The organism is Erythrobacter sp. JB1-4 (assembly GCF_057365025.1).
Map to the genome: position 1 here is coordinate 1,622,676 of NZ_CP200292.1, position 112,295 is coordinate 1,734,970.

Annotated in this window: 119 protein-coding genes, 1 tRNA gene and 3 pseudogenes (2 of these 123 cut by a window edge); 67 read left to right on the top strand and 56 right to left on the bottom strand. The window is 55.5% G+C overall.

Annotation, left to right across the window (positions count from 1 at the left end; translation table 11 throughout):
• Positions 1-1,058: the 5' portion of a mechanosensitive ion channel family protein gene (locus tag AC0V61_RS07480; protein ID WP_486156626.1), read on the bottom strand. It extends 367 nt beyond the left edge of the window; the window shows 1,058 of its 1,425 coding nt (coding positions 1-1,058); its start codon is at positions 1,056-1,058; its stop codon lies off the left edge, out of view.
• A 197-nt stretch (positions 1,059-1,255) separates the two neighbouring features.
• On the opposite strand from AC0V61_RS07480, the gene AC0V61_RS07485 reads away from it, so the two are divergent.
• Positions 1,256-2,029 carry a sigma-70 family RNA polymerase sigma factor gene (locus AC0V61_RS07485; RefSeq protein WP_486156627.1) on the top strand — a complete coding sequence of 258 codons (774 nt, stop codon included), beginning with the start codon at positions 1,256-1,258 and terminating at the stop codon, positions 2,027-2,029.
• Between the two features lie 116 nt (positions 2,030-2,145).
• On the opposite strand, the gene AC0V61_RS07490 is transcribed toward AC0V61_RS07485, so the two are convergent.
• The 5 genes from AC0V61_RS07490 to AC0V61_RS07510 all read right to left on the bottom strand — a co-directional run bounded on the left by AC0V61_RS07490 (position 2,146) and on the right by AC0V61_RS07510 (position 4,239).
• The gene (locus AC0V61_RS07490; protein ID WP_486156628.1) at positions 2,146-2,334 is read right to left on the bottom strand and encodes a PLDc N-terminal domain-containing protein; all 189 of its coding nucleotides are present in this window, start codon (positions 2,332-2,334) and stop codon (positions 2,146-2,148) included.
• Positions 2,335-2,407: 73 nt separating this feature from the next.
• On the bottom strand, positions 2,408-2,614 hold the full coding sequence (locus tag AC0V61_RS07495) for a hypothetical protein (RefSeq protein WP_486156629.1): 207 nt from the start codon (positions 2,612-2,614) through the stop codon (positions 2,408-2,410).
• Entirely contained in the window at positions 2,611-2,847 is a 237-nt protein-coding gene (locus AC0V61_RS07500) for a DUF2383 domain-containing protein (protein WP_486156630.1), read from the bottom strand. The genes AC0V61_RS07495 and AC0V61_RS07500 overlap by 4 nt, the downstream gene beginning before the upstream one ends.
• A 144-nt stretch (positions 2,848-2,991) precedes the next feature.
• Positions 2,992-3,267 carry a hypothetical protein gene (locus AC0V61_RS07505; RefSeq protein ID WP_486156631.1) on the bottom strand — a complete coding sequence of 92 codons (276 nt, stop codon included), beginning with the start codon at positions 3,265-3,267 and terminating at the stop codon, positions 2,992-2,994.
• Between the two features lie 90 nt (positions 3,268-3,357).
• A complete protein-coding gene (locus AC0V61_RS07510; RefSeq protein WP_486156632.1) occupies positions 3,358-4,239 on the bottom strand; it encodes a mechanosensitive ion channel family protein in 882 nt (293 codons plus the stop codon).
• A gap of 203 nt (positions 4,240-4,442) precedes the next feature.
• Between AC0V61_RS07510 and AC0V61_RS07515 the strand changes: the two genes are divergently transcribed.
• Both AC0V61_RS07515 and AC0V61_RS07520 read left to right on the top strand, forming a co-directional pair.
• Positions 4,443-4,940 (top strand): ferritin-like domain-containing protein, encoded by a 498-nt coding sequence (locus AC0V61_RS07515; RefSeq protein ID WP_486156633.1) that lies wholly within the window; start codon positions 4,443-4,445, stop codon positions 4,938-4,940.
• A 216-nt stretch (positions 4,941-5,156) separates the two neighbouring features.
• Entirely contained in the window at positions 5,157-5,297 is a 141-nt protein-coding gene (locus AC0V61_RS07520; RefSeq protein WP_486156634.1) for a hypothetical protein, read from the top strand.
• A 107-nt stretch (positions 5,298-5,404) separates the two neighbouring features.
• Here AC0V61_RS07520 and AC0V61_RS07525 read toward each other — a convergent pair whose 3' ends face one another.
• The 7 genes from AC0V61_RS07525 to AC0V61_RS07555 all read right to left on the bottom strand — a co-directional run bounded on the left by AC0V61_RS07525 (position 5,405) and on the right by AC0V61_RS07555 (position 9,607).
• Entirely contained in the window at positions 5,405-5,596 is a 192-nt protein-coding gene (locus AC0V61_RS07525; protein WP_486156635.1) for a hypothetical protein, read from the bottom strand.
• 21 nt (positions 5,597-5,617) lie between these two features.
• On the bottom strand, positions 5,618-6,073 hold the full coding sequence (locus AC0V61_RS07530) for a DUF421 domain-containing protein (RefSeq protein WP_486156636.1): 456 nt from the start codon (positions 6,071-6,073) through the stop codon (positions 5,618-5,620).
• A 125-nt stretch (positions 6,074-6,198) separates the two neighbouring features.
• On the bottom strand, positions 6,199-7,245 hold the full coding sequence (locus AC0V61_RS07535; protein ID WP_486156637.1) for a DNA topoisomerase IB: 1,047 nt from the start codon (positions 7,243-7,245) through the stop codon (positions 6,199-6,201).
• Between the two features lie 43 nt (positions 7,246-7,288).
• Positions 7,289-7,774, bottom strand: a complete 486-nt coding sequence (locus AC0V61_RS07540; protein ID WP_486156638.1) for a host attachment family protein — start codon at positions 7,772-7,774, stop codon at positions 7,289-7,291.
• A 427-nt stretch (positions 7,775-8,201) separates the two neighbouring features.
• Positions 8,202-8,417: a hypervirulence associated TUDOR domain-containing protein gene (locus AC0V61_RS07545; RefSeq protein WP_486156639.1), complete on the bottom strand. Its 216-nt coding sequence runs from the start codon at positions 8,415-8,417 to the stop codon at positions 8,202-8,204.
• A gap of 49 nt (positions 8,418-8,466) precedes the next feature.
• Complete coding sequence (locus AC0V61_RS07550; RefSeq protein ID WP_486156640.1) at positions 8,467-9,144, bottom strand: NAD(P)H-binding protein; 678 nt, start codon at positions 9,142-9,144, stop codon at positions 8,467-8,469.
• Between the two features lie 61 nt (positions 9,145-9,205).
• Positions 9,206-9,607, bottom strand: a complete 402-nt coding sequence (locus tag AC0V61_RS07555; RefSeq protein ID WP_486156641.1) for a DUF2177 family protein — start codon at positions 9,605-9,607, stop codon at positions 9,206-9,208.
• A gap of 380 nt (positions 9,608-9,987) precedes the next feature.
• On the opposite strand from AC0V61_RS07555, the gene AC0V61_RS07560 reads away from it, so the two are divergent.
• The 4 genes from AC0V61_RS07560 (at position 9,988) to AC0V61_RS07575 (ending at position 13,945) form a co-directional block, all read left to right on the top strand.
• Positions 9,988-10,359: a VOC family protein gene (locus tag AC0V61_RS07560; protein ID WP_486156642.1), complete on the top strand. Its 372-nt coding sequence runs from the start codon at positions 9,988-9,990 to the stop codon at positions 10,357-10,359.
• 99 nt (positions 10,360-10,458) lie between these two features.
• The gene (locus AC0V61_RS07565; protein ID WP_486156643.1) at positions 10,459-11,598 is read left to right on the top strand and encodes an acyl-CoA dehydrogenase family protein; all 1,140 of its coding nucleotides are present in this window, start codon (positions 10,459-10,461) and stop codon (positions 11,596-11,598) included.
• 50 nt (positions 11,599-11,648) lie between these two features.
• Positions 11,649-12,416, top strand: a complete 768-nt coding sequence (locus tag AC0V61_RS07570) for a PH domain-containing protein (protein WP_486156644.1) — start codon at positions 11,649-11,651, stop codon at positions 12,414-12,416.
• On the top strand, positions 12,413-13,945 hold the full coding sequence (locus tag AC0V61_RS07575) for a PH domain-containing protein (RefSeq protein WP_486156645.1): 1,533 nt from the start codon (positions 12,413-12,415) through the stop codon (positions 13,943-13,945). The genes AC0V61_RS07570 and AC0V61_RS07575 overlap by 4 nt, the downstream gene beginning before the upstream one ends.
• Here the strand turns inward: AC0V61_RS07575 and AC0V61_RS07580 are convergent.
• Positions 13,942-14,247, bottom strand: coding sequence for a GNAT family N-acetyltransferase (locus tag AC0V61_RS07580; protein ID WP_486156646.1), 306 nt, complete (start codon positions 14,245-14,247; stop codon positions 13,942-13,944). The genes AC0V61_RS07575 and AC0V61_RS07580 overlap by 4 nt on opposite strands.
• Positions 14,248-14,321: 74 nt before the next feature.
• Here AC0V61_RS07580 and AC0V61_RS07585 point away from each other — a divergent pair, with 74 nt between their 5' ends.
• Genes AC0V61_RS07585 through AC0V61_RS07595 form a run of 3 tightly spaced genes read left to right on the top strand, consistent with a single transcriptional unit; the run spans position 14,322 to position 17,429 of the window.
• Positions 14,322-15,329, top strand: a complete 1,008-nt coding sequence (locus tag AC0V61_RS07585) for a threonine aldolase family protein (RefSeq protein ID WP_486156647.1) — start codon at positions 14,322-14,324, stop codon at positions 15,327-15,329.
• 10 nt (positions 15,330-15,339) lie between these two features.
• Positions 15,340-16,257 carry a DMT family transporter gene (locus AC0V61_RS07590; protein ID WP_486156648.1) on the top strand — a complete coding sequence of 306 codons (918 nt, stop codon included), beginning with the start codon at positions 15,340-15,342 and terminating at the stop codon, positions 16,255-16,257.
• Between the two features lie 8 nt (positions 16,258-16,265).
• Positions 16,266-17,429, top strand: coding sequence for an energy transducer TonB family protein (locus AC0V61_RS07595; protein ID WP_486156649.1), 1,164 nt, complete (start codon positions 16,266-16,268; stop codon positions 17,427-17,429).
• Positions 17,430-17,453: 24 nt separating this feature from the next.
• On the opposite strand, the gene AC0V61_RS07600 is transcribed toward AC0V61_RS07595, so the two are convergent.
• Entirely contained in the window at positions 17,454-18,260 is an 807-nt protein-coding gene (locus tag AC0V61_RS07600) for an NAD-dependent epimerase/dehydratase family protein (RefSeq protein ID WP_486156650.1), read from the bottom strand.
• A gap of 52 nt (positions 18,261-18,312) precedes the next feature.
• On the opposite strand from AC0V61_RS07600, the gene pepN reads away from it, so the two are divergent.
• The 8 genes and pseudogenes from pepN (at position 18,313) to AC0V61_RS07640 (ending at position 28,004) form a co-directional block, all read left to right on the top strand.
• On the top strand, positions 18,313-20,961 hold the full coding sequence (gene pepN / locus AC0V61_RS07605; RefSeq protein ID WP_486156651.1) for an aminopeptidase N: 2,649 nt from the start codon (positions 18,313-18,315) through the stop codon (positions 20,959-20,961).
• Positions 20,954-21,743: pseudogene (locus AC0V61_RS07610) on the top strand (purine nucleoside phosphorylase YfiH/LACC1 family protein). Before pepN ends, AC0V61_RS07610 begins: the two are co-directional and overlap by 8 nt.
• Positions 21,744-21,975: 232 nt before the next feature.
• Positions 21,976-22,542 carry a ubiquinol-cytochrome c reductase iron-sulfur subunit gene (gene petA / locus AC0V61_RS07615; RefSeq protein WP_486156652.1) on the top strand — a complete coding sequence of 189 codons (567 nt, stop codon included), beginning with the start codon at positions 21,976-21,978 and terminating at the stop codon, positions 22,540-22,542.
• Between the two features lie 57 nt (positions 22,543-22,599).
• Positions 22,600-23,940, top strand: a complete 1,341-nt coding sequence (locus tag AC0V61_RS07620; RefSeq protein ID WP_486156653.1) for a cytochrome b — start codon at positions 22,600-22,602, stop codon at positions 23,938-23,940.
• Between the two features lie 51 nt (positions 23,941-23,991).
• The gene (locus AC0V61_RS07625; protein ID WP_486156654.1) at positions 23,992-24,855 is read left to right on the top strand and encodes a cytochrome c1; all 864 of its coding nucleotides are present in this window, start codon (positions 23,992-23,994) and stop codon (positions 24,853-24,855) included.
• A 115-nt stretch (positions 24,856-24,970) separates the two neighbouring features.
• Positions 24,971-25,507, top strand: coding sequence for an adenine phosphoribosyltransferase (locus tag AC0V61_RS07630; protein WP_486159491.1), 537 nt, complete (start codon positions 24,971-24,973; stop codon positions 25,505-25,507).
• Positions 25,508-25,521: 14 nt separating this feature from the next.
• Positions 25,522-27,381 (top strand): cation:proton antiporter, encoded by a 1,860-nt coding sequence (locus AC0V61_RS07635; RefSeq protein ID WP_486156655.1) that lies wholly within the window; start codon positions 25,522-25,524, stop codon positions 27,379-27,381.
• Positions 27,381-28,004, top strand: coding sequence for an OmpA family protein (locus tag AC0V61_RS07640; RefSeq protein ID WP_486156656.1), 624 nt, complete (start codon positions 27,381-27,383; stop codon positions 28,002-28,004). Before AC0V61_RS07635 ends, AC0V61_RS07640 begins: the two co-directional genes overlap by 1 nt.
• Here AC0V61_RS07640 and AC0V61_RS07645 read toward each other — a convergent pair.
• From AC0V61_RS07645 to cysD, 3 genes are read right to left on the bottom strand one after another with little or no spacing between them, the layout of a single operon-like run.
• Positions 27,981-28,730 carry a 3'(2'),5'-bisphosphate nucleotidase CysQ gene (locus tag AC0V61_RS07645; RefSeq protein WP_486156657.1) on the bottom strand — a complete coding sequence of 250 codons (750 nt, stop codon included), beginning with the start codon at positions 28,728-28,730 and terminating at the stop codon, positions 27,981-27,983. The genes AC0V61_RS07640 and AC0V61_RS07645 overlap by 24 nt on opposite strands.
• Before the next feature lie 24 nt (positions 28,731-28,754).
• Positions 28,755-30,668, bottom strand: coding sequence for a sulfate adenylyltransferase subunit CysN (gene cysN / locus AC0V61_RS07650; RefSeq protein ID WP_486156658.1), 1,914 nt, complete (start codon positions 30,666-30,668; stop codon positions 28,755-28,757).
• Positions 30,668-31,570, bottom strand: a complete 903-nt coding sequence (gene cysD, locus AC0V61_RS07655; RefSeq protein WP_486156659.1) for a sulfate adenylyltransferase subunit CysD — start codon at positions 31,568-31,570, stop codon at positions 30,668-30,670. Before cysD ends, cysN begins: the two co-directional genes overlap by 1 nt.
• Before the next feature lie 332 nt (positions 31,571-31,902).
• Between cysD and AC0V61_RS07660 the strand changes: the two genes are divergently transcribed.
• The 7 genes from AC0V61_RS07660 (at position 31,903) to AC0V61_RS07690 (ending at position 39,616) form a co-directional block, all read left to right on the top strand.
• Positions 31,903-33,981, top strand: a complete 2,079-nt coding sequence (locus AC0V61_RS07660) for a hypothetical protein (protein ID WP_486156660.1) — start codon at positions 31,903-31,905, stop codon at positions 33,979-33,981.
• Between the two features lie 184 nt (positions 33,982-34,165).
• Entirely contained in the window at positions 34,166-34,612 is a 447-nt protein-coding gene (locus tag AC0V61_RS07665; protein WP_486156661.1) for a YybH family protein, read from the top strand.
• A gap of 3 nt (positions 34,613-34,615) precedes the next feature.
• On the top strand, positions 34,616-35,956 hold the full coding sequence (locus AC0V61_RS07670; protein WP_486156662.1) for an MFS transporter: 1,341 nt from the start codon (positions 34,616-34,618) through the stop codon (positions 35,954-35,956).
• Positions 35,957-35,972: 16 nt separating this feature from the next.
• The gene (locus tag AC0V61_RS07675; protein WP_486156663.1) at positions 35,973-37,334 is read left to right on the top strand and encodes a sodium-dependent transporter; all 1,362 of its coding nucleotides are present in this window, start codon (positions 35,973-35,975) and stop codon (positions 37,332-37,334) included.
• Complete coding sequence (locus AC0V61_RS07680) at positions 37,331-37,960, top strand: GNAT family N-acetyltransferase (protein WP_486156664.1); 630 nt, start codon at positions 37,331-37,333, stop codon at positions 37,958-37,960. The genes AC0V61_RS07675 and AC0V61_RS07680 overlap by 4 nt, the downstream gene beginning before the upstream one ends.
• An 82-nt stretch (positions 37,961-38,042) precedes the next feature.
• Positions 38,043-38,525 (top strand): hypothetical protein, encoded by a 483-nt coding sequence (locus tag AC0V61_RS07685; protein WP_486156665.1) that lies wholly within the window; start codon positions 38,043-38,045, stop codon positions 38,523-38,525.
• Complete coding sequence (locus tag AC0V61_RS07690; RefSeq protein WP_486156666.1) at positions 38,522-39,616, top strand: M14 family metallopeptidase; 1,095 nt, start codon at positions 38,522-38,524, stop codon at positions 39,614-39,616. The genes AC0V61_RS07685 and AC0V61_RS07690 overlap by 4 nt, the downstream gene beginning before the upstream one ends.
• 182 nt (positions 39,617-39,798) lie before the next feature.
• Here the strand turns inward: AC0V61_RS07690 and AC0V61_RS07695 are convergent, their stop codons facing one another.
• The gene (locus tag AC0V61_RS07695) at positions 39,799-41,790 is read right to left on the bottom strand and encodes a S9 family peptidase (RefSeq protein ID WP_486156667.1); all 1,992 of its coding nucleotides are present in this window, start codon (positions 41,788-41,790) and stop codon (positions 39,799-39,801) included.
• A 256-nt stretch (positions 41,791-42,046) separates the two neighbouring features.
• Positions 42,047-42,613 (bottom strand): helix-turn-helix transcriptional regulator, encoded by a 567-nt coding sequence (locus AC0V61_RS07700; RefSeq protein ID WP_486156668.1) that lies wholly within the window; start codon positions 42,611-42,613, stop codon positions 42,047-42,049.
• Positions 42,614-43,349: 736 nt separating this feature from the next.
• Between AC0V61_RS07700 and AC0V61_RS07705 the strand changes: the two genes are divergently transcribed.
• Entirely contained in the window at positions 43,350-43,748 is a 399-nt protein-coding gene (locus AC0V61_RS07705) for a nuclear transport factor 2 family protein (RefSeq protein ID WP_486159493.1), read from the top strand.
• A gap of 80 nt (positions 43,749-43,828) precedes the next feature.
• Here AC0V61_RS07705 and AC0V61_RS07710 read toward each other — a convergent pair.
• The 3 genes from AC0V61_RS07710 to panC all read right to left on the bottom strand — a co-directional run bounded on the left by AC0V61_RS07710 (position 43,829) and on the right by panC (position 45,870).
• Positions 43,829-43,902 (bottom strand) — tRNA-Gly (locus tag AC0V61_RS07710).
• A 44-nt stretch (positions 43,903-43,946) separates the two neighbouring features.
• Positions 43,947-44,987: a DUF475 domain-containing protein gene (locus tag AC0V61_RS07715; RefSeq protein WP_486156669.1), complete on the bottom strand. Its 1,041-nt coding sequence runs from the start codon at positions 44,985-44,987 to the stop codon at positions 43,947-43,949.
• Positions 44,988-45,012: 25 nt separating this feature from the next.
• The gene (gene panC, locus AC0V61_RS07720; protein ID WP_486156670.1) at positions 45,013-45,870 is read right to left on the bottom strand and encodes a pantoate--beta-alanine ligase; all 858 of its coding nucleotides are present in this window, start codon (positions 45,868-45,870) and stop codon (positions 45,013-45,015) included.
• Between the two features lie 131 nt (positions 45,871-46,001).
• On the opposite strand from panC, the gene AC0V61_RS07725 reads away from it, so the two are divergent.
• From AC0V61_RS07725 to AC0V61_RS07755, 7 genes are all read left to right on the top strand, one after another.
• The gene (locus AC0V61_RS07725) at positions 46,002-46,826 is read left to right on the top strand and encodes a division plane positioning ATPase MipZ (RefSeq protein WP_486156671.1); all 825 of its coding nucleotides are present in this window, start codon (positions 46,002-46,004) and stop codon (positions 46,824-46,826) included.
• A 3-nt stretch (positions 46,827-46,829) separates the two neighbouring features.
• A complete protein-coding gene (locus tag AC0V61_RS07730) occupies positions 46,830-47,153 on the top strand; it encodes a J domain-containing protein (RefSeq protein WP_486156672.1) in 324 nt (107 codons plus the stop codon).
• 169 nt (positions 47,154-47,322) lie between these two features.
• Entirely contained in the window at positions 47,323-48,759 is a 1,437-nt protein-coding gene (pgmG, locus tag AC0V61_RS07735) for a phosphoglucomutase/phosphomannomutase PgmG (RefSeq protein ID WP_486156673.1), read from the top strand.
• Positions 48,707-49,543, top strand: coding sequence for a hypothetical protein (locus AC0V61_RS07740; protein ID WP_486156674.1), 837 nt, complete (start codon positions 48,707-48,709; stop codon positions 49,541-49,543). The genes pgmG and AC0V61_RS07740 overlap by 53 nt, the downstream gene beginning before the upstream one ends.
• An 85-nt stretch (positions 49,544-49,628) precedes the next feature.
• Positions 49,629-50,459 carry a DUF2059 domain-containing protein gene (locus AC0V61_RS07745; protein ID WP_486156675.1) on the top strand — a complete coding sequence of 277 codons (831 nt, stop codon included), beginning with the start codon at positions 49,629-49,631 and terminating at the stop codon, positions 50,457-50,459.
• 12 nt (positions 50,460-50,471) lie between these two features.
• Positions 50,472-51,266, top strand: coding sequence for a DUF2059 domain-containing protein (locus tag AC0V61_RS07750; RefSeq protein WP_486156676.1), 795 nt, complete (start codon positions 50,472-50,474; stop codon positions 51,264-51,266).
• 70 nt (positions 51,267-51,336) lie between these two features.
• The gene (locus tag AC0V61_RS07755) at positions 51,337-53,787 is read left to right on the top strand and encodes a ligase-associated DNA damage response DEXH box helicase (RefSeq protein WP_486156677.1); all 2,451 of its coding nucleotides are present in this window, start codon (positions 51,337-51,339) and stop codon (positions 53,785-53,787) included.
• Here the strand turns inward: AC0V61_RS07755 and AC0V61_RS07760 are convergent.
• The 6 genes from AC0V61_RS07760 to AC0V61_RS07785 form a co-directional block, all read right to left on the bottom strand.
• Positions 53,784-54,416, bottom strand: a complete 633-nt coding sequence (locus tag AC0V61_RS07760) for an ExbD/TolR family protein (protein ID WP_486156678.1) — start codon at positions 54,414-54,416, stop codon at positions 53,784-53,786. The two genes, AC0V61_RS07755 and AC0V61_RS07760, sit on opposite strands and share 4 nt — an antisense overlap.
• A 28-nt stretch (positions 54,417-54,444) precedes the next feature.
• A complete protein-coding gene (locus tag AC0V61_RS07765) occupies positions 54,445-54,813 on the bottom strand; it encodes an ExbD/TolR family protein (RefSeq protein WP_486156679.1) in 369 nt (122 codons plus the stop codon).
• Between the two features lie 211 nt (positions 54,814-55,024).
• Complete coding sequence (locus AC0V61_RS07770; protein WP_486156680.1) at positions 55,025-55,462, bottom strand: ExbD/TolR family protein; 438 nt, start codon at positions 55,460-55,462, stop codon at positions 55,025-55,027.
• 25 nt (positions 55,463-55,487) lie between these two features.
• A complete protein-coding gene (locus AC0V61_RS07775) occupies positions 55,488-56,024 on the bottom strand; it encodes an ExbD/TolR family protein (protein WP_486156681.1) in 537 nt (178 codons plus the stop codon).
• A gap of 172 nt (positions 56,025-56,196) precedes the next feature.
• On the bottom strand, positions 56,197-56,973 hold the full coding sequence (locus AC0V61_RS07780; protein ID WP_486156682.1) for a MotA/TolQ/ExbB proton channel family protein: 777 nt from the start codon (positions 56,971-56,973) through the stop codon (positions 56,197-56,199).
• A 71-nt stretch (positions 56,974-57,044) separates the two neighbouring features.
• A complete protein-coding gene (locus tag AC0V61_RS07785) occupies positions 57,045-57,485 on the bottom strand; it encodes an energy transducer TonB (RefSeq protein WP_486156683.1) in 441 nt (146 codons plus the stop codon).
• 737 nt (positions 57,486-58,222) lie between these two features.
• Here AC0V61_RS07785 and AC0V61_RS07790 point away from each other — a divergent pair.
• Positions 58,223-59,041, top strand: coding sequence for a hypothetical protein (locus tag AC0V61_RS07790; protein ID WP_486156684.1), 819 nt, complete (start codon positions 58,223-58,225; stop codon positions 59,039-59,041).
• 104 nt (positions 59,042-59,145) lie between these two features.
• A complete protein-coding gene (locus tag AC0V61_RS07795; protein WP_486159495.1) occupies positions 59,146-60,468 on the top strand; it encodes a homoserine dehydrogenase in 1,323 nt (440 codons plus the stop codon).
• Between the two features lie 25 nt (positions 60,469-60,493).
• On the opposite strand, the gene AC0V61_RS07800 is transcribed toward AC0V61_RS07795, so the two are convergent.
• Positions 60,494-61,171, bottom strand: coding sequence for a hypothetical protein (locus AC0V61_RS07800; protein ID WP_486156685.1), 678 nt, complete (start codon positions 61,169-61,171; stop codon positions 60,494-60,496).
• A gap of 95 nt (positions 61,172-61,266) precedes the next feature.
• On the opposite strand from AC0V61_RS07800, the gene glpX reads away from it, so the two are divergent.
• The 18 genes from glpX (at position 61,267) to AC0V61_RS07890 (ending at position 78,279) form a co-directional block, all read left to right on the top strand.
• Positions 61,267-62,331: a class II fructose-bisphosphatase gene (gene glpX, locus AC0V61_RS07805; protein ID WP_486156686.1), complete on the top strand. Its 1,065-nt coding sequence runs from the start codon at positions 61,267-61,269 to the stop codon at positions 62,329-62,331.
• A gap of 333 nt (positions 62,332-62,664) precedes the next feature.
• Complete coding sequence (locus AC0V61_RS07810) at positions 62,665-63,348, top strand: hypothetical protein (RefSeq protein WP_486156687.1); 684 nt, start codon at positions 62,665-62,667, stop codon at positions 63,346-63,348.
• 109 nt (positions 63,349-63,457) lie between these two features.
• On the top strand, positions 63,458-64,393 hold the full coding sequence (locus tag AC0V61_RS07815) for a ribose-phosphate pyrophosphokinase (protein WP_486156688.1): 936 nt from the start codon (positions 63,458-63,460) through the stop codon (positions 64,391-64,393).
• Entirely contained in the window at positions 64,393-64,752 is a 360-nt protein-coding gene (locus AC0V61_RS07820; RefSeq protein WP_486156689.1) for a ribose-phosphate pyrophosphokinase, read from the top strand. Before AC0V61_RS07815 ends, AC0V61_RS07820 begins: the two co-directional genes overlap by 1 nt.
• A 9-nt stretch (positions 64,753-64,761) precedes the next feature.
• The gene (locus AC0V61_RS07825) at positions 64,762-65,559 is read left to right on the top strand and encodes an inositol monophosphatase family protein (RefSeq protein ID WP_486156690.1); all 798 of its coding nucleotides are present in this window, start codon (positions 64,762-64,764) and stop codon (positions 65,557-65,559) included.
• Positions 65,560-65,643: 84 nt separating this feature from the next.
• Entirely contained in the window at positions 65,644-66,402 is a 759-nt protein-coding gene (locus AC0V61_RS07830) for a preprotein translocase subunit SecD (RefSeq protein WP_486156691.1), read from the top strand.
• On the top strand, positions 66,399-66,842 hold the full coding sequence (locus AC0V61_RS07835; RefSeq protein ID WP_486156692.1) for a gamma-glutamylcyclotransferase family protein: 444 nt from the start codon (positions 66,399-66,401) through the stop codon (positions 66,840-66,842). The genes AC0V61_RS07830 and AC0V61_RS07835 overlap by 4 nt, the downstream gene beginning before the upstream one ends.
• A gap of 303 nt (positions 66,843-67,145) precedes the next feature.
• Positions 67,146-67,349 carry a 50S ribosomal protein L35 gene (gene rpmI, locus AC0V61_RS07840; RefSeq protein WP_486156693.1) on the top strand — a complete coding sequence of 68 codons (204 nt, stop codon included), beginning with the start codon at positions 67,146-67,148 and terminating at the stop codon, positions 67,347-67,349.
• A 22-nt stretch (positions 67,350-67,371) separates the two neighbouring features.
• On the top strand, positions 67,372-67,731 hold the full coding sequence (rplT, locus tag AC0V61_RS07845; RefSeq protein WP_486156694.1) for a 50S ribosomal protein L20: 360 nt from the start codon (positions 67,372-67,374) through the stop codon (positions 67,729-67,731).
• A gap of 113 nt (positions 67,732-67,844) precedes the next feature.
• A complete protein-coding gene (locus AC0V61_RS07850) occupies positions 67,845-68,840 on the top strand; it encodes a helix-turn-helix domain-containing protein (protein WP_486156695.1) in 996 nt (331 codons plus the stop codon).
• 15 nt (positions 68,841-68,855) lie between these two features.
• Positions 68,856-69,746: a helix-turn-helix domain-containing protein gene (locus AC0V61_RS07855; RefSeq protein WP_486156696.1), complete on the top strand. Its 891-nt coding sequence runs from the start codon at positions 68,856-68,858 to the stop codon at positions 69,744-69,746.
• A 79-nt stretch (positions 69,747-69,825) separates the two neighbouring features.
• Positions 69,826-70,926 carry a phenylalanine--tRNA ligase subunit alpha gene (gene pheS, locus AC0V61_RS07860; RefSeq protein WP_486156697.1) on the top strand — a complete coding sequence of 367 codons (1,101 nt, stop codon included), beginning with the start codon at positions 69,826-69,828 and terminating at the stop codon, positions 70,924-70,926.
• The gene (gene pheT, locus AC0V61_RS07865; protein ID WP_486156698.1) at positions 70,923-73,322 is read left to right on the top strand and encodes a phenylalanine--tRNA ligase subunit beta; all 2,400 of its coding nucleotides are present in this window, start codon (positions 70,923-70,925) and stop codon (positions 73,320-73,322) included. The genes pheS and pheT overlap by 4 nt, the downstream gene beginning before the upstream one ends.
• Before the next feature lie 20 nt (positions 73,323-73,342).
• A complete protein-coding gene (locus AC0V61_RS07870) occupies positions 73,343-74,863 on the top strand; it encodes a peptide chain release factor 3 (protein ID WP_486156699.1) in 1,521 nt (506 codons plus the stop codon).
• Positions 74,864-74,899: 36 nt separating this feature from the next.
• Positions 74,900-75,769, top strand: coding sequence for an alpha/beta fold hydrolase (locus AC0V61_RS07875; protein WP_486156700.1), 870 nt, complete (start codon positions 74,900-74,902; stop codon positions 75,767-75,769).
• Between the two features lie 18 nt (positions 75,770-75,787).
• The gene (locus AC0V61_RS07880) at positions 75,788-76,360 is read left to right on the top strand and encodes a pyridoxamine 5'-phosphate oxidase family protein (protein ID WP_486156701.1); all 573 of its coding nucleotides are present in this window, start codon (positions 75,788-75,790) and stop codon (positions 76,358-76,360) included.
• 224 nt (positions 76,361-76,584) lie between these two features.
• Positions 76,585-76,923 carry a P-II family nitrogen regulator gene (locus AC0V61_RS07885; RefSeq protein WP_486156702.1) on the top strand — a complete coding sequence of 113 codons (339 nt, stop codon included), beginning with the start codon at positions 76,585-76,587 and terminating at the stop codon, positions 76,921-76,923.
• Positions 76,924-76,941: 18 nt separating this feature from the next.
• On the top strand, positions 76,942-78,279 hold the full coding sequence (locus AC0V61_RS07890; RefSeq protein WP_486156703.1) for an ammonium transporter family protein: 1,338 nt from the start codon (positions 76,942-76,944) through the stop codon (positions 78,277-78,279).
• Between the two features lie 151 nt (positions 78,280-78,430).
• Here AC0V61_RS07890 and AC0V61_RS07895 read toward each other — a convergent pair whose 3' ends face one another.
• Genes AC0V61_RS07895 through AC0V61_RS07910 form a run of 4 tightly spaced genes read right to left on the bottom strand, consistent with a single transcriptional unit; the run spans position 78,431 to position 81,891 of the window.
• The gene (locus tag AC0V61_RS07895; protein WP_486156704.1) at positions 78,431-80,020 is read right to left on the bottom strand and encodes a GMC family oxidoreductase; all 1,590 of its coding nucleotides are present in this window, start codon (positions 80,018-80,020) and stop codon (positions 78,431-78,433) included.
• A 59-nt stretch (positions 80,021-80,079) separates the two neighbouring features.
• On the bottom strand, positions 80,080-81,015 hold the full coding sequence (locus AC0V61_RS07900) for a sterol desaturase family protein (RefSeq protein ID WP_486156705.1): 936 nt from the start codon (positions 81,013-81,015) through the stop codon (positions 80,080-80,082).
• 51 nt (positions 81,016-81,066) lie between these two features.
• Positions 81,067-81,426 (bottom strand): hypothetical protein, encoded by a 360-nt coding sequence (locus AC0V61_RS07905; RefSeq protein WP_486156706.1) that lies wholly within the window; start codon positions 81,424-81,426, stop codon positions 81,067-81,069.
• A gap of 33 nt (positions 81,427-81,459) precedes the next feature.
• Complete coding sequence (locus AC0V61_RS07910) at positions 81,460-81,891, bottom strand: protein tyrosine phosphatase family protein (RefSeq protein ID WP_486156707.1); 432 nt, start codon at positions 81,889-81,891, stop codon at positions 81,460-81,462.
• Between the two features lie 303 nt (positions 81,892-82,194).
• Here AC0V61_RS07910 and AC0V61_RS07915 point away from each other — a divergent pair, with 303 nt between their 5' ends.
• From AC0V61_RS07915 to AC0V61_RS07945, 7 genes are all read left to right on the top strand, one after another.
• A complete protein-coding gene (locus tag AC0V61_RS07915; protein WP_486156708.1) occupies positions 82,195-82,971 on the top strand; it encodes a cold-shock protein in 777 nt (258 codons plus the stop codon).
• A 124-nt stretch (positions 82,972-83,095) separates the two neighbouring features.
• Complete coding sequence (locus AC0V61_RS07920; protein WP_486156709.1) at positions 83,096-84,295, top strand: acetylornithine transaminase; 1,200 nt, start codon at positions 83,096-83,098, stop codon at positions 84,293-84,295.
• Entirely contained in the window at positions 84,295-85,233 is a 939-nt protein-coding gene (argF, locus tag AC0V61_RS07925; RefSeq protein WP_486156710.1) for an ornithine carbamoyltransferase, read from the top strand. The genes AC0V61_RS07920 and argF overlap by 1 nt, the downstream gene beginning before the upstream one ends.
• Positions 85,234-85,300: 67 nt before the next feature.
• The gene (gene hslO / locus AC0V61_RS07930; RefSeq protein WP_486156711.1) at positions 85,301-86,197 is read left to right on the top strand and encodes an Hsp33 family molecular chaperone HslO; all 897 of its coding nucleotides are present in this window, start codon (positions 85,301-85,303) and stop codon (positions 86,195-86,197) included.
• 86 nt (positions 86,198-86,283) lie between these two features.
• Positions 86,284-86,697, top strand: coding sequence for a DUF3617 domain-containing protein (locus AC0V61_RS07935; protein WP_486156712.1), 414 nt, complete (start codon positions 86,284-86,286; stop codon positions 86,695-86,697).
• A 61-nt stretch (positions 86,698-86,758) separates the two neighbouring features.
• Positions 86,759-87,442, top strand: a complete 684-nt coding sequence (queC, locus tag AC0V61_RS07940; protein ID WP_486156713.1) for a 7-cyano-7-deazaguanine synthase QueC — start codon at positions 86,759-86,761, stop codon at positions 87,440-87,442.
• Between the two features lie 45 nt (positions 87,443-87,487).
• Positions 87,488-89,152 carry an MFS transporter gene (locus AC0V61_RS07945; RefSeq protein WP_486156714.1) on the top strand — a complete coding sequence of 555 codons (1,665 nt, stop codon included), beginning with the start codon at positions 87,488-87,490 and terminating at the stop codon, positions 89,150-89,152.
• Positions 89,153-89,398: 246 nt separating this feature from the next.
• Here AC0V61_RS07945 and AC0V61_RS07950 read toward each other — a convergent pair whose 3' ends face one another.
• The 18 genes and pseudogenes from AC0V61_RS07950 to AC0V61_RS08035 form a co-directional block, all read right to left on the bottom strand.
• Positions 89,399-90,547 (bottom strand): OmpA family protein, encoded by a 1,149-nt coding sequence (locus AC0V61_RS07950; RefSeq protein ID WP_486156715.1) that lies wholly within the window; start codon positions 90,545-90,547, stop codon positions 89,399-89,401.
• A 179-nt stretch (positions 90,548-90,726) separates the two neighbouring features.
• Positions 90,727-91,188, bottom strand: a complete 462-nt coding sequence (locus AC0V61_RS07955) for a DUF2793 domain-containing protein (protein ID WP_486156716.1) — start codon at positions 91,186-91,188, stop codon at positions 90,727-90,729.
• Between the two features lie 361 nt (positions 91,189-91,549).
• Positions 91,550-93,385 carry a GTA baseplate fiber-binding domain-containing protein gene (locus AC0V61_RS07960; RefSeq protein WP_486156717.1) on the bottom strand — a complete coding sequence of 612 codons (1,836 nt, stop codon included), beginning with the start codon at positions 93,383-93,385 and terminating at the stop codon, positions 91,550-91,552.
• 20 nt (positions 93,386-93,405) lie between these two features.
• A complete protein-coding gene (locus AC0V61_RS07965) occupies positions 93,406-93,681 on the bottom strand; it encodes a hypothetical protein (protein ID WP_486156718.1) in 276 nt (91 codons plus the stop codon).
• 134 nt (positions 93,682-93,815) lie between these two features.
• Positions 93,816-94,634, bottom strand: coding sequence for a DUF2163 domain-containing protein (locus AC0V61_RS07970; protein ID WP_486156719.1), 819 nt, complete (start codon positions 94,632-94,634; stop codon positions 93,816-93,818).
• Positions 94,631-96,951: pseudogene (locus AC0V61_RS07975) on the bottom strand (DUF2460 domain-containing protein). Before AC0V61_RS07975 ends, AC0V61_RS07970 begins: the two are co-directional and overlap by 4 nt.
• 18 nt (positions 96,952-96,969) lie before the next feature.
• Positions 96,970-97,548, bottom strand: coding sequence for a tail tape measure protein (locus AC0V61_RS07980; RefSeq protein WP_486156720.1), 579 nt, complete (start codon positions 97,546-97,548; stop codon positions 96,970-96,972).
• A complete protein-coding gene (locus AC0V61_RS07985; RefSeq protein WP_486156721.1) occupies positions 97,541-97,753 on the bottom strand; it encodes a phage tail assembly chaperone in 213 nt (70 codons plus the stop codon). The genes AC0V61_RS07980 and AC0V61_RS07985 overlap by 8 nt, the downstream gene beginning before the upstream one ends.
• A complete protein-coding gene (locus tag AC0V61_RS07990) occupies positions 97,750-98,064 on the bottom strand; it encodes a gene transfer agent family protein (RefSeq protein ID WP_486156722.1) in 315 nt (104 codons plus the stop codon). The genes AC0V61_RS07985 and AC0V61_RS07990 overlap by 4 nt, the downstream gene beginning before the upstream one ends.
• Complete coding sequence (locus tag AC0V61_RS07995) at positions 98,061-98,468, bottom strand: phage tail tube protein (RefSeq protein WP_486156723.1); 408 nt, start codon at positions 98,466-98,468, stop codon at positions 98,061-98,063. Before AC0V61_RS07995 ends, AC0V61_RS07990 begins: the two co-directional genes overlap by 4 nt.
• Positions 98,469-98,491: 23 nt before the next feature.
• Complete coding sequence (locus tag AC0V61_RS08000; RefSeq protein ID WP_486156724.1) at positions 98,492-98,884, bottom strand: DUF3168 domain-containing protein; 393 nt, start codon at positions 98,882-98,884, stop codon at positions 98,492-98,494.
• A 165-nt stretch (positions 98,885-99,049) separates the two neighbouring features.
• Positions 99,050-99,607 (bottom strand): head-tail connector protein, encoded by a 558-nt coding sequence (locus AC0V61_RS08005; RefSeq protein WP_486156725.1) that lies wholly within the window; start codon positions 99,605-99,607, stop codon positions 99,050-99,052.
• 173 nt (positions 99,608-99,780) lie between these two features.
• A complete protein-coding gene (locus AC0V61_RS08010; RefSeq protein ID WP_486156726.1) occupies positions 99,781-100,941 on the bottom strand; it encodes a phage major capsid protein in 1,161 nt (386 codons plus the stop codon).
• A 77-nt stretch (positions 100,942-101,018) separates the two neighbouring features.
• Positions 101,019-101,438 (bottom strand): HK97 family phage prohead protease, encoded by a 420-nt coding sequence (locus tag AC0V61_RS08015; RefSeq protein WP_486156727.1) that lies wholly within the window; start codon positions 101,436-101,438, stop codon positions 101,019-101,021.
• Positions 101,438-101,743, bottom strand: coding sequence for a DUF6127 family protein (locus tag AC0V61_RS08020; RefSeq protein ID WP_486156728.1), 306 nt, complete (start codon positions 101,741-101,743; stop codon positions 101,438-101,440). Before AC0V61_RS08020 ends, AC0V61_RS08015 begins: the two co-directional genes overlap by 1 nt.
• Positions 101,740-102,897 carry a phage portal protein gene (locus AC0V61_RS08025; protein WP_486156729.1) on the bottom strand — a complete coding sequence of 386 codons (1,158 nt, stop codon included), beginning with the start codon at positions 102,895-102,897 and terminating at the stop codon, positions 101,740-101,742. The genes AC0V61_RS08020 and AC0V61_RS08025 overlap by 4 nt, the downstream gene beginning before the upstream one ends.
• Positions 102,898-102,924: 27 nt before the next feature.
• A complete protein-coding gene (locus AC0V61_RS08030; RefSeq protein ID WP_486156730.1) occupies positions 102,925-104,250 on the bottom strand; it encodes a DNA-packaging protein in 1,326 nt (441 codons plus the stop codon).
• On the bottom strand, positions 104,213-104,899 hold the full coding sequence (locus AC0V61_RS08035; protein ID WP_486156731.1) for a hypothetical protein: 687 nt from the start codon (positions 104,897-104,899) through the stop codon (positions 104,213-104,215). Before AC0V61_RS08035 ends, AC0V61_RS08030 begins: the two co-directional genes overlap by 38 nt.
• 130 nt (positions 104,900-105,029) lie before the next feature.
• Between AC0V61_RS08035 and AC0V61_RS08040 the strand changes: the two are divergent.
• A pseudogene (locus tag AC0V61_RS08040) lies at positions 105,030-105,666 on the top strand (YqaA family protein).
• Between the two features lie 42 nt (positions 105,667-105,708).
• Here AC0V61_RS08040 and AC0V61_RS08045 read toward each other — a convergent pair.
• From AC0V61_RS08045 to AC0V61_RS08055, 3 genes are read right to left on the bottom strand one after another with little or no spacing between them, the layout of a single operon-like run.
• A complete protein-coding gene (locus AC0V61_RS08045) occupies positions 105,709-106,506 on the bottom strand; it encodes an enoyl-CoA hydratase/isomerase family protein (protein WP_486156732.1) in 798 nt (265 codons plus the stop codon).
• Positions 106,507-106,516: 10 nt separating this feature from the next.
• Entirely contained in the window at positions 106,517-107,749 is a 1,233-nt protein-coding gene (gene spt / locus AC0V61_RS08050) for a serine palmitoyltransferase (RefSeq protein ID WP_486156733.1), read from the bottom strand.
• A 14-nt stretch (positions 107,750-107,763) separates the two neighbouring features.
• A complete protein-coding gene (locus AC0V61_RS08055; RefSeq protein WP_486156734.1) occupies positions 107,764-108,006 on the bottom strand; it encodes an acyl carrier protein in 243 nt (80 codons plus the stop codon).
• A 121-nt stretch (positions 108,007-108,127) separates the two neighbouring features.
• Between AC0V61_RS08055 and AC0V61_RS08060 the strand changes: the two genes are divergently transcribed.
• On the top strand, positions 108,128-108,724 hold the full coding sequence (locus AC0V61_RS08060; RefSeq protein ID WP_486156735.1) for a Pycsar system effector family protein: 597 nt from the start codon (positions 108,128-108,130) through the stop codon (positions 108,722-108,724).
• Here AC0V61_RS08060 and AC0V61_RS08065 read toward each other — a convergent pair.
• Positions 108,721-109,089, bottom strand: a complete 369-nt coding sequence (locus AC0V61_RS08065) for a response regulator (protein WP_486156736.1) — start codon at positions 109,087-109,089, stop codon at positions 108,721-108,723. The two genes, AC0V61_RS08060 and AC0V61_RS08065, sit on opposite strands and share 4 nt — an antisense overlap.
• Positions 109,090-109,164: 75 nt before the next feature.
• Between AC0V61_RS08065 and AC0V61_RS08070 the strand changes: the two genes are divergently transcribed.
• The 5 genes in view from AC0V61_RS08070 to AC0V61_RS08090 are tightly spaced (at most 11 nt apart) and all read left to right on the top strand, a layout consistent with a single transcriptional unit that may run on beyond the window.
• Positions 109,165-109,455, top strand: a complete 291-nt coding sequence (locus AC0V61_RS08070) for a DUF3572 domain-containing protein (protein WP_486159497.1) — start codon at positions 109,165-109,167, stop codon at positions 109,453-109,455.
• Positions 109,456-109,459: 4 nt separating this feature from the next.
• Positions 109,460-110,095 (top strand): HAD family hydrolase, encoded by a 636-nt coding sequence (locus AC0V61_RS08075; RefSeq protein WP_486156737.1) that lies wholly within the window; start codon positions 109,460-109,462, stop codon positions 110,093-110,095.
• Entirely contained in the window at positions 110,085-110,540 is a 456-nt protein-coding gene (locus AC0V61_RS08080) for a RidA family protein (protein WP_486156738.1), read from the top strand. Before AC0V61_RS08075 ends, AC0V61_RS08080 begins: the two co-directional genes overlap by 11 nt.
• An 11-nt stretch (positions 110,541-110,551) precedes the next feature.
• Positions 110,552-111,283 carry a glycerophosphodiester phosphodiesterase family protein gene (locus tag AC0V61_RS08085; RefSeq protein ID WP_486156739.1) on the top strand — a complete coding sequence of 244 codons (732 nt, stop codon included), beginning with the start codon at positions 110,552-110,554 and terminating at the stop codon, positions 111,281-111,283.
• Positions 111,280-112,295, top strand: partial view of a GNAT family N-acetyltransferase gene (locus AC0V61_RS08090; protein ID WP_486156740.1) — the 5' portion only. It continues 124 nt past the right edge of the window; 1,016 of the gene's 1,140 nt are visible here — the first part of the coding sequence; its start codon is at positions 111,280-111,282; its stop codon lies off the right edge, out of view. Before AC0V61_RS08085 ends, AC0V61_RS08090 begins: the two co-directional genes overlap by 4 nt.

A 112,295-nucleotide genomic window follows, 5' to 3' on the forward strand; every position in this document is an offset into this window, starting at 1 on the left:
CCGACCTCTTCAATCGCACCGAACGGCTTTCTGGAGTCCAACAAGAACGGCAGCGCAACCAGCGCGTCAACTCCGGTTTCTATGCCGCTTGCCGGATCGTCTTCGGCATCAACACCTAAAGCAAAATCGAACCTTCGCTCTGGATTGCGCGTGTAGTTCAAGATGGTGCTCTTAAACACATCTGCATTGGGAACCCGCAAATGATTGCCATCCATCGTCATCAAGATTGTCGCGCGTGAAGTGAGCCGTGTGACTATCCCTTCATGCTCTCCAATGACGACGTGGTCTTCTGAACGAAATGGCTGACGCAAGCTGAGCATGATCGACGCGACATAATTTTCCAGAGTGTCACGAACCGCAAACCCGATTGCGATGCCGATCACGCCCGCCCCGCCAAGGATGGTTCCCATCAAAGCGTTCGCACCCAAGAGGTTAAGCGCGCTTACCAACCCCAATATGATTGCAATCACTCTGATCGCCTGTGCGACAAGTTCAGCAAGGAAAATGTTGGGAAGCAGTGTGCGCCACAAGGATTTCCAGCGCGCAAGAAGATGGCCGATGAGCGCAATTGCTAAAAACAAGCCAAGCGCAACAGCCAAAAGGGGAAGCCCGGCGACGGCCTCATCTAAGGTGTCGGAAAGCCCCTCGACTGCGGGCGAAAGGTTACTTTCTAGATCTCGAACTCGCTCTATTTGGTCACGGACGAGGACCACACCCTCGACCCGCTCGGCCAGAGCGACGGCCTCCTGGGCCGACTGGCCATTTGCGACTTGACCCCTTAAAGTCACGACACCCGATTGAGAGAGGACCGTGACGGCATCAAGCCCATCTAGCTCACCGTATATAGACCGTAGTCTTTGAGTAATTAGCTCATCAAATTGCTCACGATCCTCGGCGACCGCCTCCTCGCTGGCAATTTCCGGAACAGCGACTTCGATGGGTTCGCCTGTGGCGTTGGCTTCCTCTGCCGCAGTCTGGGCCAAAGCGGGGTGCGCGACCGCACAGGTTAGAAATGCGACAGTCACGGAAGCAAGCACGACACGTGTCTTGTGCAGCATACCTGCTGAGCCTCGCATTACAGCTTGGCGAAGGTGCTCACGGCGTACCCGGAGAAAAAATTTGATATGCATCACCGAAGAACAATCGACCAAGCGTATCGTTCAAATAAAGTTGCTACATGTTAACCCGGGAACCTAGCTTGAGACCGCTCATTCAATATTCGTCCTATCTTGGGCCGTTCATTGAAAGGGATACGATGTCTACTCAACCGAAAGCCCCTCAGATACAACAGCGAGTTAATCAGGCACTCTCAGCAACAACCGTCGTCGCTCAGGCTTCGGTCTTAGCGATTGGCGCAGATAATAATGGTCCGCACGATATTCGGCCCGAGCCAAAAGCAAAGTACCGCAAATCGGTTTCAACGCGCGGTTTCAAAAGACAGATGGTCGCATCGCAAGACGCCCTGAGGCGCTTTGCTCTGCGGCTTTGCAAGCGCGAGGATATGGCCGAAGACCTGATGCAGGAAACGCTTCTAAAGGCGTGGGCTGCGCGCAATCAGTTCAAGCCTGGAAGCAATTTTCTGAGCTGGGCCTTCACCATCTTGCGCAACACCTGGCTCAACCACCTGCGCCGCGAGAAAAAGTTTGTGGCAGAGTTCGATGACAACGCTGCTGAAAATATTCTTTCGGCCCCTGCCGCACAGCACGCAACCTTCGAATTGGCCGACTTGCAACGTGCCATGTCCGAATTGCCAACCGACCAACTCGAGGCGGTCATGCTCGTTGGACCGGGCGATCTGACCTATGAGGAAGCAGGTGAGATCCTGGGATGTGCCGCTGGTACAGTCAAAAGCCGCGCCTCGCGGGCGCGCGCAACTCTAGGCGATATTGTCGATGACGGCCGAGTAAAAATGGACATGGCCGACACCGAAGATGCGACGGAAATTGCCGAAACCTTTGTCGAGGCCATCGAGACCATCGAACACGGTGGAAATATCGAGGATGTAATCAACCTCGACCAGGCAAGCTGACCCCTCTCCCCCTCCAGCTTGCCATACGAAAGGCGCCGCGATTACCCGAGATCGCGGCGCCATTTTTGTCTTATGTGTGAGACGACCAAGTTTGACCGTCCCTCAAGAAAATTAGATTAGGCGGTCGTCAGCGAACCACTGCGTGGGCCAAACAGCAGCCACAGAATAATGCCTACCACTGGGAGCACGAAGATCAGGATTGACCAGACGAGTTTTGCTGCAACCGATGAACCAGATGTCCAGATGCTGAAAAGTGCCCAAATGTTAAGAGCAAGTACGAGAAGGCCAATAATTCCATATTCCATGATAAATTCCTTTTTGTGTTGAGTGGGTGATACGCGCTTCAAGGTAGGAGGCGCATCGTTCAGGCAATGCTGTTTAGTCGATTTGCTCAGCGATTTGACTGATCAAGCGCGCGTCTTCTTCTAGCTCGCTTTCGATGTTCAAGAGCATGGAGCGATCAGATTGAGTGAGATCGCCGTTCTCGATCACTTCACGGACCTTTTCGCGCAAACGTTGCTCGCCATCATCGACGGTCTCGATGGCCGCTTTTTCGTCGCTTTGGATGAGCGCAGCGATAGTCATGAGATTGCGGTGAAAGGCACCTGCGGCACTGCCCCCCTTTCCGGTTTTGCGCCCTTGGCGTCCATCGCGATTTCAAGGCGCGTAGCCATGTCGTTGCGCTGCTGTGCGCGGACGGTGAAGATGCGTTTGAACGCGGGGGTCTCCACCGTTTCCATTGCTTTGCGATACCCATCGCGTGAGTCGATTAGATAGTTCAAAATAGTCTGAAGTGCGGTTGAATTCGACTGTGACATTTCCTTTCCTTTCTATACTTAACCTACAGCCGGCCACCGCATGCGTTCCAATAAAAACCCAGTATTGTCAGATGTTTAATCGCATAAAAAGGCCCCGCAGTCGTTTAGAACTGCGAGGCCTTTTGTGCCGATTGGGCCCGGGGGTTACTGCTCGCCGTCTACATCACCGGGCTCGATGCCGATAACCGGGACATCAACGGTTTTCGTGTCTGTCGTGACTTCCACTTCCGGCACTTCCACTTCGGCTTCGGTTGTGCCTACGGTAACTTCCGGTGCGTCCACTTCATACTCGGGGAGGTTGCCTTCATCGACGGTGATGTCGACATCGGGCATTTCGCCTTCCTCTGTCTGTTTGACATCACATGCTGCCAGGGTGATTGAGGCTGCTATTGCGAGTGTGGTTGCGATTGATTTTTTCATAATGACGTTCCTTTCATGTCGCTTAGAAACGGGCCTTGCCATCGTTCCAAAAAAGCGGAGTTTCTCTCGGATAAGGCAGGCCCAAATCGATTAGTCGTTGGAGGCAAGCTGCATTGGCTCTTTGAATGTGTGCGTCCGGTATGGGAATGGGATCTCGATACCGGCAGTGTCGAGCGCGCGTTTGATCTCACGGATCATGGCGTCGCGGCTTTCATGCTTGTCGCGGTTGGTAGAGCCAGCCCACCAACGCACCCTGAAATCGACAGAGCTGGAGTTAAATTCGGTCGCGAAGATATCGATCTTCTTGTCGGTATCGATCGCACTCGAACTTTCGACGGCTTTGCGAATTACGGATGAGGCTTCCTCCAAGTCAGTATCGTATGAGACACCGACCAGCACTTCAAAGCGACGCTGTTCTCTGTCCGTCAGAATATCGACAGGGTTTTTGAAAAGAAGCGAGTTGGGCACCACCGCGAGCTCGTTCGAAAGCTTGCGCACATGCGTTTCACGAAGAGAAATTTGTTCGACCTTCCCTTCGACGCCTTCGCACTCGATGTAGTCACCGATCCGCATTTTCTCGCGCAGCATCAGCAAGATGCCTGCCATGAAGTTTTCGAACACGTCCTTAAACGCAAAACCGACCGCGACCGTACCGATACCAAGGCCCGCTACAATGCTGCTCAGCGTAAGGTTGGGCAAAAGAATGGTCGCTGAGAGCAGAAGTCCAACGGCCCATATCGAGATACGAATAGTAAGCTCGATTAACTCTCTGAGCGAGGGGCGCATCTTTGCGCCTTTCGTCAATTTTTCGGCTATTTTGGTGGCAAACTTTGCCGCCGCCCAAGTCAATCCGAGGAATACGGCCGCGACGGCGATGTTAGGAAGCATTGCGATAACGCCGCGCCCCATTTCGGATAGCTGCGTGGTTAGGATGCTGATCGGTTCGAGTGATAGATTTTCTTGCTGGTTCATGCCCTGCCTACACTCTCGCTGGTTGCGGAGTTCCAAAAGTGTCGGGGGATGAGGCTTCAAACGCTATCTAAGAAAGCGCGCGAGGAAAAATTGAAGAGATTTGGAACGTTCGGCTTTTGCGCCTTGTAAACTCGGTGAACGCCGCAGCGAACGACCGCGGGTTCGTGAGCCCCGAATTCTAACACGAACACAGAAAGTGAGACATGACACTCTCAACCCTCAAAGACCTCTACATTGACCAGCTCCAGGACCTTTACAGCGCAGACAAACAATCCCTCGAAGCGACACGTGAGCTGCGCGATGCGGCGATTAATACAGACCTGAAAGAAGCCTTGAGCGCAGGCGTTGATGGTATTCAAGAAGGCATCAACACCCTCGAAGCGATGATCAAATCCCACGACGCCAAACCGAGCGGCGAGTTTTGCAAAGGTATGGAGGGGCTGGTGAAGGAAGCGCGCGCCCACGCTCTCGAAACAGATTTCACCGATGACGATGTGCGCGATGCAATGATCATCACGCAATTCCAACGCATGACCCACTATGGCCTCGCAGGATATGGTTGTCTGGTCGCATTCGCGAAGCGTCTCGACCTTCACGCTGATGCATCCAAACTGCAGAAATGCCTCGACAACACCTATGGCGGTGACCGCACGATGACGGAGATCGCCACAGGTGGGATTAACAAGGCAGCAGCTGCCTAATCACCCCTATTGCGACCGGTAAGCGGTCGCCGCTTTGCCCCCGCTCAACGACCCGACGCGGGACAATCATACTTGGGCCTGATCACGCAAGCCGTGGTCGGGCCATTTTTTGCAGCTTACTGCATTCGGTTTAACCGTCCCTCGCCCTTTGTTGGAACGAACGGGGACCAACAGAGTAAGCGTGATGCACCTACCAACCCACACAAGGAATTGCGCATGAAGTATCTAATCCGTTCCGTCGCCGCCGCCGCCGTTTCAGCCCTCGCATCGCTTGCAGTGCGCGCGGTGATGAGAAAAATTCAATCCTCATCAAGCGAAGGCAAGAAATCGTCTGAGCCAGCCGCTAGCGCTGGCTGATTGGCGTCCAGGTGGTCAAACGTCACTAGAATCAGGGGCACGGTCGGTCAGTGACAGTGCACTTGATATTGAGCATGCCGTACCAAGAAAGCCGTTGAGCGGTTTCTTCAAATGGACGAGCCGATGCACGAGGACCGATTGTCAGCGATCAGGATTTTCGCATGAACGCAGGTCTCCGCGCACTCGGTGGTGAAGGCGGGCGCGCGATCTAGCGCCACATGCTTTCCGGGATGCCCAAACCAATCGACACACTCGCCGGTTTCAAGCGGCCCGGTCGCTTTTCGCTGCGTATTGTACATCCTCACTCGGCCCAAAGAGGCCTATATCGCCTCTCTCCCGTTTTGCGTGCTTGAATCATCAAGCGGCGACGTCCTTTGCCCGATGGTTTGAACGTTGCAAAGCAAGGCTTCATTCAAAGCATCTGCATGAAGCACCGAGATGTCGCCAGTACTCTCAAGCACGACGGCGCGTACGCGGGAAAGATCGCACACATTGGCCTCGCGCAGCTTTGCCCACACATCACTTTTGGACACTCGCGTCCGCTTAATTGCGTCCAGCTGCCAGGCTCCATCTTTCACAAGCATAATCGGATCATTTGACAACGCAGCTTGCGCAGACTCGCTGCGCTTTCTCAAGAGCGCCAGAAGCACCTGCGCCGTCAAGATCGCGAGAATCGCGCCGGTATTTTGCACGAAGGCGGGCCATTCGCTTGCCGATGCAGCTCCCGCGAGCAAAGAACCGATCGCAACCGTTGTCACAAAGTCGAAAGCGGTCATTTTCGAGAAAGATCGCAAACCGACAATGCGAGTGGCTACTAAAATCGCGATCAAGGCCACGGGACCAAGAAGCAACGTTCTGATGAGGAGGTCGACAATTGGAGCGTCGCTGAAAAACATGGGGTCTAGGTTACCTCAAAACTATCATTCTTTGCCAGAAAACGACGCATCGCCGTCTCAACACGCGTTAGATCACGTGTGCTCTTTGTCACTGCGCAAAGAAGCTGCGCCCGGTCGCAATGGCCTTGATCTTTCAGCCCGATGATTGCGGGGTGAATATAACTGCTGCGGGCAACAGAGGGTGTATTTCTCAAGGTGCGTGCCGCTGCTTCACTCATGGCTTTTATCGTAAGGCTTTCATTGCTCACTGCACATTCAAAAGCAGCCAGTGAGCCCGCCCATGTGCGAAACGTCTTTGCAGATATTTGACTGTTATCGGTGATGTCTTGGAGCCATGCGTTCACTTGTTCGGAGCGAAGTTGATACACTTCGCCATCCGTGCCGACGTACTGAAACAGCGATTTTCCCGGCAAATCGTCGATCTGTTCGAGGATGCGCAGCAGGAACCGGTCGTTGACTTGGCGGCGGACGCGCTGGCCGCCTTTAGCGGTGTAATCAAGGTGAAGTGTAGATCCAGAAAACCGAACATTGCGCTGTTTCAACGTCGATGCCCCAAGCGCGCTGTCCGAGTAGACTTTGTTACCGATCCGCAAAGGGGCATCGTCGAGAAGGCGAACCAAGGCTGCAGTGACTAGCTCACGGTCAGGCTCTTGGTTGTCCCGGAAGGTTCGGCGAATGCGTCGACGGATGCGTGGAAGTTTGGCGCCGAAATCTGCCAAATTGTCGAACTTGGACTTCTCACGATAGGCGCGCCATGCTGGATGGTAGCGATACTGCTTGCGTCCCGCTTCATCAATGCCGGTGGCCTGAAGGTAGCCATTGGCTGCGGGGCAAATCCATACATCGCGCCAGGCAGGCGGAATGCCGAGGGTCTCGATACGTGTCCGGTCTTCCCCGCTAATATCCTGTCCATTTGCCGCATGCAGATAGACGAACGCCTCGCCTTTTGGTGTGCGCGTAATCCCAGGTGTGTCGGCATCAATGAAGACAAGCTCGCTGGGCGGTTCAGCACCCGGCAAAGAAAGGGATGCTTTGCGCAAGTTTGATGTCATTTGCATCGCTGTGTCGAGCGATCCATGAGGTCCCAGTCCAGCTTCACGCGTGTTTCGCGATCAATTCTTCAATATCTGCGATTTCATGGTTTGTCAGATCCTTGTCGATCTGCGCCACGATGCGTTGCTCGACTTCTTGATGCCATTCCTTGCGCAATTCGCCCAAGGTAGATGGATCGGCAGCGACAATAAGCTTATCAAATTCTCCGCGGTGGGCACGCTCGTAGAGCTTATCGGCCAAATCGCGAGCAAAGCGGTCTTTCGCCAGTTGGTGCCAATCAGTGTCTTCAACTGCCGATTTATGGCCGGTGCCATCAAACATGCGTCCGCGACGGTTTGCGGCTTGCTCACGGTTGGGTGGATTATCTTGCTCCTTCTTGCGGGTCACTTCGAGATGAGGATGCTGTGCATCGCCGATGTTCCGCAGGAACAAAGCTTTCTCACCATTGGCGATCAGTACAAGACAGTCATGGCTGACATTGCTTGCATCGTTATCGATATCCGGAAGGCGTTGGGTTTCGTAGACCATCATTGGCTCCTTTTACTGCGCACGAGGGCTCGAAATCTGCTGGGTCAAATCGCCGGGCAGGTTCTAGCGGGTTGCTCTTTTTAATCGGCAATCCCGAAAACGCGCTCGAGTAAGCTGGGCTCTTTCATCGGTTGGATCCGCCCGTACTTGTGGTAGCGCAGCGATGGGTCGCTAAATGGTCGGGGGAGGTCCAGCGATCAGGCTTGCTGGTAACGATTGTCGCGGTGGTCATCGTAATTTTCCTTTTTAGAATTAAGTAGCTGCCAAGCGCGCCTCAGGTCTGCGAAGAACCCTTTACGCCTTTTAGAAGATCGAGGCGTTGGCGCGGTTTGCTGCATCTGAAACGGTTAGAAATTGGCCCGATAAAAGTTCCAAATTTTTGGCCGTCAAACAGCATATTCTCGCTAGAAAAACGGGCCACCCCGCTTCAGGCTTTTTTGACCTCAGAATGGCTCTTGAACACTTCTTGGCCATCGGCCTGTTCAATCTTGTAGGAAGGACAATCTTCGCTCGCATCGCGAGTGACTTCATTGCCATCAATCTTGAGCGTCCGTTTTTGGGTGTACACCTGTTTGATCGTGCCCGAGGCGGTTCCATTGCCCCAGTCCCATTGAATTTTTGTTCCTTCGCTATATCCACTCATAGTCGCAGTTCCTTTCTGTCTGTCCCTCCTGTGCAAATTCGCAGGGGCCTCAGATTACCTCTTCAACCACCGCTTCGATCGAGATGTCTTCATCCGCCTCTTTCGAGGCAATCGCGGGCTTCTCGCGGACCCATTGATCGTGTTCGACTGCGTCCAGCAGCAGATTTGCAATATCGCCAGTGCGGCTTCGGATGAGGTCTTTGCGAATGGTTGTGTCAGTTATGATGGGGTTTTCGGACGGTCCCGCATCCATGATCCAGCCCGGCCTGACCGCGGTCCAGCGCAAGGTATCTTGCTGGTGCATCTGAGCTTCCATTTGCTCCATCTGTTTGAAAACAAGCGACAGCGCGGGCAGCGTCGCGCGAAAATGGAGAGGGCCGCGATCAAAGGTATCCACAAATGAGGCAGAAATTGCGGCCAACCGATCAATTCCAGCTTCTCTCATCGCAAGCGCAATGTTGAGCGTGCCTCTGGTGTAAAGGGGCGGCGGATCGAGCAGCGTTGCCGGATCATTACCAACCCCAAGGCAGGAAATGACTGCGTCTGATCCGGAAAGCGCTTCGCCAAGGTCATCGCTGAGCACATCGGCTTTCACATATGTCGCATCTTTGGCTGGTGATTGGGTATCATCATGAGAAGCTGCGATTACAGAAAGTCCGCGCTCGAGGGCTTGCTTTACAACGCGGGATCCTACGCGGCCGGTTGCTCCAAAAACGGTGATTTGCATGTCTGTTTATCCTGTGCGAGTTGATTGCGGCTGACGTTTAATCCCGGCGTTTAATCCCAGGTCACGCGACGACGCGGGTGGCAATCCATGTCGAAAGAGCGCTGGTTGTGCCGGTCGCAAAAGCGCCCCACGCGATGTCGGCAAGACTGACCTTGGTTGACCAAACCTTGAGCACTGCCTGACTGGTCAAATCGTAGGTCGCGTAACAAAGCCCACCGAGCAGCGCGCCGTTCAACAGGGCTGATCCCACTGCACCACCAGACAAAGCGGGGGCGATAACGAACCAGCCCATCCCGGCAAGATAAAGCCCGTAAAAAACCAATGCGGGCGCCATACGAAAGTCGTCAGCCATAACTTCGCCGATAGCGGGACGATAAAAATTCGGCCCGGCCCATCGCAGCCAAAGCGCATCAAGACCGCCAAAAATGATCGCAGCCGAAAGAAGAGCGACAGCCAACTGCATACCTATGTCTCCTGAGAAGAACGTTTCCCCGCTTACAACGAAGGCAAAAGATCGTTCCCAGACTTGATGGTGAAAAAGGTGTTGTAACCTCTCTACCCTCATGTCGGCTGACTATAGCCCGGGCCTCTTCCAGCCGCTTGTGTCATTCGCAAATATCCTCAGCGGCATAGTAGACAGTCGCGATTTTGAAGGGCTGAGGCCGAGAGCTCAATTCTCTCCAGCAGCGCCATTTCCCTCCGATGTCCGCTATGGTATGCCCAATCCTCACGGGGGAGGGACATTGTTATGCGCATTTTGAAAATGTTGGCCTGTTTACTTTTGACGTTCGGGGGGGCGCGCCCTCAGTCTTTGCACACGATCACGATGGGGATGATACCGATATGCGGCAGAAAGTTCTGGGCATTGGCGGTCTGTTTGTCCGTTCACAAGATCCCGCTGCGCTTGCGGCTTGGTATGAAAAACACCTTGGCATCAACCCTGTGCCCACCAGTTATGATGATGAGCCATGGGTGCAAAAGGAAGGGCCAACCATTTTTGCGCCTTTTCCAGCAGCATCGCAGGACATGGGTAATCCGGGTAAGCAATGGATGCTGAACCTTCGGGTTGCTGATCTTGATGGCTTTGCCAAGCAGCTGCGCGCTGACGGGGTTGAGGTGAAGCTAGATCCAGAGACCTATCCCAACGGGCGGTTTGCCTCGCTTAACGATCCTGAAGGCAACCCCATCCAGTTGTGGGAACCTGCCGTACCTTGATTTGCAGGCTTTGCAGAACGGCTTTGTGTCGATAGCTAGCGGCAAAAGATCAAACTTAGAGGTGCCGCCATTAATTTCGAACTCCCAGAAGAGTATCAGATGCTTGAGGACCTTGTGCAAAGGTTTGTGCGATCTGAGTTGATGCCATTAGAAGCAGGCGTGCTGGAGCGCGATGCCTCTGGCCAGGGTGGCTATTTGACGCCGGAGGAGAAGGCGCACCTTGACAAGGTTTCCAAAGACATGGGCCTGTGGGCGCTCGACGCGCCAGAAGATGTGGGCGGAATGGGCCTGCCGCATGTTGCACTTGTTGGCGTCAATGTGGCGATGGGAAGCACGGTGGCCAAGTATAATTTGCCGCCCGACAGCCCGAACCTGAAGATGCTCGCAGGCTATGTCGATGAGAGGCAACGCAAAGAGTATCTTGAACCCCACGTCGAGCATGGCACTTTGTCAGCCATCGGCATTTCAGAACCGGGAGCAGGCGCTGACCCATCGGGAATGAGCACCAAGGCGGTGCGGCAGGGCGACAAGTGGATCATCAACGGGCGCAAGATCTGGATTACGTCTGCGAAAGAGGCGGATTTTACCATCCTGCTTGCGCGCACTGATCCTGAAGCCAAAGGTTCAGGGGGGATGTCGTGCTTCCTCGTTGACCGCGATGCGCCCGGTTTCAATGTGGTCAAGCAAGTGCCCATGCTTGGCGGCGAATACACCTATGAAATCGCGCTGGAAGATTGCGAGGTCGAGGATTGGAAGCTTTTGGGCAGTGAAGGCGAAGGTTTTGCGCCGATGCAGCTGCGTCTTGGCACGCGCCGCATGCAGATGGCTGCGTGGTGTATTGGCGCAGCCGAACGCGCGCTTTCCATTATGACCGAACATGCGCCCCAGCGGGTGACCTTTGGTCAACCTCTATCTTCTCGCCAAGCGGTGCAATGGTGGGTGGCCGATGCCAAGATGAAGATTCACGCAGCCAAGCTTATGGCTTATGATTGTGCATGGAAACTGGATGAAGGGCGCGATGTGCGCTCAGAAATTTCCATGATCAAAGTGTATTGCAGTGAGATGGCGCAGGAAGTCATCGACAATGCCATGCAGTGCCTTGGCGGGATGGGTGTAACAAAAGAAATGCCGCTTCATATCCTTGCCGGCCGCGTGCGCAATATGCGGATTTATGATGGGCCTTCAGAGGTCCATCGCATGGTGATCGCGCGCAATTCAATGGATGTACCGAGAAGATAGATGCAAGAATATGCTTGCGCAAAGGGCATCCTATTCGCAAAAGTCATGGCATGAGTGATCGGGATCAGCAGGATCAGTCTGGTAAAAGCGAGACAGGGGAGGGCACACCTGCTTCCGGCCCCGGGTCCGCGCGTCAGATTTTTGGCCACAAAAGCGGCTCTAAACCTTGGGAGCCTGTGAAACGCGGCGCGTTACAGCGCGGGGCGTCATTATCTCAGCCTGATCCAGTCCCTGCGACGTCGGCTCCTTATCCCGTCGATGCACAATATGCTCCGCGGCCCATGGAAACATCGCCCGAGGCTGAAGCCGAGGTGGCGCCATCCATATTCAGCGATGTGGATGACGAGGCTGAGCTCACAAAACTTCATCCAAACTACAAGCTCCTCATGCGTATTGGGGCTGTATTTGTCGGGTTTATAATCTTGATCGCCGGTTTGGCCGTCGATGGGGCGATGCAATCAGAAGAGGTGCCAATACCCTTCGGGATCGTTACCGGGGCCGCCACGCTGATCGCTTTGTTCATCATCATACGTATCCCGCTCGCCCGCTATAATGCACGCGGCTACCAGATCAGCCGTGACCGATTGCGGGTGGTGCGCGGGATTATGTGGCGTTCTGATACTATTGTGCCTTTTGGCCGCATTCAGCACATCGATGTGGATCAGGGCCCGGTCGAGCGCGCCCTCGATATTGCGACCATGACCTTGCACACCGCAGGGAGCCACAATGCATCGGTCAGCTTGCCTGGTTTGGGCCACGCACTTGCCGTTCAAATGCGCGAGGAAATTCGCGAACATATCAAGCGCGAGAGCATGTGAGCGAAGAACGCCAACCCTCGACTGAACCCCGCAACACCGATCCCAAAACGGTCATGGTTGGCCTGCTTGCAAGTGCGCAAAACGCGATCCTGCCCACCATTGCCATCACCTTTGGTACAGGTGGCACGGGGCTTTTAATCGCCCTTCCTGTGGGCGCGGCAATCGTCGCTATCGGGACGCTGTTCGCCTACATCAACTGGAGGCGTCTGACATATACAATCGGCACTTCTGACATTCGCGTGGAAAGCGGTGTGCTCAGCCGTTCTGCCCGGTCGGTTCCCTATGAGCGCATTCAGGATGTCAGCCTCGAACAAAAGCTGCTCCCACGGTTGTTCGGCCTTGTTGCGGTCAAATTTGAAACAGGCGCTGGCGGAGGAGAAGATCTTAGCCTGTCGTATCTCACCGAAGAAAGTGGCGAAGAACTTCGTCAGTTGGTTCGCGAACGGCGCGATGGACAAGCAGCGGTTGCCGATCCAGAAGCGATTGCCGAAAACCCCGCATCAGACGACGCTCAGCCGCTCTTCTCCATGGGAACCGGGCGCTTGTTTACCTTTGGCCTCTTCGAGTTTTCGCTGGCTGTTTTTGCCGTGCTTGCTGGTCTGTTTCAATATGTCGATAGCCTCCTCGATTTCGATTTTTGGGAGGTCGATGTCTGGCGTGGATTGATTGATGATTATGCACCCGACCTCTCAGCCTTTGACCGCACTGCGCAAATCCTCGGCGTTCTTGCTAGCCTGATAGGCCTGTTCATAGTTGGCTCGCTGACGGGCATGGTCCGTGTTTTCATGCGCGAATGGGGATTTTTGCTGGAACGAACCGCAAGGGGATTTCGCCGCCGCCGGGGCCTGCTCACCAAAACAGATGTTGTGATGCCCATCCACCGGGTGCAGGGCGTCAAGATTGGCACCGGTCTTGTACGCTACCGCTTTGGTTGGCACTCGCTTAGCTTTGTGAGCCTTGCGCAAGATATGGGCGCATCAAGCCATGTGGTCGCACCCTTTGCGAAGCTTCATGAGATTGCGCCTATTGCCAAAACAGCGGGTTTCGATCTGCCTGACGAGACCTCTGATTGGCGAAGGGCTAGTGAGAAGTTTCTTCTCGACAGTGCACTTCGCGATGCCGTGTTCTTCCTTATTCCAGCGGCTATCGCCGGTATTGCTGCGAGCATTTATTCGCCTGAATGGACTTATCTAGTGGTCGGAGTTCTAGTGGTTCTGGCAGGGGTTTCGGCGCTGCTCAATGTTCTGGCATGGCGATATCAGCGCCACACACTGGACCAATCCCAGATAGTCTCAGCGCGCGGTGTGCTCTCTCCGCGAAGTCAAATCGCGACCAGGCTAAAGCTGCACTCGGTCGAGATTTCGCAAGGGCCCATCGCGAGGTGGCGCGGCTATGCAACGCTGCATTTGGGGCAGGCTGGAGGAACATTTGCAATTCCCGGCGTGCCTTTAGAGCGTGCGCGCGAGGTTCGTGCCAGGGTTATGGAGACGATCGCCGCGACTGATTTCTCTCAGCTTGAAAGCGCTTAAGCGCGCAAATCTGCCCATTCGGGGTTCTCATCGAACTTTTTGGCGACGTACCAGCACTGCGCATCCACTTTGAAGCCGTGTTCGCGCGCATCTGAAATCAACGCTTCCACTAAGGCTGCGGCAACCCCTCGCCCGCCGATTTCCTTAGGCACAATTGTGTGGGTGGCGATCCGCACGTTGTTACGGCCGGGCTCCCACTCAAGATGACCTGTCGCGCTTTCACCAGCGACCGCAGCGATATACTTACCGCCCCCGGTGGGCGATCCACCGAAAGGCTCATGTGTGATGGTGATGGTGTGCAAGCGTAACTCCTTCGCGGACTTCTTCTTGACCTCAATGCTAGACAAGTGCGCTGATGCGATTAGACGCATGGCGCATGAGCGAGACCATGCCCTTCCTGTCCGACAATGCCGCCCCCGTCCACCCCAAGGTGTGGGAGGCGATGCGCGCCGCAGATCGCGCCGATAACCCTTACGATGGCGACGCGCTTTCGGCGCAGCTGGATGAACGCTTTAGCGAGTTATTCGGGCGGACATGCGCCGGGCTTTGGACTGCGACAGGCACGTCGGCGAATTGCCTTGCGCTGGCCACGATGGTTCAGCCCCATGGCGGCGTGGTGTGCCATGAAGAGGCGCATATTGAGGTCGATGAAGGCGGGGCGCCGGGGTTCTATCTCCACGGGGCCAAGCTCATGCTGTGCGAAGGGACGAGCGCAAAGCTTACCCCGGATGATATTGCCGCGCTCATTGATCCCATTCGTGATGATGTCCATCAGGTTCAGCCTCACGCAATCGCGATAACGCAGGCGAGCGAATACGGTTGCTCGTATTCACGCGATGAGCTTGCCGCTTTGAGTGAGTTTGCACGCGCTCGCGCGCTTGGCTTTCACATGGACGGTGCACGCTTTGCCAACGCGGCGGCGTTTTTGGGCGGATCGGCAGCGGATGCGGCACATGGGGTCGACAGCCTCGCTTTTGGGTTCATCAAAAACGGAGCCATGAGCGCCGAGGCCGTGGTGTTGTTCGATCCGGAGCAAGCCGACTTGGTCAAATACCGCCGCAAACGTGCAGGCCACCTCCAGTGCAAGGGCCGCTATTTGGCTGCACAAATCCTTGCCATGCTCAAAGACGATCTGTGGCTCACCAATGCGCGCCATGCGAACGCAGCAGCAAGAGAAGTCGCAAGCGGTTGCGGCGAGCGGTTGATGCATGCTGTTGAGGCAAATGAGCTATTCGTGCAGCTTTCCCCCGATGAACGCGAAGCCTTGAGGGCGCAGAATTTTGCTTTCTACGATTGGGGTGATGACGCGGCGCGCTTTGTGACGGCTTGGGATACCCGAGAGGATCACGCGCAGGCGCTTGGCCAAGCCATCGCCGCTTTGTGAGGCGTCTTGTATGAGTTCTCAAACCCCCTCGATGCTCTCTCCAAGGGTCATCATACCTTTCGTGCTTACCGGCTCGATTTGGGGTTCGACTTGGTTTGTGATCACCGGCCAAATTGACGGTGTGCCAGCGGCTTGGTCGGTCTTTTACCGTTTTGCCTTGGCAACGCCCGCGCTGTTTCTCGTCGCTTTTCTTATGAAGCGCAGGCTTGGGCTTACACGGCCTGAGCATGGTCTCGCGGTGCTCGTGGGCCTCTTCCAATTCAGCGGCAATTTCCTGTTCGTTTACCACGCAGAGCTTTATGTGACGTCTGGCATCGTCGCGCTTATGTTTGGCCTTATGATGGTGCCCAACGCGGGCCTTGCACGCATCGTCCTTGGCGAGCGTACACCTATAGGGTTCATGGTCGGCAGCCTCGTTGCGATCATTGGTGTCTCGTTCCTGCTGTTTCATGAGTGGAACGCGAACCCTGATGCTGGCGTGATCGGGGGCAATGTTGGTCTTGGGATTGTGCTCGCGATGCTTGGTATTCTCTCGGCCTCTATTGCTAATGTGATCCAAGCCAATCCAACGGGGCGTGCAGTGCCGATGGTGAGCCTGCTTGCTTGGGCGATGCTTTATGGCACGATATTTGACCTTGGCTTTGCCTTTTTCACCGCAGGCCCCCCGCCCGTGCCAACCGAACCCGCTTATTGGGGTGGCATTGTCTATCTTGCGTTTATCGGGTCGGTCATAACCTTCCCGCTGCACTACAATCTTGTGAGAGAAATCGGCGCAGGCAAGACGGCCTATAATGCGATCCTGACGATCTCGGTCGCAATGGTCATCTCAACTGTGTTTGAGGGTTATGAGTGGACCGCGCTTACTATCGGTGGAATGGCTTTGGCCGTGTTGGGTATGGTGATCGCCCTTCGGTCAAAACAAGGGTAATGGGTCCTATGAAATCGAGCCATCTTCTCAGCATTTGTTTGTGCGGTGCGCTTGCGATCACTCCTGGGGAAAGCAAAGCTCAAGAGTTCTCGGAAAAGAAACCCAAGATTGAGCCAGAGATCGAAATCTATGGCGCAAATTGGCGCTCTCCCGGCGTTTCGGCTGACGGCGGCCTTCTCTTGCGCAAGCCTTTTGTGAAACGGGCAAACGGCGAAATTCCAACCGATGGAATTGAAGAGGCGCTTCTGGTGGATCTGTCCACCTCCAAGATCACCGCCTTTGTGAATGTTGATCTGGATGAAGCAGGATTATTCAAAGGTTGCACCGGCGGTTCGCTGAGCGGGAGGGTCGATGGTCGATATGTCCGCGATCAAGACTTGCCCATCAACATCAGCCGGCTCGCCTGTTCTCTCGTGGAGAGGACTAGGTCTTTTCATCATGCTCTTGACGAAGGCGGTCGCCCGGTCGCCTCGACAAGTGCAGTCGCGGTGAGGTTTACTTATAAAAGCGAGGCTATAGCGCCGCCCGCGCCTCCTCCAAGGTCTAGTTGGGTTCCAAGCGTTGATGGTTGGCCAAGGCAATACTTTTATCCAAGGTCATACCGCTCGGCTGTCCTAACCGCTCCTGATGGGTCGCAGTTCGTAAAGCGTGATCGTAGGAGAAAGCGCAAGGCCAATGTCGACATCTTGTTTTCAACCGATGAACAAGGGCATGTGAGCGACTGCCGCGTTGCAGTGCCGAGCGGGGTTTCAGACTATGATGCTGTGACCTGTGACGCGATGGCGAGCGTCCCCCAATGGCCGCGGCTGCGTCAGTTTCCGTTGCGAGTTCGATGGGACAGGGAAAAGATAAGTTTCCAGATGCCGGATGCGAACACAGGGCCCGAGCTGCGCGATCAGATTACACCCACGGCCGATATGATCGAAGGGCTTGTGGTCCCACCACGCGCCAGGGTGAGTGTTGTTTTGAGTGTTTCGGCTAAGGGGCGATTGGACCGCTGCGAGGTCATAGGGCCTTCATTCGTGGACGAATTGGATCGTCGGTCCTGCGGGCTATTTGATAGATCGACCCGCTTCACGAGGCCAACCAATCATTTTGGCGATCATGTGAATGGGGCGCTTCGATATCGGATCGATTGGAATCGCCTTATTGCAGAGCGACCTTGTTGCTGAGCGATTTGCACCGCTTGATTGCGTTTAGACAGGCCCCTCAAGGATAGCGCTGAGCCCCTCGACGTAAGTGGGATATTGCGGACACCAGCCGAGCACGCGCTTGGCTTTGCCGTTGGAGACCCTGCGGTTTTCGCCATAGAAACCGCGCGCCATGGGTGAAAGCTTCGCTTCTTCTAGGCTTTCCATTTTGGGCGGTTCTTCCCCTAGAAGCGTGCAAGCGTGCTCAGTCACCGCATTCCCACTGATCGGTAAGTTGTCACCCAGGTTATAAGCCCCCGGCGCAGCGTTGCTCGTCATTGCTGCCACAACGCCGCTTGCAATATCGTCCACATGACAGCGGCTGAAGACTTGGCCCGGCAAATCTATCCGCCGGGCGCGGCCATCGCGTACCCGGTCGAGTGCGCTGCGACCTGGTCCATAAATGCCGGGGAGGCGAAACACCCGCGCACCCATTTTGAGCCATTGAGCGTCCGCCTCAGCCCGCGCATTGCGGCGGCCTTCGCCGGTTTGGGCGATCGTGGGTGTTGCCTCATCGACCCAGGCGCCCTGCTGGTCACCGTATACTCCGGAAGACGAAAGGTAGTAGAGCGCGCGGCCATTGAGCTTGTCGCCATACGAGGTGAGCACTGGATCTTCGTCAGATGTGCGATCTGGTGGGACGGAGGAAAGGACATGACTGGCGCGCTTCAGAGCGGCATCAACGGCGGTGGCATCCGCGAAATCGACCGAGCCAGCGCTCCCCGTCGCCTCAACCGTCCAGCCTATCGCTTCCAGCGAAGCAGCGATGCGTTTTGCGGTATAACCAAGGCCAAAGATCAACAAATGCGACATGTAAGATGCTCTGCCGCTGGACGGCGGCGCAAATCAACCTAAATTTGCGCTTATGGATATTGCTCACGACTCGATCACCGCTAACGATGCACCGCCCACTCCTTCACAGCCTCCGCTGATTTTAAGGGAAGACTACACGCCGTTTCCATGGATCTTGCCGGAAACAACTTTGCATTTTGACCTTGGTGCCGAAAAGACCACTGTCACCGCAACGCTTAAGGTAAGGCGCAACGCCAAAGCGGACGCAAGTCAGATGCTGCGCTTGAACGGTGATGGGCTAGTCGCGAAAACAGTGATGGTCGATGGCGCGCAGTCAAACGATTGGACGATGGAGGGACCAGACCTCCTATTGCCCCTTCAAGGCGAAGACCATGAGGTGGTGATCACAACCGAGATTGCACCTGATACAAATACAACGCTCATGGGCCTGTATGCCTCGAACGGCATGCTTTGCACCCAATGCGAAGCCGAGGGCTTTCGTCGGATCACCTTCTTTCCTGATCGCCCAGACGTTCTTTCAACCTACCGGGTACGAATGGAGGGCGACAAGACGGCATTCCCGATCCTCCTTTGCAACGGCAATAAAGAGCAAACCGGCGATCTTCCCGATGGCCGCCACTATGCCGAGTGGTTCGACCCTTGGCCCAAACCCTCTTATCTGTTCGCTTTGGTGGCAGGGGATCTCGTCGCCAAAAGCGGGCCCTTCACCACGATGTCCGGCCGTGAGGTAGAGTGCAATATCTGGGTGAGGGCTGAGGATATTGATCGTACCGACCATGCGCTTGCCTCGCTCCATAACTCAATGAAATGGGACGAGGAGGTGTTCGGGCGCGAATATGATCTTGATCTCTACAACATCGTTGCTGTCTCCGATTTCAACATGGGGGCGATGGAGAACAAAGGGCTCAACGTCTTCAACACGAAATATGTGCTGGCCGATGCTGACACAGCTACCGATGCCGATTTTGACGGTGTGGAAGGTGTGATCGCACACGAATACTTCCACAATTGGTCCGGTAACCGCATCACCTGCCAAGACTGGTTTCAGCTGTCATTGAAAGAAGGCTTTACCGTCCTTCGCGACCAGCTTTTCAGTCAGGATATGCGCGGCGAAGCGGTTAAGCGGATCGAGGATGTGCGCATCCTGCGTGCGGCGCAATTCCCCGAGGATGCAGGACCCTTGGCCCACCCAATCCGCCCGGACAGCTACCGCGAAATCTCGAATTTCTATACCGCCACTGTCTACAATAAAGGCGCCGAAGTTATCCGCATGATGCGCTCGATGGCGGGGGTGGAGGCTTTCCGCCAAGGCACTGATCTTTACTTCGAGCGCCACGATGGCGAGGCGGCGACGTGCGAAGACTTCGTGCGTGCGATTGAGGATGGTGCAGGGCTCGACCTTACTCAATTCCGCCTGTGGTATAGCCAAGCTGGCACCCCTCGCATTGAGGTGAGCGAGGCGGTCGTGGGGGAAGAGCTGGCTTTAACGCTCAAGCAAACCGTGCCCGATACGCCCGGCCAAACGGGCAAGAAACCGATGCCGATCCCATTGCGGGTTGCGGTGCATGATCGCGAAAGCGGCGCAATGGGGACCGAGCAGACGATTGTCCTCACAAAAGAAGAAGACACTTTCCAATTGCCACTTGTTGGCTCCAAACCTGTTGTGTCGATCAATCGAGGATACACCGCGCCAGTTATCATTGAGCGTTCGCTTGATCGCGATGCTCTTCTTTTCCTTGCGGCCAAGGATGACGATCCGTTTGCGCGCTTCGAAGCGATGCAGGAGCTTGCGGTGGATGCTCTTATTGCTGAGGCGAGCGGCGAGGTGGATGTTGACGCAATCGCGGCGGGGCGTGAGGCCATTGTTATTGCCATGGGCGCGGTAATCACCGATCCGAGCCTGGATGATGCCATGCGCGGTGAGCTGATGATGCTTCCCGCGGAGAGCTATCTCTTTGAGGCCATGGCCAAGGGAGAGCGGAAGGCTGATCCAGGAGCAATCCATGAGGCGCGCGAAGCGATGAAGGCAGCGATTGGCAGCGCTCATACCGACACATTGCTATCCACATATGAGCGCTGCGCGAAAGTCCCCTTCGCTGACGCAGACGGGGTCGGTGCACGCAAGGTCAAATCCTCAGTGCTAGGATACCTCGCTGCTTGCGACGCTGACAAAGCAGCTAAGCTTGCCGCAAAGCAATTTGACAGCGCAGACAATATGACTGACCGCCAAAGCGCGCTTATGACCCTGACAGGTTTGGAAGCACCAGAGCGTGAAGAGCGGCTAGCATCGTTTTACGACAGGTTTGCTGGCAATGACCTTGTGATCGACAAATGGTTCACGCTTCAGGCGCTGTCGCTGCACCCCGATGTGCTCGATCATGTCAGGCAGTTGGCTAAGCACCCTGATTTCACCATGTCCAACCCTAACCGGGTCCGCTCGCTCTATATGGCGCTTGCCGGCAATCCCAACGCATTCCACTGTGCGGATGGAACAGGCTATCGGATGATCGCCGATTGCATCATCGCGCTTGATCCGATCAACCCGCAGACAGCTGCGCGCTTTGTCCCGGCGTTGGGGCGGTGGCGCAGGATTGAACCGGGTCGTGCGGCGCTTATGAAAGCTGAGCTGGAGAGGATCGCAGCGCAGGACAATCTGTCGCGTGATACCTTTGAGCAAGTCAGTAGAAGCCTTGATGGGTGACGCGCCCTTCTCGATCGAGCGATCACCCCTGTTAGAGGGCATCCCTCATGGGTTTTTCGGTTCGGCGCACGATACACATCAGTTTGGCTATGGAGGGCCGGGCGACCCTGAACATATCAGAGCGCTGCGCAACGCAGCGGCGAGTGCAATTTTGCAAGGCGCTCCGCTTCAAACGCCGCGTCAGGTGCATTCGCCTGAAGTCATCACGATCAGCAACGGGGCGTCTAGGAAATGGCCGGACCATGAATGGGACCGACCGGTTGCAGATGCTCTGGTCACCGATCGCCGGGACATCGTGATCGGCATCGTGACCGCTGATTGCGGCCCTGTCCTTTTTGCTGATCGGAACGCTGGGGTGGTGGGCGCAGCTCATGCGGGTTGGCGTGGGAGCCATGCCGGTGTTTTAGAGAATACGGTTGAGGCTATGGAGGCACTGGGAGCTTCGCGCGATGGCATTGTTGCCGTCTTGGGCCCAACGATCGCACAAGCAAGCTACGAGGTGGATCAGGGCTTTTGCGCAAATTTCTCAAGCGAGGACAATGCACACTTCAAGGCCGCGGGCATGCGTGATGGTGCAGAATCGCTGGCTTTTTGATTTGCCGGGATACATCCTTGGAAGGCTGGAAAGGGTCGGAATCTCGCAGAGCACCGCGCTCGGCCATGACACCTACGCCATGCGGGGGACATACTATTCCTACAGGCGCGCGACCCATGAAGGATCGCCGGATTACGGGCGTCAGCTAAGTGCAATTGCGGTGGGCACACCTCACGAAAACCTTTGAGATTGCGCGCGATAGAACCAATCGTGTCTAAAACACCATTGGCATTATCCATAATCTGATTATAGGGGCGCCGTGTCGTGCAACTTGCGCGTGGAACTGAAGTTCAATCCATGCGTTAGGATGTCACGTAAACTGGGATAGCTTGCGCGGGCCTCGCGCAGTCAGTGAGATTAATTTTGATCGCCGCGATGGGCTCCTCCCTTCTGCGGCTGTAAGAGCAGGGTTTAGAGTAATGGCTACGACTGCAGACAATGCGAACACTGGAAAAGGCGCCGAGAACGGCGTTCGTCGTCGCGATTGGATTCATATCGCTGCCGTGAGCACCGCTGGTGTCGGAGGCGCGTCCGTTCTGTTTCCTTTGGTAAGCCAGATGGCACCGACCGCTGACGTTCTGGCGGCATCGACAACCGATGTAGATGTGTCGTCGCTTGAGCCGGGTCAGTCGATCAAAGGCGTGTTTCGTGATCAGCCTCTGTTTGTAAAGCGTATGACCGCTGAAGAAGTCTCCGAGATGAAAGCGGTTGATGCTGCGTCATTGCGAGATGTCCAAACATTGGAAGAGCGTTTGGGTGAGGGCAATGAAGAATACCTCGTCCAGCTTGGCGTCTGCACTCACCTTGGCTGTGTGCCGCTTGGTGCCGGTGAGGGTGAAGATAAAGGTGAGTTCAACGGGTATTTTTGTCCGTGCCACGGCTCACACTATGACGCCGCTGGTCGGATCCGCAAGGGCCCTGCGCCAACCAATCTCGCGGTGCCAGAATTCGCATTTGCATCAGAATCCGTCATCCGCGTCGGCTGACCTATCGTATTTTCATTCAGCAAACCGTTTAACAGCTGAGAAGAGCAAGAGAGCATTATGAGCTTCGCCTGGGCAAACTCTTACGAACCGAAAAACGACTTCACCAAATGGATCGACCAGAAGCTTCCGCTTCCTCGGCTGGTCTATAATGCTGTTGGTGCAGGCTATCCGGTCCCGCGTAACCTTAATTACATGTGGAACTTCGGCGTTCTCGCTGGCTTCTTCCTCATGTTCCAGATCATCACCGGTATCATTCTGGCGATGCACTATTCGGCTAACACCGAGGTTGCCTTTGGTCAGATTGAGCACATTATGCGCAATGTGAACTATGGCTGGCTCATGAAGTATGCCCACGCCAATGGCGCAAGCTTCTTCTTCATGGTCATTTATCTCCATATCTTCCGTGGTTTTTATTATTCCTCTTATAAAGCCCCGCGTGAGATGATCTGGCTTTTGGGCGTGGTAATCTTCCTTCTCATGATGGCAACCGCGTTCATGGGCTACGTGCTTCCTTGGGGCCAGATGAGCTTCTGGGGTGCGAAAGTGATCACCGGCCTGTTTGGCGCGATCCCATTCATTGGTGAGCCGCTCCAGGTATGGCTGGTTGGTGGTTATGCGCCGAACAATTCGACGCTGAACCGCTTCTTCTCGCTCCACTTTTTGATGCCATTTGTGATCCTTGGCGCAGTGATTTTGCACATTTGGGCGCTTCACATTCCAGGTTCGTCAAACCCAACCGGCGTTGAAGTGAAGAAAGAAAGCGACACGGTTCCATTCCACCCATATTACACCGCCAAAGACGGCTGGTTCTTGGGGCTGGTTCTCTCGCTCTTCGCATTCGTCGTGTTCTTTGCGCCGAACGCGCTGGGTCACGCTGAAAACTGGATTGAGGCAAACCCACTGTCGACACCGGCCTTGATTGTGCCTGAGTGGTACTTCTACCCCTTCTATGCGATCCTTCGTGCTTTCACCGGCGATCTCACCATTCCGTTTACCGGCATTGTGTTGATCGAGGCGAAACTGCTCGGCGTGATTGCGATGTTTGGGTCGATCCTGCTTTGGTTCTTCCTGCCGTGGCTGGACAAAAGCCCGGTTCGCTCCGGCTCATATCGTCCGCTGTTCCGCATCTTCTTCTGGATCTTCGTTGTCGATATGGCTGCGCTGTTCTATCTTGGCGGTGCAAAAGCAGAAGAGCCCTTCATTGTGCTCTCGCAAATCGCGACAGCTTGGTACTTCCTGCACTTCCTGGTGATCTTGCCGATCGTCAGCCAGATCGAAGTGCCCAAGGCGTTGCCATTCTCGATCACCGAAGCGGTATTGGGCAAAGGTAAAGGATCGTCCAAGTCCGGCACTCCTTCTGCTCCACTCGCTGGTGCGACGCCCGAACCGGCAGAGTGAACCAGCAGTTTTAACCGTCCCACTGACCCGATAACGAGAAAGAGTTAGGTCATGACCATTCGTCTTGGAGGCATCCTCTTCGGTCTAGGCATCACAGGCGTTCTAATCCTGTGGTCGCTTCTTCCTGGAGCCATCAACTACGCGTCCCCTGCAAAGCCGGACTATTACGCATTCCAAGAGGCCAACATTGCGCCTGAGGGTGGGTTTTCATTCGACGGGCCGATGGGCACGTGGGATTACCAACAGCTGCAACGTGGCTATCAGGTCTACAAACAGGTCTGCTCCTCGTGTCACAGCCTGAAGTTCGTTGCCTTCCGCAACCTTCAAGAATTGGGTTACACCGAAGCTGAAGTTCGCGCTGAAGCTGCGGAATGGCAGGTGCCTGGCATCGATCCAAAAGATGGCTCGGTGATCAAGCGCCCCGGTCTTCCGACCGATCAATTCCCGTCACCATACGAAAACGAAGTGCAAGCGCGCGCGTTCAACAACAACGCGCTTCCGCCTGATCTCTCGCTTATCACCAAGGCGCGTAACGACGGTGTGCATTACGTCTATTCCTTGATGCAGGGCTACAATGAGCCAGATCCAGAAGATGTTGCGAAGTCCCCCGAGTTTGAAACACCCGCTGGCCTGTACTTCAACGAGTACTTCTACAACATCAACATCGCGATGCCGCCACAGCTTATCGATGGTCTCATCACATATTCAGATGGTACCGAGGCGACAGAAGAGCAGATGGCGCAAGACATCACCGCGTTTTTGACATGGGCTGGTGAGCCGTCATTGATCAAGCGTAAGCAAACTGGTTGGTTTGTGATCGGCTTCCTCCTCTTTGCGACTTTCCTTGGCTTCATGTCTTACAAGACGATCTGGGCCACCAAGAAGTCCGAGAAGGGTTCTTCTGATCTCGTTTGATCACGGCGGAATTTGACTTTTAAGATGCCCCGTCATTCATTCTGGGATGGCGGGGCATTTTTCTTTTCCCCTCTCCTGTGAGGAGACAACTGTGACTTCGCCCCTTACTAAACCAATGACAACCGCCGCGCTCAGGGCGCTTGTGCGCACTGTTCCCGATTTTCCGCAAGCGGGCATTCAGTTCCGGGATATCACCACGCTCATCGGCGATGGCGCAGGCTTGCGATCTAGCGTTCATCACTTGGCGCAATTGGCCAAGGCGAGGGACGCGCAAAAAATCGCTGGAATGGAAGCACGAGGCTTTATCTTCGGAGCGGCGGTCGCGGTTGAGCTTGGCATCGGCTTTGTCCCTATCCGCAAACCCGGCAAGCTTCCGATTGAGACGATCGGTATCGACTATGCCCTGGAATACGGCACTGACCGGCTCGAAATTGATCCAAACGCTGTAGGGGAAGGTGAGAACGTGGTCATCGTGGACGACCTCATCGCCACTGGCGGCACTGCCATCGCAAGCGCTGAATTGTTGCGTCGTGCGGGGGCCAAAGTCGATCATGCTCTCTTCGTTATCGACCTACCAGACCTTGGCGGTGCAGACCGATTGCGCGAGGGCGGCGTTGACGTCAGCGCTTTGATGAAGTTCGAGGGCGACTAATGCGCCTTCCATGAGTGATAGCGAAAAAGGACCAAACGATCTCTCTTGAAAGCCAAGCCATAACAATTGCAGCTGTGGGCGCGCTGGGTATTGGTGCACAGTGGGCGGCATGGCGCACGGGTTGGCCGGCCATCGTACTTATGCTTGCCGCGGGCTTTATTGCGGGGCCCATCACTGGGCTGGTGGATCCCGAAGCAGCCTTTGGCGACCTGCTTGATCCGATGATTAGCATTGGGGTCGCGCTTATTCTCTTTGAAGGAGGGCTTAGCCTCGATCTTCGCGAGTTAAAGCACTCTGGTAAAGCTGTATGGCGACTTGCCACCGTGGGGGTTGCGGTTGGCTGGACGCTCGGCGCACTAGCAGGATATTACATCGCTGGACTTGTGTGGCCGGTTGCTGTCCTTTTCGGCGGTATTTTGATTGTGACGGGTCCAACGGTTGTGATCCCGCTTTTGCGCCAAGCCAATATTCAGACCCGGCCAAATTCCATCCTCAAATGGGAAGGGATCGTTAACGATCCAACCGGGGCACTGTGCGCCGTGGTGGCATATGAGTATTTTCGCAGGACCAATGAATTTCCCGGCGCGAGCGTTTTTGACGTTGCGCCCCCCTTGGTCATCGCCGCTGTCCTTGCAGGTCTTGTCGGTTATGCAGCTGCACGTTTCATTGCGTGGCTGTTTCCGCGAGGCGCAGTCCCGGAATATCTGAAGGCACCGCTGCTTTTCATCGCCGTCATCGCTGTCTTCGTCCTCACCAATCAGATAGAGCATGAAGCGGGCCTTGTCGCGGTGACCGTCATGGGCGTCACCCTTGCCAACAGGGATGTGGCGAGCATGCGTTCGATCCATCCGTTCAAGGAAAACATCGCAGTCATCCTTGTATCCGGCATTTTCATCTTACTTGCCTCATCGCTTAAATGGGAAGAGCTCACCTATCTCCAATCGAGCTGGCGGCCATGGGCATTCCTCTTGGCGCTGCTGTTCATTGTGCGGCCGATCACCGTCCTGATCAGCCTTCTTGGCTCCGATATTCCCTGGAATGAGCGTCTGTTTGTCGCATGGATTGCACCGCGCGGGATTGTGCTTGTCGCGATTTCGGGCCTGTTTGCCCTGCGCCTCGGAGAGCTGGGTATCGGCGGGGGGCAGATCCTTATCGGCATGAGCTTTGCCGTGGTTGTGGCGACGGTTATCGCCCATGGTTTCAGTATCGATCTCGCCGCGCGGCTACTCAAAGTCAAAGGAGATACGCGGCCCGGTCTTTTGATTGTGGGCTCGACACCGTGGACAATTGCCCTAGCAAAAGAGCTCAAAGCCGTGGGCACACCGGTGTGTATAGTTGATCCAAGCTGGCAAAGGCTTGGCCGAGCGCGCCTCGAAGGTTTGCCGCATTACCATGGTGAGATCCTCAATGAAGCGACAGAGCATAATCTTGACCTGACCCCGTTTCAGGTGCTCGTCGCAGCCACTGAGAACGAGGCGTATAACGCGCTTGTCTGCAATGAGTTTGCTCACGAGATTGGCCGCGATATGGTCTATCAACTCGGCGAGAATGCGGACAAAGAAAGCCGCACGGCTTTACCCGAAAGCATTCGCGGGCGCGCTCTGTTTGACGATGGCTTTGGCGTCGATGAAGTCAATGATCGCACAAAAGAGGGCTGGGTTTTTAAGAAGACCAAGCTTTCTGACGAGTTTGGCTTTGAAGATGCACAAGGGAAGCTGCCCGAGGATGCAAGCCTCCTCCTAATCATCCGCGAAAGTGGGACTTTGCGTTTCTTTACGCACGCCGTGCGGCCCGATCCGCGCCCCGGCGACACAGTGATCTCCTACGCCCCGCCAACAATTCTTGAAGCAAAGATGCATGAGAAGGCCAGCTGATGAGCCCAAGATATCCTTTTGCCCTTTTCGGCATCACCGCCATTTCGGCCATGTTGCTTGCAAGTTGTAAACCGGCGGACCAAGAACAGGGACCTCCCGAGGAACCGGCAGCAACCCCGTCACAGGAAGCAGAGCCTGTCTCAATTCTTCGTCCTGACGTTGAGGCGGAGACCGAGGAAGAGGATGAGGCAACCAGCGAGGCTTTGACTGCGACCATTGGCTTTCCGGACGGAGGGAGCGAACTTGATGCTGACGCTATTGCAGCTCTTGAGAAGGTTGTAGCGTCAGAGCAATTTGCCAGCCCGGCGGCGATTGTCTTGAGAGCTCATAGCGATAGCGCTGGAGGTGACACGGCGAACGAACGTGCATCGCAAGAGCGCGGATTGGCTGTCGCCGAGTGGCTGATCGCTGTAGGCGCAGACCCGCGCCGGATCGATGTAATTGTGTTCGGAGAGCAAAACCCCGTGCAGCCCAACGCCTTGCCAGATGGCTCTCCCGATGAGAAAGGGCGCGCGGCCAACCGGCGGGTGGAGCTTAGCATCGATGAGGAATGGGGAACTTTTCCAGATGCAGACAATGAGAATGACAATGCTGCTGGATCAAATGCCAGCGACGAGCCCTAGGACTTCATCCGCATATTCCGGGCGGCATATGAGCAGGTCTGGAAGGTAAGTGTCCGCATTGTTGTAGAGCATGGGTGATCCATCAATACGCGAACAGTGAAGACCGTGCGCTTTGGCCACAGCTACCGGTGCACAGTTATCCCATTCGTATTGGCCACCTGAGTGAAGGTACACCTCTGCCTCACCGCGAACGACCGCCATGGCTTTGGCGCCGGCACTGCCCATGCCGACAAGTTCGCCGCTCATGGTCTTAGCGACACTTACCGCCTCCTTGGCGGGACGCGAGCGGCTGACGAGGAAGCGCGGCTTTGCGGGCACCGGTTTGAGCGTCTGCGGATTGTCGCTGCTAAGGACAAGTCCGCCCTCAAGACCCGGCAAGGCCACCGCACCGGCCGTAGCAATCCCGTCAATGGACAGCCCCACATGCACTGCCCAATCGCTGCGCTCTTCGCCATATTCGCGCGTGCCATCGACGGGGTCGACAATCCAAACCCGCGACTTTTCTAGCCGCGCCTCATTGTCCTTTTCCTCTTCGGAAAGAAGACCGTCATCTGGACGCGCGGCGCGAAGAGCGTTGCACAAGAATGCATTTGCAGTTTCATCACCCGCTTTGCCAAGCGCCTTGCCGCTGAAAACCCCGCTCGCGCGGACCTCAAGGAGGATACGTCCAGCGATTTCAGCAAGGTGCACAGCAAGCTGCGCATCGTTCATTTCAGTCAGTTTCATTTCAGCGGGCTCATTTCACTACGCCTATTTCAGCGGCAATATCTGCGCAATGATATGCTGGGCAGCCTCTTCTACGCTCATATCCACGGTGTTTACGCGGATTTCCGCTGCCTCGGGCGCTTCGTAGGGGCTATCGATCCCGGTGAAGTTCTTAAGCTCCCCGCTGCGCGCCTTTTTATAGAGGCCTTTGACATCGCGCGCCTCTGCCACATCAAGCGGAGTATCGACGAAAATCTCGATGAACTCACCCTCAGGCAGCATCTCTCGCACCATTTGCCGCTCGGCCCGGAACGGCGAGATAAAGGCTGTGAGCACGATGAGCCCCGCATCGGCCATGAGCCGCGCGACTTCGCCAATACGGCGGATGTTCTCAATCCGGTCGGTTTCGGTGAAGCCCAAGTCCTTGTTGAGACCGTGGCGTACGTTGTCCCCATCAAGCAAGAAGGTGTGCCGGTTCATGAGGGCAAGCTGCTTCTCGACCTCATTGGCGATTGTGCTTTTGCCTGATCCAGAAAGCCCTGTGAACCACAGGACGCGTGGGCGCTGGTTCTTTAGACCTGCGTGATCGTCGCGGGTGATCGTAGTCGCCTGCCAATGCACGTTTTGCGCACGGCGAAGCGAGAAATCGAGCATCCCTGCACCAACGGTCGCATTGGTGAACTTGTCGATCAAAATGAATCCGCCAAGCGCGCGCGACGTCTGATAAGGCTCAAACACGATGGGCTTGTCGGTGGTAAGCTCCACCTCGCCGATCGCATTGAGGCTGAGCGTCTTTGCGGCGAGATGATCCAGCGAGTTCACATCGATTTCAAACTTGGGGCTTTGGACCGTCGCGGTCACTGTTTGTGAGCCCAATTTGAGCCAATACCCTCGACCCGGCTTGAGCGCCGTCTCATCAAGCCAGACGAGCTTTGCGCAAAACTGGTCCGAGGCCTCTGGCGGATTGTCGGCGGCGGCGATCACATCACCGCGTGAGCAATCGACCTCATCTTCAAGGGTAAGAGTGACCGATTGACCGGCAACAGCCTCTTCCAAGTCGCCGTCAAAAGTGGCTATGCTTTTGACTGTGCTGGTTTTGCCCGAAGGCACAACCCGCACCTTGTCACCAGGCTTCACTGTGCCGCTTGCGATTTGACCCGCAAACCCGCGAAAATCGAGGTTCGGTCGGTTCACCCATTGGACCGGCATGCGCATCGACGCCTCTTGCGCGGTGGTGCTCGAAAGCTCGACGCTCTCCAAATGATCGATCAGGGCAGGGCCTTGATACCAAGAGGTGTTGGCCGACGGTGCGCCGGTGATGTTGTCGCCCTTAAACCCAGAGATGGGGATCGGGGTGAACGTCTCAATCCCGACCTCCTTCGCAAAGGTGGTGTAATCGCCAACGATCGCATCGAAGGTCTCTTGGGCATAGCCAACGAGGTCCATTTTATTAACCGCCAGCACCACGTGTTTGATGCCTAGAAGGTGCACAAGGAAGGAATGCCGCCGCGTTTGTTGCAGCACACCTTTGCGCGCATCAATCAGGATCACCGCAAGGTCAGCGGTCGAGGCACCGGTGACCATATTGCGGGTGTATTGCTCGTGCCCTGGCGTATCGGCGACGATGAATTTGCGCTTCTCTGTCGTGAAAAAGCGATAAGCGACATCGATGGTGATGCCCTGTTCGCGCTCAGCGGCTAAGCCGTCCACGAGAAGGGCAAAGTCGATCTCTTCGCCCTGCGTACCGTGCTTTGCGCTGTCGGCTTGGAGGCTCGCAAGTTGGTCTTCAAAAATCATCTTGGAATCGTAGAGCAGCCGCCCGATCAAGGTTGATTTGCCATCATCCACACTGCCGCAGGTGATGAAGCGCAAAAGGCTCTTGTGCTGATGCTGGTCGAGATAGGCGTCGATGTCTTCGGCGATGAGAGCATCAGATTGGAAAGAGGGTTCGCTGGTCATCAGAAATACCCCTCTTGCTTCTTATCTTCCATGCTCGCCGATTGCCCCTTGTCGATGGCGCGCCCCTGCCGCTCGGACCCAGTTGCGAGTAGCATTTCTTGAATGATGTGGTTCATATCGGTTGCATCGCTATGCGTCGCCCCGGTTAGCGGATAGCAACCCAGCGTGCGGAAGCGCACAGAGCGCTCCACCGGTTCTTCACCCGGCTCCAAGCGAAAACGATCATCGTCGACCACAAGGGTCATCCCATCGCGCTCAACCGTGGGGCGCGGCGCAGAGAAATAGAGCGGCACAATGTCGATCTTTTCCAGCGCAATATACTGCCAAATATCAAGCTCGGTCCAATTGGAGATGGGGAAGACGCGGATGCTCTCTCCCTTGTTTTTCTTAGCATTGTAGAGGTTCCACAGCTCTGGCCGCTGGTTTTTGGGGTCCCAGCGGTGGCTGGCGGTGCGGAAGGAAAAAACGCGCTCTTTCGCGCGTGCTTTCTCCTCATCGCGCCTGCCTCCGCCAAAGGCTGCATCAAAGCCATGGCTGGTTAAAGCGCGCTTCAAAGGCTCGGTCAGCTGTGCCTGAGAATAGAGCGCGCTCCCAGTGTCGAACGGGTTGATGCCTTGTGCCTCGGCGTCCTCATTTTCGGCCACGATCAGCTCGAGCCCATACTCCTTGACCGTCTTATCACGGTGGTCGAGCAGCGCCTGAAAGTCCCACCCGGATGCCACATGCAGCATGGGAAAGGGCGGGGGTGAGGGATGGAACGCCTTGCGCGCCAGGTGCAGCATTACGCTTGAATCCTTGCCCACCGAATAGAGCATGACGGGGTTTTCAGCCTCGGCCACAACCTCGCGGAAAATATGGATGCTTTCGGCCTCAAGCCGTTGAAGATGCGTAAGCGATGTCATGCATGGGCAGCTAGGCCTTGGGGGGCCTAAAGCGAAACTAGAAAAGCTTTTGCGAGGGAAATTTTGTTGTGTGTGCCCACGCAAGTTCCTGCGCCAGCGCGCGTTTGCAAACTTTGGGAAACGGATCGTTTAGATCGTTGTTAGGGACGCGCGAAGGGAGATGGGGCTTGGGTCATAGCCAGATGTCTTGATTGCAGAAGTGCGTGAAGAGCTGCTGAGGCCAGAAAGCGGCTCCGTGACGGTATCACCCCCCGCTTGTGACGTGCAAAGCCAGTGCATCGCAAGATTGCATAGTCTTGGTTTGGATGTAGTCTAACGAGGGGGAATTTTCGTTGCATCAAACGCGGATCGAAGCGCTCAACTCAATCAAGACCACGACCTTTGGAGAGTTTCGGATTGAAGCGCCCGATGGCAGCGTCATTGCGCTAAGAAACCGCCGCGCGATCCTGCTGCTCGCAATCCTTTGCATTGAGCCGGGGCATTCGATGGACCGTGAAGCGCTGGCGCGGCTATTGTGGGCGGATCGATTTGTTCCGCAAGCCAAGGCCAGTCTTCGACAATGTCTGCTTGAGCTGAAGAACAAGCTTGATGCGCTAGCCATAAATGCGCTGGTAATTTCACGCTCGAAAGTCGCGCTGAAACCCGATAGTTTTTACTCAGACTTAGGCGCGCTCGAAGCCGCGCTTTCTGCAGGCGAAACCGGTAAGCTCCTGAGCCAGCTCTTGGCTATTGGCAACCGCCCTTTGCTTCAAGGAGCATCGCTCAATCCTGCCTTTGACGAATGGCTTACCAAGCGCCGCGATCATGTCGATGCGAGCCTGCGTTTGGAACTCTCAGAGGCCATTCGTTCCGCCAGCAAGGAGGACGCAGAACGCCTCGTAGAAGCGGCAAGAGCCCGGTATCCATCCTACTGGACATTTCACCAGCGCAAGCCTGAGGTCACGCTGGCTCTCTTGCCTTTTGCGCAGGATGATACCGTTGGCGGCGATTTCTTTCTCGCCGATGCTGTCGTCGATGAGTTCTCAACGCGGCTTGCCGGTGTAAACGGTGTTGCGCTTGCCGGCCGGACGTCGGTGGCCGTGGTTGCTGAAAAGGGTGGGACGCTGACCGATATGGCTTCCACGCTAGGCGTGTCTCACCTCATCGAAGGCGAGGTGCGGCGCAATGAGGAGGATATTGAGGTCCGTATCGCCCTTATCGAGGGCCAAACGGGAACAGAAATGTGGTCTGACCGCGTTAACGGTTCGATCGAGCAATTCTTTGATGGGCGTAAAGTGATCGGCGCTAATGTGATTGCTGCGATATGCAGCGCCTTGGGTCTAAGCGCTTCGCCTGCGCCTTCTCGCAAGATGACCCCCGACCGCGAAGCGTATGCGCTTTATCTCCAGGGACGCGCGATGATCCAACGTATTGGCGGAGCCGACACTTGCGCGAAGGGCATCGAGCTCTACGAGCGGGCGTTGGAGATCGACCCCGAATTTGCCGAATGCTGGACCGCGCTTGCTGATGCACACATAATGACTGCCGCCGCCACGCCCAGCCTTGATCGGATCGAACAGTCGGCAATGGCCGCAAAATGCGCCAAACGTGCGCTTATGCTCGCCCCCAATGAGGGCCACGCTTTTTCGATCCTTGGGATCCATGAATGGACACAGTTCAAGCCAGCCACGGCTCTGGAAATGGCGTTTGAAGCCTATGCGCTAGATCCGAACGCTGCAGATGTGTGTTCGCGGCTTGGGTCCTGCTTGCTTTATCTTGGTAAAGCAAAAGAAGCGCTTCCTTACATTGAAGCCGCAGTGGATCGCGATCCGGTCTACGCGCGCAACTACGCGATGCTGGCCTCGGCATGGCTTGCTCTGGGGGAATACGATAACGCGGTCATCGCTGCCGAGCGCATGGCAAGCCTTGGCGCACCGGCAATGTGGCTTCCCTTGGCGCAAATGGCGCAGGGCGATTTTGAAGCGGCGGTAAATTCCCACTACGAAATTCGAACCCATCTTGGCACAACGATCATGCGCCCCCCGGGCATGCCCCCCGTTGATGACGCCGCGCGCGATGCGTACTTCCAGATGGCTGCGCACGGATTGTACAGCGGCAAGGAAGATGCCCGGGCCGTTTACTGTCAGGTCATCGATGGTCTTCACGCCGCGATGCCGGACCCATACGACAGCTCGATTGCGTGGCCAGCGATCTGGATGGGGCATAGCGAGCTGGTCATGAAGGTGTATTCTGAATGCATCCACCCCTCCAATATGGTTGGCCTGATGAGCCTTTGGATCGACATCGACCCGATCAATCGCACAATCCGCCACCCTGACTTCATGAGCTTTGCCGAACGCATTGGTATGGTCGAGGCGTGGGAACGCTTTGGTTGGCCCGATCTAATTCCGTCGGACCCCCGAACCGCCTGATCACGCACGTTTTGACGATTTATTGACGGTCGGGCGGATTGACCATTCGGCCCATTCGTTGGCATTCAGATCCCACCACAAAGCACAGGAAAACGCAGATTTTTTCGAGTCTTGCGAGCGACCGCTCGGCAAGCTCCGGGAGAGTTTTGCCTGATCCCAACGCGCGCATGAGGAAAGACCGATCATGAACAGCACTACGACCGCCGTGTCGTTAAATGATCTGCATGAAAGCTATGTCGCCGCGATCAATTCAAACGACATTGATCAAATTCTCGCGTTGATGAGCGACGATGTCGTTTTCCAATTGCCCGGTGAACCCGATTTGATCGGTAAAGCCGCCATCCAAAATTGGGCCAACGGCTTTTTCACGCAGTTTGAGGCGTCCTGGCACAAGACCGAACAGGCCTTGGAGCATTCAGGTGATATCGCAGTGAGCCGCTATACCTACACCGCCTGCTACAGGTCGCGTGCAGACAGCTCTCAAGTTGGTGAAGTGGGCAAAGGCACCTGTATCTATCGCCGCAATCCGGCGGGCCAATGGCTTCTTACCATCGACAGTTGGTCCACCCACGAGGCCCCCGCCGATCCAAATCTCGCTTCGGTGGACACATCACCAACAAAGAGGGCTTGACCTATGCAACAGGCAATCGCTTCTAGCACGTACTCAAACCCGGCTAGACTTCCTGCGCTTAGCGAGAACCGCCTCGCGCGGTTCGCTGCGATTATTGTCCTGTATTTCCTGCAAGGCGTGCCGGTAGGCCTGTCGCTAGTGGCGCTTCCAGCATGGCTTGCGGAGGCGGGCGCAACGCCTCTTGAGGTGGGAGCATTCGTTGGAGTGGCTCTCCTGCCGTGGTCTACCAAGCTTTTGAACGGTCTGATTATGGACCGTTATGCATATAAGCCAATGGGGCGCAGGCGCGGGTGGATTTTGCTGTCACAGTCGCTGATGGTGATGGCGTTGGCTGTGATGATGGTCGCTGCGCCCGGAGTTGGCGACATCGCGCTTCTTACAGGGCTCTGTTTCGCTCTCAATCTGTGTGCAACATTCAACGATGTCGCGGTAGACGGGATGGCGGTGGATATCGTGCCCGAAAACGAGCGGACTGCGATCAACAGTGTGATGTTCGCAAGCCAGGCCGCTGGTATCGCGCTGTGCAGTGTTCTGGCCGGACACACCCTTGCTTCAAGTGGAACAGCGACGACCGCCCTGATCCTTACGGCACTTGTCGCCTTCGCCTCGCTGTTCGTGAGCGTATTCCGAGAGCGTCCAGGCGAACGACTGCTGCCGTGGTCCAAAGGCCAGGCCTCGCGCGAATGTGAAGATCGCCAGCATGATGCATGGTGGCCGATCTTGTCGGGCGTCTTCAAGTCGATCCTCGAACCTCGCACGTTGATGTTCCTGCTCGCCGCTGGATGCGCAGGCGCCTATTTCGCGTTTGCCGATGCAGTCAATCCGACGCTCGCCGTTCAACAGCTTGGCTGGTCGAGCGAGCAATATTCGAACTTTGGCGCAATGGTGAACATCGCTGCTGCGGGTTTTGGTCTTTTCGTTCCGCTAGTACTCGAGCGCTTGTTTGGCCTGCGTTGGTCAATCTTGGCCCAGCTTGCAGTGATTGCACTCTTGGCCGTGATTGCCGGGCTAAGCCTTCCTAGTTGGCAAAGCGATTTGCCCTTTATGGTGCTGTCGGCAGCTATGTATATCCTCTCGATTACGCTGATAATCAGCGCGATCGTGTGGGCGATGCGGATATGCAACCCGGTGATCGCGGCAAGCCAATTCGCGCTGTTCATGGGCATCCCCAATTTTTCGAGAGGGGTAATGGCAGGCAATTCAGGCTGGTTGGTCGAGGGTTGGGGCTACAGCGTGACCTATTTCGCGGTGGCCGGACTGACATTGCTTGGCCTTATTTTCGCATGGTTCGCCCGCGTCGCGGATGACAGCCAACTCCCAAGCGCTGCGACAACCCGGTCTTAATTGAAGTGGGCCCATCATGAGTTCGGACACGCACAACATCACAATTCCCCAGCACCTGAACACCGCAGGAGAGCGAAACGAGGCAGCCGGCGCAGGCAAACAACAATGGGGCTCGCGTCTCGGCTTTTTGATGGCTGCGATTGGCTCTGCGGTTGGGCTTGGCAATCTTTGGAGATTTCCCTTTCAGGCAGGCGAGAATGGCGGGGGCGCGTTCGTTTTGATCTACATCGTGTGCGTCATCCTGATCGGGTTTCCTGTGCTGATAGCTGAGCTGGCTATCGGACGTCACAAGGGTCTTTCACCGATCGGATCCACCCGGGAGATTGCCATTGAAGCAGGTCGTTCGCCAAACTGGCAGATCGCGGGATGGATCGGGCTGGCAGGGGCTGTGATCGTATTACCCGGCTACACGATGCTTTCCGGCCAGATCATGGCTTATAGTGCGATGGGTTTCATGGGGGATTTGAGCGATCCGAACCAGACGCCGCTCTACGGTGGTCCCATCGCGTCATTGCTATGGTTCACCGCGTTCATTGCGATCACAACGGGAATTGTCCTGCGCGGATTGAAGCGAGGTATCGAGGCAGCCTCTGTGCTATTGATGCCCGCGTTTTTCTTCATTCTCGCAGGCCTTGCCGCTTTTGCGCTGTACAGCGGAGCGGCGAGCAACGCGCTTTCCTATTTGTTCATGCCGCGCTTTGACCAATTGACGCCAGAAATCGTGCTTGCCGCTCTTGGTCAGGCGTTGTTCTCGCTTGGCGTGGGTGCAGGTCTGATGATCACCTTCGGTTCCTTTCTGTCGAAGGATGCAAATATAGGCTCAAACGCCACGGTTATCGCGGGAGCGGACACGTTAGTGGCGCTTGTCGCGGGTTTGATGATCTTCCCGATTGTGTTCGCCTTCGGTATGGATCCCGCAGCAGGAACGGGACTCATTTTCGGGACCCTACCAAGCTTCTTTGCAACAATGCCGTTTGGCAATGTGGTCGGCGGGCTGTTCTTCTTTCTGGCCTTCATTGCGGCTCTGACATCGTCGATTGCCATATTGATGGTGGCTCGAACCATCGGCATCCAGCAATTCGGACTTAGCGAGCGCAACGCAACGCTGCTTTTTGCGCTGCTGGCATGGGTCGGCGGTGTTGGGATCGTCTTTATCGATGGTTTCGGGGTTTTGCTCGATTGGGTGCTCGGCAGCGTGATCATGCCGCTGGGCGCTCTAACCCTCGCGTTGATAGCGGGTTGGGTTGCTCCGCGTTCAGTTATGAGAGCGCAGTTGGCACAAACGAGCGACGCGTTCTTTGCCTTTTGGCGAGGTTCGATCCGCTACGCGGTGCCACTGGCGATAGTAGCAATTCTCTTTGCGGGCCTATTAAGGTGACACGTCGAGCCAGTGATATCGGCATTGGTGCCTCATCAATTGCTGGTCCGTTTCCGGGCATCGCCGATCAGCTTTTGCATGAAGAAAAGGGGGGCTGGATGAGTTTGGTTTTCGTACAAGCCGATCTGGAAAAGCACCGCGAAGTGCTCACACGTTTCAATATCGAATATTTCAATTGGGCCGACGCTTCGGTGCGAGATCATTTCGGTCTCAATCTACCCAATCTGCTGGGTATGCCGATCCCTGATTATGTCGATGGCGCTTTAGAAAAGCTGTGCGGGGGACGCCCTCCCGATAGCATTTTCTATGTGGCCTTCGATGGGGAGACTGCGATGGGTATGGGCGGTCTGCGCCGGGTCAAAGGCGGCGTTGGCGAGATCAAGCGGATCTATGTTTCCCCAAAGAGCCGCGGCGGTGGAACAGGCGCAAAGATTCTGGATCATCTTATGAGTGATGCGCGCGTATTCGGCTATCGAGAGCTGTTATTGGAAACAGGTCCTTTCATGACCTCAGCCCATAGAATTTACGAGGCAGTAGGTTTCGAAGACGTAGCGCCCTATTCTGAGGCCGAGGTGCCCGAAGAGCTACGCCATGACTGGCGATTTATGCGCCGTCAGCTGCGCTGATGGACGGGCCGGGTTTTGCAGCCCTCCTCCCTTCCTGACCGGCATCACACCAAACAACTTTCTGGAGAAACGGGCAATGCAAATGGACTGGGCGGCAATCTCCGCCATCAGCGACATCCTTGCCGCGATAGTGGTTGTCGCCTCGTTATGGTTCGTCGCTGGTCAACTGCGTCAGAATACAAAAGCGATTGTCGCAAATTCGAGGCAAGGACTGCTGGACGCTGACCTTGGATTGATATCCGGCTTCATTGACCACGCAATCGATCCCCATCTGATCAGCGATGACGATGAGCTGTCGCCAGAGAACGAACGGCGCATCACTTGGATGGTGGTGAAGGCTTTGCGCGTTAGAGAATTTGCGTGGCATCAATACAAGTCAGGAATTTTGGACGAACAATCCTGGCAATCCTACATGGAGCCAGTTCCTGGGATATTCTCGTCAGAACGTGCGCGATCTGTGCTGGACTTCTATACCGGTGATAAAGCCTTCTTGAAGGAGGTTCGCGCTCGGATTCCCACCAGCGATGACAGATCGACGCACTCCAAAACAGGAAAAGAAATGTGACAGACCAACCAATCACCTCGTTCTTTTCGGCCACTTATTTCGAAGCGCGTCGCAAGTTTTTGGACGCCTGTGCCGCTCGTTCCCTTGGTGTTGTCAGTCACCTCAACCCCCACGCCAAAGGGCCTGGCGGCGAAGACCTTTTCACAGATGTGGTTCGCATCGGTCCCGCTAATCCGCAAAAAGCTCTCCTGCTTATCAGCGGCACTCACGGGGTAGAGGGCTATTGCGGCTCGGGCCCGCAGGTCGGCTTGCTCGAGACCGGTGCATTCGACGCGCTGCCGCCCGAATTCGGCGTTGTCATGATCCACGCGATTAACCCCTATGGCTTTGCCCATGATCGGCGCGTCAACGAAAACAACATCGATCTCAACCGCAACTTCATAGATTGGGGCACGATCTCGCAGACGCCCGTCAGCGATTACGATGCGATCCATGAGTACGTGCTGCCCGCTGACTGGGATGGACCGACCAAAGACGCCGCCGACGCGGCCATAGCAGACTATATCGCCGCTCATGGAATGCCCGCTTTCCAAGCAGCGCTATCAAGCGGCCAGTATGATTATCCCGATGGCGTGTGTTACGGCGGGCAGGGCCCTGCCTGGTCGAACACAACTTTGCGCTCGGTGCTTTCTCAATACCTGAAGCAGACACAGGCCCTTGCCGTGATCGACTTTCACACCGGCCTTGGCCCTTACGGCTATGCAGAGCTGATCTCCGCCGGGCCGCGTGCGCAAAAGGCCCTGGCCAAGGAATGGTTTGGGGAACCGGTCACCGATCCAGAGGGCGGAACCTCCACATCCGCTGCGCTTAACGGGACCAACGCCAACGGGATCGCCCGCACGCTGCCTGATACGAAGATCGCGTTCATCGCTGCTGAGTACGGCACACGCGATCTTGACACTGTCTTAAACGCGGTGCGCGCTGACAATTGGCTCTACCAAAGAGGCGAGGTCGCCAGCGATCAAGGCCAAGCGATAAAGGCGCAGATCCGAGACGCTTTTTACCCAGACTTTGCTGACTGGAAACGGATGATCTGGGACCGCTCGCGCCATTTGGTCGAACAAGCCATGACGGGGCTAGCCAAAATCTGAAGGTACAATACGACGCCGATCACAAAGGCACAGGTTTGAGGCGGCGTAGCGCCTTTTTGATCGCCAAAACGAACACGTGTCAGTGTATCTATTAGCCTTGGACCAGCGCGGCGATCAAAGATACCTCAGCCACCGCTTCTAAATTTGATATTGCGCTATTTGAGCCTGGCGCTGCGGACGGCTCAATCCGCCTCGTTAAGACCCAGCTGTTCCTCGATAAATTCAGCCTGTTTGCGGTAATAGAACAATTGGTTCGACAGTTTGCGCCAACCATGTCCCTCATCAGGAAAGCGGATGAACTGCGCATCGACGCCGTTGCCGCGAAGCGTCGTGACCATCACTTCTGTTTCAGAAATATCAATGCGTGGGTCCGTCACGCCATGGGAAAAGAGCACGGGTACGGTGATCTGGTCTGCTTTGCGGATTGGCGAGTTGATGGTGTAATATTCGCGCCAGGCCTCTTCGGTGATGTCTCCGTATTCGATCCTGTCCGAGGCCTTAAGCGCGGGCGAGGCGACCTCAAGAGCGGTGACCCAATCGGCTACCCCAAACAGTGAAACTCCAGCGACAAACTCTCCCGGAAACTCGGCCAGAACCGCGTTGACCGCATATCCGCCGTATGATCCGCCCATCACCGCAGCGCGACCACCATCGATCAAACCATCGGCCGCCAGCGCGTCCTTAAGATCAACCAAGTCGCGAATTGAATCGAGGCGTTTTTCCCGGTCATCAAGGGTCGAATATGTCCGTCCCAGACCTATCGAACCGCGAATATTCGGCTCGAACACTGCCACCCCGCGCGCCACATGATATTGCGCGACACTGTTAAATCGAGCTTGCGATTGCCCGGATGGACCACCGTGGACTGAAAACACGACTGAAGGCGCATTGTCTCCGGTTTGTGTACCCTGGGGAAGATACAGCAAACCTTGGAGTTCTACTCCATCGCTTGCGAGGTAACGAACCACCTGCGGTCGAACCAGACGATCTGGATCGAGCCCGGCGAGGTTTGCGCTGAAAACTTTCTGAGCAGTCGCAGCCATTGGGTTTGTCATCCACAATTCGCCCGGTGTCTGCCAGCCATTAACGCGAACCAGCAATTCCCCATCCGCTTCACAGTCGAGATAATAATTCCCCTCTGGAAGCTGTGGCATCTCAATTGGCCGCTTTTCGATGGTGTGCCAGCCATGCAGTGTGTCAAAACCATCATTGTTCTGGGTCCAATAAAGATAGCTGCCTTCCGGCCCGGCACCGCAAAGCTCGATATTCTCCACATCCCGTTCCGCCTCGAAGACACGCTCGAAGCCTCCACTCTCCACACTATAGAATGCAAGCGTACCAAATTCGCGCTCTGCATTGGTTGCGAAGTAGAAACCGGACGAATTGGGCATCCACTCAAATCCCCCCAGTGTATGTTCGGCGCGCTCTTCGATTGGCGGTTTGGAGATAGTGGTCATCTGGCGTGTTTGGAGATCGAGTAGATAGAGGTTGTTGGCGTCCTCTCCCACCTGCTCTGTGACAAGAGCATACTTGCCGTTGGGCGAGATGGAGCGTGCAGCGAGGCCCAGCTCGCTTTCGACGATCAGCTCGCTTGAGCCGTCCATAGCCCCGCGATAAATGTCGAACACGCCTGCTCCGCGCGCAGTTGACGCGTAAACAAAGCTGCCATCGGCCGCAAAATCGCCGAAGATGCGGAAATCGCCGCGCGCGGATGGCAACACTTCGGTTTCAGAATTTCCGTCCGGCGTTAACGCAAAATAGCCCGGCTGTTCATTCCCGTCGCGGTCGGCCGGATAGAACAAGCTTGAGCCATCGGGCGTCCAAACACTCGCAAAAACGCCAGTCTCAAACGTGATCTGCCGAGGCTGTCCGCCGGTTGCAGGCATCACCCACAATTCGGATTCGCCGGTTACATCCCAAGCAAAAGCAATCGTCTTGCCGTCAGGCGAAAGACTGGCTGACCCTGCTCCTGATGCCAGCAAGTATCGCGCGATGTCGGCTGGATATTCGCCCGCGCGCCCGACCGTTATGTCTGAACCATCAGGCTCCATCGCCTCAATGGTAAGATCGGCGCCCTTCGTGCCGCCAAAGGTTTCCTCACTTTCCTGTGCAGACGAGGCGGCAGGAATGGCAACGATCGCAGCGGCGCTGATGAGAAGGATGTTACGGATCATGGAGACCTCACTTGCTAAGAAGATGGAATGTGCGAAACCTATCGGATTGCGGCGCTAGGGAGATGCGGTGAATCGATGAGTGTTTGGGACTAGGCAGAAAGTGATGGCTGCCAATCGGCATATTCTACTGACCACTGCTCCAAACTAGGAGATACCTTAAAGGCAGCGATAAGAGCCTAGAGCGATTGGATTGAACCCTCTGCTAAATTTCACGCAAAAGCTGGCGGATTTCGCGCAATGAGTTCGCAATTCTCACTCATCTCTGGTGCGTGGTTTTGAGTTTCTGGCGGTATTCCTTTGGGGTCATGTCCTCGCGCTCTTTGAAGGCACGGTTGAATGATGAGATAGAACGAAACCCGCAGTCCAAGGCGATGGTTAGGATGGGCAGATGAGCGTTTTGCGGTTTTGCGAATTCTTGTTTCACCGCGTCAATTCTGTGGTCGTTCAGGAAGGTGCTGAAGTTTCGATACCCAAGGGCCTGATTTATAAAAGCCCTGAGCCGGTGCTGTGTCACGCCCAACCGCTGCGCCAAAGTCTGTATCGTTAGGTTTTCCTCTTGATAAGCGGCGCGCTCAGACATTTCTTCGCGCAAGCGATCATGCAGCTTTGCATCGCGCACATCCAAATCGGGCGCGGCATGCTCATCGTGCGCAAAGTTCACAGCGATACTGTTAAATGATGTCATCCAATACGCTGCCAAGGCGACAGCAGGCCAAATTGTCAGCACCTTCACCGTCTCTGCCTTCAGCGACGAACCTTGCACACCAAACGCTTCGCTAAGAGCGGCGCTAACGGTGACTAGCGCGATGACTATAACGAACATCACCCGTGACTGCCGCCTTGACGCGATTAGATCGTCTTTGCGCCCTTGCAGTGTCGAAAGACACAGATGCCCAGCAACTGCCAATGACATGACACTTACAAATTGGACCAACCAAGGCGGTGCTGGGGGGACTTCGAAATTAGCTGCCAAGCGGATCCACACGATAGGCATGCAATATAGGACGCCGACTATAAAATGGCCTTTGCTTAGCCGAAAGTTCGACGAAAAAAGCGAAAGGGCAAATAGCCAGACAAAGACTAAATGCGGCACATCCATCAATCGTGCAATCACGAACGCCCATCCATTCAGCCGAAGTGCGTCTGGAGCGTATCCGAGGAACAGCGATGCAGTGCTGATACAAGCCAACACCAAGAATGGGGTGCTTTGCGCTGATCGGTTATCGCGCAAGGCAATCAACGCAATCAACAACAGCAAACCTATTCCTGAAAACCTGAAGAATGTGTCAATTATGATCATCAAAGCGGCTCCAGCAACGCTGCTCAATAGTAGCGGCTGTGCTTACCTCCTTAAGCCCAAAAGCGGCGCAGAATTTTTGGTGTCCGCGACTTTGCCCTGCAATTGCGCGAAGATGATCAGCTTAGTCCTGAAATCGCGAAGACCTCTGCTGAGGGACTGTGCATAATCAGAGCCTTTCAGATCAGTGATTGGATATGCAATGTTGAAATCAGGTCTAGCGCTTACGATCAGCAGTGCATTGTTGCTTGGTTGTGCAACAATGTCGGGGCCTCGCGTAAATCAACAGCCAGAGGCTGAAGCCATAAGGCTTGTGGTCTTAGACTATTTTCAAGGTCAAGGGCAGGCGAGCGAGGAGCGCCTCGAACGGGCGTTCGCGCGAAATCATGCAATCATGATGACTTCAACCCCAGGGAGCGACGGCACAAACTCACTGCGCCGAACGCAAATGGATGAGGTCATTTCGATCTGGGCATCGAATGAGAACCCACCAGGCCTGCGTTCTGATTATGAGTTTTTATCGCTCCAAATCGTCGACAATCGCCTCGCCACAGTCACATTCCGATCCGGCGCAAGGTTTTTCGATGCGTTGACACTAATGAAAATTAACAATCAGTGGAAGATAGTCACAAAGGTCTACGTTCCTCAGTCGCCAAACTAATTTGGCCGATTTCTGCAGGCATGGCCTAGATATCGAACGTCTCGATGAATTCAAAAATATCAACGAATTACGTTTGTTCTTGGAGCGGGTAAGGGGAATCGAACCCCTCTACACAGCTTGGAAGGCTGGTGCATTACCACTATGCTATACCCGCTCGGCTCCGAGGCCCGCGCCTTTGCCACCAAAGCAACTCACTCGTCAAGCAGCTTGCAGCGACCGATCCGCTCTGTTCGCACGCACCGACGACCAAAACGCAATCCCGATCAGCACAGCGCCGATCAGTCCGGTGATGACCTCAGGGATATGTGCGAAGGTGTTGATGTACATAATCACAGCCAGAGCAAGGATCGCGTAGAACGCGCCATGTTCCAAATAGCGGTATTGCGACATAGTGCCTTTGCGCACGAGAAAGATTGTCATCGAACGCACAAACATGGCTCCAATGCCAAGACCGATGGCGATAATGATGAGGTTGTTGGTGAGCGCAAATGCGCCGATCACTCCGTCAAACGAAAAGCTTGCGTCGAGCACTTCGAGGTAAAGAAACGCGCCAAACCCGGCCTTGGCCACATCACCCGAAGATGGGGTGGGTGGTTCAAGCACGTGATTGACAATTTCGACCACCAGATAGGTCAGAAGCCCACCGATTGCTGCGATGATAAAGCTAAGCGCGTCCTCGTCTGCCAGCATTGTCGATGTGGCCCAAGTGCCGAGCAGGACAAGGCCGATAGAGATCGCTTCAATATCGGCGACTTTTGACAATGGGCGTTCGATCACACCAATCCAATCAAGCTCTTTGTCCGCGTCGAAGAAGAATTTCAGTGCAACCATCCCCAAAAACGCACCGCCAAAGCCCATAAGGCCAATGTGAGCATCGCTGACGATCCGTTGATACTCCGCAGGATCGCTCAACGCCAATCGCACAGCGTCCACTGGACCCAAGGAGGCGGCAACCATCACGATGACAATGGGGAACACGATCCGCATCCCAAAAACAGCAATGGCGATGCCCCAAGTGAGAAAGCGTTGTTGCCACACGGGGTCCATATCTTTGAGGATTGAGGCGTTCACGGCTGCATTGTCGAATGACAAAGAGACCTCGAGCACCGCAAGCACCGCGCAAATCCAAAGGATCGAAAGCGTGCCTTCCACCGTGCCAGACATAGCCCAACCATACCAACCGCCCAGCGCCATGCAGATCGCAGTGAACAGCAAGGAGCCCCAAAAGTGCTTTAGCATCGGTCTTTAGATCCCTTCGAGCCGCTCATCCATTGACGGCAATGTTATCGATCAGGCGCGTGCCGCCAATGCGCGCTGCTACCAAAAGGCGCGCTGGTGAGCCCGTTAGGTGCTCAAGCGGCGCAAGGGAAGCCGCATCGCACAGCGCGGCATAATCAGGCTGATCAAATCCAGCTTCTGTAAGTGCGTCCTCAAGCGCCGCCAATGCAGCCGAAATTTGCGCGCCCGCCTCAATCTGAGCAACCGCCTGTTTCATCGCCTTAGGCAGCGTTGCCGCGGAGGCACGGTTGTCTTTTGAAAGGTAGCGATTGCGGCTCGACATTGCCAAGCCATCGGCTTCGCGCACCGTGGGCACACCCATGATCGAGGCCACATGGGGAAACGTCAGGTCAAGGTCACGGGCCATCGCACGGATCACGGCAAGCTGCTGAAAATCCTTCTCGCCAAAAAAAGCCATATCGGGCCGCACCTGATTGAAGAGTTTGTTCACCACCGTTGCAACGCCATCAAAATGGCCCGGCCGCGCTGCGCCGCAAAGCCCTTCGCTCACACCACTGACCGATATGTTGGTTACAAAGCCGTGCGGGTACATTTCGCCCGGTTCTGGCGCCCACAAAATCGCACACCCTTGCACCTCAAGCATAGCTGCGTCCTTGGCAAGTTGCCGGGGGTAAGCGTCCAAATCCTCCCCTGGGCCAAACTGCGTAGGGTTCACAAAGATCGAGGCCACAACCGCATCGCAACTCTTCATCGCTTGCCGCACGAGCGTCAAATGCCCCTCGTGCAAAGCGCCCATAGTGGGCACCAAGCCAATGCGCGCACCAGCCTGACGCAGTTTGGCGACCGAGTTTCTCAACACATCCAATGTGCGCGCTGTTTGCACGTGGCCTTCCCCTTGGATAACAATGGGTGCCTCGATAGACACCTGTGTATCGTAGACCCTTGTGCAAGCCTCTCACAAGCTTGCAAGTATAGTGGGTCAACGAAAGCGTTGATAGAATAAGGAAAACGTGAATGGTCGCCCCCCAACCAAATCGCCGCACGCACCGAATTGTGTTTGCGAACGAGAAGGGTGGAACGGGCAAGTCGACCACGGCTGTACATGTCGCTGTGGCGCTTTCTTATCTGGGGGAGCGCGTGACGATGCTCGACCTTGATCCGCGTCAGCGCACCTCGCACCGCTATATGGAAAATCGCTATCACACGATGCAGCGCAGGGGATTGCATTTGCCCACACCTGCATGTGAGGTGTTCAAGGGGCGCAGCAATTCAGCCTTGCTGGTAAAGATCGATAAACTTGAGAAGGACTGCGACTTTCTCATCATCGACAATCCGGGCCGTGATGATGAACTTGCGCGTGCGGCGGTGGAGCAGGCCGATACACTGGTCACCCCGATGAACGATAGCTTTGTCGACTTTGACCTTATTGGGCAAGTCGACCCTGAAAGCTTCAAGGTCAAGAAACTCTCATTTTTTGCAGAACTCATCTGGGAAGCGCGCATGAAACGCAGCCGGGCGACCGCTACCGGCGAGCGCCCAGAAATGGACTGGGTTGTCGTTCGCAACCGCACCGGTCACACAGAGGCACGCAACATGGCGCGTATCGAGAAAGCGCTTAAAGAAATGTCCAGACGCGTTGGCTTCCGGGTGACGCATGGTCTGTCAGAGCGGGTGATTTTCCGTGAGTTGTTTCCCTCGGGCCTGACATTGCTCGATAAAGGGCATCTGGGGGATCTGGGAACCAGCCACCTTGTTGCACGGCAAGAATTGCGCAGCCTGGTTATGGCGCTAAAGCTGCCAAAGTTTGCTAAGCCAAAAGCTAAGATGGAGCCGGCCTGACCCATGCTTAAATTTGCGATTATCCTTGCGGTGGTGTGCGTGCTGTGGCGCTGGGCTTTGGGCAAATGGCCTTGGGAGTATCTGCAATCGAAGCCGACACGCTCGCAGGCGGTCTTCAAGGCTCGTAAACTCTTGGCGGTCGAACAAGGCGCGAGCCGCGAAGACATTTTGGCCGCTCATAAACGATTGATCTCGATGGTTCATCCTGACCGGGGCGGCAAAAACAGCCAAGTTCACGAAGCGAATGATGCTCGCGACCTGCTGCTTGATGAATTGCCCCGCCAGGGCGCTGATCTTAATGATCGAAACGATCAAGACGGCGCGTAACCAAGGGCAAGATAATCTAAAGCTCTCAGGTGTCATCACCATATTGAAGCATTTGTCATAGAAGGCGAGGCGAAAGCTGGTGTATGCGAAGGGTCGCTGCACATTATAGTTTATCGACATACGCTCAGACACGCTGCTCAATCGTAAATCACATAAGGCCCCAAACCCCATGTCCTATACTTTCGACCCCACAGTTCTTCGCGAATACGATATTCGAGGGATTATTGGCGAAACTCTTGGTGCCGATGATGCTCGCGCGATTGGCCGCTCCTTTGGCACGCTCTTGCGCCGCGCTGAGGAAGCCGATGGCGTAGCGAGCGCTCCTAAGGTCGCAGTGGGTTATGATGGCAGGGTGAGTTCGCCCATGCTCGAACACGCACTGGTCGAAGGGCTGGCTGCAAGTGGGTGTGATGTTGTGAAGGTCGGCATGGGCGCAACCCCAATGCTGTATTATGCAGAAGCGTCAGCCGAAGATGTAAAAGGCGGCATTCAGATAACTGGCAGCCACAATCCCCCCAATTACAACGGCTTCAAAATGGTATTTCAGGGGCGACCGTTTTTTGGGGCCGATATCCAAAGGCTCGGGACGATGGCTGCGGCCGGGGACTGGGCCGATGGAGCGGGGGAGATCACCTCGCGCGACATCCTTGGCGAGTATGTCGAGCGCATGCTCGAGGGTCTCTCCGGTATCGACGAGGCGAAGCTGAGCTCGCTCAAAGTGGGCTGGGATGCGGGGAATGGCGCGGCCGGACCGGCCCTCGAAGCGCTGGCGGCGCGACTGCCGGGTGAACACCATTTGCTTTTCACTGAAGTTGACGGTCATTTTCCTAATCACCACCCTGATCCAACTGTTGAAGAGAACCTGGTGGATTTGCGTAAGCTTGTCGCGGAGAAGAACCTCGACTTTGGCGTGGCTTTTGACGGTGATGGCGACCGGATCGGTGCGATTGATGGCGAAGGCCGGGTGATCTGGGGCGATCAGCTTTTGATGATCTATGCAGAGGACGTTCTAAAAACCCACCAAGGTCAAACGATTATCGCCGACGTGAAGGCCAGCCGCGCGTTGTTTGATCATGTCGCAAAACACGGCGGCAAACCGCTGATGTGGAAGACCGGGCACTCGCTTATTAAGTCCAAAATGAAGGAGACCGGCTCACCTCTTGCCGGTGAAATGAGCGGCCACGTGTTCTTTGCCGACACCTATTACGGCTTTGACGATGCGTTATACGCAGGCGTGCGACTCTTGGCGGCCTCGGCGCGGCTGGGCAAATCGGTGACTGAGCTACGCGGGAGCATCCCTGATATGCTCAACACGCCTGAGATGCGTTTTCAAGTGGATGAGGTGCGCAAATTCCCCGCCATGGCCGAGATTACACAGCGGCTTACCACAAATCCCGGACCCGCCGTTGAAGAGGTCAATGCAACCGATGGTGTGCGGGTGAATACAGCTGATGGATGGTGGCTGCTGCGCGCGTCTAACACGCAAGATGTGCTCGTGGCACGGGCCGAAAGCGATACCGCTGAGGGACTTGAGCGCTTAATTGCTCAGATCGATGAGCAGCTCTCGCTTTCAGGTCTCGAGCGCGGCGAGAGCGTTGGGCATTAAGGCGCAAGACTGGGCATGGGCCAAGCTTGGGATCGCCAAAACTTGCGATAAAGAGGCGATCCACGCAGCCTATGCGCAAAAGCGCGCGGTCCTTGATGCACAGGCGGCGCGTATTTCCGCCTTCGCCGAACTGACAGAGGCCCGCGAGAAAGCCCTCTTTAGCGCGTCTGAATTGCAACGCGAGGCGCAGCGTAGCGGGGAGACGGCGACCCAAGGGGATGTTTCATCCCACTATGTGTCGGATGCTGCGCAAACCTTGCCGACCGATACGCAAAAACCAGATGCGCCGCTGATCCAATCGCCTGTTGGTGAGGAACCCAAGGTCCCACACGAAGCCCATAGAGAGCCCGACCCTTCTCGCAATGGCCCTTGGAACAGGGGCGATGGACAAGGGCCCGGTGCCGACAATTCAGAGCACGATGAACCGCTCCACCTTCCTGAAAATGGGCAAACTCTTCAAGAGGACTGGGAGCACAGCGGCGGTTACAAACCAAGCTATGACCCGCCTCAAGGTGGCCACCCTCATTACCATCCTGAGGTCGAACCAGGTCTTGACCCGGAGCCTGATGAAGAGTGGAGCCACTCGGGCGGTTACGTTCCTGAAACGGACCGCACGATCGATCCAGACCAGATTATTCCGCCTTCTTTCGCTGCTGGAGAGGCGGGCGAACTCGACCGCCAATTGCGAGAGAAGGTTCAAAAGTTCTTTGAGCGCTACCCCATCAAGACCTATTGGGTCATTTACGCAATCATGGCTTTTTTCCTCATCCGCTCTTGCTCTTGAGACAGGTAAATACAAGCGGATTGAGGGTGGAACGCGTCCGCTTGGTCGGGCATAATTGGTCTAAATTCGCAAAAGGAATATTCATATGAAGCGCTTCATTTTGGTTGCAGCAACAGGCCTCAGCCTCACTCTGGCCGCGCCAAGCGTGTCGGCGCAAACAGTCGAAGCGAGCGAGCCTACGGCCGAGGAGTTCGAAGCCATCGGCGATCTCTTTGGCGATATGTTCGGCAGCGCAGAACCGCTGTCACCTGAAGAAGAAGCGCGCCTTGGCCCAGCGATGCAAGTTGTCACCAAGCTCTTTCCCGAAGGCACCTATGCCAAAATGATGGAAGAGACCATGGCCCCAATGATGGAAGGGATGATCGGCGGCTTTGGCGGGGCTCCCGCGATTGCTGTGACAAGCCTTACGGGTCTTGATCCCCTCACCCTTAGCGCCGTTGAGAGCAGAAAGCTTGATGCCGCCCTCAACCTGCTCGATCCGGCGGCCGCTGAACGCAACGCTGCTATGGCTGAGGCTATGTTCAACCTGATTAGCGAAGTGGTTATTGAGATCGAGCCTTCTTACCGCGCTGGCCTTGCACGCGCATATGCGGTCCGCTTCACACAGGCAGAGCTGACCGATCTTGCCGCCTATTTCGGCACACCGGTAGGGAAGAAATATGCCGCGGAAAGCTTCCTGATTTTTGCCGACCCGCAAGTTATGTCCTCAATGAATGAGGTGATGCCAGCGATGATGCAACGCATGCCCGACATGATGGGCATGATGAGCGAGGCGACAGCTGATTTCCCCCAAGGGCGAAAGTTTTCTGCCCTTGATGAAGGGGAGCGCGCTGAGCTTGCAGCCCTTCTTGGTGTGACCCAGGAGGAGTTGGCTGAAGCTGAGCCTGCACCCACTTCTGGCGCTCTCATCGACTAGAGGAACCGGACTATGAAGTGTCTCTTTTGGGCCATGGGTTTGGCGATTTTGAGTGTTGGCACACCGACATTGGCGCAGGATAGTGGCGCTGACACCCAAAGCGCTGTTTCCCAAGATCGCAGCTTAGCCGCGGCCGCTATTGCTGAGCGGATAACGCTCAAGACCGTGCCCGATGGCGCAATGACCGATGTTCTTCGCGATCTTATCGAAATTGTGGGTGGGACGCGGTACATCGGGCCCCTCCAAGATCAGCCCAAAGTCCGCCTGGCGCGCCTCACAGGCCTTTCTCTGGTGCGTTTGGGAGAATTGCCGCGAGAACGGATTTTGGAGGCGGTTCTTCTGCTCGATCCGAAGTTTTCAGATCGAAACGCAGCCAAACAAGCCGCTTATGAGAATGCGTTCAATGCGTTGCTCAAAGAGATTGAACCTGCCTATCGTCAGGGTTTGGCAAAGTCATACCTGGCGCGATATACAGAGGCAGAATTGCGCGAACTTCTGGCCTTTTTCTCAACTCCAACAGGATCAAAATACGCAGCTCAGGACTGGGAAACCGGCGGCGATGATCCGGTGATGCGAGTGTTTGAGGACCGCGCCGACGCGTTTCAGAGCGCGCTGATTGCGATGGAAAAAGAATTCCGCGCGATTTCTTCGCAATACCCGCAAGGACGTCAATTCTCCAATTTAAGTGAGGCCGATCAGGCCGAGTTATCTGCCATGCTTGGCATCAGCTCTGAAGAATTATCGCAGAAAGAACCCACGCCCTTGATCGTACCTTCGACGATGGTGGTTCCAGATAGTGAGCGGTGATCACTTGCCATATTTCAGGCCATATTCCCCACCATTTTCCCCGCCATATTTTCAGCTATGATCCCTTGTGATGATACCTAGCGAAATTCAAAGCTGGTTCGATGCGCGTGGTTGGCGGATTAGACGCCACCAGCTGGATATGCTTGCTAAGGCTCGTGAGGGCCGTGATGCGCTGCTGGTGGCTGATACCGGGGCGGGTAAGACGCTTGCGGGTTTCTTGCCGACTTTGTGCGATTTTGCGCCTTCTTTGGGCGCGCCGCCTGAGGATGGTCTTCATACTCTCTATGTCTCCCCGCTGAAGGCGCTCGCCCATGATGTGAAGCGTAATCTGCTGACGCCAATTGAAGAAATTGACTTGCCTATCCGGGTCGAGACGCGTTCTGGCGACACGTCTTCAGATCGCAAGAAGCGCCAGCGCACAAAGCCGCCACATGTGCTGCTGACAACCCCTGAGAGCTTGTCACTTCTGCTTTCTTATCCCGAGAGTTTGGAGATGTTCCGAACCCTCAAGCGGGTGGTGATTGACGAGGTTCATGCCTTTGCCACCGGCAAGCGCGGAGATTTGCTCGCCCTTGCATTGGCGCGGCTGCAAACGCTCGCACCCGATATGCAGCGTGTGGCGCTTTCTGCGACATTGGCAAACCCGTTGAGCTTTCAAGAATGGCTCGCGCCGCAGCCACCAGATGCCGAGGGTGAGATTTTCGCAGCCGACTTGGTGCTGGGTGAAGATGGTGCTCCGGCGCAAGTGGACATCCTGCTCCCTATTGAGGAGCGCGTGCCTTGGGGTGGCCATGCGGGGCGCTGGGCGGTGGACCAATTGATGGAGGCGATCCGCGATAATCGCACTACGCTGATATTCACCAATACGCGTTTCCTCGCCGAGTTCATTTTCCAGTGCCTATGGGAAGTGAACGAGGAGAACCTGCCCATCGGGGTCCACCATGGGAGCCTTTCCAAAGAGGCACGGCGTAAGGTCGAAGATGCCATGGCCGCAGGTGAATTACGAGCGCTGGTATGCACAGCCTCGCTCGATCTCGGGGTCGATTGGGGCGACATTGATCTGGTCGTTCAGATGGGCGCGCCCAAGGGTTCCTCACGGCTTCTTCAAAGGATTGGGCGCGCAGGGCACAGGCTCGATACAGCAAGCCGCGCGATGCTCGTGCCTGGCAATCGGTTTGAGTTTTTGGAAGCCATGGCCGCCAAAGACGCCGTCGATGAAGGCATGCGCGATGGCGAGGATTTCAGGGCAGGGGGCCTTGATGTTCTTGCCCAGCATGTAATGGCCTGCGCGTGCGCTGGGCCGTTTCATGAGGATGAACTGCTCACCGAAGTGTGTTCGTCTATGGCTTATGCGTGGCTCGACAAAACCGCGTTTGATCGCGTGCTGCATTTTGTCGAAAGCGGCGGTTATGCGCTCAAAGCCTATGATAAGTTCAAGCGGATAGTTCGGGACAAAACAGGCGTTTGGCGGTTGACCCACCCCAATCAGGCGCAGCGTCATCGGATGAATGCTGGCATCATTGTCGATAGTGAAATGCTCCAAGTGCGTTTCAAAAACGGCAGGCAATTGGGCAAGGTTGAAGAGCGTTTTGCGGCGCAGCTTTCGGCAGGCGATACCTTTTTCTTCGCGGGCATGAGCCTTGAGGTTGAGAGCGTCAAAGACATGGATGTGATCGTGCGGGCGGCGAAAAAGTCCGCGACGATCCCCTCTTATGGCGGCCTGCGGTTGCCGCTCACCACCCATTTGGCGACGCGGGTGCAGGCGATGCTCGATGACCGTGCGGGATGGGGGCGCTTTCCTGACGACGTGCGCGAGTGGCTTGAGGTGCAGGACTATCGCAGCCGTTTGCCAAAGCCTGGAGAATTGTTGGTTGAGAGCTTCCCTCATGGAGGCAAGCATTACGCAGCATACTACACCTTTGAAGGGTGGAATGCGAACCAGTCGCTGGGCATGCTTATCACCCGCCGAATGGAAAACCTTGGACTGATGCCGGGCGGCTTTGTGGCGAATGACTACACGCTGGCGGTATGGGGGCTAAAGCCAGTGGAGGACCCCAAGCCGCTGTTGTCGCCCGATATTCTCACGGAGGAATTCACCGATTGGGTGACCGAAAGCCATCTATTGCGCCGAGCTTTCCGCGAAGTTGCCGTGATTAGCGGCCTGATCGAGCGCCAGCACCCCGGTAAGCGCAAAACGGGCAAACAAGTCACTTTTTCAACCGACCTCATCTACGATGTGCTCAAGAAGTATGAACCCGACCATGTGCTCTTGGAGGCTGCATGGGCCGATGCGCGCGCAAGGATGACCGATGTGGGGCGGCTTGCCGACCTGCTTGAGCGCTCGCAGCATGAACTGGTGCATGTGGAGCTCGAGCGGGTCTCTCCTTTGGCGGTTCCGGTCATGACAATGATCGGCCGTGAGGCCGTGCCGCAAGGCGCTGTGGACGACGAGCTGCTGATTGAGGCGGAGAGCTTAGTGGGCGAAGCGATGCGGATCGATCCACCCTTGGAGGGGGATTAACTTTGGCCCGGGTCGCAATTGATCTTATCAATGGCTCTTGGCTTGAACTTGTCCGGCATCTCTATCGGTATGGCCTCTACCGAGAGCAAACTTAGACTGTTTAGCCCCCCTGATGGCCTTGGATCATTTGCACTTTCAAAGTGGCGGTGTCGTTCCAGCCGTTCGAAGCGGAGTTTCGTCGCTCCTACCTCCTTGATCTCGTTGAGGACCTTGACCGAAAGATCATAGCTAGCGCTTGGGTCGGGATTGAACACAATGATCGGTTCAATGACCTCGTGCATGCTTTGCTGAAGGAGCCCTCTCAGCTGGGAGAAGGCTATCGTCTCACAATTCCAAAGAATATTACCGGCCTGTGTTGGTGTAATTTGGACCGCAGCAGGAACGATGTCGATTTCATGTCCTCCCCCTAGATCATAGTCCGAAACTAAATTTATGACCAAGGCATGGGGCTTCACCTGCGCTGCTGGCATAAGAAATACGATCGCCAAGAACATGGCTACAAACGCCAAGGGCCGCGTGTCGATTGTCGCAATCGGTTCGCCGTGGTCGAAGCGTTTTCTTTGGCGTCTGCGCATCGGTCCTCCGTTCAGGCGGTCACTCGCTCGACGCAAACTTACGGTACTTCTCATTTCCGACGAAGCCGAAGTTCGTGACCCCCTAGAATTTGATCTCGCGCAGCACCTTCACGGAAGTTTGGTAGCTTGACTTGGCATCGGGTTCGAATTGGAGCTCAGGCTCAGGGATGATCCGGGCAGAGGCTTTCAAGAGGCCGGATAGCTCTGCCATGGTGACACTGTCCCCGTTCCACATGACTGCGTCCTCGTCTGAAATAGTCACCTTGTTGATTGTTGGGCGAATGGGGGTGACGTTATCAGGGCCCGGACCAACGTCTATATCCAACGAATGAGTGGCAACCGGTATAGTCACAACGAACATGATGAGCAGCACCAACAGCACATCAATCAGCGGCGTCATGTTCATGGTGCTGACGGGATCATTAGCTGGTGAACCATGCGAAAAAGCCATCGTTTCTCTCCTTTAGGGATAGGACAGACGCTAAGCATATCGCAAAATGAAAAGGTTGCCTAACGCACACGGGTGTGCGGCTTGCAACTGATGCGCCAATTGAGGCGACATTGACGCAGGCTTTAGCCAACAAAAAAGGCGCCGCGATCACTCGCAGCGCCCTCTTGGCGGGGACTGTGCCCCAGCGTTGTGTTTGGCTTACTCGCCGCGACTATTCGCCTTTGCCGAACACACGGTAGCGTTCGTTTCCAACAAAACCGAACTTGGTCACGCCAGACTTCTTGATGATATCAAGGGTCTTAGCCGACTTGTCATAGCTTGCTTGAGCGAAGGGCTCATATTGAAGCTCGGGCTCGATTTCCATGGCCCGTGTCTGCTGGAGAAGAAAAGCCAAGTTTTCTTCGTTGATCTCGTCACCGTTCCAAAGAAGTTGATCATCGTCAGTGATGACCAGCTTGTTTTTGTCGGGCTCAATATCAACCGGGTTATCAGGCGGATCACCTGATGGAAGGTCAATATCGACCGAGTGGGTGGCCACCGGGATGGTGATGATGAACATAATCAGCAGAACGAGCAAAACGTCGATCAGCGGGGTCATGTTCATATCGATCATCGGTTCGCCGTCGAGTTTACCTCCAGCCATACCCATGTCTGTTACTCCTTATTCTCGCCAATCAGCCGTTTGGATCAACCGGGTTGGAAATGAACCCAACCGTTGGATAACCAGCTGCTTGAACGTTATAGATCGCCCCTGCAACGCAGCGCCATGGAGCTTCTACGTCTGCACGAATATGCACTTGTGGGATAAGTTCAGGGTCTTGCATGACCACTTCAATACCACCAGCGCGCTGAACGATCGCATCAAGGCGTTCAAATGCCTCTTTGCGCAGCTCTTCTGAATCCATCGGGGTGATGTTGTTGAAGTAGACCCGGCACTCGCCGCCCCGTGTTGCACCGCCAAAGCCTGAACGAAGGGTGCCTGCTGTCTGACCTTCAGCATCGGTTGTGCTGACTGTAAGCTGCAGGTTTTCCACCTTGTCCTTGGACTCTTGAGAAGCAAACACTGGGATCTCGAGCTTTTCGATCGTTTGGATCGCCACCGGAACCGCGATGAGGAAGATGATGAGGAGAACCAGCATCACATCCACCAGCGGCGTGGTGTTGATGTCGGACATTGGGGTCTCGCCCCCGCCTCCCATCGAAATCGCCATTGTGAATTCCTTATTTGCTCAAAAATTGAGCGTTTCTCAAATCAGGCACCGAGAAAACCGATGCCCTCACGAATGTATCCGTTTGCTTTCCTTGGAGGCGCGCAAGACAAATTGCGTAAGACAAATTGCTCGGGGCAAAGCGTACAGGGCGCTCCCAAGGATTAAAGCAGACTTACTTCTTCGCAGGTGCAGCCGCCGCTGGTTTCGCAGCAGGCTTCTTCGCAGCCGGAGCAGCGGTTACAGCAGGCTTAATGTTGCCGTTTGAACCGATGTAGGCGACGATGTTGTTTGAGAAATCAGTCATAAGAGCGTCGATGCGACGGTTGCGTGACTGGAGCCAGTTAAACGCAAGCACAGCAGGCACAGCCACAAGCAGACCAATCGCAGTCATGATGAGTGCCTCACCAACCGGACCAGCAACCTTATCGATCGAAGCAGAACCTTCGATACCAATGTTGATGAGTGCGCGGTAAATACCGATCACTGTACCAAGCAGACCAATAAACGGAGCCGTAGCGCCGACGGATGCGAGGAACGACAGACCGCCTGAGAGCGACTGGTTGATGGTGTTTTGCGAGTGTGCGAGCTCTTCTTCGACGAAGTGGATCTCGTTTGCAGCACCTTCCATTTGTGAGTGGTGGCTTTGAGCGGTCACTGCATCGTCAGCCAGCTGACGCCATGCTGAGTTTTTCTCAAGCTTGGTCGCGCCTTCTTTGAGTGAAGCTGCACGCCAGAATGCCGTTTGCACGCCTTTGTACTGACGCATCACTTTGGCTTGCTCGAAATATTTGGTGAACAAGATGTAGAATGAGCCAACCGACATGATGACCATAACGGCAAGGATCGACCAAGCGACAGGGCCGCCCTCTTCCATGGCTTTCCAAAAACCGAATTCATTGACGGGTGCTTCTGAATCAGCACCTGCAGCTGCGAGTAGATAAAGGTTCATTGCGAGTAGTCCTCTTGAATTAGTGTCCCCGAACGCCCGACCCCTTAATCATGGGGCCGGGCGCCGACGTATTATTGCAAAACGTAAACGATAGTGGTGCTGAACGACCCGGTTGTCGGGTTGCCGTCACGGTCAAGGGCAGCGTTGAACCGAGCATAGCGCTCCATTCCGCGGCATGCCGCTTTGTCGAGCACGCTCGATCCGCTTGAACGTGTGACCTGACAATTGGCGGCTCGCCCTTTGTCAGTCACTGTAACGCTCACGCCTACGGAACCTTCAACCCCTTCACGGGCAGCCCGTGTCGGATAGTTTTCAGCGATCCGCCGTGCCCACCTGTTACGATTACGAGCAGAGGCACCTTGCGCCTTGGAAGGCGCCTGTGTGACCGCCGGTGTCGGCGTACCTGTAGGCTGCGGCGTAATGGCAGGCGTTGGCGTTGGCGTTGGCGTTGGGTTTTGCTCACGCTCAACGTTGTTGTTTTGGTTGAGCTGAGGGATCGGTGGTGGCGGCACGGTGGGTGGCGGCTCTACGATCTCTTCAGGGGGAGGGGCTCCTCCGGCTCTTCAGGGGGTTCCTCGGGTTCCACAATGTCGACCGTAGTAACTCGCTCAGCGATTTCCTTAACTGCCGAAATGGCAAGTCCGGAAATGAGTAAGTACCCGACCGCTACGTGAATCACCGCGACGATGATAATGGAAGTCACTCGGCTTCCACCCATTTGTTGGTCAGCGTAGGCCATCCAGTCGCTTTCACTCCATAACTATGTCGAACCGGGGCGTTCGACGCACATTTTCACGCTCTGGGCCAATAAAGCTACGCTGATTCGCGCTTTGGTAAGCACGTGCCCAACTCAATTAGTCCCAGGGTATGACTCCCAGAATTGTGAACTTCCGACTGACTTGATTTTTCTAAACGACACCCGTCAACCCGGTGGGCGCTCGTCAAAAATTCATCCCAGTCGACCGCATGAAGAGGACCCAGTTTGGACCTATTTCCTAGCGGCGCTCTCCCGTGCTGACTTTGTCCCCAACCTCAACACGAGGAGCCTGCCTTAACGGTCAATACTTAGGCAATCAAACGCTTTATCCATTCAGGAGCGATTCATTGCGATGGACTTGCAATAGGAAACAGCCGAATATGTTGTGGGTTTTTAATCTTGAATTGGATGATGTCGATGCGCGTTAACCGAAATTTAATTCATTCTTTCAAGGGGGTAGCGCTCTGCGCCATTTTGGCGGGATCAGCTGTGATGAACGCTTCACCGGCGGTTTCGCAAACCTATGTCCCAGAAGAGATCACTGCCGCACAAGCAGCGACATATGTAGATTTGGTCGATCTTGCAGAGCGTAGCGACATGGTGATCCGCGCACAGATTCGCCGCCAAATCGTCGTCGAACCTGAACGCGCCCCGGGCTTAGAGCCTGGTTATGCACGCCTTTATATCGAAGCGCGCACTCTTGCCCTTATCGCAGGATCCTCTGCCGTGGGCGAATCGCTCGTATTTCTTGTTGACGTGCCGCTGAATGCGAAGGGAAAGCCTGACAAATATAAAAAACGCGAGATGCTGCTTTTTGCTGACAGCGTACCGGGTCGTCCCGGTTCGATTCGATTGACGGGTAAGAACGCCATGCTCGACTATTCGCCTGAGTTCGAGGCGCGCTTGCGCCCGATCTTGACCGATTTGGCGAGCGGTGATGTCCCACCCATCGTGACGGGCATTGGCGATGCGCTTGCGGTTCAAGGAACGTTGGTCGGCGAATCAGAGACGCAGATATTTGTGACGACACAAGATCGCTCGCCTGTCTCAATTACCGTCCTGCGCCGACCAGGGCAGCCACCGGCATGGGGTGTTTCATGGGGCGAGATTATTGATGCAGCCGCAAGAGCCCCGTCACCAGAAACGCTGCGCTGGTATCGTCTCGCCTGTTCGCTCCCTGAAAGCTTGCCCTCAAGCGCAAACCTGGCGCGCGACCCTGAGGCGCGGCGCTTGGCTGAGGCGGACTATCGCTTTGTAATCGATCAGCTTGGCCCGTGCTCAAGGGCTATCACTCAGGCCAGCAAGGTTTAGCAAAGCGAGCCTTAGGGCGACAATCTTGCTTGACGTAAGAGCGCTGGCTCTTAAGCGATGGCGCCTCTTTGCAAATCACGACAAACGGAGCGCTTCTCTTGGGCATTACCCCACCCCTTCGCATTGGTATTGCAGGTCTTGGGACTGTTGGCGCGGGCGTTATTCGCCTTCTTGCGACCAACCGTGATCTTATCGCAGCGCGTGCAGGCCGGGCCATTGAAGTGGTGGCGGTAAGCGCGCGTGAACGCGGCAAAGACCGCGGCGTCGATATCAGCGGCTTTGCGTGGGAAGATGACATGACCGCGCTCGCCGCTCGCGAGGATGTTGATGTTGTGGTGGAACTTGTCGGAGGCTCTGACGGTCCAGCTCTCACATTGTCGCGCGCCGCCTTCAAGGGTGGGAAAGGTCTTGTCACTGCCAACAAAGCGATGATCGCGCATCATGGCATGGAGCTGGCGACCGCTGCTGAGGCGGACGGTCTGGCACTTAAATTTGAGGCAGCGGTTGCTGGCGGGATTCCCGTGGTCAAAGGACTTCGCGAAGGGACCAGCGCGAATGAGCTCACCAAAGTTTACGGCATTCTCAATGGCACCTGCAACTACATCCTCACAACGATGGAGGACACGGGTGCTGATTTTGGCGAGACACTCGCTGATGCGCAAAAGCTGGGGTATGCAGAGGCCGATCCCACCTTTGACATCGAAGGCGTCGATGCCGCGCACAAGCTGGCGATCCTTGCCACTATTGGATTTGGTGTAGAGCTCGACTTTGCCAATGTAGGGACCACAGGCATCGTCCAAGTGCGTGCCGCCGACATTGCTCAGGCCGATGCACTTGGCTTTGTTATCCGCCTTATCGCAGAGGCTGATATCCAACATGATCCGGACGGGCCCAAGCTGCTCCAACGTGTGCGCCCTTGTTTGGTCGCAAAAGACCACCCGCTTGCCCCTGTTGATGGCCCAACCAATGCAGTCGTGGCTGAAGGCAATTTCTCCGGGCGGCTCCTGTTCCAAGGCGCAGGCGCTGGCGATGGGCCCACTGCGAGCGCGGTTGTGGCTGACCTTATCGATATCGCCCGCAACCTTGGTGAAGGGGGAGAAGTCGGAGCACCATTTTCGATGCCTGTCTCCCAACTTTCAGCGCTAAGCCCAGCCGAGCCAGGCGGCCGGACCGAGCGCACCTACCTGCGCTTCACCGTGAATGATCGCCCTGGCGTCTTGGCTGAGATAACAGCGGCCATGCGCGATGCGGACGTTTCGATTGAAAGCCTGATCCAACAAGGACGAGGCGGCGAGGATAGCGAAGTTCTGGTGGCTATCGTGACCCACGAAGGTCCAGAAGCCAACGTAGCGCGCGCTTTGGAGCTCCTTGAGGGCTCTGACAGCCTTACCGGAGAGCCGCTGGTCCTCCCGATTTTGCCTAGCTAAGCATTAGCCCGCGCGTTTGTGGGCATTATTGTCCTGGTAGGTCAGGGGCCTCGAGACCAGCTTCGCGCCTTCGACGTTGCAGTTCTTCAGGGGACAATTCTTGATCTTGGCCAAGCGGAGGGAGGCCGCGGGCAATCCGGTCTGCGTCCGATCCCTTCGGAGCTTCGGGCAACGCCTCGACGTCGATGATCAAAGCTGCCTCGGGTGGGCAAGGCGGTATCACGCACAGGCCGCTTACAGTCGCGGGGCCCCGAAAGATGCCGCCGCCTGCCACGTCTACCGGCTGTTCACCTTGCGTGCGCTGAGCATAGTTGCGCTCAAACTCTTCCTTATTCCAAACCCCGTCGCTTGCCTCACCGATCTTTCGGCACACCACAATCGTGTTGGAGATAACGCCTGCATCTGATTCTTCTGCGCAGTCTTCTTCGAGCAATTGGTCAGATTCGTTCTTGGGCACAGTGATCATCAGATCAAGCACCCGACGTTCTGGCTTGGGCAGCATAGTTGGGACAGGTGCGACCGGCTCGGTTTGCGTGTCTGCGCCATCGCCGAGTGTATCACCAGGCGTATCGCCAGCTGTAACACCATTTTCATCCTGAGCCGCCAAAGGACCGCTAAGGCAAAGCAATAAGGCACACAGCCCCACGCTATTGACACCCGCTCGCGAGCAAAGCCCGAAACGGACAATTGGTGAGTTATGCATAGGAATGCTCGACAAGCCTGTATCCTCGTGGCTAAGCGCTCGAGGGTAACAATGGCCCCTCCACCCTTCTTGGGCGCATAAGGACTGAATTCCCGATGAACACTTCGAATAACGCCGCCGCTATTGGCACAGATGTATTGGCCGCAAAAGAGGGGGATGGCGACAATGCAATCAACCGCGTGCTTGTGCTTGAGATGGTGCGCGTTACCGAAGCGGCCGCTGTCGCAGCAGCGCAGCTCATCGGGCGCGGTGATGAGAAAGCCGCTGATGCCGCGGCGGTGGAGGCTATGCGCCGGGCGTTTGATACGCTTTACATGGATGGCACCGTGGTGATCGGTGAAGGTGAACGTGACGAGGCGCCTATGCTGTATATCGGCGAGAAAGTAGGCGGCGCACCTGGCACTCCTGACAAGAAGGGCGGCCCCAAGATTGATATTGCTCTTGATCCTCTCGAAGGCACGACCATCACCGCTAAGGCTGGTCCTAATGCGCTCGCTGTGCTGGCGGCATCTGAAGAGGGTGGCCTTTTGAATGCGCCTGACGTTTATATGGACAAGCTTGCGGTTGGTCCCGGCTTTCCAGATGATGTGATCGATTTGGCAAAGACGCCGACCCAAAACGTCGAAGCGGTGGCCGCAGCAAAGGGTGTCCAGCCCTCGGATATCAATGTTTGCGTCCTGGATCGTCCACGCCATGCCGACCTGATCGCGGAGCTGCGCGCAATTGGTTGCGGGGTGCATTTGATTGGCGATGGCGATGTGGCAGGCGTGATCGCTGTGACCGATCAGGATACAACGATCGATATTTACATGGGCCAAGGCGGCGCGCCAGAGGGCGTTCTGGCCGCTGCTGCACTGCGCTGTGTCGGCGGGCAATTCAACGGACGGCTTGTTTTCCGCAACGATGACGAAAAGGCCCGCGCCAAGAAATGGGGCATCACCGATCTCAACAAGATTTATAAGCTGGAGGAGCTTGCAAAGTCGGATTGTATTTTTGCAGCGACCGGCGTGACGGATGGCTCTCTGCTGGAAGGTGTGAAAAAGCGCAAGAAATCGACGGGCGCAACCATCATGACGACCCAAAGCGTGGTCATGCGCGCAAGCTCAGGGACGGTGCGCTGGGTCAGAGGCGAACACCGGATCACACCGCACAGGGGCTAAGGCCGAAACTAAGAGCGGCGGGTTAAACGATCAGCGCTTTGTGCTCCTAACGCCTTGACCCCGACAAGGCTTAGGCAAGGCTTAGACAAGGCTTAGACAAGGCTTAGACAAGGCTTAGACAAGGCTTAGACAAGGCTTAGACAAGGCTTAGACAAGGCTTAGACAAGGCTTAGACAAGGCTTAGACAAGGCTTAGGCAGGGCGTGATAGGGTCATGAAAGCTGTGCGCGAGTGGGCTGCTGGCACCGTCTAAGCGCCGCGCTCAGCGCCGGTTCATCAAAACATGGCGATGCACGTCAACTCTTTGCCCGCACTGGCTCTATTGGATCGAAGAATGGCTTTGACCCGCGTAACTCTTGGGTTGCTCCTTCTCGCTTTTGGCGGTTCGCTTGGCGCAAAGGCTCCTGGCTCTGATGCCGGAACTGATATCGAAGCAGGCTTGGAGCCGCAATTGGCCGCGCTCCAAGAGCATGACACCGATCTGCTCCCAGCGCTTGAAAGCTCACCGGATTGCGAAACAGGGTGCATCCTGCCCAGCCAAGCCGTAAGGCTTGCTTTCGAAGCGGGTGAGGGTCAGGCGCGGGCCGGGCGGTTCCTGCTTGATATCAAGGGCGGGGGGCAGAGCCTTAGCGGCTCGCTTGGTCAGCGGTTTTTTGTCAGTTCAAGGGCAGATTACGCCCGATTTGGCACGCTGACTATCGCGATTGAGCCTGATGCGCTCTACGGAATTTTGCGCCGTGCACAGGTTTGCGAGCCTCGTGAAACAAGGTCGGGCCGCATCGAGGTGCGCGCGTGTTATCAAGATGTGAACTTTGAGCTCAACATGTTCACCATGATCCAGCGCCTTGGCGGCAAGCGCATTGCCGTTGATGGAGAGGCAACGCTCCAATGGATCGATGCGCGCACCGGTCTTCCCAAGCCCGCTGCCAACAAGCGCGGAGAGCATGAAGTCGGTTATTACCAAGTGTGGATCCGCGTCGACGAGGCTGAGCAAGTGATCTTTGTTTACGAAGATTGATGGGCATGAAAAGTCATCGAAACTGAGGGCAAGCCACCTTTGCCATATTGCAATTCAATGACGCTCCATTAGGCGGGTTTGCAACGCACCGAAATGGGGATTCGCACTCATGAAGATCATGTCCGGCAATTCGAACTTGCCGCTCGCCCGGGCCATTGCCGCCTATCTCGAAATTCCCCTGACTGATGCAAGCGTGCGCCGCTTTGCGGATGAAGAAATCTTCGTAGAAATCCATGAAAATGTGCGCGGACAGGATATGTTTCTGGTCCAGCCCACGGGCTATCCTGCAAACGACAATCTCATGGAACTTTTGATTTGCATTGATGCTCTCAAGCGTGCCTCGGCCAAGCGGATCACGGCGGTTATCCCGTACTTTGGTTATGCGCGTCAGGATCGGAAGCCGGGTCCTCGTACGCCGATTTCAGCAAAACTGGTCGCCAATCTGATCACTGAGGCAGGCGCTGACCGGGTGCTGGCGGTGGATCTTCACGCAGGTCAGATCCAGGGCTTCTTCGATATTCCAACTGACAACCTTTACGCAGCCCCCGTGATGGCAGCGGACATTCAAGCGCGGTATGGTGATTTGGACCTGATGGTCATTTCACCAGACGTCGGCGGCGTTGTGCGCGCGCGGGCTCTGGCCAAGCGCCTCGACAATGCCCCGCTCGCGATCGTCGACAAACGGCGCGATCGCCCTGGCGAATCTGAGGTGATGAACATCATCGGTGACGTATCAGGCCGCCATTGCATTCTCATCGATGATATCGTCGATTCGGGCGGCACCTTGTGTAACGCAGCCGAAGCATTGCTTGAAGGCGGGGCGCAATCGGTTGCAGCCTACATCACCCACGGCGTCCTTTCCGGGGGCGCGGTGGCGCGCATCGACGGCTCGAAATTGAAGGAGCTTGTCATCTCCGATTCGATCCAACTCACCGAAGCCGCCGAGGCCTCAGACAAAATACGAGCGTTACCGATTGCACCGCTCGTGGGCGAAGCGATCCGCCGGATTGCGGACGAAAGCTCAGTTTCGAGCCTGTTTGACTGATGTTTGATCCCGGAGAAGTCCGGGAAATCCTGATCGGTGCTGCGCGCGCTGGGAATGCGCTGACCTATTCGCAAATGCTGCAATTGCTGGGCTACCGGTTCACCCGGCCTAAGATGCGTGCACTGTGCGCGGTTCTTGATGCTATCGATAAAGACGGCCGGCAGGATGGCGAGCCAGACTTAGCCGTTCTGGTCGTTCGCCAATCTGATGGCCTTCCGGGGCAGGGCTGGTTTGTGAACCGCTCACCCCTTGCAGACAGTATGGCCGGGCAGTGGCCTCTTGATTGGGAAGGGCAGGAGGCGAAAGCCTATGTTGCGCTCCACCAAAAGCGGGCTTTCGAATACTGGCAAGATCGCTAAAGAACGCTCATGACCCCTGCTGATCTAGACTTCGCCAACCGCCTTGCTGATGCTGCCGGTTCCGTCATCCGCCCGCTCTTTCGCGGCGATTGGGAAGCGGAGACCAAGGAGGATTCCTCTGCCGTCACCGAAGCCGATCGCGGGGCCGAGGCGGTCATGCGCAAAATGATCGAAGAAGAGCGTCCCGATGACGGCATTATCGGCGAAGAATATGGCCGCACGAATGAGGGCGCGGGGCGCCAATGGGTGCTCGACCCGATTGACGGCACGCAAAGTTTCGTCGCAGGCCGAGCGATTTTCGGCACGCTGATTGCGCTCATGCAAGACGGCTGGCCGGTGCTGGGCATTATCGACCAGCCGATCCAACACGAGCGCTGGGCGGGGCGCGTGGGCGAGGTCACGACCCTCAACGGCAAAGCGGTCAAAACAAGGCCCTGCCGCGCGGTTGAAGGCATGAGCATGGCCACCACCTCGCCACACTGCTTTAGCGCAGGAGAGGCGGATGCATGGCTGAACGTGGTCACCAATGCCTATCCCAAAATGCCTTTCCCGATCTATGGCGGCGACTGTTATAACTACGCGCTTTTGGCGAGCGGTCACATCGACCTCGTGATGGAAAGCGGCCTTAAGCTCCACGATTACGCGGCATTGGTCCCTGTTGTGGAAGGCGCAGGCGGCATGATGTCTGACTGGCAAGGCAATCCGCTGGATGCCGATAGTGATGGATCAGTGATTGCGCTTGGCGATCCGGCGCGGCTTGAGGATGTGCTGGAAGCGATGGGGCCCAGTGACAGCCATGATCACTGACAGCCATGATCACTGACGGCATGATCAGGGGGGCGTGGGTAAGGAAATTCTGCTAAGCTTGGGCGAGCAGGTTAGGTCGGTCATATGAAGTTTCTGATTTCATTATTCTTTGCTTGCATCGCGGTCACGCCGGTTCATGCGCAAGAGCAAAGCGAGGAGCGCGTGTATGTCGCTCTCGCTGCGAAGCCTGAGGCCATGCCAAACTGTGACAAGATCGATTGCGCGGCGGAGTTTCAAAAAACAATCGATGTTATCATAGCAAGGTTTGGTGGTTTAGAGGGGCCTGTATTGCGCAGCGCGACCTACGAGGGTGATGGCCGAATAGGTTTGATCATTGCCCGGCGCGCGGACATTGCAATTGTTCGGTCGGTTCTTGGGCTCGAGACAATCCAATTTTTAAGGGTGAATGATGAGATATCGCCTGCCCAACTCTACGAGCGAACTGTCTCAGAAGACACGGTGATCTTGCCCATTGAAAACAGTGAGTTTGATGAAACCATCGCCGTCTACCGCGACAGTGGCATCGATGGCGATTATGTTGCGCGTGCTGTCCCAAGTTTCGACAAACAGTTTGGTGAGCATGTGGTGCTGATCACGTTTGATGCTGAAGGTACAAGGCAATTTGCAGAGTTTTCAGCGGACAATGTGGGGCGCCGGATTGCCATCGTCTTCGATGACGTAGTGCTTTCAACCCCCGTCATAAACGAACCGATACTGAGTGGTCAGGTCCAAATTTCTGGGAGCTTCAATCAGAAAGAGGCTTCAGATCTTGCCAGCGCGATTTCCGCAGGAGCATTGCCGAACCCCATGGTTATCGTCGAGAGCCGAAAGCTGGGATTGTGACCCAGCCCGCCCACCTTTTCTTTTACGGCGTCCTCCAAGAAGGATTTGGGCCTGATGGGGGTCCCGATGGTGGTGATTGGCCATTCCTGAAAGGCCTCGGCATGGGAGCTCCCGCAACGACCCAAGGCGCGCTCTATGCGATCCCGACCGAGCACGGCTGGCACCCCGCACTCATCCTCACGCAGGCTCGCTATTCCACCGTGGTCCACGGCATGATCCATGAAGCGTCTCGCGTGGACATGGGGCCAGTCGATGAGTTTGAGGGTGACAGCTACACCCGCCAACCGATCCCGGTTGATGGCTGGGATGGCTACGGCGACACCACTGCCGATGCCTACATCTGGACCGACGATCTACCGCAAGGGGCTGAACCTATTTCAAGCGGGAACTTTGCTCAGTGGCTTCAGGAGACGAGGCGCAAAGCCTATTCGGGCGGATAGTGCTCGCGGCGGTTTTCCTACTCCTTTGATCACCGCTAAATCGGTGTGATGCTCGCGCCTCAAAACCCCCTTCACACCCCTACTTTTAGGGCCTGTTTGGAAGGGACGAGTTTTTCGCCCCTGAACAGTGTGCCAAGTGTGCCAAACTCCCTACATTTGGCACTCTTGGCGCACACCGAATCGCTTGCATTGCCCCGCAAATTCGCTATGTGGCGCTCCTCATCGACACGAATTTGCGAGTCCGGCCTGGCGACAAGGGCTGCCAGGGCTGGTCCAACGTGTCTCTGTTTAAAGGAGATAAAAATGCCCAAGCTTAAGACCAAAAGCGGTGTGAAGAAGCGCTTCAAAATCACCGCAACTGGCAAAGTGAAGCACGGTGTTGCGGGTAAGCGCCACCGTCTGATCAGCCACAATGCAAAGTATATCCGTCAAAATCGTGGCACCTCGGTTGCCGCAGATCCAGACGCGAAGACGGTCAAAAAATGGGCCCCTTACGGGCTCGATTGATCGAATAGTCAGGAGATAAGATATGCCACGCATTAAACGCGGCGTTACCACGCGCCAAAAACACAAGCGTCTTCTTGACCAGGCCAAAGGTTACCGCGGCCGCCGTAAGAACACGATCCGCATTGCTCGCCAAGCCGTTGAGAAGGCTGGTCAATACGCCTATCGCGATCGCAAAGTTAAAAAGCGGTCTTTCCGCGCACTTTGGATCCAGCGCATTAACGCAGCCGTTCGCGCTGAGGGTCTCACATACTCGCAATTCATGCACGGTGTGAAACTTGCCGGGATCGAACTTGACCGTAAAGTCATGGCTGATCTTGCAATGCACGAAGAAGCAGCGTTCAAAACGATCATCGCTCAGGCGAAAGCAGCGCTTCCAGCTTAAGTCGCTTTCCTAGGCAGAACAGCCGCGCTATAGTAATTTTGCAAACAAAAGGGGCCGGGCGCTTGGAAAGGCGAACCGGCCCCTTTTGCATCCGAAATGGAGCAGATAGCCGCTTGTACAAACCCGACGAAAATCTTGTAGTTTTTCGACATTTGGGTCAATCCACTGCCATGGGCAGCGAGAAATACTTAAATCGCAATAAGAGGGGCGATGCTGACGGGCTTGGCACCTCGCGCAATAGCGTTCGTGCCACATTCCATGCGCCTCCTGCGCGTTTTGAAGGATGCTTCACGACATTCTACCAGCTGGACCTTGATGTGCCCGGTGGAGGGCTTGTTGAGGACTTTCTCCAGCCCGAGTGGGCAAATTTGCGCTTCTTTGGGGGTTCGCGGCCGACCTCAACAATTAGAGAGCAACATTTAGCAGGCGCGCGGTTCGCGGTAACTGGACCAAGTTCTGTCGCATGTCACTTCAAAGTGGGCAGTTCGCGAATGTGGGGTGTTGGCTTATTGCCGCTGGGCTGGGCTCGCCTGATTGAAGCGGATGCGTATGACTATGCGAACACCTTGTTCGACGGGTCGCGAGACAAGACCTTTTCAAAATTTGACCAGCTTTCCCAATTGCTTTGCGACCCTGATGCGCACAGCACCGAACAACTGGCCGCAATTGAAAGCACTATGGATGCATTGATGCGCCCTTCGCGTGATGAGGATAAGATTGTCCGCGTGCACCGGGCCTTGGTGCAGGGTGATCATCTCGCTGTCGCCTCTTTGGCGGATACTTGTGCGATGAGTGTGCGCACACTCGAGCGGGTATGTCGGCGATATTTTGGCTTCACACCCAAGCGTTTGATGCGGCGTCAAAGGTTTACCCGCAGCTTGACGAGTTACATGCTTCACCGCGGTGCCTTATGGACCGAGGCGATGGATGAGGAATATCACGATCAGGCGCAGTTCACCCGCGAATTCACTGAATTCATGACGATGACGCCAAGCAAATACGCAAGCCTTGAGCACCCGATCCTTGCCTCGTTCATTGAGGCCCGAGCAAAGGTTTGGGGAAGCGCTGCACAGGCGCTTGACCCTCCTCGTCAATCACAAGCGCAATAGGAGGCTGAGTTCCCTGTGCACGGTGAAGCCGGAAGTTCAGTCTCGATCCGCTTTGCCTTGCCAAGTGCAAGGTTAAGTCCTTTTGTCACAACCTATTACTGCATACAGGTCACCACCTTGCCCTCTGACCCTTGGGTGGAAGACAGGCTTCATCCCGAATGGGCAAATCTGCGTTTCATCGATGAAGGAAGCTCGCAAAGCTCTATCGCGGGTGTTCCGCTTGACGAGGTGCCAGCGTTTGCTGTGACTGGTCCCACCGCCTGTGCCCCCAAATTCCGAATGCAATCGGGGAGGAGTTGGGGGATTGGCCTTATGCCGCTGGGTTGGGCCGCCTTGTTGGACGCTTCGGCAAGCGACTATGCCGACAAGATCTGTGATGGAATGAGGGACCAAGCGTTCGCCTCCTTTCATCCGCTCGCACATGCATTGGCAGAAGGAAACGGCGATTTTCATGAAGAGTTAGCGCTTATCGAGGCTCATATGGAGGCGCTTTCGCTGCGTGAAAGCCCAGAAATGCGCGCGATCCACCGCGTCAACACTGCATTGGTTGATCCCAAAATTGGAACTGTGACCCAGCTTGCTGAGGAAGTGGCGATCAACGTGCGCACTCTAGAGCGTCTTTCCAAGCGCGCCTTTGGATTTTCACCCAAGCTGTTGCTGCGGCGACAACGGTTCTTGCGCAGCCTCTCACAATTTATGCTCGACCCTTCATTGAAGTGGCTAAACACACTCGATCAGCAATATCATGATCAGGCACATTTCGTGCGTGATTTCAAGCGCTTCATGGGCATGAGCCCTAGCGCTTATGCTAAGCTTGATAAGCCGATCTTGATGGCTGCAGCAAGAGCGCGCATGGCGATCGCAGGGCAAGCGGTACAGGCCTTGCACGATCCAAATGCTGACTAAACCGATTAACGCGTACAAACGCGCTTTGCATGTGCGCGCAATTCTCGCTAGCGGACGCGGCTTATTGAAAGCAGATTTGATGACCGAACTAGCAGATCAGAAACAAGCCGCGCTTGCGGCAATCGATGCAGCGACAAGCCTTGATACGCTTGAGGAGCAGCGGGTGGCCGCGCTTGGCAAAAAGGGCTGGGTTAGCCTGGCGCTCAAGACCCTCGGGCAAATGAGCCCGGATGAGCGCAAAGAGGCCGCACCTGCTATCCAAGCGGTGCGCGGCGAAGTGGCGGCGGCGCTTGATGCGAAGAAGGGCGAGCTTGAGGCTGCGCAGTTGGAAGCGCAGCTAGCAAGTGAAACGATTGATCTAACCTTGCCCGCACCAGAACTGCCAAGAGGATCAATCCATCCGGTAAGCCAGGTGATGGACGAGCTGGCGGAAATTTTCGCTGACTTGGGCTTCTCTGTCGCTACTGGGCCGGAGATCGAAGACGATTGGCACAATTTCACCGCGCTCAACATGGATGAAAGCCATCCAGCGCGCGCGATGCATGACACCTTCTACTTCCCGGACAAGGCGGCGGATGGGGCATCAATGTTGCTGCGCACACATACCTCGCCAGTGCAAATCCGTTCGATGAAGGCTGATGGTGCGCCTATTCGCCTGATTGCGCCCGGCCGAGTGTATCGCTCAGATTCCGATGCGACGCACACGCCGATGTTCCATCAGGTCGAAGGGCTTGTGGTGGATGAAGACATTCACTTGGGTCACCTCAAATGGACGCTGGAGACTTTCTTCAAAGCCTTCTTTGAGCGTGAGGACATCGTGCTGCGCCTGCGCCCATCCTACTTCCCGTTCACTGAGCCATCGGTGGAAGTCGATGTAGGCTACTCGAATGAAGGAGACCGCCGCGTCGTGGGTGGCCACGGCGATGACGTTGGCCACGATTGGATGGAACTCGGCGGCAGCGGCATGGTTAATCGCCGCGTTCTCGAATTCGCAGGCATTGATGCTGAAAAATACCAAGGCTTTGCCTTTGGTCTCGGCATCGACCGGATTGCCATGCTCAAATACGGGATGAACGATTTGCGCGCCTTCTTCGACGGCGACCCGCGCTGGCTCGCGCATTACGGCTTCTCGCCCTACGATCAGCCGACGCTTTCTGCAGGTGTAGGAGTGCGGCCATGAAGTTCTCAACCACATGGCTCAAAGATCACCTCGATACCCATGCGAGCTTGCAGGAAATCTGCGACGCGCTGAACGCAATTGGCCTTGAGATTGAGGGCATTGAAGACCCGTCTCAGACCCTTGCAGGCTTCCGAGTGGCCCACGTTCTGACAGCTGAAAAGCACCCCGATGCCGACAAGCTTCAAGTGCTGAGCGTCGACACAGGCGAGGGCGATCCGGTGCAGGTTGTGTGCGGTGCTCCCAATGCGCGCGCCGGTATGAAAGGCGTGCTCGGGCTTCCCGGAGCCGTTGTGCCTTCCAACGGAATGGAGCTGCGCAAAGCGGCTATTCGCGGTGTCGAAAGCACAGGAATGATGTGCTCCGCGCGCGAGCTTGAGCTTGGCGAAGATCACGACGGCATTATCGAATTGCCAGAGGATGCGAGCGTCGGTCACAGCTTTGCCGACTATCAGGGCTCCTCGCCGATCATCGAAGTTGCCATCACGCCTAACCGCCCGGATTGCATGGGCGTCTATGGCATCGCGCGCGATTTGGCGGCGGTAGGGTTGGGGACACTCAAGCCGATTGCCTTCCCCAAGTTCGAAGCCTCGGGCGAATGCTCCATTGAAATTCGCACTGATGATCCTGACGGCTGTCCTGCCTTCTACGGCCGCGCCATCACAGGCGTTAAAAACGGCCCTTCACCCGATTGGATGCAGCAGCGTTTGAAGTCGGCTGGTCAAAAGCCGATCTCGCTTCTGGTGGACCTCACCAATTATCTGATGCTAGCGTTTGGCCGCCCAAGCCATGTGTATGACCTTGCCAAGCTGCAAGGCTCGATCTGCGCGCGCCGGGCCAAGGCGGGCGAAGAGTTGCTGGCTCTTAACGAAAAGACTTACGCGCTTGACGAGACAATGACCGCGATTGCCGATGAGGCCAAGGTGCTTGGCATTGGCGGCATTATGGGCGGCGAGGAAACGGGTGTGTCCGATGACACCACCGATGTGCTCCTCGAAATCGCTTACTTCGATCCAGCCGCAACCGGCGTAACTGGCCGCAAACTGGGCCTCGCAACCGATGCGCGCACGCGCTTTGAGCGCGGGGTTGATCCTGAGTTTCTGGACGATGGTCTGGACTTGCTTACGGGCCTGATCACTGAACTTGCAGGCGGTACGCCAAGCGAAGTGGTGCGCGCAGGCTCGCCGCCAAGCGAGGCCAAAGTTGTGGCGTTCAATACCGGCCTAACTAAGCGCCTTGGTGGCATAGACGTTGCCGAAAACGAACAGCGTGGGATTCTTGAGAGCTTAGGTTTCGAGGTCGGCGACGACTGGCAAGTGAAATGCCCGCTGCGCCGCAATGATATCGAGGGTCCTGCTGACCTCGTCGAAGAGGTCGTACGCATTCACGGCCTTGATAAAGTTGAAAGCGTCGCTCTCCCCCGCGTCGACGGCGTGGCGCGTCCAACGGCTAGTCCCCATCAGATGTTAGAGCGTAAGCTCCGCCGCGCGGCGGCTGGGAGCGGGCTGGATGAAGCGATCACTTGGTCGTTCCTGCCCGAAGATGTTGCCGAACACTTCACCGCAACCGATGACCTTTGGAAGCTGAGCAACCCAATCAGCGAAGACATGAAGGTCATGCGTCCCTCGCTCATCCCGGGGCTTTTGCTCGCGGCGAAACGCAACGCTGATCGCGGCGCGGGTACGACGCGGGTGTTCGAGCTTGGTCGCCGCTATTTCAAAGGCAAGGGTGGGGCGAGTGATGAGCGCGCGACCCTTGGCGTGGTGCTGGCCGGTGAGAAAACACAGCGCGGCTGGGCCAACGGTAAAGCGACCAGTTTTGACGCCTATGACGCGAAAGCAGCAGCGATCACGCTGCTTGAAGCGGCCGGTGCTCCGACAGCGCGCCTGATGGTGATGGGCGAGGCAGGCGACCAATTCCATCCCGGCCAGTCAGCCACTTTGCGGCTTGGTCCAAAGAACACACTCGCGCGCTTCGGCATGATTCACCCGGCAACGCTCAAAGCGTTCGATATGGATGGACCTGTCGCAGCAGTGGAGCTGTACCTTGATGCGATCCCGGCGAAGAAAGCGAGCAAGGGCCCTGCGAGCTTTGCGCGGCCAAGTTTCACGCCGCCTGCGCTTCAGGCTGTGACCCGCGACTTTGCGTTTCTCGTCCCGGCTGATTTGGCAGCGGAGGACTTGCTCAAATCGGTGCGTGGTTCGGACAAGGCCAACATCACCGCCGCGCGTGTCTTCGACGTGTTCACCGGTGAAGGTGTGCCTGAGGGCCAGAAGTCGCTTGCCGTCGAAGTGACGCTTCAGCCGCAGGAGAAGAGCTTTAAGGACAAAGAACTCAAAGCCATTGCTGACACTGTGGTGACAGCGGCGGCGAAGCTGGGGGCGGAACTGCGAGGCTAAAGCCGCGCTCCGAAACGTTCATGTCCAATCGCCGCACATTCGCGATCATCTCGCACCCTGATGCTGGTAAGACGACGCTTACCGAGAAACTCCTTTTGCAAGGTGGCGCGATCCACTTGGCAGGTGAGGTAAAGGCGCGCGGAGACCAAAGGCGCGCCCGCTCTGACTGGATGAAGATCGAGCAGCAGCGCGGGATCTCGGTGACCTCGTCGGTGATGACTTTTGAGCGAGAGGGCGTGACCTTCAACTTGCTCGATACACCGGGCCACGAGGATTTCTCCGAGGACACCTACCGCACACTGACCGCCGTGGATTCCGCAGTCATGGTGATTGACGCAGCTAAGGGTATCGAACCGCAGACGCGTAAGCTCTTTGAAGTCTGTCGCCTGCGCAATGTGCCCATCATCACCTTCGTCAACAAGGTGGACCGCGAGGGACGCGACCCGTTTGAGACCTTGGACGAGGTCGCCGATATGCTTGCGCTTGATGTCTCCCCGCAAGGATGGCCGATTGGCATGGGCGGGCAATTCGAAGGAATTCTCGACTTTGCGAGCGGCGAGGTCAGCCGTCCTGAAGGACCGTCCAAGGAATTTCTTGGCAAACGCGATGCTGACCCAGCCATCCCGGATGAATTCGCCGAGGAAGCGGAGCTTGCCCAGGTCGGCTATCCTGAATTTGACCTCGAGGCCTATCGCAGCGGCGACCTGACACCTGTTTATTTTGGTTCGGCGCTCAAGAATTTCGGCGTGACCGAGCTGATCGAAGCCATAGCGCGCATTGCCCCGCCGCCGCGTTCGCAACCTGCCGGTGATGAGCAGATCGAGCCCGACCACGGCGAGGTCTCCGGCTTTATTTTCAAGGTCCAGGCCAATATGGACCCCAACCACCGCGACCGCATCGCCTTTATGCGGCAAGTGTCGGGCACGTTTAAGCGCGGCATGAAATTGACGCCGTCGGGGCTGGGTAAGCCGATTGCGATCCACTCTCCGATTCTGTTCTTTGCACAGGACCGCGAGATTGCGGACACTGCGGAAGCGGGCGATATCATCGGTATCCCCAACCACGGTACTTTGCGGGTAGGTGATACTCTTTCTGAGAAGAACCAACTGCGGTTCACAGGGCTGCCCAACTTCGCGCCAGAAATCCTGCGCCGAGTGCAGCTAAAAGACCCGACCAAGACCAAGCAGCTTCGCAAAGCCTTGGATGACCTTTCCGAAGAAGGCGTGATCCAAGTCTTCTATCCCGAGATCGGCGCACAGCACATCGTCGGCGTTGTGGGACAGCTGCAATTGGATGTGCTTATTTCGCGGCTCTTAGCCGAATATAAGGTCGAGGCGGCCCTTGAGGCGTCACCGTTCGCCACAGCACGCTGGCTTAAGGGCGATGACAAGGCGCTTTCCGAGTTCGAAGGTTTCAACCGCGCCAATCTGGCCCGCGACCGGGATGGGGATCTTGTGTTCATGGCTAAGTCGCCTTGGGACGTGAATTACCAGGTGGAAAAGAACCCCGAGCTGACTTTTTCTGCCACTAAGGAAAGGTAGCTTGCTCGAGCCAGCAGTTCGCGGCATTGGGACGGCATGACACACGCAGGCCCTACCTCTCAAAGCTTCATTTCTCAGCGCCTTAAATTAAATTACGTCGATTGGGGCAATCACGATGCCCCGCCGCTCGTGCTTGTGCACGGCGGGCGCGATCATGCGAGGAGCTGGGACTGGGCGGCCGAACAGCTTGCCAAAGACTATCACGTTGTCGCGATGGACCACCGCGGGCATGGCGACAGCGATTGGGTGTCCGATGGCAACTACACCTCGAACGATATGGTTTATGATTTGGCGCAATTGGTACACCAATTGGGGCGCGGTCCTGTGCGTATTGTCTCCCACTCGATGGGCGGGAATGTGGCATTGCGCTACACTGGCATGTTCCCTGACATGGTCACCAAGCTGGTCGCGATTGAAGGTCTTGGCCCTTCACCGGAATGGAAAGAAGAGCAGCGCAAGACGCCTTACCCTGAGCGTATGCGCGAGTGGATCGAGAAAAAGCGTAAAGCCGCCGGCCGGACCCCGCGTAAATATGAGAGCATCGAGGCAGCATTCGCGCGGATGATCGAGGAAAACTCCTATCTCACCGAAGAACAAGCCCGCCACCTCACCATCCACGGCGTCAATCGCAATGAAGATGGGACCTATAGCTGGAAGTTCGATCCGCACCTGAATGTATGGCAAATCGAGGATGTGGCAGATGAGTTCATGGAAAGCGTCTGGGCCGCGATCACTTGCCCGACGCTGCTGCTTTATGGCGAGAAGAGCTGGGCTTCTAATCCTGAAAAGGATGGCCGCCTTGAGCACTTTAACACCGCAAGCGTGATCGAGTTCGAAAATGCAGGCCACTGGCTCCACCACGATCAGTTTGATAGGTTTATGGGTGTCCTTCGCGATTTTCTCTAAGGTTTAAGGGGTTTTATCATGGCTGAATTTTTCGATGCGTTGAACGAGAAGCACACAGCCATGATCGAAGCGCAGGCGGTGTTTTTCGTGGCTACAGCTGCCAGCGAGGGCCGCATTAACCTTAGCCCCAAAGGCTATGACGCCTTTCGAGTGTTGTCGCCCACTAAGGTCGCGTACCTTGATCTTGGAGGCTCGGGCAATGAGACGCATGCCCATGTGATGTCCGACCAGCCCGACAAGGGGCGCATCACGATTATGGTCTGCAATTTCCAGCAACCTGCCCTAATCTTGCGCATCTATGGCAAAGGGCGCCCGGTGCTGCCCCAAGATACGGAATGGGACGAGCTCGCCGCACACTTCACATTGCTGCCCGGAACGCGTCAGATATTCGTGATCGATGTTGAAAGTGTGCAAACTTCGTGCGGTTGGGGCATCCCGTTTATGAGCCTTGAGGGTGAGCGCGAGACCCTTCAAAAAGCCCATCGTCAGTCTGATCCAGTCGCTTGGGAAGCTAAGATGGCTGGACGCACGTCCAGCATTGATGGGCTCCCCGTGCGACCGACGGATCGATATATTGCTGGTGACCTGTAGCCTAGAGACAGATTATTGCTCTCCGCGTGCAAAATCAGGGTAGATCAATCGCGGCTGCCTAAAAAATAAACAAAAGATTAAAAATCGGGCAGGCATACTCCCCTCCCCTGTTTGAAATCAGTCAGATTCCCCTGCGTAACCCATGTTACAAAAATATGGCACGCTCTTTGCTATCCTCATGGGTGAGCCGGAATGGCCGGCTGAAACCTAAAAAGGGGGCAAGGATGAAATTCATCATCGCCATCATAAAACCATTTAAGCTCGATGAGGTGCGCGAAGCTCTGGGCGCTATCGGGGTCGCTGGAATGACTGTTTCTGAGGTCAAGGGGTTTGGCCGTCAGAAAGGACAGACCGAGATTTATCGCGGGGCAGAATATTCGACCAACATGCTTCCCAAGGTGAAACTTGAAATCGCGGTGAGCGACGAGATCGTCACCCAAGTGGTCGAAACCATTCAGCAGACCGCCAACACCGAAGCAATCGGTGATGGCAAAATCTTCGTTCTCGACCTCGCCTCCGCCACGCGCATCCGCACCGGCGAAGCTGGCGAAACCGCACTCTAAGTCTTGGGGAAAAGACTCATGAAAACACCTCTCCTAAAAAGCGCAGCCCTTCTTGGTGCAAGCGCTTTGATCGCACAGCCAGCCATGGCTGCTGTGCCAGATGCGGAAGTCGTCTCCGCTGGCACCGCTTACATTTTCAACACTCTGCTGTTCTTGATCGGCGGCTTCCTCGTGATGTGGATGGCCGCTGGCTTTGCCATGCTCGAAGCTGGCCTCGTCCGCGCTAAGAACACCTCGACACAGTGCCTTAAGAACATCGGCCTTTATTCGATTGCTGGTTTGATGTTCTGGGTAATCGGTTACTCGATTGCCTATCCTGGCTTTGGCGATGAATACTCCGGCCTTCTTGGCTTCGGCTTGTTCGGCGCGAGCGGCCTTGAATACAACATGCAAGGTGTTGGCGAAGCGGACACGGGCACCGGCTATTCGGTCGCGTCCGACTGGTTCTTCCAAATGGTTTTCTGTGCGACCACCGCTTCGATCGTATCGGGCACCGTGGCAGAGCGCGTGAAGATCGTTCCGTTCTTCATCTTTGTGACCATCCTGACCGGCATCATCTATCCAGTTGTTGTTAGCTGGGAGTGGGGCGGCGGCTATCTTGATAGCGTGCACGGCTTCAGCGACTTCGCTGGTTCGACCCTTGTTCACTCAACAGGTGGCTGGGCCGCTCTTGTTGGTGCCATCATCATCGGTGCTCGTGCGGGTCGTTATGGCGCAGACGGCAAAGTCAATGTCTTCCCTGCATCGAACATTCCGCTTGCAACGCTGGGTACGTTTATCCTTTGGCTCGGTTGGTTTGGCTTTAACGGTGCATCGCAGCTTGCGATGGGCACTGTGGGCGATGCCTCTGATGTCTCGAAGATCTTCGTCAACACCAACATGGCAGCAGCCGGCGGTGTGGTCGTTGCGATCATCCTGACGCAGGTCATGTACAAGAAAGCGGATGTCACCATGGCCCTTAACGGCGCACTGGCTGGCCTCGTATCGATCACAGCTGAGCCTCTTGCACCGAGCGTGGGTCAATCGATCCTCATCGGCGGCATCGGCGGCGCGATTGTGGTCTTCACAGTTCCGCTTCTCGACAAGTTCAAAATCGACGACGTTGTCGGCGCCATCCCTGTCCACCTCATCGCAGGTATCTGGGGCACGCTGATCGTTGCTTGGACGGGTGATGCGACCTTTATGGGTCAGTTGGTCGGTGTTCTTCTCACCGCGCTCTGGGTCTCGGCTGCATCAGCTGTCGTCTGGCTTGCTCTGAAATACACCATCGGTGTGCGTCCTTCGGAAGAAGACGAGATGAACGGCCTCGATAAAGCTGAAATCGGCGTCGAAGCCTATCCTGAATTCGCTCGATAAAGAGCGCAAACAGTTTGGTGGGGGAAGGGACTTCTCTCCTCTCCCTCTCTTCTCCCACCAACCGACGTTCCTCCTGCGAACGAACAGACTAGTGAAGGCCGGAGCGCATGATACGCTCCGGCCTCTTTTTTGTGCTTTTAGTGATTGGGATTTAGGCGGTTTCGGCGGCCTTGATGAAGTCCGCGCAACGCTCGCCAATCATGATGCTGGGGGCGTTGGTGTTGCCGCTCACAAGCTTCGGCATAATGCTCGCGTCCGCTACCCAAAGGCCTTCGAGGCCGCGCATTTTGAGTGTGGGATCGACCACCGCATCATCGTCCGCGCCCATCCGGCAAGTGCCCACAGGGTGATAGACCGAGTCAGACCGCTCTCGGATCAGATGATCGAGCTCATCGTCATTGTTCAAGTCGATCGGATGACGGTCGGTTGGCCCATAGGCCTGCATAGCAGGTGCATCGACGATCCTGTGGGACAGCCGCACACCGCCTCGCATTACGGCAATATCGCGCTCGTCATCGAGGAAATTGGGGTCGATAACCGGTGCGGCGGCTGCATCACCTGACCCAAGGCGCACAGTCCCACGGCTTTCTGGCCTTAGCACACAGGCGTGCAGCGAGAAGCCGTGCGCGTTTACCTTCTCGCGTCCATGATCTTCGAGGATTGCGGGCACAAAATGCCATTGTACGTCAGGCGCAGGGGCCCCGTCGGTGACTGTCCAAAACCCACCACCTTCGGCATACGGAGTGGTCATGGGACCCGTGCGGCTGCGGCGGTGTTCTACAATCGCGGCGGCCATTTTGAGCGTGCCCTTAAGTGTCCCGCCGATGGGGACATCGCTTGTCGTCTCCCAGCCGGAGACATAGTCGATGTGATCCTGAAGGTTTGAGCCGACGGCAGGCTTATCCATCACCACGTCGATGCCGTGCTCTTTCAGATGCTCGCCAGGACCGATGCCTGAAAGCATGAGGATTTGCGGTGAGTTAAATGCGCCTGCCGAAAGCACGACGCCTTTGCGCGCATGGAGCGTTTCGGATTTTTTGCCGCGCCGGATTTGCACGCCGGTAACGCGCCCCTCTTCGATGACGAGCTTTTCGACCAAAGTGTTGGTGCGGATGTCGATATTGCCCTGTTCGCGGATGGGCTCGACATAAGCGCGCGCAGCGGACCAACGTTCACCATCGCGCTGGGTGACTTGGTAAAGGCCAAAGCCTTCCTGATTTTCGCCATTGAAATCTGGGTTCGTCCTCAGCTGGAGCTCACCTGCCGCCTCAACAAAAGAGTGGCTTGCAGGGTTGGTGCCGCGCTGGTTGGAGACAAACAGTGGCCCGCCGCCTCCGTGATAATCGTCCACGCCCCGCTCATTGCTCTCAGCCTTGCGGAAATAGGGGAGAACATCATCGTAGCCCCAGCCAGAACAGCCCATCGCTTGCCAATTGTCATAGTCCCAGCGATTGCCGCGGATATAGACCATGGCATTGATTGCCGAAGATCCACCGAGCCCTCTTCCGCGAGGTTGGTATCCAATTCTGCCGTTAAGGCCTTTTTGGGGCACCGTATCAAATTTGTAATTCGATGAGTTGCGGATGAAGGGCATAAAGCCCGGCGTCTTGATGATCATATTGTTGTTGCGGCCACCGGCCTCCAACAAACAAATGCGCCGCGTCCCATCAACGCCCAACCTTCCAGCAACAGCGCTTCCCCCGCTGCCACCGCCAATGACGATGTAGTCAAAACTCTCCATAATCTCTCCTTCAAGTAAGAGAGTTAGCAGCTTTCACAGAGCCTTCAATCGGGTTTCGATCAGCCACTGGCTTGGTATCGACCAGAGGGGCGTGATTGGCGTTGACGCCAGCGTTCCCGGATTGTGTCAGAGGTGTCGCGGCTGTTGTCATGGGTCCATCCTGGCTCGCGCAGGAGGTAGGACAGTTTGTGCTTCCACGGGCTCTTCCAAATATCGGTCAGCATCCCGACCCATTCATGGAACACGGCGTAGAGCAGATTGAAACTGCCAAGCTGCTTCACAATGCCATACCGGATTGGCTCAGCACCATCCTCGGGGCGAAGCTCGGGCTCAAAAGTGCCAAACATCTTATCCCAGATGATAAAGACGCCAGCATAGTTTCGATCGAGATATCGGGGGTTTGTGGCGTGGTGGACGCGGTGATGGCTTGGTGTGTTCATCACAGCTTCGAACCAGCGGGGCAGGCGATCAATCGCCTCGGTGTGGATCCAGAATTGGTAGATGAGGTTAAACCCGCCGCAAATTGCGATCATGGCCGGGTGGAAGCCCAAGAGAACCAAAGGAAGCGCGAACAAAAGCCCAAAGGTGAACGCGCCGGTCCAGCTTTGTCTTAAAGCGGTCGAGAGGTTGTAATGCTGCGAGGAGTGATGGTTCACATGTGATGCCCACATCCAGCGAATGCGGTGGCCTGCGCGGTGCACCCAATAATATTTGAGGTCATCGAGCACAAAACAAAGCGGCCACGCCCACCAAAGGCTCCACCATTCAGGACCCATGTCGAATAGTCTAAACTCATAGGCCTCGAAAAAGACGTAGGCCGCAAATCCGCCAAACAGTGCTCCGGCAACTGTCGAGCCGAGCCCGAAAGCGAGGCTGACCAGAGTATCCATCGGCTCATACGCTGCACGATTTCGAAGCCGTGACCAGATCATCTCTGCCAGAACAGCGACCACAAACAGCGGCACGGCGTATTGGGTGGGAGAAAAGTCAGGCATGGTCACAAAGGCTATAGACGGTTGATCGCATCAACCCAAACTGCCGGCTGCTCAATTGATAAGCGAACCTTGCCAAAACGCGAGATCGCCGCAATCAACAATAATCGCATCGACCTCCTCGTAAACGCGTGCGCGGCTATCCAATAGGCGCCCTGCAAAATGATTGCCGTGCCGCTTTATAATCATGATTCTGCCAGAGCTGTCTGAGGCAAGAGCCGCCTCACCCTTCCTAGCGATTGCGGTGGTTACAGCGTCAAAGCCGTCCTCGACTTGTGATGCTGCGAATCTCACCGATTTTTGATCAGTCAGCCTCGCCTTTTCTCCCAGTTTCAAACCCTTTGCGAGGCCATAAAGCGCAAATATGGCCGCTAGAGAGCCAAGAAACTGCAGGAGGAGCGGAGGAACTTCCATGGTCTTGTTTGAGATCGGTTTTGCGGTTCTGACCTAGCGCGCGGCGAGCATGTCCATCATCGGGCGGATCGGGCTCACGTCATATCCAGCCGACATCGCAGCGCGGATGATTTCATCAGGGTCGACGCCCTTTTTCGCGCTTGAGAGCGCCCACAGAAAAGTAGAGCGAGTGCCTGACCTACAATAAGCCAGCACCCCACCTTCAGCCATTTCTAAGGCTTCTATCATAGCGTCAATTTGAGGCTCACTGAAACCAGAATGTCCAATAGGAATAGACACATAGCTAAGTCCGGCCGCGATCGCCTCGGCCTCAATAACATCGCCCTGTGCAGCGCTCGGGTCTTCGCCATCGGGGCGGTTGTTGACGATCATAGTGATGCCTTGGGCTTTCGCAGCGGCAATATCTTCGATGGATATTTGTTCGCTTGCAAAGACAGACTCAGAAAGAGTTCTAAAATTCGACAAAATATCAAAGCTCCCGTCTGGCGCGTTTTACTTAGACCAATATTTCAACGCGATTGGATCGATGACCTGCTCTATTGGCCTGCCCAAAACGCGCATCATCGTTCTTAAATTTGTCAGATTTATCGGCTATCGCAACTCAAGCAGTTAAATCATTCGCATAGTGCGGCTATGTGCGCTATATAGCAAACTGGAAAGAGCAAGTTTTTGGATTCTCCGATTGCTTGTTCATTGTCATTCGCGGCTCGTTGCCCCCGTGTATGGCATTCATGAAGTTGGGCGGCGTGATAAGGTATTTGCTCAGTTATGGGATACGATAGGGGACGTCGGCGCGGTCGGGATAAGCGCGACGGATTCGGCGAAGACGGCTTCGATCCATTTGGTGGTGGTGATGGCTTCCCACCCCCAAGAGACTTTGGAAATGATCGTGGTGGAGACCGCTTTGGTGGCGGTGATCGCTATGGCGGCGGAGGCGGTGGAGACCGTTTCGGCGGCGGTGATCGCGGCGGCTTTGGTGGCGGCCCACGCGGCGGCGGGGGCGGTGGTCCCCGAGGCGGCGGCGGAGGAGGCGGCGGGTTCAACCGCATGCCCGCACAAGTCGTTGGCACCGGTAAGGGCACCGTCAAATTCTTCAACGGTCAAAAAGGCTTTGGTTTTATCCAGCAGGAAACTGGTGGTGAGGATGTGTTTGTTCACATCAGCGCGGTAGAGCGTGCCGGCCTTGAAGGTCTCGCCGAAGGGCAGGAACTCGAATTCAACCTTGTCGACCGTGGCGGAAAAGTCTCCGCGCAAGATCTCCAAGTTGTTGGAGATGTCATCGCTGTTGAAAAGGCTGACGCGGGCCCGCCCAAGCGCGAGCTGACAGGCGACAAAGCAACAGGAACCGTGAAATTCTTCAATTCGATGAAGGGTTTCGGCTTCCTTGTGCGTGATGATGGCCAGCCAGATGCGTTCGTACACATCAGCGCGGTTGAGCGTTCAGGTCTCTCTGAAATCAACGAAGGCGAGCGTTTTGAGTTCGACCTCGAAGTTGACCGACGAGGCAAGTATTCTGCGGTCAATCTGGTGCCTGTGCAGGAGTAACTTCTGCTCGCATCATGGCCGTTGACCGATTGATCGAGCGGCCTTGAAAATTCACGAAAGGCGGCTCAATTGTGGGCCGCCTTTTGCATTTGGGCCCAAACATAAGAACCCAGGAAAAGAGATTATGACCATTTCGCCGCTTATGCCTGTTTATCCGCGCTGCGGGGTCCGGCCTGTTAAGGGAGAGAACTGCCACCTTATTGACGAGGACGGCACGCGATATCTGGACTTCGCCAGCGGTATCGCGGTGAACCTCTTGGGGCATTCTCACGAGGGCCTGATCAATGCGATCCAAACCCAGGCTGCTGAACTTATGCATGTCTCGAACCTTTACGGCAGCCCGCAAGGCGAAAAGCTAGCGCAGCAATTGGTTGATGCAAGTTTTGCAGACACCGTCTTCTTCACCAATTCAGGCGCTGAAGCGGTTGAAGGCGCAATCAAGGCGGCGCGTGCCTATCACCAGAACGTTGGGGAAGAAGGCAATCCGGAGCGGTTCGAACTCATCACTTTCGCCAATGCCTTTCACGGCCGCACAATGGCAACAATTAGCGCGTCCAATCAGACCAAAATGCACCACGGCTTTTCGCCGCTGCTCGATGGCTTCAAATATGCCGAGTTTGATGATCTGGAGTCTGCAAAGGCGCTGATGGGGCCCAACACCGCTGGATTTTTGGTCGAGCCCATTCAGGGCGAGGGCGGTATCCGTCCTGCCTCTGACAATTTCATGAAAGGTTTGCGTGAACTTGCCGATGAACACGACCTCATGCTTGTGCTCGACGAGGTGCAATGTGGGGTTGCACGTACAGGCAAGATGTACGCCTATGAACATTACGGCATTGAGCCCGACATTGTCGCGACCGCAAAGGGTTTGGGAGGAGGTTTCCCGCTCGGCGCAGTCCTAGCCACTGAAAAAGCGGCGCGCGGCATGACCTTCGGCACTCATGGTTCGACTTACGGTGGAAACCCTCTCGGGATGGCGGCGGGGAGCGCTGTTATCGAGGCCGTCGCAAACCCAGAGTTTCTCGCAAGCGTGGCTGAAAAAGGTGAGCGTATCCGTACGCGCCTCGAGCAGTTTATTGGCAACTATCCCGATCTCTTTGAGCTTGTACGTGGCAAGGGCCTGATGCTTGGCATCAAAATGAAGGTCGAAAGCCGCCCCTTCTTCGTCCACCTGCGCGACAATCACCAGCTCCTGACCGTCGCTGCTGGCGACCAGACTTTGCGTGTCATTCCGCCTTTGGTGATTGAGGATGCTGAGATTGAGGAATTCTTTGAAAAGCTCTCAGCAGGCGCTGCTAGCTTTAAAGTGGCTGAGCCTGTGTAATGCGAGGGCCGGTAAAGCACTTTCTCGATCTTGGTGATGCAGGCCCTGATGCAATTGCAGCAATGATCGCCGATGCGATTGACCGAAAGGCCGACCGCAAAGATGCTCCAAAAGGCCAAGCTGACAAAGATGCGCCGCTAGCTGGGCGAGTACTTGCTCTTGTTTTTGAGAAGAATTCCACCCGTACGCGCGTAAGCTTTGACATAGCGATGCGGCAATTGGGGGGAACGGCGCTGATCCTTGAAGCAGGCTCAAGCCAGCTTGGACGCGGGGAAACGGTCGCTGACACGGCCCGCGTATTGAGCCGGATGGTCGACGCAATCATGCTACGCACTGATGACCACGCCAAGATCGAAGAAATGGCGCGTCACGCTACAGTCCCGGTCATCAACGGACTGACGGATCGATCACACCCCTGCCAGATTGTCGCCGATCTTCTAACGGTGATTGAGCACGGGAAAGCTCTTCCCGGCTTAGAGCTCGCTTGGCTTGGTGATGGCAACAATGTGCTTCATTCAATCCTTGAAGCGGCGGGATCAATGAAGTTCAATGTGCGCGTAGCAACGCCGCAAGGATACGAACCCGATGCGGAGTTTGTTGGTATGGCCCGTGCCGGAGGAGCTGAGGTAACACTGACCAATTCGGCTCAGGAAGCGGCGGCTGGTGCGGACGTGCTCGTCACCGATACCTGGATCTCGATGGGCCAAAAAGATGCTGATGAAAAGCGACGAGCTATGAAGCCCTTCCAGGTCAATGAGGCGCTCATGAGCAAGGCAAACCCCGATGCGCTCTTCCTCCACTGTCTGCCTGCTCATGTTGGTGAAGAAGTGAGTGAAGGGGTGTTTGAAAGTGACCAGTCGATTGTTTTCGATGAAGCAGAAAACCGCATCCACGCTCAAAAATCGGTTCTCTTGTGGAGCTTTGGCAAACTGAAATAGTCTTCTTGTATCGTTCGTGCTTCACGGCCCCTTATCGAAGGGGCGCGCAATCACCATATCTCACAGCATGAATACTCAGGCCGAAACTTACACCGATCAAATCCTTGGTTTCACAGTCCCAATCCGTAACGCCCGAGGACGCATAGTGCGTCTGGACCGGGTCGTGGATGAGGTTCTTTCAGCACATGACTATCCTCCGCCCATAACGCATCTTCTCGAAGAGGCTTTGGTCTTAGCTGCCTTGATGGGAGGGCTTCTCAAGCGCGAGGGAGAGGATGCTCAGCTAACCATGCAAGCCCAGACCAAGGTGGGTGCCGTCTCGCTCTTGGTCTGCGATTATCGAGATGGTGACCTGCGCGGTTATGCTGAATTTGATGCAGAGAGACTTGCTGATCTTGGGGCGAACCCGACGCTATCGTCTTTGTTTGGTGAAGGGTATCTAGCCATCACCTTTGAAACGGGTGTGGGGCAGCGGTATCAGGGGATTGTGCCTCTGGAAGGCGACAGCCTTGCACAAGCTTGCGAAAGCTACTTCAGCCAATCAGAGCAAGTTCCAACTCTAATAAGGGTCGCCAGCCGATCAGGGCAGGAAGGCGGAATAGCCGCTGGCTTGCTCCTTCAGCACCTTGCCGATGGGGAAGAAGGCCGGGAAAGGCTTCACGTGAGGTTAGACCACCCCGATTGGGAACATGTTGCTACAATGGCAGGATCCATCAGCCACCAAGAGCTGCTCGATAACGAACTTTCGCTCGAAACTATCATCTGGCGCCTTTTCCATGAGGAGGAAGAAGTCCGCGTCTCAAAAGGGCGAAGCCTTTCACGTGGATGCCGTTGTAGCGCGGACTATTACAGCTCGGTCATATCGCGCTTTCCAGAAAGCGAGCGAGCGGAAATGCGCAACGATTCGGGAGTGATCGCGGTCGATTGTTCTTTTTGCGCAAAGACCTTTGAACTTTCAATTTAACAGTTTGTCGACGTTCAGGAACGGCTCATCGCGCAGTTCTATACTTCAACAAGCAGATATTACCTGATGTAACTGAGACTGTACCGATGAAATTGAGCCTAGACATTTCGCCAATCGCAATAGTGGCCGCAATCGGAATGGTGGCCTTGGGACTGGCTTTGCCAGCCGCTGCGCAGTCAGACAGCCTTTCGATGCTGGAGGGATTGTCGAAGGGTGAGTGGACGATCAAGCACCGCGATGGTTCAGCCGACCGAAAAATCTGCGTGAAGACCGGCCGGGAGCTGATACAGCTGCGGCACGAAGAGCCAGACTGTAGCCGCTTCATTGTGGAAGATGCGACGAGCAAGGTGACTGTGCAATACACCTGTCCCGGCAACGGTTATGGTCGCACGAATATCCGAAAGGAAACTGGAGGATTGGTACAGATCGAGAGCCAAGGCATTGCGTCTGGACTGCCGTTCCAATTTGCCGCTGAGGGAAGGCGGACAGGCAGCTGCTGAACTCTTCTTGGGCTCCATCAGAACATTGCCAATTGAACAAATCTCGTTAAGCCGAACCCTTATGGTGCCTCCAAACTCTTCAGCGATCGTACTCCTATCGGGCGGTCTGGATTCTATGGTTTCGGCCGCACGGGCGGTTGAGCAGGGCTTTGCTGTCCATGCTCTTACTGTGAACTATGGCCAGCGGCATCGCGTAGAGCTCGATAGGGCTAAAATGATCGCCGATAAGCTTGAGCTGGACAGCCAAACCGAGATTGCGCTGGATTTGCGAGCATTTGGTGGCTCTGCCTTAACTGATGACATCGATGTACCTAAGACCGGTGTGGGGGATCATATTCCGGTTACTTATGTACCCGCAAGGAACCTTGTCTTTCTCGCGCTTACTGCTGCATGCGCCGAAGCGAAATCGGCGCGCGACATTTTTATAGGCGTGAACGCCCTGGATTATTCAGGATATCCCGATTGTCGGCCCGAGTTCATCGACAGTTTCGCTGAGACTGCCCGGCTGGGAACAAAGGCAGGGGTCGAAGGAAATCCTCTCACGATTCATGCGCCGCTTCAGCATATGACTAAGGCTGATATTGCTATGGAGTGCGCACGGCTTTCTTTAGACCCTGCGTGGAGTTGGTCATGCTATGATCCGACCGCTGCTGGATTGGCTTGCGGGACCTGCGATTCTTGCCGTTTGCGCAAAAAGGGTTTTGCCGAAGCAGGAATTACCGATAGCACTGTGTACGCCGACTAGAGCGGACGATAAGCTCTGCTGGTGCCAGAGTTGGGAGAGGTTTCGTTGACTGAGAATGCCGCTGTGCAGCCCGAAGCGGTTGATCAGGAGAACGCGTCCGTACCAAGCTACAGTTGGTATGCGCTCGGCGTGCTTGTTCTGGTCTATGTCTTGAATTTCATAGACCGCCAAATTCTCTCGATTCTCGCCAATGACATCAAAGCCGATCTCGGGGTGGATGACGCTTATCTGGGCTTTCTATATGGAACAGCCTTTGCGATCTTTTACGCACTTTTTGGCATCCCGCTTGGCAAACTGGCAGACAGTTGGAAACGTGTTCGCCTAATGACGTTGGGGCTCAGCCTTTGGTCTGCCATGACCGCTTTGTCTGGATTTGCCAAGGATGCCGGCCAGCTGACCGTGGCGCGCATCGGTGTGGGGGTTGGCGAGGCGACGGCTAGCCCGTCAGCGTATTCTTTGATTTCAGACTGGTTTCCCGCGCGTCTGCGAGCGACAGCCCTCGCGATCTACAGCTCGGGATTGTACATTGGCGGCGGGATTTCTCTGGCTATCGGAGGGCTTGTCGTAGATCGATGGAATGAGCTTTTTCCCGATGGCGGGCCGCTTGGTTTAGCAGGCTGGCAAGCAGCTTTTATTGCCGTGGGCGTTCCTGGACTATTGCTCGCTCTTTGGGTTGCGACATTGCGCGAGCCAGTCCGCGGAGCAATCGATGGGATCCCTACAGCTGAAGACCCAAACCCATTTCGTGGTTTTGTCAAAGAACTGACAACCGTCATCCCAGGCTTCACATTTTTCGGAGCAGGGTCACGAGGGTTTGGTGCGTTGGCGATCAATATTGCCGCGTTTATCTTTGCATTTGTGGTTGCGCATTTTCTGACGACCATCCTTGGAACGGGGCAAGGCTTTATTCTGGCCGGTTTAGAACGAGCGTTAGGCAGCAGCTTCCCATCAATCAGCGATCAATGGTTTTTGCTCGCTTTGGGCTATTATGCCGTCTTCAGTTGGGCAAGCGCGCTGCGCGTTCGTGATTATCCGACTTTTGCGCTGACCTGGGGATCACCTGCATTTCTTTGCACGATCTTAGGGTATGGAACCGTCGCATTCATGGCCTACGCCGCAAGCTATTGGGGAGCGCCTTACGCTGAGCGGGTGTTTGAGGTTTCGAAAGGAAACCTGGGTTTTTTCCTTGGCGGTGGAGGCGCACTCGGTGGATTTCTCGGAGTGATTTTAGGCGGAAGAATGGCTGACGCGCTCACGAGCCGCACAAGCGCGGGGCGGGTGTGGGTCGTTTTGTTTGGACTGCTCAGCCCGATCCCATTTGCGGTGGTGCAATACACTACCGAAAGCTACTCGTTGTTTATCTTGCTCAACATGGTCGTCGGCGCACTTGCCGCCTCCGCCCTCGGTGCTGCGGCAGCCGCAAGCCAAGCGCTTGTTTTGCCTCGTATGCGGGGGACTGCGACCGCGACGTTCTTTCTCGCCACAACGCTCGTCGGACTTGCGTTAGGGCCCTACACGGCCGGCTATGTCTCTGCTCAGAACAGCGATGATCTGAGTGCTGGTGTGCTTTCTACTCTTTGGATCGCACCTATAGGTTTGGTCGTTCTCTTCGCCGCAATCAAATTGACACCCGGGGCAAGCGCAACGGTTCTTGAACGTGCGACGGCAGCGGGCGAGCCACTTGAACTAGACCAATCCCAAACTGGTTGATCCATCAGTTTGTGGTCGTTCAGATAGCGAGTTTTGAGCCAATGCCAGAGCTTCACGGCTTGGCTTTAGATGTAAGCTAAATCTCGCTCGTCGTTCATGGGGCTACACCCCAGATCACGTTGCTTTAACGACGTCCGGCAATCGAAGCGTTACATTGTAACAGCTGGTGCAGCGCTCTGTTTGCTCAAATAAAAAAGGGGCCGGATCGCTCCGGCCCCTTCTTCATTCATAGCATGAAGCCAGTAATTACATGCCTGAACCAGGCCCGTAAGTGACTTCAACACGGCGGTTTTGCAGTTCGCGCACACCATCTTCGGTGGGCACTCGGTTCTGCGATTCGCCAAATGCTTCGCTCGAGATCCGGCCCATCGGAATGCCGCGACCTGTCAGGTAGTCGGTTACGCTAGCGTTACGACGTCCAGCAAGTGCGTCGTTGTATGAGACGGTGCCAGAACGGTCGGTGTGACCAGCCAGCATAACTGCAGCCGTTCCACAATTTGCATACGCCGTTACCGCGTTATCCAAAATCGTCGCAGCATCCGCAGTGATCACTGATTCATCAAAGTCAAAGAAGACGATGTATGGGCCAGTGTTACACGGCGGCGGTGGCGGCGGTGGTGGAGGTGGCGGCGGTGGTGGAGGTGGAGGCGGTGGTGGCGGTGGCGGAGGCGGTGGAGGCGGTGGAGGTGGTGTCGCACCGCCGAAGTTGTAGATGATCGACCCCAAGAGTGAATGGCTCGTCAGCGAACCGCTAAGGTCACGTCCGAGAGGATCAATGATATCTACGCTTTCCGCGTTGAAATAGCGATATTTCAGACCAACGTCCCAGCTGTCGCTGATTGGAGCGCGTACGCCTGCAAGCGCCTGCCATGCTAAGCCAGTGTCCGAGTCATCCCAGATACCAGGCCCATTCGCATTCACGCGGCCTTCCATGTCCACTCGAGCGACGCCTACGCCGCCGCCGATGAAGCCTTGAACGCCGTCGTCGGCGCCAAAGTCAATCAGACCATTGAGCATGAAGCTCAAAACATCAGTCGACCCGTCACCAGGCCGAACTTCGTTGCGGAACAGGTTGATGCCGCCTGGTGCGTTCGAGCCGCTGTTAAGTGCGAGGCCTTCCGTACCGGTTGCCGCTTCTTCGAGTTCAGCGCGACGATAGCTTGTCTCTGCTTCGATTCGGAAGCCGCCAAAATCGTGTCCGACAGCTACACCTGCGTCCCAGCCAGTTTCCTGGCCAGCGGTGGCTCCGTTAGAGACTCCGTTAATATCAAAGGTAATGTCTTCAACGATCATCGCACCAGCATCGCCTTGGATGTACCATTGACCCTCGCGGGCCATGGCCGGTGTTGTCAGAGCCGTAGAAGCCATCGCCAAGCCAATGACGATATTGCGCATTATGGAATTCCCCTTTTTCATGTTGAGGCGCTACGCCTGTCTAACTTCTCGGTTTTGCACAAGCAAGCTATCAATCCGTTTTACTGTTGCAAGTTTGCCTCTAAAACCTCTGAGAATGCCGAAAAGTAGGGTTCTACAGCGCATTAATCGCAAACATGCGAGCGCGCTGGCCTGTTTGCCTAAGTGGTGGCCTCAATCACTCCGGCATCACGTAATGCACCAATTAAGTCCGAAATCGCTGCTCGCGCCTCTAGATCTATGACCGATCCACCCGTTGGTTGAGTTGGTGAAGGCACTGATTCCCAAACCGAACCGTAGCGTAGCTGCACTTGAGCTACTTTATCAAAAACTGCCATACCGGCAGACGGAGGAACGAAACTCCAAGCTTCTCCAATCCAGAGTGCCAGCTCGTCGTCATGGCCAGCCCAGTCACCGGTCGCTCCTGTAAGCACACGGTACGTGCTACCGGGAGCTGGATCACTTGGGGGAACCTCTCGGGAATCTTCGATTGTCCCCTTCAGGAGCGAATCGATCACAAGCACCGCTTGATTAATAAATGGCTCTTTTTGCGCCTGACCCACAAAAAGAAGAGGCAGCAAAAAGTTGGGGCTCGTAGAAGGGAAGCTGATCGGATTGGTCATTTGGTACCTCCGGGGGTTTCAGGCGATTGAAGCGATGTGGAGCGCGCGGGATTCTCCGTATGAACCCACCTGCTTGACCCACAGTTGATCTGGTCCGTGCGCGGCAAGAAGTGATGCGCGCTCAGATGGGGATATTGAGAACTCAGGATCCTGTATTGTCCATGACGCGAAAGGAGAGCCCGTTGGGCCATAACCTACCGTGTAGAGTTCTTGCTCTTCCACAAGAGGAACCTCGACACCGGCAGGCCAGGTCCATTGACCTCGCGCGCGTCGGGTCCAACATATCCGCCAAGACCCGTCCGGCTCGATCTGAGTTTGTGGCGCAACTGGCAGTATCGGCCGGCGAGACAAGCCAATATTTTCAAGCGGGGCAAAGATTGGTTCTGGATCTGCAATCCCGATAGCCGCGATCTCGCACATCACCCGTTGATGGGACAAGAGACCCCTCGAGGGACGTAAGTCTCTCGTCCAAAAGTGTCACGTTGATACCAGCATCGTGCCCATCGATTGCAGCAGCTTCTGTTCCTGCTCTTCCTCTCAGGAGCCCCGAAAGCTTCCATCGTCCTTCACCCAAAGACTGTGCGTTGAGAAACTGAAGGAGCTCCGCCCCAACCATTAGTCGATTGGCTCCGTTGGCGAGGCCCATCACGTCAGTGTTCTGGAACGCAATATCTGGAGCGACCAAATCGACCAGCATCTCTGCGTTCGGTTCGATCACCATACAGTTTGAAGCGCCAAGTGGGCTAACAAGTTGGCCGGCGATTGCTCTTGCGCTTCCGGACGAGCTTAGTTCCTCCAGCGTCGCGCCCTGCTCGATAAAGATTGTTGACCCGCGCCACCCTGCACTTTCCGAAGTAGTGGCTGTCATTATAGTACGATCCGACGGGTTCGAACCATCCCCGGGAGGCACTTCAAGCGCGGTTAAATGTGTAGCGGTTACGGGATTATCAGATGGAAGGTTTGCTGCTCCCGCATCAGCGACAAGATTGCCCGCAATCTCCGGCGAAACACGCTCCAGGCCCAATTCAACGCCCCGGTCTGACCATTCCCAGCTCTTGATTTGCCAAATCCCCGGAGTGCCGGGCAGACGTGCCAAGCCACCAGGGGTTACATCGGGATCAAGAACGCTGGTTCTCCAGGTTACATGTTCGTTGTTCCATCGGGCTCTATGTGCATTGGAGTTAGCAAGCTTTCGCGCGCCTTGCGCTATCATCGCTGCGGGGAGGTCCACCATAACTTCGCGCCCATCCGGGCGCAGACCAAGTGCACGCTGGACGCTCGGCTGATAGTCACGGTCTTCATCATAATATCTAAGCGCGAGCGGTTCTTCATCAATTCGCTCACCTCTTTGCTTATGAAGCTCCTCTGCGTCTTCGCTGCCGCGTAGCGAAACTTGCTCGGGCAAGATCGGTACTTGCCCCGAGGAATCATAAGCCGAAGACAATTTCAAACCAGTCACACCAGTGGTGCAAACAAGGGGGAATACCTGGTTGATCGTTGCCAGTGTTGACCCGATAGCGCCGCCTTCATCCAAGAACCCGCGGGCATCTTGCAGCAAAATTTCACCAGCGCCCGCGCTGGCGCTGGGAAGCAATTGGCTAACTGAAACAGTCTGATCTTCGGGAGCAAAGATTTCGAACGTCAAAGCAGGGATTCGATTGCCAAAGTCGCTGAGCTGCAAATCCTCAAAAACGACATAAGCCAAATCTCTGAAAGCAGGCGCTAATATGCCTCGATCAGCTGCAATAAGCGGGTCGATGGCTGCGTCTCCGGTCCCCTTGTACAACCGTATCTCGCCGCCGACTTTTAGATCCTCGCCCGCACCGCGCAAAAGGTTGCCATCGGCCCATATCCTACCAATGCGATCAATTGGAGTACTGGCTAGAGCTACAGCAAATGACGCAGAATATGAAAAGGTCGTGGTCGATGGTTGCCCTTTCCCACTGCTCTGTCTGCCTGCTGTTTCTTGGAGGTCGGTGGCCCAAATAATTGAGCCTGCCACACGCATCCGGCCAAAGTTTCGAGGTAGAGGCTGTCCATAACTCGAAGTGGTTACTGTGAGCTCTTTAAGACGAGGGCCTTGGCGACTTGTACCAAAGATCGATTGGTCCACCTGTTGGCCAATGAAAGCACCGATTGCGCCACCGATTGGCCCGCCCACTGCGGTGCCCACAGCAGTCAATAGCAGAGTTGCCATGCTGATTTCCTTTTGCTGACCTAGGGCAAGCGCCAAAGTGCCGAGAATGTTCTGCCGATTTCCAAGGGTTGGCGCACAACGCGGCGCAGTCCTGCATGCGCATGGATGACGCTCACAGGACTTTCGGCAATAACAAGGTGATGCTGCGCAGGCCCTGGACGAACCAGAACAATATCGCCTGGCAGGACTGGAATTGACCCGCTCTTAAGGCCGCTGCGTTCAGCACAATCGATCCAGTTGCCAATCTCGGTGTTGCGCAATTGGTAACCTGCAGGGATCGCCGGCGTTAGGCCCATTGATTCTAGCGAGCACGCAATCAATCCGATGCAATCTAGGCCTTGGGAGGGCTGGCGGCCGAAAAGGCGAAAGCGAACACCAATAAACTGTGCGGCTGTTTGGGCGAGCTGGGACCCAAGGGACCTGTTGGTTGTCACCCTAAGCCCTGCCCGTAACGCGCCAGCATATCATTGCCAGGTAAAAACGGTTCACCGCGAAAATTACGCGCGTTATCAAAACGCTGCGAGCACGTATCCAGTGTATGATCGCAGCCTTCGCGCAGTTCCAACGCTGTGCCTGCTTCCAATTCGACGCTGAGTGGGCGATCAAGAGCAAGCCATTCGTCATTGACCCCAACGATTGCAAACGCAATTCCTGTTTGTGGTCCCGACAAAAACCGCACCTGCCCGTCCAGATAGTCTTGTACCGCAATGCCCGCGACACGAACTCGGTTCAAATCAGCGTCGACCTCTTCTGCCACAGCGCGAATAGTAAACCGCTGGGATGATAACCCGCAGCCGCGTCCACAAAACATGGCTCTACAGGTCGGACTTGTTCTGGGCACAAGGTCCTGTTCAAGAGCGCTTTTCGCCGATCTCAATTCGCCTGAAAACCCGCGGCCATTATCTTCTATTCGGCCCAGCTTGCCCACATACAGGACGTTGTGATCAAATGTGTCCCAATCAACGATGCCCACTTCGATCGCTGCTGTGTCGAAGAGACCAGATGAAAGATCGTCTTGAGTGATCGCATCGTGACTAAGGGCACCTTCAACTCCAGCATTTTCTTCGGAAAGGTCAGAGGTTAGTCTTACAGCCGTCGGCACCATACCAGGGGCGGCCCGGTGAAGAATGCCGCCAAAGGAGAGATTTTTGTCGTGGCTAGTAAAGCCCAGGGTCACCCCATCACGGCGAAATACCCGCCAATAGGTCGCAGCGACATCGAGCTCTTTGTCGAAGAATACCCGGCTCATATCTCTTCTCGCAGCTCAATAAGTGGGATACTTGGTGCCTCGCCTGCCTCGAAATTCACCCCGGATATATCGACCCTATCCTCAGCGAAGCGCACGGGCACATCAAAGAGAAAGCCGGCCCTAATTTCTGCGCCTTCTGCAGGCGCGTTATTGAAAATGAGCTTGCCCTTGCTGCCTAGAAACCAGTCCGAAGACGCATTGCCATCGATACTGACCAAAAGCGTCTCAGCCCGAGGCCGAGTGATTGGGCGGACCTGAGGGTCGGTTCCACCGCCATAAGACTTGACGAGCTGGAACTCGGCGCGCGTGCCGTCGCCTGTTCCTATCAATTGGTCCAGCATTGTGGGTGTGCCCGTCATGCCATTCGAGCTGTGATCGGTGGGATCACTAATGCGAAATCCACGTGCAGCCCCGTGCCTGGCACGAAAGAAGCCGATAAGCTCGCAAAGCTCGCTCTCAGAACGAATTCCTGGTCCAACATCAAAATTGACTTTGGCATTTGACCAAAGGGCGTTTCGGCGTTCATGCCCCGAAGATGTGACGGAAATTGATGTTGAGAACTCCGGAGCGACAGAAGCTCCGCGCCCTAATGCGAAGGGGTAGATTATGTCATCAAATGCTTCCATTTCGTCCTCTCGGCTTGAGGGGAGGCGTGTGTAGCCGTCGCGGTTCAACTGAGGTTGCGCCCAGATATACCGCCGCTCAATGCCCCGGGTGATCGCCTCGTCTGTGCCCCGGTCAATGCGGGGCCAATAGACCTCATCGTCTTGCGCACGCAGAACAAATCCCGAGAGATAATCCTGCTCTTCTAAGGGATATTGGAGACGTGCATCGGCAAATGCGTAGGCTTGGCGTCGCAGCGCGTCTGCACCGTCTGTCAGCCAATCATAATCCTCCAATTGGAGGCGATCGAAAGCAGGATGCGCCCATCCAACTGGCAAGTTTGCTCGATAGAGTTCGGGCATTTGCGGGTCGAGAATGGTCGGCGTGAAGGCAAGCAGCAAGACTTCGGCGGTAGAGGGCGCTGCGGCCCTGACAGCAGCGGTTAGGTTCGCTGTAGACTGTGCAAGAAGCGCTCCGGCTGTGTCCAACAATGCGGTTTGATCGTTGTCCAAAGCTTGCCGCATATCCATAATTTCAGGGGGTTTCCGCCGAATGCTTGGCGGGCAGCATCGTCATAGATGCAAATCTCACCTTGCGCTGTGGTCCACCACCACGGCTCTCCAATTTGCAAACGAATGGGCAAGGAGGAAGCGGCTAAGAGATCAACGAATGCAATTGTGCTGGCTTGCAGCCAAGCCATGGCCTCGTTGTTGGCAGGTGAAAGCAAGCTAGAAGGCGGAACCCAACCCGTCAGCGCTGGATCACCTGAAAGCGTGCGCTGTTTCCATTCCTCTGGGCAATACGCGTTAAAGAGCTCGTATGAGATCGAGGCGATCACCTCGAGATCATTCTCGCTTGCAAGCCCAAAAAAGTTACGATGCCACTCGGTGCAAGGCAGACAAAGCTCACCGCCTGGTAACGCCAACAGTTCGCCATTTTGCTGACCCAAGCGCATATAGTGGCTCATGCCGACGTAGTGGATTAAATCTTCACGATAGCCCAGTCCAATGAGGTTTCGCACAATGCGCGCAGGTGTTTGATCGTAGGCATCGTCATAGGCTGTTGCGAGCCTCTCTCCATGCACTGGAAGCCTAACGTCGCCAATCTCGAGCATAGCGTGCCGGCCATCGGCATTTATGTTTGAAAGAATGACCTTGCCATTGAACCGCGCAGGCAGCGGATTGTTGCTTCCGGCCACGAAATTGGGAGCGACAAGCGAGATAAACATTCGGTCAATGTCGCCGGGATAGATCGGGTTGCCTGGAAGCGAAAAACCGCTCTCAATTTCAGAGAAAGGCAAGGTGATTACCGCATCTGTCGGTGTCCCATCTGCATAATTCCAGAGCCTGATAAACCAAGCCTGCGGATTTCCATCAGCGTCTCTGCCTTCGATCGTCAAAGTGGGTCCGTTGATTTGATCAAGAGCGATAACCCCCTCCGATTGCCACCGGAAGCTCAAAGAGGTGTTCGCGTAATCCTTGTTCGTCTCGTAGGCGAGAAGAGGGTGATCGAGTGTATCTTCGCTCTCCCAGATAAGACCAACGAGCTCGCCTTCATGATGCAATTCGACATCGACCTGAACTGAATCAGGTCCTGTCGTGACCACAGACGCCATCGCAGGACGCGGAAAGTTCACGCGCCAAAACCGCGGGTCAAATCGTTGAATAAAGCTGGATTCCTGGCCGCGTCGTTCGCGGGCTAGCCAATATGCCATAGCTCGAGATGTCCTCTATCAGCGCTCTTGAAGTGCGCGGCGAACGGCACTGGCGACTTGGCGTGAAGATCGTTGCATAGCGGTCGGCGCCGAGGTTCCTCTTGGGCTTGCCAATTGAATAGCCACCCGCACATCGCGCCCAGGAGCGGCAGCGCCTTGGTTGGCAGCAATGCTCCCTGACGAGGTAGGTACGAAAAGCTCTGGGCCATTCTCGCCGACTAAGTAGCCTCTGCCCGGAGAAACCGGACCACCCGTGGCCCTGCCAGGTAGACCAAGTAGAGAACCAAAGGCTTGCCCTAGGATTCCCCCGGCACCTGACCCTGAACCAAGGTCACCGAAGAGCGATCCGATGCCTGAGCTAATTGCCCGAGCCGCGATCGAATCCATCGTGCGGAACGCGACCTTTTGAAGGTCATCGAACCCAAGTGATCCGCGCCTCACTGCAGATAACAGCCCACGCTCCAGAACTGAGCCTGCTCGATCAAAGCTGCCAATCAGCGATGAGTCGACTGCACCGCGCACCGCTTCCAAATCTGAATTGAACCCGTCTGTCGTTGCGCGAACATCGATCACCAGCTCTTCGAAGTAATCATCCATTGCTTTCTCGTTTCAACATTTGGGAAATCAGATCCATCGAGGGACCTTGAAGAGTGTCTTGAGCTTTCGGGTCGGACAAAATGCTTCTCACCTCGATAGGTGTGGCTTGCCAAAACTCGTTGGGTCGCCAGTTGAGCAATTGTGCGCTTGTGCTCCACCATTGCTGGGCGGATGCAGCAAAGCACGCTTGTCCAGTATCGCTCACGACTGTCCTTGCAGCACCTGGGAAAGAATGACACGGACCGGCTTAGTCGTCTCAATCAAACCATGCTTTAAAACGGCCTGTCCGACCTCATCACGTTCAGGGCGCGGGTCAGCCTCCATGCAGTGCCAGACAAGGGAGGTGACCTCGGAAAGGGTAAGAGCCCCATCCGATGCCCGTTCAACCAAAGCGAAAAGCGAACCGATTTCCTCCTCAGCAGCGACAAGGTTTTCAAAACTCGGGCGCAGCAAAAATTGCCGTCCGCCTAGTTCAAACTGCGCCTCTCCACGAAGCGCGTTGGGCCTCTTGCTCATGCCGGCACGATTGGCCCGGAGCTTTCAAGCTGGAGCGTGTAATTACGCTCGCCGTTGAAATCTCCGGAATAATCGAGGCGCTGAACCAGAAAACGTCCGCGAAGCCGCTCACCATCTTCGAAAGACAGTTCATAGTCGTCGAGCGTCCCAGCCAGTGCATGACTACGGACCGACGTCTCAGCGTCGCTGCCAAGAAATATCCCGGCTGCATTCACTGACACAGAGCGTGTGCCAGCGCCCGATAAGAGCTCGCGCCAGCCACCTGATTCTTTGTTGGTCACAGCAACAGAGTCGCCGTTGATCGATAGCTGCGTGGTTCGCATTCCGGCCACGGTTTCATATGCGATAGGCGATCCGCCGTCGCCGATTTTGAGCAAGAAGGCAGATCCGTTCTGCGCTGGCATAGATTCTCTCCAATTGTGAGGGGTCAGTTTTGAGGGGTGAAAATCCGGAATCGGAATTCAAGCAGTGCACCGCGTAAGTTTCCCTCGCGCTCTTCGCTTCGCGAGCGCAGAAAACGGATTGAGGCGAGCTCAAACCCGGTATGAAACGGTGGAAGGGCAAGCACGCGTTGTTCAATCGCATCTGCCAAGGGACCATCTGCATCAGGCTCATCGGCACGGCTTTCTAGCTCGATCGCAATCCGAACCTCTCGTCCTGGTCGTTCTTTGGTGCCCCAATCCGTTGATGCGCTAGCCGCGATGCCAAGCCATGGTGCACTTGCAGTGACGGGCACTTCTTCTTCAATCGCGTTGATCGAAACGAGTGCCGGGTCGCTGCGAAGCCATTCAATAAGCGCTGCGCGCACATGATTTTCCATTGGGTCAACCCCTTGTAAATTCGGGCCAGAGCGATTGCGCTGAGCGCCAATCGATTGTGCGGTCTGCGCGATCGTGACGCCTTATGTCAGCGTGTTGGATGGCCAATTGCTCGGCGCGAGATTGAAGCCTGCGGACTAAGGCATCTGTGGATGCGCTTGCGGTGATCATGATAGACGCAAGGTTTGCCAGGGCCGCCACAGAGCGCTCACACTGGCTGGGGGTGAAGCCATCTTGGCATCACCACCTGGGCGGTCTCGGTCTCTATATTGGTAGGCGCAAAGGCGAATGATGCCTTGTTTCAACGGCGCGGGAGTATCATCCCAGCCGTCACTAATGCCTGCCGTGGCCGTGACGATTACCGCTTGGCCATCAAGAACTTGAAGAATGCGGATACACACCGCGCCATCCGGCTGAATTTGCGTCTCAAACTGCGAGCTGGAAAGCTCAACGCGTTCGCCACTTTGATCTTCCAGCTCCAGCTTTGAAACTGTGGAAGTGGGCCGGGATGTAAGAGTGTATTGCCCGGCTTGGGCTGGCAACCTTTCTTCGATCAGCTGCCAGATTGGTATTTGGCCAGTGAAACTCTCACACATCGACAATGAGGTGTGCAGTAGGTCGATGAGAAGTTCATCCTCATTCGGCCGAGTGATTCCAAGCCAGTTCTTCAGTTCCGCAAGCGCTGCGCCGCTTACATCTGCCGGCTCCACAATTCTCCGCTGCATTGCGGTCTCCCAGATTCGCAAAATGGATCAAAATGCGCCCGCGCCATTCACAGCCTGCTGGAGTGAAGCGTGGTCTGCGCGGCGCGGGCGCGAGGTACCGACAAGGGAGCAAAGGGGGGAACTCCACCTTGCCGGGAACCGATGGTGCCGCCCAAAGGCGGCATCAAAGGTCGTTAAGCTTCGATTTTCAGAAGCTTGATTGCGTTTGAGTCGAGCACTTGGCCGCCCACGCGTTTGGTCGCGTAGAAGTGGACGAACGGCTTGTTCGTAAACGGATCACGCAGAACCCGCGTCGCACTGTGCTCAGCGATCAAATACCCGTGACGGAAGTTACCAAAGGCGATGGGGAATTCGCCAGACGCCACATCTGGCATGTCTTCTGTTTCAACCACAGGATAGCCCAAGAGGCGATCAGGTTGGCCTTCGACCATACCCGGCTGCCACAAGAATGCGCCATCAGCAGTTTTGAGCTTTCGCACAGATGCAAGCGTTGCCGAGTTCATCACAAAGCTGGCACCCTGGCGGTGACCAGACTTGAGCGAGTGAATAAGGTCGATGAGCTTTGCATCGGGCGCGCTGTCAAAACCGTTTGCATCGCCCGAACCAATGTATTGGACAGTCTTGAATGCACGCACGCCGTCTTCTGCAGTGCTGGTCGGTGAACGCAGGAAACCTTCCGGCTGATTGGTGCCAGTGCCATCGACAAAGGCTGACCCTTCTGCGCGAGCGAACTCAATCGCAATCTCATTGGCGAGCCAAGTTTCAAGATCAAAGCCTGCGTCATCGAGCATCGCTTGGCTGGCGGCAGGGTTGGCGAAAAGGTCACCAGTTGGAGGTGCGATTTCAGCAAAGTTTGGAGTGTCGGTTTCTGGGCGCGGGGCAACCTCACTGACCCAACCGGACGCTGTCCCGCCGGTGGCTACAAGTTTGCGATAGCCTGCTGTTCCGGTTTGGACGACCTGTGCGATTGAGCGGATTGGGCTGATTTCAACCAGTTCGCTTGCGATTATCGCATCAATTTTCTGCGGGACAGCATAGCCGCCATCTGCAGGTGCAGCACCATTGATCGACTTGACTTCGGTCTCGCGGCCACGGCGCAGATAGCCATCGACAAAGCCCTTCACTTCTTCAGTGTTCGCAACCGCGCCGCCAATGGCCGGGCGAGAAGCTGCGCGCGACACTTTGTCGAGGCGAGCTTTCACTTCGTCAACGTCGCTACGAAGCGTTTCAATGTCAGCTTCTGCTTGGTCTTGGCGAGCAACAAGATCGAAGCTTTGCTCCATTTGATCGTCCGCAACTGCAGGAGCTGCAACAGGGGTGGTGTTGGTATCCATGGGGTAGTTGGCCTTTCTGTTGGGCATAAAAAAGGCCGCCCAGCATGGCGGCCCATCGGGGGGTCTTTGTTGGGTGCTCAGGCTACAAAATGAACCCGAGCACCATGTTGGAGAGGGTGCGTCACAAGGCTGACCTCAAACAGGTCAATCTCAGCAAGCTCCCGGCCTTTTTCGCTGTGGCTTGCTTGGCGGGCGCGATAGCCAAAGCTAAGGCCGGAGACTTCACCTTGTGTCAGAAGTCTGGCGCCTTTGCTGTTCGTTCGATCTATGCGAGCGATCACACGAAGGCCCTTGTCATCCTCTGAAACACTTTCAATCTCACCGATCTGCTGATCGGGGCGATGTTGCCAAAGAAGGGGAATTGCCTTGCTCCGGCTTGCCAGTGTTGCAGAGAAAGCGCCGGGCCGTATGGTGTCGCGGTCGGCATCGGGGATGTTGAACAATCCCGCATAGCCTGCAAAACGAATGGGGGCGTCTGGCTTGGTTCGGGTGCTCATCATAAAAGATCCCAGACGCCAAGCTTTACGGCAATCCCAATAAGAAGAGCTGCGAGAAGTCCGCGAATGACCCATTCCATGAAAGCTTTCCATGCGCTGGCCTTTGCATCGCGCCATGCTTGAAGAAGCTCTCGAAGCTCATCCAGGTCGCTTTCGGCGCTAGGGTCCGCAAGACCAAGCCGATCGAGCGCTCTGTCGGTTGCAATCTCGGTTGTTTCTTCAACTATTGCACGCAGAGTTACAATGTCGGCGCCGTCTTGATTGGCCTGCGCCATCAAGCTGGCTAATGTGTCTGAGGGTGTCATGAATTGTCCTCGTCAGGTTCAAATCCGAGAAGCGAGCGTTTCTCGTTGCGTGTCAGGAAATCGGCATCGGACACCTGTTTCCACAGTCTTTCGCGGTCTTCTGAAAGGGCTGTTATTTGATCGAGATCAACATTGATTGCGCTGCTGGAAAACCAGGGTGCAAGACCTTCCTGCAAGGCAGAGAACAGCTTCTCTGCCAAAGGCAATAAGGTGAGGCGCCAAAGGGCCCGATTGGCCTCACGATAATTTGAATATGTGTTATCGCCAGGAATACCCAGCAACATGGGCGGAACGCCAAAAGCCAGCGCAATTTCGCGTGCTGCTGCGCTCTTTAGGGTCGCAAAGTCCATATCGGCAGGGGACATCGCCATCGATTGCCAACGCAAACCTCCGTCAAGCAGCATTGGTCTACCTGCATTTACCGAGCCAGAGAAAGCGGCCTCAAGTTCCGCTTTGAGCCGTTCGAATTGTTCTTTGGTCAGGCCCGCTCCGTCTCGTTGTTCGTAGACCAGAGCGCCTGATGGTCTTGCCGCGTTCTCTAAAAGCGCGCGGTTCCATTCAGACGCCGCATTGTGGATGGCGACGGCCTGCTGCGCTGCTGCTAAGGCGCTCGCCCCAAGGTGATCATCCAAGGGGTGCATGGTCTTGATCTGGATAATGTTCGGCCAACCGTCCTCATCCTCGATCGGTAAGGTGATTTGATCGCCAGCAACGCGGTAATTGTAAGCGCACGGCCACCCATCTGGGCCTGGCACAACGCTCATTCGGTCTGGGCGAAGCGCAAATAATTCAATCGGTTGACCGGCCGCATTCTTGACGATTTGAACGAACCCATTGCCGTGCAAAAGAAGATGCGATGCCAAGGTTTCGATCAATGGCTGACCCGCACTTGTGGCGTTGATCAGCGCGAAGAGAGCGTCGTCATTGCTGGTGATTGGGGCCTGACCAACTCCCTCTGCAACTATACGCACGGCGCGCTGGGCGATGGGGTTGCCTAGGAACCCATCCTTGACGCAGCGTTCATACTGGTAAGGCCTTGGGCCCATGGGTTCTACGAAAGCAGGTGTCCAGCCCTGGGCCATTCCCGTCGCCAAAGGCACGCGGGTTTCGCCTCCGCCTTTAAAGGCGGAGAACAGCTGTTCGAGCAATGCCATTGGCAATTTCCTTTGATTTTAAGAACGTTAGATCCGCCGCACACTTGGTGCAGCTTGTGGACCAAGCATCAATTCGGTCAGTGCCCATACAAGCGCATCAGCGCGGTCGGGTGACCGGCCGGGTCCTGCATAGTCACCCCCAATAAGCATCCCGCATAATTGGTCTTCGAGCTTTGCGAACAAGCCACAGTGGCGAACTCTTCCAGCTTCATAGAGCGCTGCCACAGGCTCAGCTCTGGCGATCTTTCCGCGACTGGCGTGAACAAGCTTTACGGGTAAAGCTGCGTTTGCTGCTCGCAAGACGCTTTCCACCATTGCGCCGCCTTGGTTGGCCTCGGCGACCACGCGATCTGCACCCCACTGCTCGCTTGCGACAGCGACAGCTTTGGCCCAATCACTGGGCTTTGCTTGGGCAATAGAACAGTCCGAAAGAACACGCCCCAAGCCGTCTTCATCGATACCAGCGACAATGATGCCGCATTCATCTCCCGAAGAGGAGATCGGAGGGTCAACCGCGACCACCACGCGCCTTAGGCTTGCATTTGTGTCTATGTTGCGTGCCCGCTCAAGCGTGACCCTTGGCCATAAAGTGCCTTCAAGATCGTTCAGCATTTCGCCAGCGATCTCTTGGCGTGCCAATTGCGTGCCACCGAATTCATCGTCGATTGCGGTCAAGAACTTACCAGGTAGGTTCCCAAGGTTGTCGTAGGTCGAGCCTCTGGAGACAACGACGAGCCGATCATTCTCAGCGTCGACTAGCCTCTTTATGATTGGAACCGCGCGCGGAGTGGTTGTCGCAGCAATTTTCGGGTCCGAACCCAACCGAAGTCCCATAAGCAGGTTGTCCCAGGCCCTAGTGGCCCGGTCATTAGACAGCGGCCATTTGCCAATTTCATCGCACCAAGCATGACTAAATTGTGGCCCGCGCAAACTTTCTGGCTCAGCTGCTGAGAACAGCTGAGCTTGCGCCCCGTTGGGGAAGCGTACGCGGCGCAGTGAGGCCTCAAACACTGGTTTCCTGTTTGGCGCACAGCATGAAAGAATACCGCTTTCTCCCTCCACCATCACCGACCGCGCTTCAGCGAGCGAGGACGACACCAATGCGATACGCGCCTGGCTATTGTCTTCGGCGATCATTCGCACCCATTCTGCGCCCGCGCGCGTCTTTCCAAATCCGCGACCTGCTAAAATGAGCCATGTTCGCCAGTCTCCTTTAGGAGCCAATTGGCTGCGACGGGCTTGGAGCTCCCAGTGGAAGCGCCACTCATTTCTTTCCTCTTGGTTAAGCGTTGATGCCACCCTTTCGCGAACGCTCTCATCTACAGACGCGAGCCAGTCGAAAAGGCTGATCAATTGAGCCTACTCTCTCGACTTTTTCCTGCCGAACTTGTTGGCGGATCGCCTCGACCTTACGGTCGATTGATGCGCGAACCTCTGCTGCTGTTACGTTGCGTTGCTCGGCTTGAGCCCGGGCTGCATTGTCTCGGTGTGCTGAAAGCAAGCGGATCGCGTTGGCAAAATCGTACTTATCCGCGTCCTTGCCTTTCATTTCACCCTCGCGAAGTCGGCGCACGACTTCCATCTCGAGATGCAAATACCCTTCGTAGAGTGCCGCTAGCCATTTTCGTGCAAAAGCAGCATCTTGGCGTCGCTTTTGATAAACAGATCCTGTGCTCAGATTGGCTTGGTAAGCTGAGCGCGTGACATTTGAGCTTTCGGCGAGATACTCAAGAAAAGCATCGTACTTGTTCTCTGATGCATTGCCGCGCTCGGTTGCTTCTAAGCTTGGTTCATGCGCCGCGATGATAGCGTGCGAAGTCATTGGTCGTCTCCCGAAAAGAGTGACCAAACAAGGCACATGGCCTTGAGTAGGCACTGCTTTGCGTGGCTGATCCCGAACCACCCTTAAATGCGAATCACAATTTCTTGATGATGAGCTATATGTACCAAATAGCGTGACAATGTCAACCAAAAATAACCAAATAGGTTGTAAATTCTTCATTGCACAGTGCTGGAGGCTGGCATAGGGGCGTGAGCTGGGGGCATGAGTTAGTAAACTTGGGGCCGCGCTGGGCTCTTACCTGAAGGAAGATCAACAATTGGCTTGGCTACGCGCGCTGTATGATTGGACGATGGAGAAGGCTGCGCACCCACTCGCTGTCTGGTGGCTCGCCCTTTTTTGCTTTATCAGAATCGAGCTTCTTTCCCATTCCGCCGCATCCGCTCTTAGGGTTGATGTGTCTTGCCGAACCGCACAAAGCCATTCGCTTCGCGGCCATCGCAACCATATCATCCGTCCTTGGTGGGATATTTGGCTATGGCATCGGATTTTTCCTCTACGAGGCGGTGGGTGCTTGGGTAATCGGGATGCTGGGTCTCACTGACAGCTTTCCCGTCGCGGCCTGCTATATTCGAGAGCAGGGCGCGATGGCAGTATTCTTGGCGGCTGGAACGCCTGTACCATTCAAGCTGATGACTATCACCGCGGGCTTCATCGAAATGAACCTGCTGACCTTCACCCTTGCTGCTCTGGCAGGACGGGCGTTGATCTTTATGGTGGTCGGTATCCTATTCCAGATTTTTGGTGCGCCGATCAAAAGGATCATCGACAAATACTTGGGACTTCTCACGACAGCCTTTGTCGTCTTGATCGTTGCAGGCTTCGTTGCCTTTACCCAATTGGCTGGTGGCGATGACGATAGCAGCGGTGAAAGTCACATTTGCGATGCCGCAACCGAAGTGAAAGCCTCTTCGACAGCGAGCGAATAATGCAAATGGTTTGCTCTTCCGTAGGCTTGTAACCAAAACGGTTTATCGGTCCTGATAGATCGGTGCTCGTTTTTCCAAGAAGGCGCGTTGAGCTTCTGAAGAATCTTGCGTCTGCAAGAGAAGCACTTGCTGTCTGTCCTCCAGTGCCAGGGCTGCCTCGAACCCGGGTGCATCAATGTTCCGATTGAGCGCATCTTTACTCAGGCGAAGGCCCATTGGCGCTGTAAGCAGCATCTCATCGATGATTTCCTGAGCCGCTTTATCAAGTTGGCCGGGATCCACGATGGAGCTTACAAAACCTGATGCAAGAGCCCTTTCAGCTGCAACAAACCGACCTGTCAGGATCATTTCGCTGGCAAGTGAAGACCCTACAAGGCGGGGCAAGAAATAGCTCGATCCCATATCGCAGCCACCAAGACCGATCTTGATGTAAGCGGCATTCATTCTGAAATCGGGTGTGCAAAAACGGATGTCGCTTGAAAGCAATAAGGACAGACCGCCGCCACAGGCTGCACCTTGGGCAAGAGCTATGATTGGTTGCGGGCATGAGCGCATAAGCTGCATGACAGTCGCTATGCTGCGCTGAGTGCGCCAGGAGTGCTGAACAGCGCCGGTGCTCCCATCCTCTCGCCAGGCTTCAAGATCAAGGCCTGCGCAAAATGCCCTTCCGGCAGCTTTCAGGACCACGATGCGGATATCCAGCCGATCATGCAGCGTGCGAAAATAATCCTGCAGCCCGAAAATAAGGCTCTCGTCCATCGCATTCAAACGTTCGGGCCGATTGAGCTTTATCGTCGCAACCGCTCCGTTTTCGGATATTAGAATTGGATCGGCTGACATTCGGGTCGCCTCAAATAATGCCGACAGCTTTGCCCGCGCGCTCAAACATTGAGAGGATTGTTTGTACCTCCTCGGCTGAGTGTTCAGCACAAAGCGAACAGCGCAGCAATGTCATACCCGCTGGCGTTGCTGGAGGACGCGCCAAATTGACATACAGCCCTTCTTTCAAAAGCGCCTCCCACATCATGGCCCCTTGGGTAAGATCAGGCATGATTACAGCGATAATCGCGCTTTGAGGCGTGTCTGTGCCGATGTTAAAGCCCAATTGTGTAAGGCCTTTGTGCAGCGCTTTAGAGTTTTCCCAAAGATGCGCGCGCTTATTAGCGCCATGCATAAGTTTGCGGATCGAGGTAGCAGCGGTTGATACCACACTTGGCGGCAGGCTCGCAGTAAAGACGTACGGGCGGCAGACCAGACGCATGACGTCGAACTTAGGGTGGTTCGATACGCAAAAGCCGCCGACGGTTCCGACGCTTTTTGAAAAAGTGCCGATGATGAAATCAACGTCGTCAATGACGCCTTGCTCTTCGCATACGCCCCTGCCGTTCTCGCCGATAAAGCCCATCGAGTGCGCCTCATCGACGAGAACCATCGCGCCGTGCTCTTTGGCGATTGCAACCATCTCTTTCAAAGGTGCGACGTCGCCCAGCATGGAATAGACGCCTTCAAGCACGACCAGCTTGCCAGCACCTTCAGGAATGCGGCGCAGGCGTTTTTCCATCGCTTCGATATTGTTGTGGCGAAAAGGTACGATCTGCGCATTACCCATCGCGCAGCCGTCGTAGATCGAGGCATGGCTGTCGATATCGAGGATCACATAATCGTCTTTTCCAGCGATGGTAGAAATGATCCCGAGGTTCGCCTGATAGCCCGTCGAAAAGACCATCGCATGGTCCATGCCATAGAACTCTTTGAGCGCATCCTCACACTCTTTGTGGCCCTGGTATGTGCCGTTAAGAACGCGGCTTCCGGTGGTTCCCGAGCCGAAGTTGTCGAGCGCCTCTTTGCCTGCCTCCAAGACATCTGGATCAAAGGTCATGCCCATGTAGTTATAGGTGCCAAGCAAGATCGTATCCCGGCCATTGCAAATGGCGCGCGTGGGCGACAGGACTTCCTCCATCACAAGCGAGTAGGGGTCCTCGACCCCCGTTGCGAGAATTGTCTCGCGCAGTTGGATCATGTCGTCAAACTTGGAGAAAAGGTCGCCGGCTGGCGCCTTCGTTGCGGTTGCAGTGTCTGTCATAGAAATTGCTCTTATCAGCTATCCTGCAGCTTGTGCACTGCACTTACCAATTGGCCGTAGTTTTCTATCTCGGCCTGCTGGTTCATGCTGATGATCACATCAAATTCGTCTTCAATTTCGGCAACGAAATCCATGACGGTAAGGCTGTCAAACTCAAGGTCATTGGCGAAGGTTGTGGCGCTCTGGATTGCCACACCCTTTTTGTTGAATGGCTCGATAAGAGCACGAATGCGTTGGTCGACGTCGGCTTCGGTCATGGCAAAACTGCTTTCTATAAAAGAATACGGCGCCCCGCGCCTGATGGTTGCGCCCGCAAAAGCGGACGGTGAGCAAACTTGTCAAGTTCTCACCTTGATGGCAGATCAATGAGGCAATGCAATGGGGGTAAAGATTGTGGTGCAGACGAATGCTAAAAATGTCGCCCAGATGAGAGACGCCGAACCGGCTGGGAAGGACGCTGTGGCACTACCAGAACGAAAATTTTCAAACCATTCAATCCATCTCGTCCGGACCGCTCAGGTGCAGACTTTATCGCTTTCCTCGATGGCTGATAACAAAGCGTCGATTTTGATTGGTGCGACCTTTGTGGTCTTCTCAATGTCGATCACAAACCTGTTTGGAGGAGGCGCTACTTTTGCGGTGATGACTTTGGCTGCGACAGCATTCATCTCGTCACTGTTTGCTGTTCTTTCAGTCATCCCGTCAGTGCCCAAAGCGCCCGATGACAAGAGCAAATTCAACTACTTATTTTTCGGTCATTATGTCGCGCTCGATACCGATGAGTGGATTGATGATATGCTGGACAAGTTTGAAACCGATGAAAAGCTTTTCCGGACAATGCTGACTGATATCCACCAGGGCGGTCATGTTCTTGCTGATAAGAAATACAAGTATTTGAATTATGCTTATCGCACATTCGTATGGGGCGTTTTTGTCACGTGGATCGTCTTCGCGTATGAGAACTTTGTACTTTAAGCAGGCAAAAGTTCTTTCACTGCGTTCATGAACGGGATGATAGACACAGGTTTTGACAGATAACCCGCCGCGCCCGCGTCTCGGATCCTTTCTTCATCGCCTTTGGCAGCAAACGCGGTGACAGCAAGCACAGGAATCTCTCTTAGCGCCACATCTTTCTTTGCCGCCGTAATAAGGTCCACGCCAGAAACGCCGGGCAATTGAATATCCATTATGATAAGATCAGGAACCATAGTGCGCGCCACAGACAAAACAGTGTCTCCGTCCGCCACAGGTTCCACTTCAAACCCTTGGGCCTTCAAAACGTCGCAGAACAATTTGCGGTTGAGGTCGTTGTCTTCAACAACCATAATTCGTTTTGCCATGAAGAGCGCCCATTAATTATTGCCTCGACCACCTAATCGCCCAGAAAGACCTCCACAATCCCTGATCCTGATCATATTGGCGATAATGCCTCGAACTCAGAACCGCTTAGCCGGGCAAAGACCCTTGCTCTCGCCGTCTTAGGTTGGATTTTGCAAGATACAGATCGGGCGGAGCGCTATCTTGAGCTGACCGGGCTTGATCCGGATTCTCTTCGTTCGGGGCTGGATGATCCTGCAATTTTGGGCTCGGCGCTTGAATTTCTGGCTAATTACGAACCAGACCTTATACGCGCTAGCGAAGCTTTGGCTGTCACGCCTGAAGAGCTGATTGCCCAAAAGCAGATTTTGCACCGCGAAGGAATGTAGACCGATGAGCCGCCCCCTAGTGATCAGCGACTGTGATGAGGTTATCCTTTATATGGTTGCCCCGTTTAAGGTGTGGCTTGAGGAGAGCCAGGGCATCGACTTTGATCTGAAAGGCGGGGATTTTAGCAAGGCTTTGCGTTGGCGCGAAACCGGAGAATTCTTGGCACCGGAAGACATTTGGAAAAAGCTTGGCGGCTTCTTTGATACCGAAATGGGAAGCCAAATGCCGATTGCTGGCTCCATTGAAGCGCTTAATACCTTGAGCGAACAGGCTGACCTTGTGGTCCTGACAAATCTGGTGGATTTTCGCCGGGACAACCGCGCCGAGCAATTGGCGGCGCATGGGCTTCACGCAAAAGTCTATACCAACCAAGGTCCCAAAGGCCCTGCGCTTGCCAAGATCATTGATGAGTACCAGCCAACGCGGGCTCTATTTATTGATGACCTTGCCCAACATCACGCCTCGGTCAAAGAGACGACCCCTGATGTCAGGCGATTGCACTTTTGCGGTGAGCCCATGATCTCCAGCTCCATCCCTTGCGCACACAAAGCCGGCGATGCCCATGCGCGCATCGACGTTTGGAGCGAAGCGCTGCCTTGGCTGATCGATCAACTAAAGGAAGACTTGCATGAGCATTGAGAGCCGCCTGAATGAACTTGGGATCGTACTGCCCGAAGCTGCAGCACCTGTGGCTAGCTATGTGCCGGTCGTAGTGTCTGGCGGGTTCGCTTACGTTTCGGGCCAATTGCCCTTTATCGACGGCGTTCTCATGAAAGGGCGACTTGGCGATGATGTCGAGCTTTCTGACGGCATGGACGCAGCGCGCGCTTGCGGTTTGATGATACTCGCACAGCTCAAAAATGCAGGTGTGCTCGACGATGTCGAGCGCGTCGTAAAGTTGGGTGCTTTTGTGAATTCCACCCCTGACTTTACGGATCAACCCAAGGTCGCAAACGGAGCGTCTGACCTCATGCTTGAGGTTTTCGGAGATGCAGGGCGCCACGCGCGCGCGGCTGTTAGCGCTCCCTCTTTACCGCTGGGCGCAGCGGTTGAGGTGGACGCGATCATTGCACTTGAAGACTGACGCCGGTTTGCATGCTGCCGCCGCGCAATGTGCCTGACTGGTTGACCCGTTGGGAATACGCCCACCGTGGCCTTCATTCTGCTGCAATGCCAGAGAACTCTCTCAAAGCGGCAGAGGCGGCGGTCGCAGCGGGCATGGGCATTGAGTGCGATATTCAACGCAGCCGCGACGGCGTACCTATGGTTTTTCATGACTGGGAACTTGACCGACTGACCAAAGAAGAGGGGATTGTCGAGGAGTGGACCGAGGCTGAGCTAGAGAAAGTGTTTCTTAAGGGCGGGGCAAGCGCAATTCCCCCGTTGGGAGCATTTCTTCGCCAGATCGACTGTGCGGTCCCACTCCTGATCGAAATCAAATCCAAGCCTGGATACGATGTCGAACCCACCTGCATTCAAGTCAACGAGGAACTCAAGGGCTATTCTGGCGATTATGCAGTTATGAGTTTCGATCCAAGGGTTTCGCAGTGGTTCGGGTTGAATTCCCCCGACATTACTCACGGACTGGTTATGCGAGAAGATCGACATGGCTATACGCAAACTTCGCAGGAGCGCGAGACGGCTCTTGCTCAGGCCAAACCTGATTTCCTCGCTTACCACGTGAAAGCCCTGCCAAATCCTTGGGTTCAAGAGTTGCGTGAGCAGGGACTGCCTATTCTGACTTGGACTGTGAATTCGCCCGTCACCCGCAAGGTGGCACTTGCCCATGCCGATGCACTTATCTGCGAAGGTGAGGGGCTGGTATGACCAATGAAGAACTGACCGTTCGTCTTGCCCCCGGGGTAGGCGAATTTGACGCCGCTCAATGGAATGCGCTTGGTGGTGACCAAAATCCCTTTGTAAGCCACGAATTTCTTACAGCGCTCGAGGATTCAGGCAGTGTTGGCTCCGGAACCGGCTGGGACCCGGTTCCGATTACAATCACCGATCCTGCCAACAATTTGCTCGCCGCGATGCCGAGCTATGCCAAAGGGCATAGTCAGGGTGAGTTTGTTTTCGACCACGCTTGGGCGGACGCGTTGCACCGGGCTGGCCGAAACTATTATCCCAAGCTTCAGATTGCAGCCCCTTTTACGCCGGCCAACGGGCCGCGCCTGCTGCTGTCAGATACAAAGCTAGCTTCACACTTGCTCAAAGGCGCTGAGGTGGTCTGTGAGCAAAATGGGCTCTCCTCGGCTCACGCAACCTTTGTCGACCCGGATCAATTGCCGCTTTTTGAGCAGGAGAATTGGCTGATACGAAGCGACATCCAGTTTCATTGGCTCAACCGCGACTACGCCAATTTCGACGGTTTTCTGGCTGACCTTGCGTCTCGGAAGCGCAAAAATTTGCGCAAGGAACGCGAGGCGGCTCAAAGTGATCTGCGAATTGAGCGGCTATCTGGCGATGACATAAAGCCACACCATTGGGATGCATTTTGGGTGTTTTACCAAGATACAGGCGCGCGCAAATGGGGCACGCCTTATCTAACCCGGGAGGCGTTTACACTGCTCGGCGAGCGCATGGGCGATCGTTTAGTCTTGATCCTAGCGCTTGATGGAAGTGAGCCGATCGCAGGCGCGCTCAATTTCGTTGGAAGCGATGCGATTTATGGCCGATACTGGGGATGCACGCGCGATGTGCGCTTTTTGCATTTTGAGCTATGCTACTACCAAGCAATTGATATTGCGATTGAACTTGGCCTACCCCGTGTAGAAGCGGGAGCTCAGGGAGGGCATAAGCTTGCTCGCGGGTATGAACCGGTGCGCACATATTCGGC

Bases quoted from the DNA above. Each gene is read 5' to 3' on its own strand.
- AC0V61_RS07620 (WP_486156653.1), top strand. From the start codon at position 22,600: ATGAGCTTCGCCTGGGCAAACTCTTACGAACCGAAAAACGACTTCACC.
- AC0V61_RS07725 (WP_486156671.1), top strand. From the start codon at position 46,002: ATGGTCGCCCCCCAACCAAATCGCCGCACGCACCGAATTGTGTTTGCG.
- AC0V61_RS07700 (WP_486156668.1), bottom strand. From the start codon at position 42,613: ATGTTCGTTATAGTCATCGCGCTAGTCACCGTTAGCGCCGCTCTTAGC.
- AC0V61_RS08045 (WP_486156732.1), bottom strand. From the start codon at position 106,506: ATGTCAGCCGATCCAATTCTAATATCCGAAAACGGAGCGGTTGCGACG.
- AC0V61_RS07970 (WP_486156719.1), bottom strand. From the start codon at position 94,634: ATGAGCCGGGTATTCTTCGACAAAGAGCTCGATGTCGCTGCGACCTAT.
- AC0V61_RS07630 (WP_486159491.1), top strand. From the start codon at position 24,971: ATGACAACCGCCGCGCTCAGGGCGCTTGTGCGCACTGTTCCCGATTTT.
- AC0V61_RS07540 (WP_486156638.1), bottom strand. From the start codon at position 7,774: ATGGTCTACGAAACCCAACGCCTTCCGGATATCGATAACGATGCAAGC.
- cysD (WP_486156659.1), bottom strand. From the start codon at position 31,570: ATGACATCGCTTACGCATCTTCAACGGCTTGAGGCCGAAAGCATCCAT.
- AC0V61_RS08055 (WP_486156734.1), bottom strand. From the start codon at position 108,006: ATGACCGAAGCCGACGTCGACCAACGCATTCGTGCTCTTATCGAGCCA.
- AC0V61_RS07775 (WP_486156681.1), bottom strand. From the start codon at position 56,024: ATGGCGATTTCGATGGGAGGCGGGGGCGAGACCCCAATGTCCGACATC.
- AC0V61_RS08015 (WP_486156727.1), bottom strand. From the start codon at position 101,438: ATGAGCACCCGAACCAAGCCAGACGCCCCCATTCGTTTTGCAGGCTAT.
- AC0V61_RS07485 (WP_486156627.1), top strand. From the start codon at position 1,256: ATGTCTACTCAACCGAAAGCCCCTCAGATACAACAGCGAGTTAATCAG.
- AC0V61_RS07505 (WP_486156631.1), bottom strand. From the start codon at position 3,267: ATGAAAAAATCAATCGCAACCACACTCGCAATAGCAGCCTCAATCACC.
- hslO (WP_486156711.1), top strand. From the start codon at position 85,301: ATGAATACTCAGGCCGAAACTTACACCGATCAAATCCTTGGTTTCACA.
- AC0V61_RS07765 (WP_486156679.1), bottom strand. From the start codon at position 54,813: ATGGCTTTTTCGCATGGTTCACCAGCTAATGATCCCGTCAGCACCATG.
- AC0V61_RS07670 (WP_486156662.1), top strand. From the start codon at position 34,616: ATGCAACAGGCAATCGCTTCTAGCACGTACTCAAACCCGGCTAGACTT.
- AC0V61_RS07585 (WP_486156647.1), top strand. From the start codon at position 14,322: ATGAGCGAGACCATGCCCTTCCTGTCCGACAATGCCGCCCCCGTCCAC.
- spt (WP_486156733.1), bottom strand. From the start codon at position 107,749: ATGACAGACACTGCAACCGCAACGAAGGCGCCAGCCGGCGACCTTTTC.
- AC0V61_RS07890 (WP_486156703.1), top strand. From the start codon at position 76,942: ATGAAAACACCTCTCCTAAAAAGCGCAGCCCTTCTTGGTGCAAGCGCT.
- AC0V61_RS07560 (WP_486156642.1), top strand. From the start codon at position 9,988: ATGCGGCAGAAAGTTCTGGGCATTGGCGGTCTGTTTGTCCGTTCACAA.
- AC0V61_RS07495 (WP_486156629.1), bottom strand. From the start codon at position 2,614: ATGACTATCGCTGCGCTCATCCAAAGCGACGAAAAAGCGGCCATCGAG.
- rpmI (WP_486156693.1), top strand. From the start codon at position 67,146: ATGCCCAAGCTTAAGACCAAAAGCGGTGTGAAGAAGCGCTTCAAAATC.
- AC0V61_RS08005 (WP_486156725.1), bottom strand. From the start codon at position 99,607: ATGCAGCGGAGAATTGTGGAGCCGGCAGATGTAAGCGGCGCAGCGCTT.
- AC0V61_RS07675 (WP_486156663.1), top strand. From the start codon at position 35,973: ATGAGTTCGGACACGCACAACATCACAATTCCCCAGCACCTGAACACC.
- pepN (WP_486156651.1), top strand. From the start codon at position 18,313: ATGGATATTGCTCACGACTCGATCACCGCTAACGATGCACCGCCCACT.
- AC0V61_RS07900 (WP_486156705.1), bottom strand. From the start codon at position 81,015: ATGCCTGACTTTTCTCCCACCCAATACGCCGTGCCGCTGTTTGTGGTC.
- AC0V61_RS08010 (WP_486156726.1), bottom strand. From the start codon at position 100,941: ATGGATACCAACACCACCCCTGTTGCAGCTCCTGCAGTTGCGGACGAT.
- AC0V61_RS07545 (WP_486156639.1), bottom strand. From the start codon at position 8,417: ATGAGTGGATATAGCGAAGGAACAAAAATTCAATGGGACTGGGGCAAT.
- argF (WP_486156710.1), top strand. From the start codon at position 84,295: ATGCGAGGGCCGGTAAAGCACTTTCTCGATCTTGGTGATGCAGGCCCT.
- AC0V61_RS07880 (WP_486156701.1), top strand. From the start codon at position 75,788: ATGGCTGAATTTTTCGATGCGTTGAACGAGAAGCACACAGCCATGATC.
- AC0V61_RS07875 (WP_486156700.1), top strand. From the start codon at position 74,900: ATGACACACGCAGGCCCTACCTCTCAAAGCTTCATTTCTCAGCGCCTT.
- AC0V61_RS07555 (WP_486156641.1), bottom strand. From the start codon at position 9,607: ATGCAGTTGGCTGTCGCTCTTCTTTCGGCTGCGATCATTTTTGGCGGT.
- AC0V61_RS07565 (WP_486156643.1), top strand. From the start codon at position 10,459: ATGCTTGAGGACCTTGTGCAAAGGTTTGTGCGATCTGAGTTGATGCCA.
- AC0V61_RS07980 (WP_486156720.1), bottom strand. From the start codon at position 97,548: ATGGATGATTACTTCGAAGAGCTGGTGATCGATGTTCGCGCAACGACA.
- AC0V61_RS07550 (WP_486156640.1), bottom strand. From the start codon at position 9,144: ATGCAAATCACCGTTTTTGGAGCAACCGGCCGCGTAGGATCCCGCGTT.
- AC0V61_RS07490 (WP_486156628.1), bottom strand. From the start codon at position 2,334: ATGGAATATGGAATTATTGGCCTTCTCGTACTTGCTCTTAACATTTGG.
- AC0V61_RS07825 (WP_486156690.1), top strand. From the start codon at position 64,762: ATGACCCCTGCTGATCTAGACTTCGCCAACCGCCTTGCTGATGCTGCC.
- AC0V61_RS07760 (WP_486156678.1), bottom strand. From the start codon at position 54,416: ATGAGAAGTACCGTAAGTTTGCGTCGAGCGAGTGACCGCCTGAACGGA.
- AC0V61_RS07935 (WP_486156712.1), top strand. From the start codon at position 86,284: ATGAAATTGAGCCTAGACATTTCGCCAATCGCAATAGTGGCCGCAATC.
- AC0V61_RS07990 (WP_486156722.1), bottom strand. From the start codon at position 98,064: ATGAGCAAGAGGCCCAACGCGCTTCGTGGAGAGGCGCAGTTTGAACTA.
- AC0V61_RS07745 (WP_486156675.1), top strand. From the start codon at position 49,629: ATGAAGCGCTTCATTTTGGTTGCAGCAACAGGCCTCAGCCTCACTCTG.
- AC0V61_RS07590 (WP_486156648.1), top strand. From the start codon at position 15,340: ATGAGTTCTCAAACCCCCTCGATGCTCTCTCCAAGGGTCATCATACCT.
- AC0V61_RS07960 (WP_486156717.1), bottom strand. From the start codon at position 93,385: ATGGCAACTCTGCTATTGACTGCTGTGGGCACCGCAGTGGGCGGGCCA.
- AC0V61_RS07790 (WP_486156684.1), top strand. From the start codon at position 58,223: ATGAACGCTTCACCGGCGGTTTCGCAAACCTATGTCCCAGAAGAGATC.
- AC0V61_RS07525 (WP_486156635.1), bottom strand. From the start codon at position 5,596: ATGTACAATACGCAGCGAAAAGCGACCGGGCCGCTTGAAACCGGCGAG.
- AC0V61_RS07755 (WP_486156677.1), top strand. From the start codon at position 51,337: ATGATACCTAGCGAAATTCAAAGCTGGTTCGATGCGCGTGGTTGGCGG.
- AC0V61_RS07915 (WP_486156708.1), top strand. From the start codon at position 82,195: ATGGGATACGATAGGGGACGTCGGCGCGGTCGGGATAAGCGCGACGGA.
- AC0V61_RS07570 (WP_486156644.1), top strand. From the start codon at position 11,649: ATGAGTGATCGGGATCAGCAGGATCAGTCTGGTAAAAGCGAGACAGGG.
- AC0V61_RS08080 (WP_486156738.1), top strand. From the start codon at position 110,085: ATGAGCATTGAGAGCCGCCTGAATGAACTTGGGATCGTACTGCCCGAA.
- AC0V61_RS08085 (WP_486156739.1), top strand. From the start codon at position 110,552: ATGCTGCCGCCGCGCAATGTGCCTGACTGGTTGACCCGTTGGGAATAC.
- AC0V61_RS07820 (WP_486156689.1), top strand. From the start codon at position 64,393: ATGTTTGATCCCGGAGAAGTCCGGGAAATCCTGATCGGTGCTGCGCGC.
- AC0V61_RS08075 (WP_486156737.1), top strand. From the start codon at position 109,460: ATGAGCCGCCCCCTAGTGATCAGCGACTGTGATGAGGTTATCCTTTAT.
- AC0V61_RS07515 (WP_486156633.1), top strand. From the start codon at position 4,443: ATGACACTCTCAACCCTCAAAGACCTCTACATTGACCAGCTCCAGGAC.
- AC0V61_RS08025 (WP_486156729.1), bottom strand. From the start codon at position 102,897: ATGGCATTGCTCGAACAGCTGTTCTCCGCCTTTAAAGGCGGAGGCGAA.
- AC0V61_RS07800 (WP_486156685.1), bottom strand. From the start codon at position 61,171: ATGCATAACTCACCAATTGTCCGTTTCGGGCTTTGCTCGCGAGCGGGT.
- AC0V61_RS07520 (WP_486156634.1), top strand. From the start codon at position 5,157: ATGAAGTATCTAATCCGTTCCGTCGCCGCCGCCGCCGTTTCAGCCCTC.
- pheS (WP_486156697.1), top strand. From the start codon at position 69,826: ATGACCGAACTAGCAGATCAGAAACAAGCCGCGCTTGCGGCAATCGAT.
- AC0V61_RS07685 (WP_486156665.1), top strand. From the start codon at position 38,043: ATGGACTGGGCGGCAATCTCCGCCATCAGCGACATCCTTGCCGCGATA.
- AC0V61_RS07870 (WP_486156699.1), top strand. From the start codon at position 73,343: ATGTCCAATCGCCGCACATTCGCGATCATCTCGCACCCTGATGCTGGT.
- AC0V61_RS08020 (WP_486156728.1), bottom strand. From the start codon at position 101,743: ATGACACCCTCAGACACATTAGCCAGCTTGATGGCGCAGGCCAATCAA.
- AC0V61_RS07780 (WP_486156682.1), bottom strand. From the start codon at position 56,973: ATGAACCTTTATCTACTCGCAGCTGCAGGTGCTGATTCAGAAGCACCC.
- pheT (WP_486156698.1), top strand. From the start codon at position 70,923: ATGAAGTTCTCAACCACATGGCTCAAAGATCACCTCGATACCCATGCG.
- AC0V61_RS07625 (WP_486156654.1), top strand. From the start codon at position 23,992: ATGACCATTCGTCTTGGAGGCATCCTCTTCGGTCTAGGCATCACAGGC.
- AC0V61_RS07530 (WP_486156636.1), bottom strand. From the start codon at position 6,073: ATGACCGCTTTCGACTTTGTGACAACGGTTGCGATCGGTTCTTTGCTC.
- queC (WP_486156713.1), top strand. From the start codon at position 86,759: ATGGTGCCTCCAAACTCTTCAGCGATCGTACTCCTATCGGGCGGTCTG.
- AC0V61_RS07815 (WP_486156688.1), top strand. From the start codon at position 63,458: ATGAAGATCATGTCCGGCAATTCGAACTTGCCGCTCGCCCGGGCCATT.
- glpX (WP_486156686.1), top strand. From the start codon at position 61,267: ATGAACACTTCGAATAACGCCGCCGCTATTGGCACAGATGTATTGGCC.
- AC0V61_RS07885 (WP_486156702.1), top strand. From the start codon at position 76,585: ATGAAATTCATCATCGCCATCATAAAACCATTTAAGCTCGATGAGGTG.
- AC0V61_RS07740 (WP_486156674.1), top strand. From the start codon at position 48,707: ATGAGCAGCTCTCGCTTTCAGGTCTCGAGCGCGGCGAGAGCGTTGGGC.
- AC0V61_RS07810 (WP_486156687.1), top strand. From the start codon at position 62,665: ATGGCTTTGACCCGCGTAACTCTTGGGTTGCTCCTTCTCGCTTTTGGC.
- AC0V61_RS08035 (WP_486156731.1), bottom strand. From the start codon at position 104,899: ATGAAGAATTTACAACCTATTTGGTTATTTTTGGTTGACATTGTCACG.
- AC0V61_RS07920 (WP_486156709.1), top strand. From the start codon at position 83,096: ATGACCATTTCGCCGCTTATGCCTGTTTATCCGCGCTGCGGGGTCCGG.
- AC0V61_RS07695 (WP_486156667.1), bottom strand. From the start codon at position 41,790: ATGATCCGTAACATCCTTCTCATCAGCGCCGCTGCGATCGTTGCCATT.
- AC0V61_RS08060 (WP_486156735.1), top strand. From the start codon at position 108,128: ATGGGGGTAAAGATTGTGGTGCAGACGAATGCTAAAAATGTCGCCCAG.
- AC0V61_RS07730 (WP_486156672.1), top strand. From the start codon at position 46,830: ATGCTTAAATTTGCGATTATCCTTGCGGTGGTGTGCGTGCTGTGGCGC.
- AC0V61_RS07595 (WP_486156649.1), top strand. From the start codon at position 16,266: ATGAAATCGAGCCATCTTCTCAGCATTTGTTTGTGCGGTGCGCTTGCG.
- cysN (WP_486156658.1), bottom strand. From the start codon at position 30,668: ATGACCAGCGAACCCTCTTTCCAATCTGATGCTCTCATCGCCGAAGAC.
- AC0V61_RS07750 (WP_486156676.1), top strand. From the start codon at position 50,472: ATGAAGTGTCTCTTTTGGGCCATGGGTTTGGCGATTTTGAGTGTTGGC.
- AC0V61_RS07600 (WP_486156650.1), bottom strand. From the start codon at position 18,260: ATGTCGCATTTGTTGATCTTTGGCCTTGGTTATACCGCAAAACGCATC.
- pgmG (WP_486156673.1), top strand. From the start codon at position 47,323: ATGTCCTATACTTTCGACCCCACAGTTCTTCGCGAATACGATATTCGA.
- AC0V61_RS07645 (WP_486156657.1), bottom strand. From the start codon at position 28,730: ATGAAACTGACTGAAATGAACGATGCGCAGCTTGCTGTGCACCTTGCT.
- AC0V61_RS07950 (WP_486156715.1), bottom strand. From the start codon at position 90,547: ATGCGCAATATCGTCATTGGCTTGGCGATGGCTTCTACGGCTCTGACA.
- AC0V61_RS07770 (WP_486156680.1), bottom strand. From the start codon at position 55,462: ATGGGTATGGCTGGAGGTAAACTCGACGGCGAACCGATGATCGATATG.
- AC0V61_RS07715 (WP_486156669.1), bottom strand. From the start codon at position 44,987: ATGCTAAAGCACTTTTGGGGCTCCTTGCTGTTCACTGCGATCTGCATG.
- AC0V61_RS07500 (WP_486156630.1), bottom strand. From the start codon at position 2,847: ATGTCACAGTCGAATTCAACCGCACTTCAGACTATTTTGAACTATCTA.
- AC0V61_RS08065 (WP_486156736.1), bottom strand. From the start codon at position 109,089: ATGGCAAAACGAATTATGGTTGTTGAAGACAACGACCTCAACCGCAAA.
- AC0V61_RS07895 (WP_486156704.1), bottom strand. From the start codon at position 80,020: ATGGAGAGTTTTGACTACATCGTCATTGGCGGTGGCAGCGGGGGAAGC.
- AC0V61_RS07535 (WP_486156637.1), bottom strand. From the start codon at position 7,245: ATGACATCAAACTTGCGCAAAGCATCCCTTTCTTTGCCGGGTGCTGAA.
- petA (WP_486156652.1), top strand. From the start codon at position 21,976: ATGGCTACGACTGCAGACAATGCGAACACTGGAAAAGGCGCCGAGAAC.
- AC0V61_RS07955 (WP_486156716.1), bottom strand. From the start codon at position 91,188: ATGACCAATCCGATCAGCTTCCCTTCTACGAGCCCCAACTTTTTGCTG.
- rplT (WP_486156694.1), top strand. From the start codon at position 67,372: ATGCCACGCATTAAACGCGGCGTTACCACGCGCCAAAAACACAAGCGT.
- AC0V61_RS07510 (WP_486156632.1), bottom strand. From the start codon at position 4,239: ATGAACCAGCAAGAAAATCTATCACTCGAACCGATCAGCATCCTAACC.
- AC0V61_RS07665 (WP_486156661.1), top strand. From the start codon at position 34,166: ATGAACAGCACTACGACCGCCGTGTCGTTAAATGATCTGCATGAAAGC.
- AC0V61_RS07905 (WP_486156706.1), bottom strand. From the start codon at position 81,426: ATGGAAGTTCCTCCGCTCCTCCTGCAGTTTCTTGGCTCTCTAGCGGCC.
- AC0V61_RS08000 (WP_486156724.1), bottom strand. From the start codon at position 98,884: ATGGAAAATCATGTGCGCGCAGCGCTTATTGAATGGCTTCGCAGCGAC.
- AC0V61_RS07830 (WP_486156691.1), top strand. From the start codon at position 65,644: ATGAAGTTTCTGATTTCATTATTCTTTGCTTGCATCGCGGTCACGCCG.
- AC0V61_RS07640 (WP_486156656.1), top strand. From the start codon at position 27,381: ATGAGCCCAAGATATCCTTTTGCCCTTTTCGGCATCACCGCCATTTCG.
- AC0V61_RS07705 (WP_486159493.1), top strand. From the start codon at position 43,350: ATGTCGGGGCCTCGCGTAAATCAACAGCCAGAGGCTGAAGCCATAAGG.
- AC0V61_RS07965 (WP_486156718.1), bottom strand. From the start codon at position 93,681: ATGGGCCTAACGCCGGCGATCCCTGCAGGTTACCAATTGCGCAACACC.
- AC0V61_RS07995 (WP_486156723.1), bottom strand. From the start codon at position 98,468: ATGCCAGCGCAGAACGGATCTGCCTTCTTGCTCAAAATCGGCGACGGC.